The sequence below is a fragment of the Streptomyces sp. NPDC048361 genome (genome assembly GCF_040651795.1).
Taxonomy (GTDB): Bacteria; Actinomycetota; Actinomycetes; order Streptomycetales; family Streptomycetaceae; genus Streptomyces.
Genome location: NZ_JBEZKW010000013.1, coordinates 1 through 115,343, shown reverse-complemented (window position 1 = coordinate 115,343; position 115,343 = coordinate 1). Strand labels below are relative to the sequence as shown.

Genomic DNA, 115,343 nt, shown 5'->3' with positions numbered 1-115,343 from the left:
GGCTGGGGTGTAGTAGGTGCCGGAGTCCTTGCGCAGGTCGGCGTCGTACTACTGCAAGAAGTGCTCGTAGAGATGGATGTGGAAGCCAGGGTCGCTGGTGAGGGCATTTTTCCAGTCGATGGCATCAATGACGCGGACGAGCATGTCCAAGCTGTCACGGAATTCTCCCTCGACCTGATCAGTGAGGATCTGTAACGCGCGGCCCATGACGGAGTGCTCAGCCCCAAGGCGTCGGCCTACCTCGTGCAAGCTCATGCCGATCAATGCTTTGTTCTTGTCGCCAGCGGTGTCTGAGCTGGCGAGCAAGAGGGCGAAGGTGACGGACTGGGCATATCGATCAGCGAAGGTGGCGCGCTTGTCCCGGCTGTCCGTGGTCGGGAAGAGGTCAACCTCAAGCGTGGACGCCAGGTCGGTGAACGGGCGCCGGTGACGTGGAAGGCCCGCTTCGGCATCGAGACGGTCGTGGACAGCATCACGCAGGAGAGTGCACAGTGGAGCGATTTGGCCGACCACTTCTCGCATGGACGTCAGCGGCTGGGGTTGCCAGCTGAAGAAGGCGACGAGCATGGCCTCGAAGGCGGCCTCAGTGGCGACCGGTAGCCGTAGGCGGGAGCCGGCGCTGCGCAGATCACCCTCGAAGTGGATGGTGTCGCCGTACTGCCGACCTGAGCGGTACATGATCCAGGTCTGACCGTTCGTTAGATCAGGTTGGGCAGTTTCGCCATGCCTTCCCACTGACGACGGTCGCGCTGGTTCAGACCGCCGGGATGGATCACGCTCTTGTCGGGGCTCTTCAGCTCGATGTAGCCGACGATGTTGCGCGGCGATTTCCCGATCCGCACTGCCAGGTCAGGGCGTATCCGATGCGCGGCGATGGCGACCTCGGCATGTAGGCCCGCCTGCAGCCCCAACACCCCTGCCGCTTCGACGAGAAGGGTTTCTACTGCTCGGCGGATCGCGGCTTCCTTCTGCCCGTGCAGCAATGCCTGCTTACAGGTCGAACCGAAATCGCTGACGATGCTCCGAAACCGCTCCTTGCGCTGCATCTCGCCCCCCGAGGCCAGCACACGCCCGCATCTTCCTCAACTTACGGTAACCGTAACATCACTCCCCGTCGAGAGCGTCGCCTCGTCGAAAGGCCGAGTGCGCGTGCTGACGGTGCGGGCAGGGATTGGTTGCTGGTTCTGACAGTGTCAGACCTTCTCGGCCATGACTCGGGAGTGGTCCTCGGTGAGCATGGAGATGTCTTCGACATCGGACGTCAGGATTGTGACGCGGCCAGGCTGAGCAAGTGCGGTGGCGCAGAGCATGGCGTCGATGGCGTACTTGTGGCCGTGCAGTCCGGCCGTGCGCAGCAGGTTCGCCGCAGTCTGGGCGGTGGCCTGGGTGAGGGGCTCGACCCGCAGTCGGGATAGTGTCCATTTCAGCGCCGCGTCATTGATCCTGGGGTGGCTCACCTCGACCAGTACTGCGGCCGAGGTGACGACGGGCCAGTCGGCCTCGCGGGCGGCCGTGAGCCACTCCTGGACCTCGCGGTCGCGCTGGACGGCTTTGGCCAGGCCCTCGCTGTCCAGAATCAGAGCGCCGCTCACGCGGCCGCACCAGCCCCGGAGGAGGGGGTGCCGGTGAGCCTGGCCCGCTTGGCGGCCACGGCCTCCGGATCGGCAGGGCCGTTGACACTCTCGAAGTCGGCGATCAGCTCGTCCAGGCTGTCACGCTCGATCTGCCGCTGTGCAGCCTTCTCCAGGTAGGCAGACACGCCCCGCTTGCCGACCCGTTCGCGGATCGCCTGCAGGGTGCCGGCGGCGAGGGAGACGGAGATTCCACTGGTGGGCCCGTCGCCGGGGAGGAAGTCGGTGTCGTCGTCAGCCATAATGCGAGTATAGCATTTCGAATGCTATAAAGCGACGTCCTAGCTGATTCTCTGCTCGCGCGTTGGCCTGCGCAGCCACGAGCTGGAGAGGGTGTTCGTGCCGGGTCGGTCGTGCGGCAAGAGATCGCACGTAGCGCCCGTAACGCACACCGAACCCGGCCCGAACTGCTCTCGGTGCGACGCTGACCTGCGGCTTTCTTTCACATGTTTTTGATTCACATGTTTCCGATGACGCATCATGTGGAGTGCGTCGCCATCCTCGAACCCATCGCAAAGGCCGCCTGACCTGCGGTTTCTTGGCCTTCGCCCGCTATTCGACCTGTTTCCAGTCGAGTATCGGGTGAAGGCGTCCAGCGACCGCTTACTGCCTCTGACCTGCCGATTTGAGAAGGCATGGCGCAGTCTTCGTAGCAGCATGGGTGCGTTCGCGGGCGGCTGACGCTCAAATGACGCTTGCGCTGAAGCCTCATCACATGGACCCGGCCGCGCCCACGGGGTGGCCGGGTCCATGTTTCGGCCTCCGTCAATTCCAGTGCTGCGCTCGGCGGATCTGACCGCATGACGGCGAGGGCATGCGGATGCCCATCAGTGGCGTCCGTGACTCCCGACCGAAGAGCTGCCATGAGGCAGCTCGGCGGCGTCGACTCGATCGGCAACCCAAGTTCCTTGTCCCTGCGGGACAAGAGTGGGGGCGGAAAATGAACCAGAATGATTGCTGGTCGTGCGAAGCGGCAGAAGGGCCGCATGGTAGCGATCACCAAGTGTCGGAACTACGAGCTCGAAGACCTCCGGTGGCGCGAGGAGCTGTATCAATCTTGGCGCCTTGAGTGGGGGTGCACGGTGACCCGCTGACCCGCCCGCTGGCATTCTGGCCCAAGGCCGGCGCCTCTTGATGATCGCTTCTACGGACAGGTACGGACAGTTCCGTATCGCCCACGTGGGCAAGTCGAGGCGGGGGAAGCGGGCAGCGGACAATGAGCAGCAGCTTCGCATCACTCAAGTGAGGCAGCGTCACCACCCACTTGTCCTGACCGAGCTCTTGGATGCAGTTCCAGGCAACTTGCGAAGTCATTTGGTGGAGGAGGGGCAACAGGCCAAGGGGACCGGAGGGACGCTGCGAGTGGCGCTGCTTCGGCTGCGACCAGAGTTACGCCCGGTTGTTGACCCGATTGAAGGCTCTACGGAGCCCTGGAACTTTGGCCCGTCCTCAGCAGGCCAGGTCATTTCTTTGCAGCGACGCAACGATGGGTGCCACCCGCATGGCGGGCTTCAAGGCACAGACCCTTGCTGAGTGGGATGCCCCGGCAGAGGAGCTGTACGACGACTCGGTACCTTTGCAGTTTCTCGACCGGGTGACCGTGGCTCATGGACCGGACGGGCACGCGGACGCCGACGATGTGTCTCGGTGCCTTTGAGGAAGAGCACCCGCGCGCACATCCGGGCTCTGAGCGGCAACGAACCCCCTCGGGCTCAGCGCAACGCCCAACAACGTGCTGAGCGTTGAAGCCCAGTCGTGCGCATCGGTGAGGCTGTGACGGGCTGGAGTCACGTGGTGAGGAACCGTACCGGTTCCGCCAGGGCGGCGCGTGCCCCGTCGAAGTCGGACAGCCTGGCAGCGACGGTGGCTGTCGCCAGCCGTGGTGGCAGAGCGGCAGAGAACTTCAGTCCGCGAACAGCTCGCTGGTCGACTTCCGGAAGCACCAGAACCGAATCGGGTCCCGCGGCCTCTCGGGCGGCTCGCCACATGTCCGATGTCAGGTCCTCGCGCAGTCGGACGTAGCAGTCGGTCGGCCGCTGCACCGGGTCGGTGATAGCTGACAGCGTCGCTCCCAGTGTGGCGTTGGCGCGATAACCGGCCCAGGTCCACCAGCGGACGTCGTCGCCATGTCGTGCCACGAGTGTCCCACCGGGGTGGACCACGTGAGGTGCCTCCTCCTCGCGCCACTCCCGCATGCAGGCCTCCGCTCTCCCGGTGCGCGAGACGAGCGGATCGGCGCCGAGCAGTACGTCGCGCATCGCCCGGGTGAGGGCGTAGGACAAGCCGGTGAGCATGCCGCTCGACCACTTGGCGACGCCTCCACCGTCGACGGGCTCCACGAAGGCCCGCTTGCGGCCCCAATCGATGAAGGTCACCTGCCAGCTGCGGCCGGCAAGCAGCAGACGGCGCGGGCCAGGCCGCTCCTCGGTCAGCACGGAGGGATCCATTTGTCCGATCTCCGTGCGCCCGGACAGAACGGTGAACTGCGGGGGAGCGGTGAACGAGGCGGTCAGCTCGATGAAATGGCGCCGCCCGAAGCGGCGCTCCGCCTCGGGGCCGATGAACATCAGACCGCCATCGGATTCCAGGAATCCTTCGTCCACGAGGTGTCGCAGGATGGGGGCCGCCGAACGGTCGAAGGGGGCCAGCCCGTTCCACTGGTCGGGCCACAACTGGTCGCCCAGCTTGTGCTGTTGCAGAGTGGCGGCGAGGAGTTGCTGTGCGACGAGATGTCGTGGTTCGGGTGGCGCGACGACCGGTTCGACCCAGCCACGGCCCCAGAGCAGGAGCAGACCGGCGGCTTGCAGGAGGGCTTCCTTGCGTGTGGCCAGGAACAGGCAGTTGCGGGTGGACCCGGCCCTGCGTCCGGTACGGCCGACGCGTTGAAGGAAGGAGGCGACCGTGCCTGGGCAGTCGATCTGGATGACCCGGCCCAGGTCACCCACGTCGATGCCCAGTTCCAGGGTCGAGGTGGAGACGATGACGCAGTCGCGTGCCTCGGCGAACGCCTGTTCCGACCTGGCCCGCTCGTCCGCCGAGAGCGAGGCGTGCGACAGGAAGACCGTGACCTCGCGCGCACGCAGGGCCGCGCCGAGCTCCTCCACCTGGCGCCGGGAATCGCAGAACACCAAACGCTTCTCGCCTTTGTGCAGCGCCGCGATGACCTTGGCGGCGTTGGCGAGGGACCCCACGTAGTCGAGTTCGATGTCCCCAGGCGGCGGGTCGCTGATCTTGGGCGATCCCGAGTGGCCGTCAGACGTCGAGTGCGCCTGAGGGAGTTCGGGCGCGATGACCTGACCGGGGCGGCGGCCGGCCCCCGAGCCCTGGAACCAGGTGAGGAGTTGTCGGGGATTCCCGACGGTCGCCGAGAGCCCGATCCGCTGGATCGGCCGTCCTGTCACCCGTTCGAGACGCTCCAGAACCGCCAGCAGGTGCCAGCCCCGATCGTCGCCGGCGAATGCGTGCACCTCGTCCACGATGACGGACTTGATGCCGCCCAGTAGGTGGGCGTGGTCCGTCTTCACACCGATCAGCATCGCTTCGAGTGATTCCGGAGTGGTGAGAAGGATGTCGGGCCGATCGGTGCGGATGCGCCGACGCTGCGATTCCCTGGTGTCCCCGTGCCAGAGGGAAGCGGTGCGCCCCAGCCACTGGGCGTATGTGTCCACGCGGTTGACGAGGTTGTTGAGCAGCGCTTTGAGCGGGCAGAGGTACAGGACCGACGTCCCCGTCCAGCCCTGGGCCGACATGGCGGAGAGGACCGGAAGACAGGCGGCCTCGGTCTTCCCTCCGGCGGTGGGGGCGAGGAGGATGGCGTCCTCGCCGTCCATCACGGGATGGATCGCGGCCCGTTGCAGCGGACGCAGGTCCGGCCAGCCGAGCGTGTTCACCACGTGATGGAGGATGACGGGATGGAGCCGGTCGGCGGGGTCCGCGGTGGGGCCCATCACAGTTCCAGGTCGATATCCGCGGCAGACGGGGTACCGGCCAGGTTCCGTTCCACGTCCGTCAGTTCCTCGCTCGTCACCGTGAGTCGGTAGTGCCGGCGAGGGTCGAAGTCCTCGAACTGGTCGATGCGGTCCAGGACGTCACCGACGAGTTTCTTGAGAAAGAGCCGGGGTGCGACTCCGGTCTTTCCGCCGAGGGCGCCGCCCACGGCTCGGGCGAGGTCGGCGATGTACGCGTCGTCGGCCAGTGCCTCGATCCGGTCGGGGGCGGTGGCGCCTGCCGCGTACAGGTCGCGGATGTTCATCCCGAGGTCGGTCAGTGACTCCTGGGTGAAGCCGCTCAGCCGTACCTGGACGGCGCGCGGGTTGTCGAAGCGCGGGTCCGTCGTGAAGTCCGTGGCAAGGCGCTGGGCCAGTGGAGCGAGCCGCTGTACACCCTGCTGGCCGTCGTAGAAGGCGGGTGTTCCGGTAATGACCAGGTAGAGGCCTGGGAATCGTCCCGAGTGGATCTCGTCGATGAGCTGGCGCAGCGCGTTGAGTGCCTTGTCCCGGGCGTCGGACCGTACCCGCTGGAGCGTTTCCACCTCGTCCAGTACGACGAACAGCCCCCGGTGTCCTGAATCCCGCAGGACGGTCAGCAGGCCTTGCAGGAAGCCCAGGGCGCCGAAGTGGTCCAGGTCCCCGCGGACGCCGGCGGACCGGCGGGCTGTTGATGCGACGTGGGGCTGGCCGCCGAGCCAGGCGAGGACGGCCGCCGCGGTCGGCTCGTCGCCCTCGGCGAGCGCAGTCCGGTATCCGCGCAGCGCCGTGGCGAACGCGGGGGCATGCCGGGACACCTCGCTCAGCCGGGCGGCGAGCAGCCGCTCCACCTCTCCGCTCAGCTCGTCCTCGCTCGCCCCGGCGGCCAGGGCGTCCTCTTCGAGCGCGTAGAACCAGGCATCCACGACCGGCCGGAGGGCGCTGGGCGGAAAGCTCGTGGTGGCGAGCCGCTCGGTGAGACGCCGGTAGACGGTCTCCAGCTTGTGCAGCGGGGTTTCGGTCTCCGAGATCTGGATCTCCGCCACGGCGAAGTTGCGCTGCTTGGCGCGCTCACCGAGCCAGCGCGTGAAGAAGGTCTTACCGGATCCGTACTCGCCGCGGACGGCCTTGAACACCGAGGCACCGGAGGCGACAGCGTCGAGTTCCGCGTCGAGGGCGGCCTCGAAGCGGTCCAGCCCGGTGGCGAGCAGGTCCAGGCCGCTCTCGGGGACGGCGCCGCGACGCAGTGCGTCGATGGCGGTGCGCCGCCGGGCGGCGGAGACGGCGGAGGTGCGGGGAACGGTCACGGTCCCCATTGTTCCATTCGCGGTCGCCCGCCCTCCGTGCCCGAAGTCACCGCTGGCGCAGGGCTCCGTAACCGAGGCTGGACGTCAGGTAGGTGACGAAGTCACCGCTCTTCGCGGACTTGTCCGGCCCCCACTTCTTCTCCTTCTGGAAGTTCTCGAACTGCTCCTTGAGTGCCTGCCACAGGGATTCGAGGCGGGCAGGGCTCGGGAAGACACCCTCGCGGGCGGCGTTGCCGAGCGAGTCCGGCCTGTTGAACACCTTGCCCAGGAGGTCGACGGCACCGAGCATCGCCAGGTGGAAGTGGAGGTTGGTGTATTCCGAGCGCGAGATCGGCTCGGACCTCGACTGGAGGAAGTCGTCGACGTGGCGCTGGGCCTTGGCGAGCCACAGGTAGACCGGGAGTTCGGTCTTGTCGGAGAAGACACGTCCGTAGTCGGAGTCGGACTTCAGCAGGCTCGACGGACGGGCGCGGGCGTAGTCGGGGCGCCCCAGTGCCATGGCCATCACCGACTGCGCCAGGAGCGGGATGCTGATGATGCGGTCGGCCGGCTTGCCCTGGTTCCGGTAGAAGTTCTTGCGGCGGTCGTAGAACCAGTCGTGTTCGAGGAAGTACGACTCGATCTGGCGCTGGATGTCGTCGGTGGCCCGGAGCGAGGCGACGGGCACGGTGGTCTGCCGGTTGGTGGCACGGATCACCGCGTCGCGGGCGGCCTGGTCCGCGGTGACGAGGATGCGGACCTGGACGAGCCTGTTGAACACGGGGTCGGAGGGATCGGCGACGTACCGCTCGCGCAGCGTCTCGTGGAGGGTGTACGAGGTCTGGAGGCCGTTCACGATCTGCACGTCGGAGAGGCTGAGCCGCTTGCCGACCGACGTTGCCTGCGAGCAGACGATGGTGATGCCGTTGTTGAGCCACCAGAACTCGGGCGCCTGGGGATTCTGGAGGGACGCCGTGATCTCCCGGTTGACCTCCACGTCGCCCTGGTAGTCGCGGACGTTCCAGTCGAAGATGTGGGACTTGATCATCCCGGTCTCGTCGCTCAGGAACTCTATGTACTCGCCCAGCGCGACCAAGGCGATGTGGCTGGTGCCGTGGGTGATGCTTTCCCGGTACGGAAGTTCCAGGGTGTACGAGGGCAGGGTGCTGGCCCGCTTCCACAGTTCGGCCGGGCCCAAAAACTCGACCTCGCCGGTGGAGATGGCGAAGGCGTTGGTGAACTGGGCCTCCAGGATCTTGGCCTTGGCGAGCACCTTGGGATGTACCTGGTCCGCTTCGCCGCGGGTCACATACGAGAACTTGATCAGGACGGTCGGATGACGGGTGAGCAGCCGGGACAGCGCCCTCCTGAACAGGGCGAAGCGGGCGAGCAGGTCGTCGTCGTACAGCACGCTGACTGCGGATTCGTCGACCTCCATGTCGAGGAGGTTCGAGCAGGTGGAGGCCACCTTGTCGAGGGCCAGCTCGGAGAAGGCGGGACTGGTCTTGGCCTGGACGAGCCAGAGCGTCAGCTGCGTCTTGGCGTCGATGTTCGCGACCGAGGAATGCTGCTGGAAGATCTCGCTGTCCTCGTGCAGGAGCCGGCCGCCGAGGAAGACGTACGCGCCGTCGATGCCCCCGTCGTCGGAGCCACCGATCACACCGGCCTCGATTTCCTCCTCCGAGAGGCCGAACCCGTGCAGGGCGTGCGCGCACGCGAACCGTTCGAACGTGGCGTCGAAGGAAAGCGGAACGGAGCGGGCGGCGCGCTGCTCCTCGACCATCTGGTTGATCAGTACGCGATCGTTGGCGCTCATGGCTCCTGGCTCGTTCGGTGCGGTACGGGGCGAAAAGAACTCAGCCTAGATCGAATTGGATGCGGAGCAAGGGGATATCCAGCCGAACGGTTCGGCCATCGGGCAGCGTCTCCAGGACCTGGACACCGTCGTAGTTCAGGAGCTGACGCAGCGTCGCGGCGAAGCCGTCCGCGCGGGTCGCCGGGTAGCCGACACGCTGGGCGAGCGCCGTGACCGGCAGGGTGCCACCGGCTTCGAGCAGGACCCGGACGGCACGGTCCACCTTGTCCATCGGGGGTTTGCGGGCGAGCAGCCCGATCTGGCCCTGGAACGCGTCGGCGGCGAAGAGGGCGGCTACGAGGGCGTCGTCCGGGTCCACCACGGCCGGGGTCAGCAGGGCCGCCGCGTCCTCGTCCGCGGGTACCACCGTGATGTCGAACAGGGCGTCGTTCGTCTCGGCCAGACGTGCCTGGCCCGGAGTGGCCCTCTGCTGCTTCTGCCGCTTCGGAGGGGCCGCTGCCGCAGGTACGGATGCGAGCGCGGGGCGGGAGGACTGCTCGTCGAGGAGCCACCACGGCGGCCGTTGCTCACCCAGTTCCCGCCAGGCCGGAAGCGGGTCCGCTCCGAACGGCAGGAAGGCGAGCACCGGGATGGTGAACTCGGCGAGGGACGCCCCGCCGTGATAGCCGGCCTTGCGGGCCGTGTACCGCGAATCGGCGTCCCACAAGGCTACGACGGAGGAGCCCGGCTCGGGCGCGACCACCCGGGGCCCGCGGAGCAGGACCTCGGCCGGTCCCGCAGGCCCGTCCGAGGCGGCCCGGTGGCGGGCGGACAACGGGGTTGCCGCCTCGACCTTCGTACCGTGCCGGTCGACCACGTGGCCGTGGTCGCTGGTGACGAGGACGGCCATGCCCTGCCCCGCGGCGATGCGCAGCAGGTCGAGGAGGGCGGGGACGTGGTCTGCCCGCCAGGCGCCGTCACCCAGCTTCTGTTCCTTGGCGAGCCGGTCGTCGATGGCGTTCAGGACGACGGCTACATGGGTGCGACCGTCCATGAGCGCCTCGGTGAGCGCCGGGCCGAAGGTGTTTCCGGCGCTGTCGGCCCGCAGGTCGTCTTTATGGAAGACCGCGGCCGATGTTCCGCCCCACAGCGGCAGATCGGGAAACAGCCGTGCCTCGTCCTTCTGCGAGCCCTCCATCAGCCTGCCCGCGAACAGAGAGGTACGGGAGACCGAGGTCAGGGTCGGGAGGGCGGCCGCCATCGCCCGGCGGCGGGGCAGGCCCTCACCCATCGGGTCGAACTCCGCCCAGGAAGCGCGCAGTTCCTCGCCCAGTTCGGCGGCGATGGCCGCGCTCATCCCGTCGAGGACGAGCAGCAGGACGCGTCGATTTGACGGGCCTCGGACGATCGGCTTGACCACCCGGTCGAGGAAGGTCTCGACGGTCAGCATCGTGCCGGGATCCGTACCCGCGGCCGTCCACGTCGCCAGGGCGCGCGCGAACTGTTCGTCGATCTCGTGCCGACGTGCGCGGACGCGGACGACGAGCCGGTCGTACGCGGCTTTGACGGTAGGGTCCGGGTCTCCGCCCGCTTCGATGTGTTCGAGGGCCCGGTCCACCCAGCCGGTGTCGGTGAGGTGCCGCTCTATGGCGCGGGCCACGGTGAGCGCTTCGACGGGCGGTTCACCGGTCAGCCAGCGGACGAGCCGCCGGGCCATGCGGGTGCGCTCGATCCGGGCGGCGGTGTCCGGCCCGGCCGGCCGCTGGTGGGCGGCGAGCCTGCGGATCGCGAAGGAGAGTGCTTCGTCCGGCCCACCGGACGACAGCGCCTCTCCTACGGCGGTGAAGCGGGCAGCCAGGCCGGCCGGCAGGACCGGGCTTGCCTGTGCGGCTGCCTCCGCACCGAACTGGCGCACCAGCGACGAGGCACGGTCCAGGACCGTGTCGGAGACCCTGCGGGCCTCACGGGCGCCCTCCGAGGTATCCGCACCACGGGCGTCGGCCGCCAGCAGCAGCCCGCACACATACTCCTCCGAGGCCCGCCCGAAGGCGGCGGCCAGGGCGTCGAACTGCTCGCCGTCTGCCGGTGAGCGCTCTCCGAACCACCGCTCCGCGCGACCTCGCGCCGTGTACACGGACGCGTCCGGTTCGGCATGGCACCACAGGGCAGCGCACACCAGCCCGAAGGCCACGGCCTCCGCTCCGTGGTCGGCCTCGACCAACGCGAGCAGGGCCCGCCCCGCGAGCCCGGCCTGTTCCTCCTCGCCGAGGAACTCGGCGAGGCCCGAGCGTTCCGGTCCGCGCAGTTCCAGCAGCCGTTCGGGGCCGCCGGGGACCAGGGACCAGCCGAGCAGGCTGTGCGGGTCCAGGCGGTCGGCCGCGGCCGACCGGTCCTGGACCTCCGCGGCGTCGTCGTCCGCGTACGGGGGCAGCCGCAGCCGCCGCCGCGCCAGCGCGGACAACGCCGTCTGACGGGACAGCACCACGCCGGGCACCCTGGGCCAGCCGCCCTTGGGCGGGGCGGCGTCCAGCAGTGCCTCGGCGGCCCAGTTGGATTCCTTGAGCCGGGGGTCGACCTGCCGGGTGCCGAACGCGTCCCGGACGAGCTCCCAGCTGTCCAGGGTGTCGATGCGCTGCTTGTGGGCGCGGGCCAGGAGGGCCGGGTCGAGTTCGTTCTGCTCGCGGTCGGTGAGGACGACGAGAACGGACGGGCCCTGAGCCCGGCCCGTCTGCGTCAGGTGGTCGAGGAGCAGTTCGTGGATCGCCAGAGGGGAGGGTGCCGCCACGATGCGGGCCGATTCCCCGTCGCCCCAGACCGGTTCGGACGGCCCGTCCCACAGGGGCGCCGAGCGCAACAGCACCGCCCGCCGCCTCCCCACGCCCTTGAGGGCGTCTGCAAGGGAGGTCTGGGCGGACAGGTACTGCGTGATCGTCGCGAGGTTCAGCCGGACCGCGATCCCGCTCGTGGTGGCCGTACTCATGCCTCGACGACCCGCCAGGTGATCTCGACCGTGGCGCCCGGCTCCTCGGCCGCGAGCTCGGCCAGTTCGGCCTGGAGTTCGGCCACGGCCTCGGCCACGGTGGTACGGCGGCCACCGGAACGCCGGACCTTCCCGGTCGGGCCAGTGGAGGTCGTGGTGGGCCCGTCGTCGGGGACCTTGGGGTGACGGCTCGGTGTGTCCAGCGGCACGTCCTGCGGACCGGGCGCCGGCAGTACGGGCGGCGTCGGCGGGGCGGGCGTCGCCCGGTTCCGCTTGACCAACGCCAGCACCTCGCGCTGCGTCCGGTCCAGGGCTTCGCGCAGGTCGTTGGTCCGCTGGTCGCTGCGGGCGGCGTTGCGCAGGGACTCCAGCAGAGCGTCCCCCTCGGGCCCTTCGGAGGAGGCCAGGTCGAGGGTGGTCCACGGGGCCGTGTCCAGGGCCTGGGCCACGGCTCGTGCCTGCTTGATTGAGGTCCCGAACCGGTCCGCGCTGACCGGGCCGAAGTCGAAGCCGGCCAGCGCCTCGACGGTCTTCTTCGCCGCGGCGCCGCCTTGACCGGCGGGCTGGGTGATCGAGTCCAGGAGGGTGACGGCGCGTCGCGCGATGGCGAGACGTCCCGTCTCCACCGTCTCGTCCAGCCGGAGGAAGGCGGCGTGCCGCTCCAGCTGCGTGACCAGTTCGGCAGCTGATTCTCGGTGGGAGCGGCCCAGTTCCGCGATCCGGCGGGCGAGCTGGTTGACCATCCTGCCCCGGCGCAGCGTCGGTGCGGGCTCGCCGAAGACGGTCTGGAAGCGGGTGCGGGCCTCGTCCCAGTGCTCCTCGGAGGGCAGCGGCTGGCTGCGCAGGACGTCTTGGTCCTTGATCTCGTGGAGCGCGGGCGCGGGGTCGAGCGGGGTCCCGCCCCGTACCCACACCCGGTCGTCCATCTCGGCGAAGGACGCGACCACGAGCCGGGCCAGGAACACCGGCAGGCCGCGCGGTGCCGGGCGGTCGGTCCAGTCGGTGAGGGTGATGAGGCTGAGGTCGCCGGTCACGCCCTCTTCGCGGGCGAGCCGGCGGAAGTGGTCCGCCCAGAAGTGGGACAGCTCGAAGTACGCCTCCTTCTGCTGCCCGAGCCGCAGCGGACCGGCGACCTTGCGCATCAGGTTCCGGTCGGCGGCCGGGATCTCGGTGCGCCCGTCGCGGGCCTCGGCGGCGGCGCGGACGTGTCCGAAGACCTTCTTGGCGTCGGCCGGCTTGACGACGGTCTGGTTGCCGTCCTCGTCCAGGTCGGGGTGGTCGGGGAACTGCGAGGCGAGCAACCTGCCCGCGATGTGCCGGATCCCGTCGTGGAGGGACTGGCCGAAGGACAGGTTCAGCCCTTCGACCTCGCGCAGTGACACCAGGTGGTCCTCGAAGCCCAGCTGCACGTCGGTCGCCTTCTTGTCGGCGAGCCCGTACGCCTGCTTGAAGGCGGCCGTGACCCTCACCAGCAGGGCTTCCCGCTGGGTCTCAAGGAGCCCCTTGGCCCGCGCCCGGTTGTCGGCGCTCAGATGTCCCGCGTACTGGCCGTCGAAGCGCTGGTCGTCGGCGAGAGCCTTGTCGATGACGACGAGGCGGCGGAAGTCCGCGAACCGCTGGCTGGCGAGGTGGGTGGGCAGCCAGGCGACCGTACGGGACGGCTCTCCCTGCTTCTCCCGGAGGCGCTGCATCCGGTGGACGTCGTCGATGGGGCCGTGTTCGGTCTGGTCGTTGAAGGGGAGGTCGATCACGATGCGCCAGCGGCCGTCCAGCTGGGGCATCAGATCGTGGTCGGGCAGCTCTTCCTCGTCGGCGACGTTGCCGAAGGTCACCTCGACGGTCCGTTCGGTGCCCCGCCACACGAACGCCAGCTCGGCGATGATCGGGCCGTGCTCGATGCCCAGTTCCTCGGCCAGGATCCGCCGGGCGAGGGCCTGCCGGTTGCCCGGGTTGTCGTTGACGTTGGCGTTGGCGATGACCGAGTCCACGTCGACGCCCGAGAGTTCGAGCCGGACGCCCGGATTGGCTTGCGTTCCGGTCTTCTTGATCTCGGGGAAGCGGGCGGCCCAGTCCTCCACTTTGTTGCTCAGGATGCCGTACTCACGGCCGGGGATCGGGGCGACCACCGAGCCGTAGTTGAGGGCCGACAGACGGCGGATCGTCAGGTCCGCGAGGGCCGGGACGCTCGGGGCGAGCGCCGACAGCAGCAGGGTGCCGATGATTCGGTTGTCGCCCCGGAACCGCTCGATCCGGCCTCGCAGCTCCTGGTCGGTGATGCTGTCGGGGCGGTTGGTGTACTGCTCGATGTCCTCTTCCGACACGTTGTGGGTGAGGAGGAGGTAGGGGCGCAGCTTGGTCCGGTACAGCTTGTCCGCGGCCTCGAAGACCACCTTCAGGCTGTCGGTGAACGGTTTGTCGCCGCCCGCCGTGATCAGAGGGTAGAGGTCGCCGACCGGGATCAGGTCGCCCAGGCGCAGTTCGCCCCGGTGGTCGGCGAGCAGCTGCCCCATGAGCTTCATGCCGGTCCGGTTGCGCTGGAGCGCGGAGGAGACATGGACGAGGGTGTCCATGAAGGCCGGGGAGAAGGGGTAGGTCAGGCGGAAGGACTCCTCGTCCGCGCCGACTCCGTCCGCGCCCCGGTCGGAGCCGAGGAGGGTGTCCCACACCTCCTGGCGGACCTTGCGGGTCTTGTCGAACTCGGCCTTCACCAGGGCCGCGGATTCCGCGTCCTTCGGGGTCAGCAGACGGGCGTGCGCCACCTGCGGGAGGTTGCGGTCCTCCAGCGTGATCTTGTCGAACCGGCCGGAGGCGAGGTTCAGAGTGTCCTGGATGGAGGACTCCGCCGCTCCCGACACCTCCTCGCCGACCAGCTCGCGCAAGTCGCGCTGGCGGGCGATGAAGGAGACCACGGGGATCGCCCGGCGGGCGTCGCCGCCCTCGACGAAGTTCGTGATCTTGCCGGCCTCGCGGGCCACGAACTTCTGGTCGTGGATCAGTGTGGCCAGCCACAGGATCAGCTCGTCCATGAAGAGGATCAGGCCGTCGTATCCGAGCGATTTGGCGTGCTCGGCGAGCACCGACAGGCCGGCGTCGAGGGAGATGAAGCCGTGCTCGTCCTCGGCGGCGTTCTGCGCGAATCCCGGAAGGAGGTTCGTGCTCGCGTCCTGCACCAGCCGGGCGCGCAGCTCGGCAGGGGTGGACGGGCTCACCAGGTTGAGGGCCCGGCCCGCTTCGTGGACCTCCTCGGCGGCGAGCGCGGTGTCGAGCAACGAGGGCGTCCAGGCGAAGGACTCGCCCCACTCGTCGTCCTCGTCGGCGTTCCCGCCGGCCGCGTCGAGCGAGCCGAGACCGTTGATCACGGCCGCGTCTCCCATCCGTGCGCGCATGGCCCGGATGTCCGTGAAGAGGGCGTCGGTCCGGTACACCTGCGGGGTCGACGCCTCTGGGTGCAGTTTCTTGACGTGCGTGACGTACCCGCCGAGCACGCGCTGCTCCAGGGCCTTGGCCCCGAGCATGTGGTACGGCACGAGCAGGAACCGCTTGCCGTCCGTGCCGAGCCACTCGTGCTTGGTCAGCACCGGGTCCAGGTCCTTGCGGGAGCGGGCCGCCGGACTCCCGCTGAGCAGCGCGTGCAGCACCGCCATGAAGTGCGACTTACCGGAACCGAACGAACCGTGGAGATAGGCCGCCTTGGAGGTGTGGCCGTCGAGCGCCGCCCTGATCAGACCGAGGGCCTCGTCGAAGTTCTCCAGCAGCCGCTCCGTGACCACGTAGTCCCGCAGCGCCCGCTCCGCACCTTCGGGAGTCGTCGCCTCCGAGAGCCGCAGGACGAAGTCCGAGGTGGAGATGGACTCCTTGATGTCGATGACATCGCGGAGCAGGGGCGGCTGCTGGGCCATGGGCGGTCTCACTCTCCGGCGGGCGTGCAGGGGCTGGGCTGGTCCGATCGTATGGTGTTGCTCTGACAAGCGATGACCGTATTTCGCCTTTTGACGGCACCCCGCCGGAGGGCCAACGGCCCGGCTAGGCGGGCGGGATGAGGGAGCGCAGCTTGTCCCGGGTCTCGGGATCGGTCGAGTAGACGACGGTGCCCACCATGCCCCGGGTCAGCAGCACCTTGTAGGTGTTGCGGACGAGGCGGTCGACATCTTCGTCGGGAGTTGCCTTGGTGAACGCCGGATCCCTCGAAGCCGTACGGTCGACCATCCAGCGGTCGGTACGCCAGACCAGGTCCGGTCCCATGATCACGCCCGACCAGTCGTACTCGAAGCCCTGCGCGGTGTACACGCAGCCCACTTGGCCGAAACCGGCCGGATCGGTGGCCCACAGCGATGAGGGCGGGGCGCCGAGCCGTGACCGGTCGCCGGCCAGGTTCCAGGGCCGTGCCCACTCGCCGATGGAGACGTCGGCGGGCAGCTCCGACATGTCCAGGGTGATGTCCGTCGTCCACTTCCAGCAGTAGCCGGCCGCCATCCGCGCACCGTAGTCGTCCTGGTCCCGGCGGGCGGTGAGGAACGCCTCCATCTCCTGCGGGCTGTCGGCGGCCCGCAGTTCCACCTTGCCGTCCGGCTCCCAGTGGATCGGACCGTCGCCCTCCAGGCCCAGCAGGGCGGCGACCCACTTCACGTACGCGTCGCTGCCGCCGCAGCGGAACTGGCTGTCCAGCTCCACCACCGTGCAGTCGAGCCCCTGTTCGGCGGCGGCCCGCTCGATCTCCTCCCGCGTTCCCATCTCGCCGGGGCGCACCACCTGGTGCTGGTCCAGCAGGAACACCGGCACCCGGGCCGCGTCGATCAGCTCCGCCACCTGCGGGCGGCCGGTACGCAGAGCGGCCCTGGTGTACCGGTCCGCGGAGGTCTTGCGCAGGCGGTGGGCCTCGTCGCAGATCAGGACGTCGAGATCGTTCGGCTCAGCGTCCATGAAGCTGTTGAAGTACTTGAACAGCTTCTGCACTTCGGGCTTGCGGAACCCGGCGACCTTGCGCATCGTCTTGGTGAACGACGCCGAGCCGGTCGCGTGCAGCGCGGGCACTCCACGCCGGTACAGCTCGCCGAGGACGGACAGGGCGATCACGCTCTTGCCCGAACCCGGGCCGCCGGTCACCACGATCACCTGCTTGTGGTTGCCGCGCTTCGCCTTGCGGACCGCGGACAGCACCAGCTCGTAGGCGACCCGCTGCTCGTCGAGCAGCACGAACTGCTCGCGGTCGCGGATCTCGGCTGCGGCGACCTTCATCAGCTGCTTCGAGGGCCGCACCTTGCCCTGGAGCAGCAGGTCCGCCGCCGGCGCCCCGGACTTCGGCGCGAGCCGCGAGCGGAGGAAGTCCAGAAACGCGCCGCGCTGGTCCCCGGTGTACATGCGGCCCCGGACATCCTCCGGGGTGCTGCGCAGCGAACCGACCCCGAACTCGGTCGCGTTGTGCAGGAACGCCACCCCGGCCAGGGACTCCGGGATCCGCTCCAGCGCCCCGTTGAAGGACACGAGGTACTCGCAGTAGCCGCGGACCTGCTCGATCGGGTTGAGCACGGGGCGCTTGCCGTACGCCGGTACGGCGCACAGCAGCGGCTCGTCCTCCAGCGCGTGGGCCTCGCTCCATTGCTTGAGCTCCACGACCACGTACGAGGGCTCGCCGGTGCGGGGGTGCACGCCGGCCAGCAGGGCGTCGGCGCGCTTGCTGGTCAGCGGCAGGGTGTACTCGATCAGCACCTCGACATCGCCGAGTCCGGCGTCGAGCAGGGCGTTCGTGAGGGCGGGCAGGCTCCGCTCCCAGGACCGGATTTCGGCGTCTGCGGGCCGACGGCCGTGTGCGTGCCCGAAGTTCTCGGTCAGGTGCAGCGCCAGGGACCCCTCGAGGATGCGGGCGGCCACGGATGCCGCGGACTCACGGAACAGCAAGAAATGCCCCCAGGCAGCACGAAGTGACTCGTGCGGGTGGGGGCATGTCCTCCAGAGGTCCGCGGAAGCGGAACGGAAGCCCGGCGGGCCGCTGAGATGATCCGGGCCATTCTAGGACAGCGTGTGGATCATGCAGAAGGGTTGGGGCGGATCTCGGTCAACGGGGCGTGTGCGGGCGGTGGTTCAGAGCCGACGCCTGCTCCGGGCATTCACCGCCCGGAGGAGCGCGAGCAGCAACTCCTCCGGTCCGAGAGGCAGTACGGCATCCGGGTCGGCGTCCCAGTACCGGCCGCCGTTGATCGGGCACAGTTGGAGGTGCGGCCCCTCGTGGCCCATGACGACCCCGATCCGGTCGAGGGCGGTGTCCCGGACGGTGTCCCCGACCGCCGGGACACGCCCGTCCGTCACTGGGCGGCCCCGCGCGTGATGACGTCCGCGAGCGCGTGCGCCACCGGGGCGGAGACGACCCCGAGGTGGACGAGGGCGTAGCGGGTCTCGGCCGCGCGGTTGGAGGTGTGTGCCTGCCGGTCGCCGTCGTTGTCGTCGTCCGGCCAGGGGGTACGGACGTCCATGGCCGGGATCTGGATGCCGGCCCGGGTGAGGGCGGTGGCGAGGGCGTCGCGGGCGGCGAGGGCCTCCTTGATCTTGGCGGTGGGGCGTCGTGGCAGGGTGGGCCTGGTTGAGGTGGCGTCGTTGCCGTTTCCGTCGTCGTGCGGGGGCGGCTGGGGCGTCGAGGTCATGGTGGTTCCCTCTCCTTGTGGGGGTTTCGGCTGGTTCCCTCACCCGGGGACGCGGGGCTGGATTACCGTGCGTAGTCCGGGCGCTACGAGCATGGGTCCGGACGGCGCCGCCCACGCTGTGGGAGGCGGAGTGCTTCCCCGCCCCACGGCGCCGGTTCCACACCTTCCACACCGTCTTCGTCCCGGAGGGGCGCGCCATGCCGCAGCGGCGAGTGATCACCGGCCGGAGCCAGGAGCCGCGCCAGCGGTTCGCGGAGGAACTGCGGACCCTCCGGACGGCCAGCGGGGCGAGCCTGCGGCAGCTCGGCGAACGGCTCGGCTGGGACTGGTCCTTGTTCGGCAAGATGGAGAAGGGCGAGACGCTCGGCAGCCCGGAGGTCGTCCAGGCGCTGGATACGCACTATGGGACGCCGGGGTTGCTGCTGGCGCTGTGGGAGCTGGCGACGGCGGACCACACGCAGTTTCGCGAGCAGTACCGGCGGTACATGAAGCTGGAGGCTGAGGCCGTGAGCCTGTGGCACTTCGCGGTGAGCGTGCTGCCGGGGTTGTTGCAGACGCCGGGGTACGCGCGGGAGGTGCTCGCGGCGGGCGGCATCAAAGAGCCGGAGCTCACGCAGCAGGTGGAGGCGCGGATGGGGCGCCGGGAGTTGTTGGAGGGGAAGGGAGCACCGAGGTTCCGGACGATCCTGTCCGAGGCGGTGCTGCGGATGGCCTTGCTGGATGCACGCGAGTGGCGTGGGCAGTTGGAGTACCTGGCCGAGACGGCAGACCGGCCCAACATCGCGATTCATTTGCTGCCGTTCAGCGCCGGTCCGTACGGGCTGGACAGCACCGATGTATGGTTCCTGCGCTTGCCGCAGGGGCGTACGGTGGCCTATACGGAGAACGCACACCGAGGCGATCTGATTGAGGAAAGCGCGGCAGTTGAGCGCTTGCAAGGTGCCTACGATTCGGTGCGTGACCTGGCGCTGTCCCCCGCCGAGTCGCGAAAGTTCATCCTGCGCATGTTGGAGGAAGTGCCGTGCGACCCATCGACCTGAGCGCCGCGACCTGGCGGAAGAGCTCCTACAGCAACTCTGACGGCGGCGCGTGCATCGAGGTTTCCGATGACTTCGCGGCCTTCATTCCGGTACGAGACAGCAAGACCCTGGACGGTGCTGTGCTCGTAATCCCGGCGGGTGGCTGGTCCTCGTTCGTTGCGGCCGTCAAGGACGGGGAGCTGTCTGCCTAAACGCGAGCGCAACGGCCCCGCGATCCGGACGGATCGCGGGGCCGTTGGCGTCTTCGGGCGGACTATTTCTTGGTCGCCGCGCGCCCACGGGTGGCGGCGGCCGGGCGCCAAGCGCGCAGATCGTCGTCGGTGAGGCCGTGCTTGCCCTGTTCCATCTGTCGGTCGCTGCGGAAGAACGCGGCCGGGGAGGCGCCGAAGGTTGAGTCGACCTCGTTGTGCCACTGGTCCAGCCACGGCTGGAGTTCCAGCAGCCCCGCCAGGAACGGCGTGACTTCCTCGACGGTCAGTGCCTCATGGGTGGCGATGTAGGTGTCCAGCGCGAACGCCTGCTCCCGGTGGTCCCAGCCGGCCCAGCCGTAGAGGGCGGGGGTGGCTGCGTTGGTCTGCCCGTAGGAGATGAACCGCTCCTTGGGCACGTCCAACTTCCCGCGCGCACGCCAGTAGGAGGGGCGCAGGAAGTCGGCGGAGGTGTACTTCGGCGGTACGGGGATGCCGTCCCGGATCTTCCGCTTGGCCGGCTCGTCTTCAGCCGCGTCCTCCTGGCGCTGGAGGTCCCAGACGTACTCCCAGTCGGCCCGCTTCTTCAGCCCGGAGGGCTTGTAGCGCAAGGCGGAGAGGAACGGCACGTGCTCGTCGGCCATCAACTCGGCGACGACGGCGGGCAGTTCCTTGCGGGGTGCGTAGATCTTGGCGACGGAGACGAAGTCCTCGTCGCGGGAGAGGTTGTCGGTGAGGCGGGAGAGCGTGACGAGGGTGGGCTGGCCGTTCTCGAACCAGTGGGCTCGGTCCTCGATCCGGTCAAGCAGCCAGGACTTGAGGGCCTTCTCCTGAAGCGCGTCCCACCCTTCGGTGGCCCAGCGACGCTTGTACTCGGGCCGCTCGATCATCCCGATGGCGCGGGACGACTCGATGGCGTCGATCCGCTTCTGCACGACCTCGCGGTAGGCGGCGGGCCAGTGGCTGGGGATCTCCGTGATGGGTGTGGATCCGTGCCGCTTGAACCATTCGTCGCTGGCCTCGCCTGCGGCGACGCGACGCGCGAGCACGATTTCGAAGGCGCGTTCACCGAGGGCGAGTTCGGGGATGTCGGGGGAATCGGGATTCTCGGAGACGCGTAGGTCCTCGGGGTGCAGGTTGTAGAGCGAGTAGACCTGCCAGTCCAACTCCTCTTGAAGAGCGATCATTCGGGCGCAAGTTGAATGCCAGTTACTACGGGCTGCTCGGAGGCTTCGGGACGTGGGAGTATCAACGGCTGTTACGGCTGAGGGGCTTGCGGCGGTGAGCTGTTGCGCGAGGTTTTCCAGATCGCTGGCCAGCGGCGTCGAATAGGCTGAGGGCAGCGGGAATTCTTGAAGCTTTGTGCCGGTGAACTCGTAGAATTGCTCCCAGAGCTCGGTTTTGATTCCGGACTGGTGCCCCTCTGTTCCCTTGCTATGGCTTACCATCTTTAGCCAAAGACAAGCGGTAGAGCTATTAAGCAAGGCAAGCAGCTGCACGTGATCTTGCTCGCCCTTCCCCTCGCGCAATTTGATTACGGGAGCGTGGCGATTGAAGACCTTACCGCCTCGATCGAGTGCGAAATGGGGCTGTGTGGAAACGGCCGCAAAAGTGATCGACAAAGGCGATCGATGTCGCTCGGAGAAGAGCATTCCTAGATCGAACCACCTCAACCCGCGCTCCTCGGGCACTCGACCAAAATAGAGTCGGCGGAGCAGCCGGGATCGGTAATGCCAAAGATGCCTCATTGCGGAAGTCGTCGGGGTGCGTCGGCTTCCATCCCATGAGCAAGGCATGATGACCAGCTGCGCTGACGTCACGCAGTAGTCTCTCACTTCATCGCCAGTGACGAAATTGACACAGTCCTCAAGAAACCCCTTGCGCATGGCAAACGGCGTGGGTGTGAGATAGGCGTCGTCCTCTAGAGTGAGGACAGTCATGCCGACTGCTGCTAGTTCCTCAGCCAGCGGGTTGGATGAGAGGTCGGAAATGCTACCGACCATCTCCAGGCCGCCGTCAGTTAGGATCCATGGCTGCTTAGCGAAATGCTTATCGCGATCAAGGTCGTCAACGGAGACCCATGCACTTGCCGACCCAGGCGTTTCTACCTGTTCGACAATTGCTTTCCAGACCAACCCGTTCTTGGCGTCTTCCGGAACGGATGGTTCTCCCTGGATGCTTCGCACTGTTCGGATGGAAGGCGAGCGCCTAGTGCCTGCTCGGGGCTTTCCAACCAAGATCGTGGTTGGTGTCCCGTGACCTGGAATGTATGCCCCCGATGTGTCGATGACCTCGGTCAGCTCTACTTCGTGGCCGAAGTACGTCTCAATCAGCCGCGTACCGAACTCCCGCTTCATGAAGGAGTTCGCCGTGATCTGACCGACCATGCCATAGCCGCGTCCGCTCTCGGCATCGCCTGCCATCGCCAGCTCGAAGAACCGCTGAGCGAACGGCACCGACAGGGCGTACTTCCCAGAGCACGCGTCGTACAGCCCCCGATAAAGCTCGTTGAGCTTCTTGTCCTTCACCGTGATGTACGGCGGGTTGCCCACCACCACGTGGTACCGGCCCGGCAGGAGGATGTCCTTATGCTCGTGGATGTCCTCCGTCTCGTACTTGAAGTCCGCCAGCTCGTCCGCGCCTTCTTCGTCCAACTCGTCAAACAGATTGCCCTGCTTGTGCCGGTGCTTGATGAGGGAGTCGCCCACCGCCAGGTGGATCGGCCATTCATACTTCGCCGCCTGCGCCAGCGTGCGGACCCCGCTCGCCGCCATCGCCGCAACCAACAGCCGGAAGCGGGCGATGGCCACCGCGAAGGGGTTCAGGTCGACGCCGTGCACCGAGTCCAGTGAGGCCCGTACGCGCTCGTGCAGATCCCGCCCCGGCTGGCCGTCGGCCCACAACCGCACCAACCGCCGGAACGCGCCGAGCACGAAGTGGCCCGACCCGCACGTCGGGTCGATCATCTTCAGCTCGGCGTAGCCGAACTCCCGGACCGCCGGGTCCATCGTCCTGTCGAGGATGAACTCCTCCACGAACTCCGGGGTCTGGAGCAGCGCGTAGGTCTTGCGCGCCGCCTCGCTCAGGTCCTGGTACAGGTCGCCCAGGAAGCGGGTGTCCCAGCCCTCCGTGCCGTCGCCGTCCACCGGCAACGGGTCCGTGAAGTCGTGGACGAGGACGCCCGACTCGTCCCGCGCCCGCCAGAAGTCGACCAGCTCCCGCGCTCCGTCGTGCGACAGCGGAATCTGGTACAGCGGGTTGTGCCGCTGATCGAACAGGAGTCGGCCCGCTTGCCCCGCGCCCAGTTCCGCGAACGCCTGCTCCAGCCAGCCGCGGTACGTCGGGTCCTCGGCCTTGGCCTGGTAGTCGTCGTACCGGGCCAGTGCCAGGTCCCGGCCGTCCTCACCCGGTGCGGTCAGGTACGGCTCGGGGATCAGGCCGTTGTCCTCGGTGAAGCGGACGAAGACCGTGCCCAGTACCCAGGCCACGGCGACCTGGGTGATCCGTTCGTCGAGCCAGGAGTTCCAGGTGGCGGCCGTACGGCCCAGCTTGCGGGCCCGGTCGTACTCGTCCTTCAGCCTGGCGCCGACCTCCGTGACGGCCTTCACCTGTCGTCCGAGGTCCGCCTCGACCGCTTTGACCTGCTGCTTCAGGTCTTCCAACAGGGCCTTGCCGTCGATCACTTGGTGTCTCCCTCGGTTTCGTCAACAGCACCGGCCGCCCGGTGGGCGTTCTGCACCCACGAGTCCGGAAGTTCGATCCATTCGCCCAGCCCGGCCTGGTACGCCACCGCGACCGGCCCCAGCCTCGGTTCCCGCGCCGGGTCCGGCTGCGGTACCAGCAGCCACAGGCCGCGGCCGCCCTGGCGTGCGGCCTCCGCCAGTCGGTCCAGGACGCCCATGGCGTCGTAACGGGCGAAGACGGCCGCGTCCGTGAGCAGCACCGGCCCCAACCCGGCCCCGGGGGACAGCAGTTCGCGTACCCGCGGTTCCACGGTGCCCCAGGCCGTCCGGGTGTACTCGGCGAACTTGAGCGCGCCCCGCGAACCGGGCTCCGCCACGTCCGCCTTGAGCAGGGTCTCCCACGTCGGCTTGGTGGCCGGCGGGACCAGGGCGTGCAGGGACTCCAGGAAGAGTGCCGTCACCGAGACCGGCTGGGCCGCGATCCGGCTGCCCGCGAGATCCCGTACGGCGTCGACGGTACGGGCATGGTGCACAGTCAGGACCCGGTAGCCGTCGCGGCGGGCCGAGGCGAGTAGGCGCTCGTCCGCACGGACCGCACCCGCGAGCATCGGGTCGTCCGAGTAGCGGGTGACGGCGCCGACGTCGGTGGACTGGCGCCAGGCGCCGCCCGTGAGGTAGCTGGAGGCGCTGTCCATGCGGGTGGGCAGGTAGCGCGGGGTCTTGGTGCCCTCACGGGTCGACAGGGTGAGGTCGAAGCCGGCGTCGCGCAGGGCCTTGGTGAGGGCCGGCCCGACGGGAAGCTCGTGGGTGCCGGCGCCCTGCTCGTCCGGGACGAGCAGCTCCGGGAAGCGGGCCCGCACCCGCTCGTGGATGTCGGCGCCGGTCAGGCCGGGCTGACGGTTCTCGGGCACGCCGGGGATCAGTGGGACGAGACCGGCCTGGGTGAGCCGCAGGGCCCGGACCAGCGGCAGGTCGCGCGGGTAGATCTCCAGGCGGGGGGTGGCAGCCGCGTTCGCCGAGGCGGCCGCGGCCAGTTCGACCAGGCGCCGCTCGTCCCACTCGATCAGGCCGGGCGGCAGGGTGAGGGCGCCCAGCTCGCCGATCACGGTGGTTGCGGTGGGCAGGGTCTCCCGGCGGGCGAGTCGGTCGGCGGTGCGCCCCAGCCGGGTCGCGTAGTCGAGGAGGCCGGGCGCGGTCGGAGTGTCCGGGGCGTCGCCCTCGCGGACGTCCAGCGCAAGCAGACCCGCCGTCAGTGAGTCCTCGGCCGCCTTGCGGTTGGCCTGGTGCTGGAACTCGGCCTCGGTCGGCTCGAGTTGCTCGACCTCGACCACGGCCCGGACCGCAGCGAGTGCGAGGGCGCGTCGCTGGTCGCGGCCGGCGAGCTGCGTCCCACGCCGGACGGCGAGGGCATCGGCGATCTCCGCGGCGGGCGCGACCCGGCCCAGGCCCGCGAGGAGATCCATGATCTCCTCGCGCAGGGCCTGCACCGCCGGATGCTTCTTCCAGCGCTTGCGCTCCTCCTTCAGCATCTGCGGGATGCGGCCCGCCGAGAGGCCGAGGGCCTGCGCCACGTCCTTCTGCTTGGGCCAGGCGCCGATGTCGGGGAGGTCGCCCCGCTCGTCCGGCAGGCGCAGGAGCAGCCGCACCATTTCGACCTTGTTGCTGTTGGAGCGGTTGTTGTTCAGCTCGGGGACGAGGATCGTGGCGAGGGCGTCGAGGCTGACCGCGCGCAGGGCCGCCCCGGTCAGCCCGCCGGCCCCCTCGGCCGTGGCGAGCGTGCCGAGGACGGCCGACTCGGCGGCGGACAGCTGCGCCAGCTCCTCCTTGGCCTCGGCCCGGCCCTTGGGGGTGAGCGGGGAGAGCGGCGCCTCGCGCAGCAGCTTGCCCCACTGGCGCTGCCGGCGCTGCACCTCGGTACGGGTCTTCGTGCCGAGGCCGGGCGCGTTCAGGAGCTTGCTGCGGCTGTAGTCGAGGAGCCCGCCGACGGTCGTGATCCCGAGGCCGTAGAGGAAGGACTCGGCGGCCGGGGTGAGGCCCGCGGCCGAGAGGTGGGTGTCCCGGGTGACCTGTGCGGCCAGCTGGTCGCGCTGCTCGTCGGCGGTGAGCGGCTCGGCGTCCGCGATCGCGGGCCGGGGGGCGTCCGCGGCGGAGGCGGGTTCGACGGCCGGCTCGGGGTGGCGCGAGCGGTGGCTGGAAGGCGGCGCCTGCGTGGCGTCCAAAAAGACCTTCCGCCAGGCGTCCCGCATCGGCTTCAGCTCGGGGAAGCGCTTGGCCGCGTCCCGGTGCAGGGCTTTGCGGAAGAAGGCCACCAGGCCGTCGCGAATCAGGGGTTCGAAGGCGTCCGCGGCCAGGTGCGGGTGCGGGAAGTCCTTCGCATCGGTCATCCGGGGCGGAACCGACCCGTCGCCCCACTTGGGCAGCTCGCCCGAAGCCATCTGGTGCAGGGTGACGGCAACGGCGTACCGCTCGGCGTGGGAGTCGTACGCGGTGCGGGTCAGCGTCCCGATGAACGGGTCGAGGTAGCCGTCCGTACCGGCGTCGTATTCCTTCGCCGGGTAGCCGGCCAGTGAGAAGTCGATCAGGACGAGTTCGCGGGTCCGGTTGGGGCGGATGCGGATGGCGATGTTGTCGGGCTTGATGTCGCGGTGCCAGACGCCCTCGCCCTCCAGGAAGTCGACCGCGCCGAAGAGGTAGTCGCCATACGCCTCCAGCTGGTCCATCCGGAGCCGGCCTACCTCCCGGAGCTGGCGGGCGACCGTCTCCGCGCGGTGGCCGGTCCGGGTGCGGGTCGAAGGCTCGCCGTCCTCCGTGTTCTCGTCGCGCTCGTCACCCACGTACTCCAGGGCCAGCACCGTACGGCCCGCGACGCGCAGCGGTTCCGGCTCGACGAGCCGGATCACCCGGGAGTCGGCGCGCAGTCGGCCCATCACCTCAGCCTCGCGGGCAAGGACCTCGCCCCGGCTGTCGGAGAGAGCCACCTTGAGCACGGCCAGCGGACGGGCCTTGCGGGCTTCGGCCTCCAGGTCGCGGACGAGGAAGGCCCGGCTGGTGGAGCCCGTGCCGAGGCGGCGGCGGACCTCCCAGCGCCCGGCGACGACGTCACCGGCCGCCGCCTCCAGCGGGTCCTTCTCCGGAGCTGCCGCCTCGGGCTCGCTCTCGGGAACGGCGGCCGGTGCGGTCAGAGTGTCCTCGACGAGCTCCAGCATCTCCAGGAACTCGTCCACGGAGGAGAGCCGCCGCTCGGGCCGGTAGGCGGTGGCCGCCTGCACGAGCTCGTCGATGTCCTCCGACAGACCGTCGACCAGGGAGCTGGGACGCAGGCCCTCGCCCGCCTCCAGGCGGGCCAACAGCTCGGCCTGGCTCGCGGCCGGCGCCCTGCCCGTGACGAGCAGGTAGGTGAGGACACCCAGGCCGTACACGTCCAGGTGGACCGGGTCGGCGTTGAGCGCGGTCAACTCGGGGGCGAGGTACGGGTCGGAGCCCTCGGCGATGTGCACCGCCGACAGGGCCGTCGGTGCGAACCGGGTCATGCCCGGCCCGGTGCCGCCGCCCGAGCCGGAGCCGCGCTGGGTGGCGATCTGCCAGTCGGAGATCTCCAGCCGGGGGGTGAGCCAAGCGGCCTCCTCGCCGACGGTCTGGCCCTGAAGCCCCCTGTTGCGCGGGATGACGTGCACGGAACGGGCTGCGAGGGCCCGGTGGTGGATTCGGCTGGAGTGCGCGGAGCGCATGGTTTCAGCGAGCTGGCGGACGAGTGCCATGCGGCCGAGGATGTCGAGTCCCTTGCCGTGCTGGAGGAGGTATTCCTCCAGGCGCAGGGTGTGCGGGTGGTAGTCGAAGATCAGCGCCGGGCCGGCTGAATGACCCGAGGGGAAGTACTGCTTGAGCTGGACCACGCCGGGGTGGCGGAAGCGCTGGAGCACGGCGGCTTCGCGGCGCGCGGCGTTCTCCACCGACCGGCGCAGGGAGGCGTCCGAGCCGCGCTCACTCAAGTAGATGCGGACGCGGGCCAGCTCCGGCAGTTCGGTGTGCTCGGCCTCGTAGTCCGCCCAGGTCTCGCCGGAGTCGAAGGCGTTCCCACGCAGCGTGTACGGGCCGACGCGTTGATCGGCCTCGCTGCGCCGGATGCCGACCTGCTCCAGGGCCGACTTGATCTCGCGGGAATCGATCGCGGTGATCCGGCGCCGCTCGTCGCGCGGGGGCGTCTTCAGCATCGTCATCAGTTCGGCCAGGGTGTGGACGCCGTTCTGGTCGTGCGCGGGGAGCCGGATGCGCAGCGAATCGTCGGTGAAGCAGACCGCTTCGCCGACCCACACGCGCTTCCCCTGCCGACCGAGCAGACCGGCCAGCTCCTTGGCCTTCCGGTTGACCAGGTGCAGCGGGTTGCCGTGGGGCTCGCGACGCCCGCTGGGCTTGGTCTGCACCCAGGTGCCGTTCTCACTGGTGAGCGTTCCGCGCCAGTGCTTCAGTTCGATCATGCACGCACCGGCGGGCGTGACGACGAGGAGGTCAACTTCGCGGACGTGGCCGGTGTTCGCGGTGAAGGTGAAGTTCGACCAGGCCCGCCAGGGGTCGGAGTCCGGTAGCTGCTCGCGGATGGCCTCCAGGGCGCGGCGCTCGTGGTCGTACTCGGACTCGGTGACCGTCGTCCACCGGCCTTCCCGCATGCGCTGTCCCCACCTCTGGCTCCGTGTTGGGGCGGCCGCCCACCCCAGGCCGTCCGGCCGCCGTCCCAGCAGGTCGCGGACCTGGTGAATCCTAGTCCGGGGGACCGACGGTGATCCGGTCCTCGTGCGAAGACCGGGAGAACGCGTGGCCGTAAAGCAACCACTAGTTCACCAAATCGCCCATAACGCGCTTTCGCGGGTCCGGTGTTCAGGGCGGTGACATGGTCGGGAACGGTGTGAATCGGTCAAGTACTTTCGTCCCTGCCGATCATGGTCGCGGCGTGGGGAGAATGGCGGCCGATGGACACGACTTCTTCCCGGCAGGAGAGCCCGTCGAACGGATACGGGCCGTTCGCGCACCTCACCGCGCCGAACGTGCTGCTCTACCGCGCGGTGATGCGGGCATTTCTCGTCGCCAAGGAGCGGTTCGCCGTACATCTGCGGCCCGAGGAGGTGTATGCCGGGCTGGCAGGCGACGTGCGGCCCGGCGAGCTCGACGGTGTCGTCGGGGCACTGGACAAACTGGTCGAGTGGGGGAACCTGCGGGCCGACCCGGACACGGGGCGGGTCACGGCCGTCGAGGACTTCTACCGCAAGCGCTTCATCTACCAGCTGACGCGGGAAGGAGAGGCCGCCGAGCAGGCTCTGGCCGTGTATGACGAAGCGTTGGGGCGGCGGGGTGCGCTGCAGGCCGTCGCGCTGCACGACATCGTCACGCAGCTGCGTGCCCTCCTCGTGCTGGCGGCCGAAGAGGCGCCGGATCCGGCCAAGGCCCATCTCGCGCTCGACGCCCTCGCCAGCCGCTTTGCCGCGCTCGCCGACAACGCGCGGGCCTTCATGGGGTCGCTCCAGCGGACGATCGACCTCCACGATGTCGGGGAGGAGGTCTTCCTCGCCTACAAGGACCAGCTCATCCAGTACCTGGAGCGCTTCATCCAGGACCTGATCACCATCGGCGGACGCATCGCCCGGTTGATCCTGGAGCTGGAGGGCGACGGCCGGATCCAGACCCTGCTGCGGGCCGCCGCCGCTCGCGAGGCCGCCGACGCCACCCCGCAGGAAGCCGCCCATGCCGAGCAGGCCGCGTACGAGCGGTGGGCCGGCCGGTGGGCCGGACTCGCCGCCTGGTTCCTCAGCCGTGACGGCCGCGAGTCGCAGGCCCGGCTACTGCGCGGCAGAGCGCTCGGTGCCATCCCGCAACTGCTGGCCGTCGTAAGGTCCTTGAATGAGCGCCGGGCCGGGCGGTCCGACCGGTCCGCCGACTTCCGCACCCTCGCCCAGTGGTTCGCCGAGGCCTCCGACGACGACGCCCGCCACCGGCTGTGGCGTACCGCCTTCGGGCTGTACCCAGCACGGCACCTCTCCGTGGATGCCGAGACGCTGGCGGCCAGGCTCGCGCACCCGGTCCCCGCGTCCACCCCGTGGGCCGAGGCCGCGCCGCTGCACATCAGCCCGCAGTTGCGCCGTACCGGCAGCTACGAGCGGCGCGGCAAGCCCCGCAAGGTGGAGAACCGCCAGGAGGCACGCCGGCTGCTCGCAGAGTCGGCGGCCAAGCAGGCCGCGGAAACCGCGGCAGCGCGGGACCGGCTCGCCACGGGCGGCATCACCAGACTGTCCGGGCTCGGCGAGCTCGACCCCGTCAGCTTCCGGATGTTCCTCCAACTCCTCGGCGATGCACTGGCCACCTGGCGGCCCGGTATGACGCACACCGTGGCCACCAGCAACGACGGGTCCATGGAGATCCGGCTCACCGCGTCTGCCGACGGGTCCGTTGCCGAAGTCCGCACACCGGACGGGGTGTTCCGCGGCCCCGACCACACCATCGAGATCGTCGACCTCACCGGGGGCCGCGAGGAAGGGGGCGAGGGACCGTGACCACCCCGCTCGGCGAAGTACTGGACGGGCAGCACGCCGCCGAACTGCGCAAGGCCGCCCGAGCCCTCCTGAAACAGCCCCTGCTGCTCGCGAGCGGTGCGCAGGCCGACGAGTTCCGCCTCGTCCGGCGGCACGCTTCCGAGCTGCGGGAATGGTTCGACCGCAACACCGGCTGGTCCCTCCAGGTTGACGCCGACACGGCCAGACTCGGCAAGACCCCGGCGCGCCTCGCCGACGCCACCCACCCGGCCCGCGAGGCCACGCGGAGCGCCGCTCCGTTCACGCGCCGCCGGTACGTCCTGCTGTGCCTGGCCCTCGCAGCCCTCGAACGGGGCGAGGCACAGATCGCGCTGGGCCGGCTCGCCGATCAGGTGGTTCTGGACGCCGCCGATCCCCGGCTCGCCGCTGCCGGGATCCACTTCACCCTGGACCGCCGGGAGGAACGGCTCGACCTCGCAGCTGTCGTACGGCTCCTGCTCGGTCTCGGAGTCCTGCGCCGGGTCGCCGGCGACGAGGACGCGTACGTCAGCGGAGCCGGCGACGTCCTGTACGACGTCGAACGGCGCGTGCTCGCCGGGCTGCTCGCCACCCGCCGCGGCCCTTCCACGGTCCGGGCCGAGTTGATGGAAGACCGTCTGGCCGAGCTCACCGCCGAGACCGCCCTCGACAGCGACGAGCTGCGCTTCCGCGCGATGCGCCGCGCGCTGACCCGCCGGCTGCTCGATGACCCCGTGCTCTACTACGACGAACTGACCGACGCCGAACTGGCCTACCTCACCCGCCAGCGGGGCTTCCTCACCGCGCGGATCACCGAACTGACCGGGCTGGTCGCCGAAGTCCGGGCCGAGGGCATAGCCATGGTCGACCCCGACGACGACCTGACCGACATCCGCATGCCGGAATCGGGGACCCACGGCCACGTCACCCTGCTGCTCGCCGAACACCTGGCGGCGGCCGGGGGCTCCGTCACCACGGCCGCTCTGGAGCGCCGGGTGGCCGACCTGGCCTCGGAGCACGGCGGCTTCTGGTCCAAGTCCGCGCGCGAGCCCGGCGCCGAGCGGGAACTCGTGGAACAGGCGGTCGCCCGACTCTTCGCCCTCGGCCTGGTCTCCTGCACCCCCGACGGGGTCCGGGCCCGCCCCGCACTCGCCCGGTACGCCGTCGGACCGGCCGTCGTCATCGAACCCGTCACGGCGGGCCCCACCGTGGTGCCCGCACAGCGAAAGGCGAACCGACGTTGAACCCCCGCACCGGGCTCCCGGCCCCCACGCGCTCCCGCTGGCAGCCGCTGCGGATGGGGCTCGTCGACCTCTTCCACTACGACGTGGAGGAATTCCACTTCCGAGACGGCAGGCTCCTGCTCCGCGGCAACAACGGCACCGGCAAGTCGAAGGTGCTCGCCCTGACCCTGCCCTTCCTCCTCGACGGGGACCTCAGCGCCCGCCGGGTCGAGCCGGACGGCGACGCGGGCAAGCGGATGGAGTGGAACCTCCTCCTCGGTGGCGAGCACCCCCACTCCGAACGGCTCGGCTACACCTGGGTGGAGTTCGGGCGCCGTGATGAAGCCAGTGGGGAGGAGCACTTCCGTACGCTCGTCTGCGGGCTCAAAGCCGTCAGCGGACGCGGCATCGCCCGCCACTGGTGGGCGGTGACCGCACAGCGGATCGACCACGCACCGGCCGAGCTGCGCTCACCGGAATCCCTGAGCCTCCTCGACGCCACCGACACGGTCCTCTCCCGGGACCGGCTCATCGAGGCGGTATCCGGACAGGGGATGGTCTACGACCAGGCCAAGGCGTACCGCCGCGCTGTCGACGAGGCGCTGTTCGGGCTCGGCGAGCAGCGGTACGGGGCCCTGGTGGACCTGCTGATCCAGCTGCGCCAGCCCCAGCTGTCCAAACGTCCGAACGAGGCGGCCCTCTCCCGCGCCCTCACCGAAGCGCTGCCGCCCATGGACCAGGCCGTCATCGCGGACGTGGCGGAGGCCTTCCGGTCACTGGACGAGGAGAAGGAGGAGCTGCGGGCGGCCGGGGCGGCCGAGCGCGCGGCCTCCGCGTTCCTCGACCACTACCGGCGCTACGCGCGCATCGTCTCCCGGCGTCGGGCCCGCCTCCCGAGGACCGAACACTCGAAGTACGAGCAGCTCCTGCGCGACCTCGCCCTGGCACAGGCGGAGAAGAGCGAGGCCGAAGGCGAGAGCGAGGCGGCCACCGCCCGGATCGGCGAGCTGGCCGAAACGCAGGCGAGGCTGGAGGCGACGGACGCCGCCCTGCGCGAAGGCCCGGAGATGCGCAGCGCTCGTGAACTGGAGCGCGCAGCACATGCTGCGGAGCGGTCGGCGAAGGCCCATGGCCGGGCACGCGAGGACCAGGAAGAGGCCGATGCCCTGCACGCGCGGGCGCTCGCCCGCCTCGGGAGTGCCGAGAACCGGCTGCGGGCAGCACGCGAGCGTGCCGAAGAGACGTTCCGCAGCGCACGGGAAGCTGCAGCCGGTGCCCGGCTTGAGCTGCCCGGGGACGAGACCCTGACGCCGGACGAGCTGAACGCCGCCGTCACGGAGGCGGCCGACCGCCGCCGCCGAACCCTCGCACACATGGAGGGCTTGGCGGACCGGGCGGACGAGGCGGCAGCCGAGCACCGGAACGCTGTAAGGCGGCTCGATGAGGCCGAGACCGATCTTTCGCTGGCCGCCGAGGCCCAGGACGCGGCCGACGAGGCAGTGACGGTCGAGGGGCGCGCCCTGGTCGACGCGGTGCGTGAGCACGCGGGCCGCAGCACGGAACTCGCCTACCTCGACCCGACGGGGCTGCTGGACGAGCTCCAGGAATGGACCCGGCACCAGGACGGCCCCAACCCGGCCCGGCGATACGCCTCGTCGGCGCACAGTGCCACGGCAGGAGCGCTCGCCGAGCGGATGGCGCAGGCGGCGCAGCGCCGGGCGGGCCTGGTGGCCCGCACCGGTGAGGCCGAGGAAGAGCTCGCAGCCCTGGAGGCCGGCGGCGGACGGGGACCGGCTGCACCGCTCACCCGGACGCCCGGCCTTCGCGACCGGATGGCCGGTGCTCCCCTGTGGCGGCTGATCGACTTCCGGGAGCAGGTCGGCGACCGTGAGCGAGCCGGGCTGGAAGCGGCCCTGGAGGCGGCCGGACTACTGGACGCATGGGTGTGTCCCGACGGAGAGGTCCTCGACGCACACGCCCACGACGTCCTTCTCGACCCGGCGAGGGGGCCGGTCAACGGATCGTCGCTCGCCGATGTCCTGTGCCCGGCGGTGGACCGCGGCGATGCCCACTCCGCCGCCGTGGGCGAAGGAGTGGTGTCACGCCTGCTCGCGGCGATCGGCCTCGGTGCGGCGGGCGCAGACGCGGCGAGGCGCGCGGGAGCGCCGGACGCCGTGCGGGGGATCACGGGGGCGGCCGCAGACACCTGGGCCGCGGTGGACGGAAGCTACCGCGTCGGCGCCCTCACCGGCCGCTGGACCAAGCAAGCCGCCGAGTACATCGGGGAAGGTGCCCGGGAGGCCGCGCGCCGTGCCCGTGCCCACGACCTGCGCGCCGAGCTGGAGGTCCTCCGGGCGGAGTCGGCGTCCGCCGCGGACGAGGAGCGGGCGCTGGCGGCCCGCCGTCGTACGCTCGATGCCGAATTCGCCGCCCTGCCGGACGAGACCGGGCTGACCCGCTCCCACGCCCGTGCCGCGGCCGCCGCCGAGAACTGCCGCCGGGCCGGGCTCCGTCGTGAGGGGCGGGCCGCCGAGGTGCTGGCCGTGGCCGAGCAGGTCGAGCTGGCGGCCGCCGCCCTGCACGAGGCCGCGGCCGATCTGGGGCTGCCGGCGGACCGGTCCGCCCTGGACGGCGTACGGCAGGCCCTCGGCGAGCTCGCCGCCGTACTGGCCGCCCTCTGGCCCGCGCTGCGCGAGCGGTCGGAGGCGGCCGAGCAGGTGAAGGGGGAACGGGAAGAGGCTGGCCGGGCGGCGGCCCGCTCCGCCGAACTCGGCCTTCGCACACAGGAGACCGCACAGGAGAGGGCAGCCGCCGACGAGCGGCTCGTCACACTGCGCTCGACCGTGGGAACCGCCGTGGCGGAGCTGGAGCGCAGGCTCGCCGAGAACGCTCAGGCCCTGCGCGCCTGTGTGGCCGAGCAGCGGCTGTCCCAGGACCGCCGCACGCAGGCGGACGGTCGCGCCAACCGGGCCCAGGGACGGATCGAGCAGCTGCAGAAGGACGTCACCGGTGCCGCTGCCGCGCGTTCCGAGGCCATCTCCGCGCTCCAGCGTTTCGCGACCACCGGGCTCATCACGGTCGCCCTCCCCGAGCTCGCCGTACCCGCGACGGGAGACGGACCGTGGGCGGCCACACCGGCCATCGCGCTGTCCCGCGCCCTGGAGACGGAACTCGCGGCCTCGGACGACTCCGACGGCGCCTGGGAGCGGGTGCAACGGCGCCTGAGCGAGGAGCTCAAGACCCTCCAGGACGCGCTGTCCCGCCACGGCCACACGGCCTCCGCCCGGATGGTGGAGGACGGCATGGTCGTCGACATCGTGTACCAGGGCCGTGAGCGCGCCGTACCCGAACTCGCCGAAGCGCTGGCCGTGGAAGTCGGCGAACTCACCCGTATCCTCTCCGCGCACGAACGCGAGATCCTCGAAACCCACCTGATCACCGAGGTGGCGGGCACGCTGCAGGAACTCATCGGGGCCGCTGAACGCAAGGTGCTGGCCATGAACGCGGAACTGGAAGAGCGTCCCACCTCCACCGGCATGACCCTGCGACTGGTGTGGCGGGCCTCCCGCAAGGCTCCGGCCGGCCTTGCCCAGGCCCGGAGCCGACTGCTGCAGACGGCCGATGTCTGGACTCCCGAGGACCGGGCCGCAGTAGGGGAGTTCCTGCAGAGCCAGATCGCCCGCCAGCAGACTGAGGACGCGGCGGGCAGCTGGCTGGACCACCTCACCGCCGCCCTCGACTACAGGTCGTGGCACGAGTTCGCCGTCGAACGTCAGCAGCACGGCCGCTGGGTGCCCGCCACCGGGCCGGCTTCGGGGGGCGAGCGTGTGCTCGCCGTCTCGGTACCCCTGTTCGCGGCCGCCTCCTCGCACTACGCGAGCGCGGGAAGCCCGCACGCACCACGGCTCGTCACCCTCGACGAGGCGTTCGCGGGAGTTGACGACGACTCCCGCGCCAAGTGTCTCGGGCTCCTCCACGCCTTCGACCTGGATGTGGTCATGACCAGCGAGCGGGAATGGGCCTGCTACCCGCAGGTTCCGGGCATCGCCATCGCCCAGCTTTCACGCGTCGACGAGGTGGCCGCCGTCCTCGTCACCCGCTGGGAGTGGGACGGCACCGCTCGTACTCGATCGGCAGATCCGGTGCCGCGGGCAGACCGGGAAGGGGGCCTCCTGTGGACGTGAAGGGGGCGGCCGTCGACGAGGACCGCCTGCACCGGCTTCTTGGGGGCGTCGAGCTGGCCTGGCTCGTGGCGCGTGTACGCCGCCGGATGGAGCGCGGTCAGCCCCTTAGCGGACCGGTGTCCCTCGCCGCTCCCACCCCCGCCCAGCGCGTTGCGGCCGAACGGCTGCTGGGACGGGTTCCCGGAGGTGGCGCATCGCTGACGGTGCGGCTCGAATCGGTGGACACCGTACTGCGCAGATCCGGGGTCAGCCCCGGCGGTTTGGAGGCGGCCGTCGCCTCGCTCACGGGTCCCGTCGTGCTCCTTGACGAAGCCCGCCGCATCGAGGGACGGGCCTGGGAGGAGGCGTACGAGCCGCTCACGCTGCTCGCGGAAGACCTGCCGCGTCTCGCCGAGTGGGCCGCGCGGGTGCGCGACGGCGGTGTTGCCCGGCGTCTTGCCGGCACGCCCGTCTCCGCTCGCCTGCTACTCGACCAAGCCGTCCGTGTACTACGGGAACTGCCTGCCGTACCGGCGCTTTCACTGTCGGTGTTCGCTTCGGACACTCTGGGAAGTGCCCATGCGCTTGACCACGGCACGCCAGTTGCCACCCTTGCCCTCTCCGGAGTCCGAGCTCTGACTGGTCATCCCGAAGGGGAGGGAGCGGCTTGGCGGAGGGCAGTGTGGGCCTCCGCCGGCCTTCTTCGGGACGACGTCTCCTCGACGGTCCTCACGCTCAATCTCCGCGGAACTCCGGCTCTGGAGTGGATGGCGGACGTGGGTGACCCGTGCGTGCTGACCCTCCGACAGCTCGCCCACCGTCCGCCGAGGTCGGCACCCCCCGTGGTCCACATCTGTGAAAATCCCGCTGTGCTTTCGGCTGCGGCGGACAAGCACGGCCGGGACGCCCGACCACTGGTCTGCCTCCAGGGGCAACCATCGGCCGCTGCCCTGGCTCTACTGAACCACCTGCACGCGCTCGGTGCTGCCTTCTGTTATCACGGCGACTTCGACTGGGGTGGTCTGCGCATCGCCACGACACTGCTGCAGCATGTGCCGTGGCGACCCTGGCGCTACACGGCAGACGACTACCGTGAGGCGGTCGCGGCGACTGGGACCGGTTCTCTACCACTCTCGGGCAAGCCGGCCCCATCGCCATGGGATCCGGATCTAGCGCTTGCCCTCGCTGAGCATGGGATGCGCATAGAGGAGGAGGTAGTACTAGACACGCTGGTGGCGGACCTCAAGGGAGGATGACATGTATCCGGTTGCGACGCTCGTTTGACGCTCAGGCCCGGAATCAGCCCGCTCGCAGAGCTGGTAAACCGCCTCTGACCAGGGGTTTTGCAGGGGCAGGCCCGCGGGACACGTAAACGATGACGCACCACGTGGAGTGCGTCGCCATCCTTGAACCGGCCGTGAAGGGCGACTGACCTGCGGTTTTACCCGTGCGCATGATGTGCGGTGCGGGCGTTGTGGGCGATATCCTGACGCCGAAATGGCGCTCGTGACGCTGAATTGACGCTCAGTTGACGCTCGTCTTGATGGGGTGTCAGGGCGACGTCACCCGCGAGGCCCGGTCGGGCTTTCGGCCGCCGGGGGCGATACCACCCCTGTTCATCTTGGCAAGGGGACCGGCCCGTGCCATTCGCAGAACAGGACGGTGGCGTCGTCCCCCAGCCGTCCCTGGTGGTAGTCCATGACGTTGTGCATGAGGCGGCGAAGGGTTTCGTCGACGGGGAGGTTGTCGGCCTGGTGGCGGATGATGAAATCGGTGAAGCGCTCCACGCCGAATTCCCGGCCGTCGGCGCCACGGGCTTCGGGGATGCCGTCGGTGAACAGCAGCAGCCGGTCACCGGGCTCCAGCTGCTCGGTGCACTGTTCGACCGGCAGGTTGAACCCGCTGCCCATCGGCCCGGCCGGCGGGCAGCCCAGCGTGCTGGCCCAGCGGCCCCCGCGGATCAGCACCGGTAGCGGGTGGCCGCGGTTGACCCAGCTGAGCTTGCCGGTGTTCAGTTCCAGGTCGGCGAGGATGCCGGTGGTGTAGCGGCTCGGCCCGAACTGCTCGATGAGGATGTTCTCGATGGCCCTGCTGGCTTCGGGGATGGTGGCACCGGCGCGGCGGTGGCTGCGGCAGGTGGACATCGACAGGGCCGCGGTGAGCCCGGCCGAGGTGTCGTGACCCATCGCGTCGAAGACCGCCAAGTGCAGGGTGTCACCGGCCATCGCGTACTCGAAGGCGTCCCCGGCCACCTGATAGGCCGGTTCCATGAAAGCGCTGACCGTCACCCGCTGATCGGAGAAAGTCCGCGGCGGCGTCATGCTCCACTGCAGTTCCGCCGCCACGCCCATCGGCCGGATGCGGGTCAACCGGGCGTGCGAGTCGCTGTTGGTCCGCTTGGAGACCAGCAGCAAGCCGGCCGCCGACGCCAGGGCCCGCACCATCTCCTCATCGAGCTTGTCCCCCTGACCGGAGGCGACGTGCAGGACACCCAGGCGCTCGGCGCCGTCGCGCACCGGAACCCAACAGGCTCCGCCGCGCGGCGGCACTGTGAGTTCGGTGAGCTGGTAGGCGCGGCCCGCCAGCGTGCCCTCGATCCGATACTCCTCACCGCCTTCGCCCGCACTCAAGCCGATCCCGGTCACCTCGCGTAGCACCTCCTCCTGGAGATCCGCAACGAACAACCGCGCCCCGCCCGCACCGGCCTCCTTCGCCGCGGTGTTGAGCAGGCAGGGCAGCTGCTCGAAGGGCGCCGTGTGACTGGCCTCCAAAAGTTCCGCCAGTGCCCGCGCCAAGCCGTGCGCCCTCATACCCGCCTCCGCAACCCAGGGCCCGTCAAGCCCGCTGTCCCGCTCTTCCACCATGACTCGTTCCCCATGAGCGTCGGACCACAAGCGGGACCGCGACCCGACACACACGCGCCGCCGACCGTCCGTGGTCACCCTCCTGGGGCCGCCTCGAAGCACCGGTGACGTGCCGAACCGGACGAGGATCCATCGCGTCGTTCACGCCGTCGCGCACCTTGGCCCACCGCCGCACGGTGTCCTGAGCGATTACTTCCCGCCCCGTACCGGGCCGGTCTACCAGCCCCGGACCCGCGCTCCGGTGATGCGGAAGGCGGTCGCCCGTGCTGTAGGCACCCCGGGGGTCCCAGACCGGTGTGGGAGTCGGCTGAGACGTTGCGATGTGGATAGCTGTGGCGGGGCCGGTGGGGGAGTGGGCTCCGCCCGCGCCCGCCTGCCGGGTCCCATGTACCGACACGTTGGTGCTGTGTGGGGCACTGCATGTGCCCTTACGAGTGACGACAGCGATTCGCTTCATCGATCTTGGTTCACCCGATAGGCGGCTGGATGGCTCGCCTCCGTTTCCTTTCTGGTCGCGCTCGTTGGAGCAGTGTGCGGCGCTCGCAGGCGCCCTCTCGCATGCGTTCGCCGTACACGTCACGCCGGACCCATAGGAAGGAGGCACCGTATGCATCTGACGCCGCATGAGCAGGAGCGTCTCATGATTCGTCTCGCGGCCGATCTGGTCGAGCGACGCCTCATTCGGGAGCCCACTCTCGAGCTGAATTACCCGGAGGTCATGGCGCTGTTCTCCGCCTACGTCCTGGAGGAGGCGCGCCACGGCACCAAGACGGTCGCTGAGCTCATGGATACCAGTCTGAGCGACGTGGCAGAGGAGATCGAACAGCGCCACACGGATCTCAGGAACCCCCTCGTCCTGCCGAAGACGACGAACATTCCGGGGACGACGACCAAGCCGGCCACGCAGACGACGCTGGGTTCGCCAACCACGGCACCCCCGGCGGCGACCACGGCGCCCAGGCCGACCATCAACCTCATGCCGGGCGTGCGGGAAATGATCGGTGATGTGCAGATCGAGGCGACGTTCAAGGACGGCACCAAGCTGGTGACCATCCCGCAGCCGTTCGGAGACGACAAGGCGCTGGTGTACCCGGGCCAGTACGAACTCCTCAAGGATGACGACGATCGGGACCGGCCGCCTTACAGCCCGAACCGGGTGTCGTACAACCTGGACCCGAGCGGCAACTTCCCTGGCGGGGACAAGCTGTGGGCGCGAAACACCGCGGACCGCCCCATCCAGGTGGGCTCCCACTTCCACTTGGAAGACGTCAACCCGCAGCTCCACTTCTTCACGGAGGCGAACGGCCGGGCGTCCTCCACGCCGGCTGTCATGGCGGGGAAGCGGCTGCATATCGCAGCCGGTACGTCGGAGCGGTTCGAGCCCGGCGCCGAGCGTGCGGTGTGGGTGGTGCCCATCCGGGGGCTGGGACAGGTGAAGGGCCTCAAGGGCGGCAAGACCGGTCCGAATTGGACAGCCCCGGCTTCATCGAGCGGGACAGCGCCGGCCTCGTCCGGCGGGACGGCCCGGGCCTCATCGAATGGGACGGTGTGAAGATGGGTACTTCCCCCAACCAGCGAGCCTCCGTGGTCGCTTCGCAGCCGCCGGGGCCCAGTTTCACCGTTCGCCCCCCGGTGCCGCTGAAGCGGGAGGACTACGCCACGCTGTACGGTCCGACGACCGGTGACAAGGTCCGCCTTGCCGACACGGACCTCGTCGTCGAGATCGAGGAGGACTGGTGCGGCGGGCCGGGGCGCAGTGGCGACGAGATGCTGTTCGGTGGCGGCAAGGTCATGCGCGAGTCGATGGGCATGTCGCACCGTGCACGGGACAACGACCCCGACACCCAGCCGGGCGAAGAGCCTATGGACACGGTGATCACCGGTGCGCTGATCATTGACCACTGGGGCGTGGTGAAGGCGGACGTCGGCCTTCGGGGCGGGGTGATCAAAGCCATCGGCCAGGCGTACAACCCGGAAACGATGTCGCCGAAGGCTCAGACTTCGACCCAGCCGTATGCCTCGAATTTCGTGGTGGGGCCGGACACCGAGGCGATCTCCGGGAACGGAAAGATCCTGACCGCCGGTGGCATCGACACCCATGTGCATTTCCTGGGGCCTGGGCAGATTCACGAGGCACTCGCGTCGGGTGTGACCACGCTCATCGGCGGTGGTACCGGCCCCGCGGACGGCAGCAGGGCCACCACGATGACGCCGGGCTGGTGGCACCTGGAGCAGACCTTCAAGGCGCTGGACGCCTATCCGGTCAACATCGGCCTGTTCGCCAAGGGCGGCACGATCAACCACAAGGCGCTGGAAGCGCAGATCGAGGCCGGCGCCATCGGCATCAAGGTCCACGAGGACTGGGGGGCCACTCCCGCGGCCATCAGGACGGCGCTGGATGTCTGTGACACCCACGGTGCTCAACTCGCCCTGCATGCCGACTCGATGAACGAGTCCGGGTTCGTCGAGGACACGTTCGAGGCGACCAAGGACAGTAACGGCAAGCCCCGGAGCATCCACGTCTTCCATGTCGAAGGTGCCGGCGGCGGCCACGCACCGGACATCATGAAGCTGGCCGGGAAGGAAACGGACGCGAGGACGGGCGTGGTCAGGGAGTACACGAATGTGCTGCCCGCGTCGACCAACCCGACCCGGCCCCTGACGGTCAACACCGTCGCTGAGCACATGTACATGATGGTCGTCTGCCATCACCTCAACCTCAGGGTCGAGGCGGACGAGGCGTACGCGGACTCGCGTATCCGGCCGTCCACCATGGCCGCCGAGGACCTGTTGCACGACATGGGCGCCATCTCGATGATGTCGTCCGACTCGCAGGCGATGGGGCGTATCGGCGAGATGGTCACGCGGACCTGGCAGACCGCACACGTCATGAAGAAACGCCACGGGCCCCTGCCGGAAGACGCCACCCACGGCAACGACAACTTCCGCGTCAAGCGTTACATCGCCAAGTACACGATCAACCCGGCCATCGCGCACGGCATCGACAAGTACGTCGGCTCCATCGAGGTCCCGGCCCCTGGCACAGGTGAGCTCAAGGTCGCGGATCTGGTGCTGTGGGAGCCGAAGTTCTTCGGCGTCAAGCCGCACATGATCATCAAGGGTGGGCAGATCGCCTACGCGCAGCTCGGTGACGCGAACGCGTCGATCCCGACCCCGCAGCCATACCTGCCCCGCCCGGTGTGGGGATCGTGCGGCACGGCTCCGGGAGGCAACTCCTTCAACTTCGTCGTGCCCAAGGCCAACGACATCAAGAAGGACTACGCGCTGACCAAGGACGTGAAGGTGATCACGTCCACGCGCGGTGTGACCAAGGTGGACATGATTCACAACGATGTGTCACCGGAGATCACGATCGACCCCTCCAAGTTCCAGATCACCATCGGTGAGGGCGGCGGAACGTACTCGCGCTCGCCCGGAACGAAGGCAGGCGATGTCCCGCCCAACGCGCCGGGCGCGCACAGGGGCACGACCAGGGATGCCGTCGCCGAGGTGGAAGGCGACCTGATGTTCGACGCGGAAAACCATCCGACCCCGGCCGCGGCGCCGGCCAAGAGCCCGCCCCAGGGCGATGGTCTCTATGAGACCGAACTGCCGATGGCACAGAAGTACTTCCTGTTCTGAGCGCGGCAGCCGGCCCGGCGGTGCGCCGCCGGGCCGGCTGCCCGGCACTTCCGTCCATCCGACCTCCGTACCTGAAAAGGCAGGCCACCGCTCCCATGAGCCATGCCGCCCTGCTCGTCCTGGCCGACGGCCGCTTCCCCGCCGGCGGGCACGCCCACTCCGGGGGTGTGGAGGCCGCGGTCGCCTCACGCGGTGTCCACGACGCCGCGAGCCTGGAGGCGTTCTGCCGGGGCCGCCTGCACACCATCGGGATGACCGCGGCCGGCCTCGCCGCCGCGGCCGCCACCGGATACGACCCGATGGCGCTGGACGAGGCCGCCGACGCCCGCACCCCCGTCCTCGCACTGCGGCAGGTCGCCCGCAAGCTCGGCCGGCAGATGCTGCGTGCCGCCCGGGCCGCCTGGCCCTGCCCCGAGCTCGACCAGCTCGCCCACCGCCTGCCGCAGGGCGCACACCAGCCCGTGGTCCTGGGCGTCGCCGCCCGCGCCGCGGGCCTGACCCCGCTCGATGCCGCCCAGTGCGCCGCGTACGAGAGCGTCGGCGGACCGGCAACGGCGGCAGTGCGTCTGCTGAGCCTCAACCCGTTCGACGCGACCGCCCTGCTCGCCCGGCTCGCCGGCGAAGTCGACGACGTCGCCCACGCCGCCGCCGAAGCGGCAGCGCGGATCGGTGCGGAAGGCGTCGGGGTGCTGCCTGCCGCATCCTCGCCGCTGCTTGACATCACCGGGGAACAGCACGCCGCCTGGCCCCAGCGGCTCTTCGCTTCCTGACCCCCACACCGTTCGGAGAACGCCATGCACCTCGACCACGACACGATCCTGCCGCACCATCACACTCCCAGCGCCGAGGCACTGCGTCCCGACGGTGGCCGCCGTGCACTGCGCATCGGCCTCGGCGGGCCCGTCGGGTCCGGCAAGACCGCCACCGTCGCCGCACTGTGCCGCGCCCTGCGCGACCGGCTGTCCATCGCGGTCGTCACCAACGACATCTACACCCGCGAGGACGCCGAGTTCCTGCTCCGCGAAGCCGTACTGCCGCCCGAGCGCATCACCGCCGTCGAGACCGGCGCCTGCCCGCACACCGCGATCCGCGACGACATCTCCGCCAACCTCGAAGCGGTGGAACAGCTGGAGGAGACGCTGCCCGCCCTGGATCTGATCCTCATCGAGTCGGGCGGCGACAACCTCACCGCCACTTTCTCCAAGGGCCTTGTCGACCACCAGGTGTTCGTCATCGACGTCTCCAGCGGTGACGACATCCCCCGCAAGGGCGGCCCCGGCATCACCACCGCGGACCTCCTCGTCGTCAACAAGACCGACCTCGCTCCGTACGTCGGCGCGAACCTGGAGACCATGGCCGCCGACGCGAGCAAGCAACGCGGCGACCTCCCCGTCGTCTTCACCAGCCTGGCTTCGGACGACGGTATCCAGCCGATCGCCGACTGGGTCAACGGCTGCCTGTCCGAGTGGTGTGCCGAGGTCGCCGTATGACAGCCGCCGCACCACGTACGCGACCGGCATCCGCGACGGAACAGCCCACGCCGGCGCCGGTCGTCGCAGGAAGTCGGACGGACAGCGGGCGGACGGACGAGGCGCCCGGTGTCGGGTGGGCGCACGCAACGGACCCCGAACTCTCCGGAGTCGAGGCCACCGCCTTCATCAGGGCGTCCTACGACGGCACCGCCACCACCGTCCCCGTCCGGCGCAACAGCGGTCCTTTCCACCTGAACCAGAAACGATCCCACGGCGGGTGGGCCCGGATCAGCGTGCTCAGCTCGATGTGCGCACCCCTCGGCGGAGACCGACTCGCCCTCGACATCACCGTCGAGGAACACGCCAAGCTGGAGGTGACCACGCCGGCCGCCACCATCGCTCTGCCCGGCGCCACGGCCGCGCCCGCCACCTATGACGTCCGCCTTGCCGTCGCCGACCAGGCCATGCTGACGTGGCTGCCGAAACCCCTGATCAGTACCCAGGGCAGCACCCTCCACCAGACCTGCACCGTCGACCTCGCACCGACCGCCGCCGTCATCGTGCGCGAAGAGCAACTCCTCGGCCGCATCCCCGAGCCGCCCGGCCACCTCACCACCCGGCTGACCGTGCACCGAGGCGGCCGCCCCGTCATCGACCAACACGCCTCCTACGGCGGGACGGCACCTGCCTGGGACGGCCCCGCCGTCCTCGGCAGATACCGCGCCACTGGTCAACTCCTCGTCGTCGATCCCTGTCTGGCCACCGACCACCCGCCGGTCCTCCTCGGCGACGACCCCGACAGGGGCCACGCCGTTCTCACGCCACTCGCCCGGCACCCCGCCTATCTGGCCACCGCCGCCGGCCGCGGCCTCCACGACGTAAGTGAACTTCTGGACGCAGCACTTGAGCACATCCGGAACATGGGGACCGGTCCGGAGAGCGAACCACGGGTCCGGAAATAGTCTCGCCCGGCACTCGACGGTGCACGGTTCATCCGCTGCTCGTCGACGTCCCGGACTTCGGCCCGGTTGAGGCCGGCGCCCCTCAGCTTGTGCGAGCGCACACTCAAACGGCACGGCTTCGAACTGGGCCGCGAGGCCCACGACCGGCAGATCCGGCCGTGGGGTGACGGAGCATTCGTCACGGTGCAGGAGTATCCGCTCTCTCCCACTGGCCTCCTGTCGTTCGTCCAGTCGTTGCCGATGATGATGTTGCTGCGGGAACGACACCGAAGGCTGCTGCTTGAGCTCGGTGAATCGCACACAACCACAGCGCGGCCCTGATCCCCGAGGGAGCAGCGCGGGGCGTTCCGCTGCCCGCGTTCCTTGAGGCCGTAACGGTTGGGCGTCAAATGGGTGAAGTCCGTTTCACTCGCCGGCCGGTGGTTACCTGCGTGAATATTTGCGCTTGACTGTGAGCGGTTGGTCCTGCGTAGCCAGACATCAGAGAGCGGTGACGCATGCTGTTCTTTCGCAGGCGGCGACAGCACGCCCGTGCCGTCGCGCGTGAGGCCGTACGGACCGGGTTCACGGTGGTGGACCGGCGGTCACCGGTGGCCGAAGTCGCCAAGGCGTTGCTGCGGAAGGCGTTTCCAGATCACTGGAGCTTCCTGCTGGGGGAGCTGGCCCTGTACAGCCTGCTGGTGCTGGTGCTCACCGGCACGTGGCTGACCCTGTTCTTCGAGCCGGGCACGAGGCAGGCGTTGTACGACGGGAGTTATGTCCCGCTGCAGGGGCTTCCGATGTCGACGGCGTACAGCTCGACGCTGCACATCACCTTCGACATCCGCGGTGGACTCCTGATCCGTCAGATGCACCACTGGGCGGCGCTGATCTTCATGGCCGCGATCAGCGTGCACATGCTGCGGATCTTCTTCACCGGCTCGTTTCGCAGGCCCCGGGAGTTCAACTGGGCGATCGGTGTGTCGCTGTTCTTCCTCTCCCTCCTGGAAGGGTTCTGCGGATACTCGCTGCCCGACGATCTGCTGTCCGGCACGGGACTGCGCACCGCCAACACCATCGTGATGTCCATTCCGGTCGTCGGCACGTATCTGGCGAACCTGCTGTGGGACGGGAGTTTCCCGGGGCACCTTCTGAACAACCGGCTGTACATCCTGCATGTGTTGTTCGTGCCGGGCGCGCTGATCGCTCTGGTCACGGTGCATCTGATGTTGGTGGTCTACCTGAAGCACACGCAGTGGAGCGGCCCGGGGCGGACGAACCGCAACGTCGTGGGTCAGCCGATGTTCCCGCACTTCATCGCCAAGTCGACCGGTCTGTTCCTGATGGTCTTCGCGACGGTGGCCGTGCTCGGCGCGGTGGCTCAGGTCAATCCGGTCTGGGACTACGGCCCCTACCGTGCCGATCAGGTGAGCACCGGGGCGCAACCGGACTGGTACGTGGGCTTCCTGGAGGGGGCTCTGCGGCTCATGCCGCCCTGGGAACTGTCGGTGGCGGGGCACACGGTCATGTGGAACGTCTTCCTTCCCGCCGTCGTGCTGCCGGGTCTGCTGGCCCTGGTCCTCATCGCGTATCCGGTCTTCGAGCGCTGGATCACCGGGGACCGGGGCGAGTACCACCTGTGTGACCGGCCCAGGGACCAACCGACCCGCACGGCTCTCGGGGTGGCGGGCATCGTGGGCTACGCCGTGTTGCTGGCGGCGGGCGGCAACGACGTGACGGCTTTCTCCTTCCGGCTCTCGGTCAACGCGTTGACGTGGGTGTTCCGTATCGGTTTCTTCGTCTTTCCGGTGCTGGCGTTCCTGGTCACCAAGCGGCTGTGTCTGGCGTTGCAGCAGCACGAGCTGCACGTGCTGACGCAGGGCGAGGAGACCGGATATGTGACACAGCGGGTGCACGGCTCGTTGGAGCCGGGGCATCGTCCGGTGGCCCCGGCGCGGCTCTACCGCTTTCTCGTACGAGACCTGCCGGCACCGGCGCCCTCCCCGGGGGCGGGCGCGCCGCGCCGCAGACGGCTGCGGGCCGCCCTGAACCGCTGGTACTTCCGCCGCAGGGTGTCCCTTGCGGCTACCGCCGAGCAGGAGCGCCAGGTCGAGGAAGCGCTGGCCCAACCGGAACGGAAGTCCTCATGACGCAGAGCGGCATCACGGCGGGGCGCCCGCAGTCCACGGCCGGTGTCTCGCGCGGCAGTTCGCTGGGCGGGCGGCTGCTGAACTACGTCACCACCACGGACCACAAGGTCATCGGCGCCATGTATTTCGTGACGGCCTTCGGGTTCTTCCTCTTCGCCGGGCTGCTCGCCATGGGCATGCGGGCCGAACTCGCCCGCCCCGGCTTGCAGTTGTGGAGCAACGCGCAGTACAACCAGCTGGTCACCATCCACGGCACGATCATGATGCTGCTGTTCGCCACGCCGATGTTCGCCGGGTTCGCCAACGCGGTGATGCCCTTGCAGATCGGCGCTCCCGACGTCGCTTTTCCCCGGCTGAACGCGCTGACCTACTGGCTGTATCTGTTCGGCGCCCTCATCGTCGTGTCGGGCTTCGTCGTGCCGGGCGGCGCCGCGTCCTTCGGCTGGTTCGCCTACGCACCTCTCAACAGTGCCGTTCGTTCACCCGGCGCCGGAGGCGACCTATGGGCCATGGGGCTGATCCTGACGGGTCTGAGCACGACCTTGGGTTCGGTCAACTTCATCGCCACCATCGTCTGCCTGCGCGCGCCCGGCATGACCATGTTCCGCATGCCCATCTTCACCTGGAACGTTCTGCTGACATCGATTCTGGCGCTGTTGGCGTTTCCCGTGCTCACCGCGCTCCTCTTCGCGCTGGAGGCCGACCGGAAGTTCGGCGCCCTCATCTTCGATCCCGCCTATGGCGGTGCCATCCTGTGGCAGCACCTTTTCTGGTTCTTCGGGCATCCCGAGGTCTACATCGTCGCGCTGCCGTTCTTCGGCGTCGTCTCCGAGATCATCCCGGTCTTCAGCCGCAAACCGACCTTCGGCTATGTCGGCATGGTGGGCGCCACCATCACGATCACGGCACTGTCGGCGGTGGTGTGGGCCCACCACATGTTCACCACGGGGGCGGTTCTGCTGCCGTTCTTCTCCCTCATGTCCTTTCTGATCGCCGTGCCGACCGGGGTGAAGTTCTTCAACTGGATCGGCACGATGTGGCACGGCGCCCTCTCCTTCGAGACACCGATGCTGTGGTCGATCGGATTCCTGGTCACCTTTCTCTTCGGCGGCCTCAGCGGAGTGCTGCTGGCCTCGCCGCCGCTCGACTTCCACGTCACCGACTCCTACTTCGTGGTCGCGCACCTGCACTACGTCCTGTTCGGGACGGTGGTGTTCGCGATGTTCGGCGGCTTCTACTTCTGGTGGCCCAAGTGGACGGGGCGCCTGCTCGACGAGCGCCTGGGGAAGATCCACTTCTGGACGCTGTTCGTCGGGTTCCAGACAACGTTCCTCGTGCAGCACTGGCTCGGCGCCGAAGGGATGCCGCGCCGCTACGCGGACTACCTTGCCGCGGACGGGTTCACGCTCCTCAACACCGTCTCCTCCATCGGCGCGTTCCTGCTCGGGCTCTCCACCCTGCCGTTCCTCTACAACGTGTGGAAGACCGCCGCCCGGGCGCCTCTGGTCGGCGTCGACGATCCCTGGGGGTACGGGCGGTCGCTGGAGTGGGCTACGTCCTGCCCGCCACCGCGGCACAACTTCCACACGATGCCCCGGGTCCGCTCCGACTCTCCCGCCTTCGATCTGCACCACCCGGAGGCCGCGGCGCTGCCGGTCCCGGCGACGCCGCGCGGACAGGCGACCCCCGACCCCCTCTAGGAGAGGCGTTCCATGAAGGCCGAGGCATATCTCTTCGCGGGGGTGGCGGGGTTCTTCCTCGCCGCCGGGGTGGGCTATGGGTGGTGGTCGGGGCGCGAGCCCGCCGGGACCGCCGCGCTCACCGTGGCGTTCATCATGTCCTCACTGATCTGCTTCTTCTTCGCGCACAATCACCGTCGTCGCGGCGCGAGGCCCGAGGACCGGCGCCAGGCACACATCGCCGACCGGGCCGGCCCCGTCGACTTCTTCCCCGCGCGCAGCCCCTACCCCGCCGTCACCGGGTTCGGCGCCGCGGTGACCGCGGTCGGCCTCGTCTTCGGCCTCTGGCTCTTCATTCTCGGGTTCGGGGTGCTCTGCGCCGGCGTCGGCGGGATGGCCTTCCAGTACGTCCACCGAGGCGAATGACCGCCCCCGGGGAGCCGGCGGGGAGCCTGGCCCCGGCCTTCGGGGCCGAGGCGCGGTGATCAGTGCGACGTCAGGTCCTCGCCCGCCCGGTGCAGCGCGTCGCCGGACGTCCGCGCCGCCTCCCTGAGCTTCCACGCTCCGACCACCGAGAGGACTCCGGCGCCCGCCGTGTAGGCGACGGTGAGGGTCGCGGCCGCCCGCCCGGGCGGCATGGAGCGCTCCAACGTGCGCAGGGCGCTCTGGTGCGCCGACCACAGCGCGAGCACGGCGCACAGCCCGGCACCCGCGCATGCGGCCGTGCCCAGCCCCGCTCGCCTCATCGTGGCCGTGGCCTGCTCGCGCAACCGCTCGACCTCCTGCTTGAAGAGGTCACTCGCGTCCTGCGCCAACCGGTCGGCCAGGTCGCCGGACGAGCGGTAGGGCGCGCCGTCCGCTTCGTGGTTCCCACTCATGTGCCGCCGCCTTCCTCGGAGCCCGGCAAGCCCTGGGCGGCAGGTCCGCTCATACCGGCGAGCACCGCCTGTAGCCACCGGCGAGCACCGCCTATGGCCTATGGCTTCGCCGTCGGTTCATCCTCACACGGCGAGGGAAGTGCCACCACCGATGCCTTCCGGCACGCCGTCGGCCTGGGCCTCCCGACTGGCTCGGCCCAGAGGGACGGTCGTGCGGTGCCTGACAGGCTCATGTCGCTCGACGGTCGGCCGGCATCGCTGGGGCGCCCTGCGCACGGACGGAGACAGCGGAGCGGCTGGTGGCGGGGCGCCAGCCGCAGGGTTGAGGACCTGGCCCCGGTCGTTGCACGGTCAGTGGATCCCGGGTGCGGGCGACACCGTGGAGGACTTCCGTAATGCTGGGCCCATGGCAATCGAGCGTTGTCCCGCTTCTCCAGGTACGGACCCCGGGAGCATCCCCACGATCGGCGTCGAGGAGGAGTTCTTTCTCGTCGACCCCCGTACCCGTTCCGTCGTTTCCGGCGGGCCCGCGGTGACGGCGCGTGCCCGAGCCGAGGTCGGAGACCTCGTTGAGGGGGAGTTCGCCCAGTGTCAGGTCGAGGGGCGCACCCCACCGTGCCGGACAGCGGACGAGCTGCGCCGGGCGCTGCGTCGGGTGCGGGAGGCGCTCGTGTCGGCGGCGGACGCCGAAGGCTATGCACTGTGCGCCTCCGGGACCCCGGTGCTGGGCGACGGAAGCGCGGCGCGAGTGGGCAGTCATCCGCGCTACCGGGCCGGCCGGGACCAGTACCGCAGCATGATGGACGACTTCGCCATCAGCGCGCTCCACGTACATGTCCACCTCCCCGACCGCGAACTCGCCGTCCTTACCGGCAACCACGTACGGCCATGGCTGCCGTTCTTCATCGCGCTGAGCGCCAACTCGCCGTTTCATCAAGGACATGACACCGGTTATGCGAGCTGGCGCTCGGTCATCAGGAGCCGTTTTCCGTGTCTGGGGCCGCCTCCGTACGCGCGGTCGCTGCGGGAGCACGACCGGTTGGCGCAGGTGATCACCGATACGGAGGCGATGCTGGAGCCCGGCCTGCCCTTTTGGGACCTGCGGCCCAATCCGAACTGGCCCACGCTGGAGATCCGGTCCATGGACGTGCTCCAGGACATCGACGACACCGTTGCCGTCGCCGTGCTGCTGCGCGCCTTGGTCGTCACCGCCGCGGAGCAGGCTGTGGGCGGCGACCCAGGCCCTTGCTGGAGCGGTGAGGTACTGCGGGCGGCTTGCTGGCGTGCCGCCCGTGACGGGTGGGACGGTGGCGGTTTCGACGCGTTGACCGGCCGGGTGAGAGAGATGTCTGGCGTCGCGGCAGCCCTTGTGGAGCATGTGCGGCCGGTGCTGGAGCGGCACGGGGACCTGAGTGAGGTCACGACTCTCTTCGCGCGGATGGCGGCCCGCGGTGACGGTGCGCGGCGTCAGCGGGCGTGGAACAAGCGCGAGGGCGGGCCGACCGCGGTGGTGGACCAGCTCGTCCTGCGGACGGCCGGCGGTTCGCACGCGCGTGTCAACGAGCAGAGAGAGTCGTGACCAGAACGTCCCGGACAGCGGGGAGGTCGGCGACCGCCGGGCGGATGGACGATACGCCGTGCAAAGTGGAGCGGTCGTCACTGAGGAGAAGCGAGCCCGGCGCACTGAGCGTCGTGCTCATCAACTCCTCTCCGTCCGCGTCGTACACCGTGCTCGTCCCTCCCAGCGCGTTTTCCCGACCGATCAGCAAGGACGTCACGAGGGTGACCCCGTCACGGTGACATCCCTCGGGGGCGGGCTCGCCCTGGTGGCCGGCCCGTGCCACCACCCTGAACGGATGTACCCTGACGCTCCATTCGGCCACGTCGTCAAGGCGCGCGGCGACTCGGCCGAGCATGCGGATCAGGGCGGCCAGCATCGGCTCAGCCATGAAAGCTTCCGTCAGGGGCTCAAAATGGCGGTCTGTGGCAACGTACAGCGGATTACTGTCTTCCGGCTGGACGAAGGCGACGTGGGGCATCGCCGTGATCTCTCCACGCCGCGTCAGACAGAAGTGTCCATAACGCCGCAGACGTCGCGTGCCCTGCTGGGCGGCGTACGCATCCGGGGCCAGTTCTCCCCAATGCGCGGCAAACCTTCCCCATGACTCCTCGGCCACGCCGAGGCAGCGAGACAGCCGGTCCGGCGTCATCAGATATGAGCCCTGCGAGACGACAGCCCGCCCCGCTTCCTCGATGAGGACGTCAGCGCGGTCCATGGCCGCACGGCTGGGCCCGCTGCTTCGCGATCCGCCTTGCAGGGCCGAGGAGGCACTTCCAAGTCGTTCGTCCATGTCCCCATACTCCGGGCGCGTCCGGCACCGCGCATCCGCTGCGTCACACCATCGGCGCCTCAATTGTCGAACGCACTGCGGTGCTGCCTGCGCCAAGCGGGGAGTGCCGAGGCGCGACGGGTCGATGGAGCCGGTGGGCCGGCCGGCCGGCGACGCGTCGGACCGCCGCGGCCGCCCCCGGCATCCCCAACCCGCACCTCGCTCTGGCCTGTCCGTGCAGTTCACCCCGGCTCCCGGCTCTCTCCGTCGCTGGTGAGGCGCGCTTTTCCGGTCGCGGGAGCCCGCGTGGGCCGACGCCTGGCTTGACATCGTTTGCATAATGCAAAATGGCGCGAGTAAGGGGAAACTGCACATGAATGGCATACGAATGGGACGCTCCGAGGCGGCCGTGGCACGTCAGGGACCGGCCGCTGGGTGGCGTCTGGGGCTGCGTGAAGCGCAGTGGGGGCTCGCGGCCCTGGCCCTGGTGATCGGTGTGGGTGCGGGGCTCGGGTCGATCGCCTTCCGGTGGCTGATCAAGGTCTTCACCGGCCTGTTCACGGGGCACGCCGACTACGCGGGCGCCGGGCATGCGGCGAACCCGCACGTCGCCTGGCTGGGCCCGTACTTCGTTCTCCTGGCGCCGGTGATCGGCGGACTGCTGTACGGGCCGCTGGTGGACCGGTTCGCCAAGGAGGCGCGCGGACACGGGGTGCCCGAGGTGATGCTGGCGGTGGCCCAGCGCGGCGGGCGCATCAACCCGAACGTGTCGGTGGTCAAGGCGCTCGCCTCGGCGCTGACGATCGGCTCGGGTGGCTCGGTGGGCCGCGAGGGACCGATCGTGCAGATCGGCTCCGCGCTCGGCTCGACGCTGGGCCGGATCGTCAAGGTCACCGAGGGCCGGATGAAGCTGCTCGTGGCGTGTGGCGCGGCGGGCGGTATCGCGGCGACCTTCAACGCGCCGCTGGCCGGGGTGTTCTTCGCGATGGAGCTCATTCTGCGCGACTTCGCGATCGAGTCGTTCGGCGCGGTCGTCCTGTCCAGCGTCGCGGCGAGCGTGATCGGCAGGGCCGCCTTCGGCGATGTCGCCTTCCTGAACCTTCCCGCCTTCCACGTCGAACACGTCGCCCAGTACGGCCTGTTCGCGCTGCTCGGCATCGTCGCGGGTGGCATCGGTATCGGATTCACCCGCATCCTGTACTGGATCGAGGACGCCTGCGACTGGGCCTGGCGCGGCCCCGAATGGCTGCGCCCGGCCGCCGGCGGTCTGCTGCTCGGTCTGCTGCTCCTGGTGCTGCCGCAGATGTACGGGGTCGGCTACCCGGTCCTGGAGAACGCTGCGGAAGGCAAGTACGCCGCGGCCTTCCTGCTCCTGCTGCTTGCGGGGAAAATCCTGGCGACCAGCCTCACCATCGGCATCGGTGGCTCCGGTGGCGTCTTCGCGCCGAGCCTGTTCATGGGCGCGATGCTGGGCGCCGCCTACGGGACGGGCATGCAGAGTCTGCTGCCGGGGACGGCGGGAGCGGTCGGCGCCTACGCCCTGGTCGGCATGGGCGCCGTGTTCGCCGGCGCCTCCCGCGCCCCGATCACGGCCGTGGTCATCCTGTTCGAGCTGACCGGCGAGTACTCGATCATCCTGCCGCTGATGCTCGCCATCGTCACCGCGACCGCGACCAGCAGGCTGCTGTCCCGTGACACCGTCTACACCCTCAAGCTGCGTCGCCGCGGGATCGATCTGGACGGGCCGGCCTCCGGAGCACCGCTGGGCGGTCAGCAGGTCGACGAGGTGATGGAGCAGCCGCCCGGGACGCTCGCCGTCGACACGGAACTGACGTGCGCGGCCACGGAGTTGTCCCTGTCGGCCCACGGCGTGCTGCCGGTGTCCGACAAGAACGGCCACTACGTGGGCATGATCACCGCCAGGGCGGTCGCCGAGGCGCTCGCCGACGAGCCCGCCGCCGCCGGATCCGGTGCGATCGTCGGAGACCTGGTGGAGCAGCCCGCCTCGCTCACTCCGGACCAGCCCCTGGCCGCGGCCCTGCACGCCCTGATCTCCCATTCCGGAACCGGCCTGCCCGTCCTCGATACCGAACGAGCGCGTCTGGTGGGCTGGCTCACGCACCAGAGCGCGCTGCGCGCTCTGCACTCCGTGCGCGGCGATGCGGCCCGGGAGCCCGCCGCGGCATGAAGGCGGCGGGAAGCGGCCAGGGTGTGCAGTGCACGGACTGAACGGCGCCCTGCCGGGAAGGAGCCGTGAGACGGACGCCGATCTGTCCGGCCGGCTTCGTTGACGTCGGCCGGGGCGTCGGACGGGGGCCAACCGCACGGAAGGAATCCCATGGACAGGTACCTCGACCGTGTACGTCGTTCCCGCCGGACCCTGCTGCCGCTCGGCGCCGTCGTCCTCGCCACGCTCGCATCGGCCACGGCATGCGGCGACGGCGCCACCTCCACTACGCCACCCTCGACGCGGGCCACGACCACGACCACGACCACACCGCGTCCGGTGGAGTCCGCGGCCGCGGGGGATGAGTCCACGCCGGGCGGGGATGGGTCCATGCCGGGTGGGGATGGGTCCATGCCGGGCGGGGGAGGGTCCTCGCCGAGCACCGCCGCCACGCCCTTCCCCCACACCGGTGCGTCGGCTCCCTCTTCCTCCGCCGGCGATCCGCGCTGCACGGCGGACCGGCTCCGCCTCTCCCTCGGCCGGATCTCGCCGGGGGCGGGCAACATCTACGTACCCCTGGTGTTCACCAACACGGGCACCGCGGTCTGCCGTCTGCTCGGCTTCCCCGGCGTCTCGCTTCTCTCCGCCTCCGGTGCCCGCATCGGTGAACCGGCGCAGCGGGAGGGAAGCGCCCTGCCGCCCGTCGTGCTGGCGCCGGGCAAAGCCGCTTACGCGTCTGTGCACACCGTGAACGAGGGTGTGTCGGACAAGCCCTGCTGGCAGGCCGCCACGCGGGTGCAGGCGTATCCGCCGGGTTCGACCGAGGCGCTGCGCGTCCCGGCCGACTCCCTGCGAATATGCGGAGCGACTTTCGACGTGTCGGCGCTGCGCCCAGGACAGCACCCCTGAGCAGCCGGGGGAGCAGCGGGACGGGAGATTGCGCGGGGTTCAGCGGGGCGGGAGCTTGCGCGGGGGTCCAGCGGGGCGGTGACTCCTCCAGACGTACGAACGGCTGTGCGCTCGGCATGTACGACGGACTCTTCGCCGAGCGGCGCGGCCATGCCGCCACGGGCGCCGTAGCCGGCGTCACAGCAGCCGGCGCGTTCCGCGAGGGCGCGCACGACGAGCCTGCCCTCGCGGCCGTCGCGGCCCGGATCGAGCGGGTCTGTGAACTGACCCTGCGGCACGAGAAGTTCGTCACGGCCCTCCGCGCCGAGGCCGACCCCGCGGGCACCGCCACCTTCGTGAACCACGGAGACCCGCCGCCGTTCCTCGTATCCGGCGCCGGCAGCCGGCGCAGTCTCCTTCTCCGAGCCCGCGCGGTACGCCCTGCGCCTCGGCCTGACGTTGCGACAGCAGCCGGGCCCCTGCCGTGAACGGGACTTGAAAGGGGTGGGGACTGGTGGTGGCGTGCGCCCATACCGCGCGACCTGCCGGACCAGCAGCACACAGGGCCCGCTCCATGACGAGGCGGCCATGCTCCTGCTCCGCTCCTGCGAACAGAGGACCGGATGACCGCGAGGTGGGCGGGGCACGGTAAAAAGGGGGGCATGGCCGACCAAGCGCAGCCCCCGGCGGGCCCGGATGACGTCGATGCGGTGACCCGTGCGGTGCTGACCGCCTCCCGCGTCCTGGTAGGCGTGTCCGCCCGCTCGCTGGCAGCGGTCGAGGACCGGGTGACGCTCCCCCAGTTCCGTCTCCTGGTCGTCCTCGCGACCCGCGGCACGGCCAAGCTCGTCGTCCTGGCGGACCATCTCGGTGTGAAGCCGTCCACCGCGATGCGAATGATCGACCGCATGATCGCCGCCGGCCTGGCGGTCCGCCAGATCAATCCCGTCAACCGCCGCGAGACCCTGCTGGGCCTGACCGACGACGGCCGTCGCCTGGTCAACGACGTCACCGCCCGCCGCCGTGAGGCCATCGCCGAAATCGTCTCCAGGGTGGCACCCGGCCAGCGTGCCGCCCTGGTCGAGGCCCTCACCGCGTTCAGTGAGGCAGGCGGCGAGCCGGGCGTCTCGGACGAGGCGGACGCCCTCTATCCACTGGGCTGGTCCGACAACCCGCCCAGAAGCACCGGCTGAGCATGGCCGTTCCGGCACCCGGCGGAGGCGGGCCTCTCCGTCGGTGTGCTCCTGGAGCCGGCCCCGCGCCGGGAGCGCACCGAAGGTGAGCTACCCCGCCCCTCTGAACCGCTCTCAGCGGCCGTCGGCGGAGCCTCCCATCATGGCGAGCATGTCCTTGCCTCCGGTACGCAGGAAGCGGAGGGCCAGGACGGCGGCGAGCAGGAGGAACGCGCAGTTCAGCCAGGTCGTGTAGTTCCAGCTGACTCCGCCCTGCGGAAGGGCCGCGGCGGCGCTGTCAGGAACGAGGCCGAGGCCGCCGAAGACGAACTCCACCACGTACCCGGCCAGGACCATGGCCGCGTAGAACGTGCCGAGGAGGAAGAGAGCCATCCGGGTGCCGTAGTACTTCCGGTAGATGTTCAGGATCGGCAGGATCAGCAGATCGGCGAAGAGGAACGCCACGACACCGCCGAAGCTGATGCCGCCCTTCCAGAGCACCACGGCCAAGGGCACGTTGCCGACCGAGCACACGAACGAGACGATGGCCACCAGCGGCCCGATCAACGGCCCCCACAGCTTGGCCGCGAGGGGGTGGCCGTCGAAGAAGAAGGTGCGCCAGAAGGTGTCGGGGACCCAGGCGGCGATGGCGCCGGCGACGAGCAGGCCGACGACGAGGTCGCGAAGGATCGCCGCCCATTCCATGACGAAGACGTGGGCCACCGAGGTGAAGCCCTCGCGCGAACACAACCTGCGGGCGAAGGAGCCCTCGCGCTGGACCGACATGTCCATCGCGGCGTGGCCCTCCATGGACCCCGCCACCCCGCGCTCTGCCTGCTCCCGCGCGCCGCGCACCAGCTCGTCACGCAGGAGCAGCCGGAACATCACGGCCAGGGCGACGATCATCAGCCCGCCGCCCGCGAACTCGGCGGCGGTGAACTGCCAGCCCATCAGGAGAGCCAGGATCACGCCGAGTTCGACGACCAGGTTCGTGGAGGCGATCTGAAAAGCCATCGCCGCGGTGAGGTTCGCTCCCTTGCGGAAGAGGGAGCGGGCGAGCGCGACCGCGGCGTACGAGCAGGACGAGGAGGCAATGCCAAGGCCGGTCGCGGTGGCCAGCGTACGGGCGCGGTCGTCACCCAGCAGCGAGACGACGGTGGACTTCCGGACCACCGCCTGGACCACCGCGGACAGGATAAAGCCCAGGATCAGGGCCCAGGTGATCTCCCAGGCCATGGAGCCGGTGATCGACAGGGCGTGCTGGATTGCGTGCATGAACGTCCTCCTGCCCGGGGTGAGCCCGATGCCTCGCCCGGGATCGGGTATGCCCTATTACTCGGTGATGTTCACGCGGTCGTCCGGAAGGTGTCGCGTCGGCTGTGAGCGGATGTGGTGAGGCGGCGGGTCATGCCGGCGGCGGAGTCCCACTGGACGGGGGAGGCGGAGGTGCCGAGCCGGTGGTCGTACTCGCGGGCCGGACGCCGGTCCGGCATCAGCGTGCCGTTGACCTGCTCGACCTCTCACGGTGCCGTCAGACGGCGTACAGCGCAGAAGGCGTGCGCCGAGACCGGTGGTGCGCAGTGGCCGGACAGGTCCAGGCCGGCCCTGGGCCGCCGACAGCCCGACGACCTCCGGTACGCCCGTGATACCGCCGCAGCGCGTGACGTCGGCCTGGAGGAGCTGCCAACAGCGGGCCTGGCGCCGGTCAGCCGGTGCCGTGACCCGGATGGCGCTCACCAATCGCGAATGGCTCTTTTTGCGCGTGAGGTGGGGGGTAGTCGTGTACGTATCGCAGGCCGCGGAGCCCGTGGCCCCGTCAGAGAGGAAGGGTTGTCATGCCTTCAGGATCCAGCCCCAAGCGTGAGCGCCAGTACGAGCACATCAAGGAGGGAGCCGAGAAGCGCGGCACTTCCGAGAAGCGTGCCAAGGAAATCGCCGCCCGCACCGTCAACAAGGAGCGCGCCCGTTCCGGGGAGTCGAAGTCCGCGAGCAAGACCTCGACCCAGGACCCCAAGTCCTCCTCGCAGCGCGGCGGACAGCGGTCGCACAGCGGTTCCGAGGGACCGACCAAGGACCAGCTGTACGCGGAGGCGAAGAAGAAGAACATCGACGGCCGGTCGTCGATGAACAAGCAGGAGCTGCGCAAGGCACTGGGGCGCTGACAACAGCCACGGCTTCATTCCGCGCGGGCCGGCCTTCCCCGCCATGACCCTGCGCAGAAGCACACAAGACGTCCCGGTTTCACGTCCCACCCGTTTGTGCCCCATACCGGAAAGAGCTTCGCTCATGAGTGCTGCCAAACCCCTCGCCCTGATCACGGGAGCCTCCAGCGGCATCGGTTACGAACTCGCCAAGCAGTTGGCCGAGCGCGGGTTCGACCTCGTGGTCAACGCCGAGGACGACGTACGGCTGCATGAGGCCGCCGAGCGCATGCGCGCGGCCGGTGCACAGGTCGAGGTGGTGCAGGCCGACCTCAGAGACTTCGAGGCGACCGAAGCTCTCTACGCGAGGGCCACGGCGCTCGGGCGTTCGCTGGACGTGGTCGCCCTGAACGCCGGGGTGGGGCTGGGCGGCCCCTTCGCGGACAATGATCTGGAGCGTGAGCTGGAGATCGTCGACCTCAACGTCCGATCGACCGTGCACCTCGCCAAGCGTGTGCTGCGGGACATGGTGGCACGCGACGACGGCAGCATCCTCGTCACGTCGTCGATCGCCGCCACCATGCCCGGCTCCTTCCAGGCGGTCTACAACGCCTCGAAGTCGTTCTTGCAGTCCTTCACCGAAGCGTTGCAGAACGAACTGAAGGACACCGGGATCACCTTGACTTCCTTGATGCCGGGCCCCACGGAGACCGACTTCTTCGACCGCGCCGGCATGAACGACACGAAGGTCGGCCGACAGGAGAAGGACGATCCGGCCGAGGTCGCACGGCAAGGCCTCGATGCGCTCTTCTCCGGCAAGGACAAGCGGGTCGCCGGCTCGATGAAGACCAAGGCGCAGGGCCTGGCCAACAAGGTGCTGCCCGATTCGGTCAAGGCCGAGGCCCACCGCAAGATGGCCGAGCCGGGATCCGGCGAGCGGGACGGCGACTGAGGCCACTTGCCGGTCTTTGGCGGTGTGGCCGCGTGCCTTCCCTCAGTTCCCGCGCGCCGGCCCGTCAGCGGCCAGGAGGTCGGCCAGCTCCGTCAGGTCCTGTGTGTCGTACGTCGGCCGGGACATCGTGGCGGGATAGGAGGCCGCGCCCCGGCGCAGCCAAGCGCCGCCCAGGCCGGCCCGCACCGCGCCGTCCACGTCCCAGGGGTGCACTGCCACCAGCAGGGCTTGGTGGGGGAGGACCCCGGCCTGGTCGACCGCGTAGGCATAGGCGCCCCGCGCGGGCTTCCAGCACCGGGGTCCCGTCACGTCCAGCGACAACTCGAACAGGTCCTCCAGTCCCGCCCCGGCGAGCAGACGCTCCGTCGACTCGGTGCTTCCGTTGGTCATCGTGGCCAGACGGAACCCCGCTGCCCTCAGCGTGCGTACGCCCTCCGGAACATCGGGGTGGACCTGCAAGCGGGTGAAACTGTCCAGGATGTGCCGGGACGCGGCTTCGATGTCCCTGTCACCCTCCAGTACGTCCGCCAGCAGGGCCCGCAACCCGTCCAGCGCGACCGCCGCGAAGTCCGCGAACCCTCCGGCGGCGGTCAGGGCGATGCCGTCGCGCAGTACTCCCGCGAACCAGGTGGGCATCAGCGACGCGGGCGCCCCGACGTCTTCGAAGCGGGTTCGAAGCGGTGCGAGGTCGCTGAGTGTCTCGTTCACGTCGAAGATCAGAACCTGGGGATGTCCGGCTGCGCGGCCGGGCCTGGCCTGATGGCTCGCACGGGCGCGCTCGTCGCTCTCCCCGCTCCCTCCGCGCTCGCCGCCCGGCGGGAAGGGGACCGTCACGACTCGTCCTCCAGCCGGATCGCTTTCTTCAGCGCGTCCGTCGACCTGCCGCTCTCCCCGCTGTGCTGTTCGAGCAAGGCAGCCGCGATGGCGTCGAGCTTGCGCTGGATGGCATGTTCCGCGCGCCGTTCGGCGTTCTTGAGCAGGGCCAGCAACAACAGGGTCACCGCGGTCATCAACTCGCCGGCGAAAAGCTGCGAACTCAGGGAGAGCCCGGCGACATGGGTGGCGACGAACGCCGCGACCAGGAGAAGGCACAGGACGGAGAAGAGCGGCGAGCTGGTGAAGTTCGACGCGCGCTCCGCGAGGTGTTCGAACAGACCGCGCCCGCGCTCGCCACGCTCCGCTGGATGTCTGAAGGTCATACCCTCTGGATACCGGACGCGCCCGCGCAAGCGACGTTCCCCCGCCGCTGGGCCGGGTGACCGACCGGGACAGCGGTCCTTCGCGTCGTCCCGGTCGGCCCGTCGGCTCTCTGCGCGGGCTCCGCCCGCCCTCTCGCCTTCTACCCACCCGCCCCGTCCCGCAGGGCGGCACGCAGGACACCGAGGCGGAGGCGCAGTTCAGCCTGGTGCAGCCGGGACAGACAGCGTTCCGTCAGTGATGGCCGCTGGTCACGTGCTTCTCGTACTCCTCGGCCGTCGTCTTGGCGATCTGACCGCTCTGGCCGAAGTACGCCCTTGAGAGCCTGGCGCGCAGCTTTTCGCTCCACCTGACCTTGCGCTGGACGCCGTTTTCGTCCGCGGTCGGCGGGACCTCGTGAGGAGCGTATTGTTCGTGCGCCGTGAGGGTGAACAGCTGCTCCCGCGAAAGCGGTTCGTGGGCCTCAACGAACTCTCCGTGCGGCAGGCGCTTGATGATGCCGCTCTCGCGGCCGTGTTCCACTTTCTCCTTGTCGCGGTGCTGGAGCCCGAGACAGATCCTCTTGGTGACGACGAACACCACGACCGGCACCACGAAGAACCCGATGCGGGCGGCCCAGGTGATCACGTTGATCGAAAGGTGGAAGTGGGTGGCCACCAGGTCATTGCCGCCACCGAGCAGCAGAAGCAGGTACTCGGCGACCCATGCGGCGCCGAACGCGGTGCGCGTCGGATTGTTGCGGGGGCGCTCCGTGATGTGGTGTTCCCGGTCGTCGCCGGTGATCCAGGCCTCGACGAAGGGGTACAGCCACAGCACCAGGAGGATGGTGGGGAAGACGATCAGCGGGATCAATACCCCGAGCTGCAGGGTGTGGCCCCAGAGGTTGATCTCCCAGCCGGGCATGAGTCGGATCAGGCCCTCCGAGTAGCCCATGTACCAGTCGGGTTGGGCGTCGGTGGTCACCTGGTCGGGGCGGTAGGGGCCGTAGCTCCAGATCGGGTTGATCTGGGCGATGGCCGCCATGATGGCCAGGACACCGAAGACGAGGAAGAAGAATCCGCCGGCTTTGGCCATGTAGACCGGCATCAGGGGCATCCCGACGACGTTTTTGTTGGTCCTTCCCGGTCCCCAGCTCTGGGTGTGCTTGTGGTAGAAGACCAGCGCCAAGTGGGCCACGAGCAGCCCCAGCATGATGCCCGGAATCAGCAGCACGTGGATGCTGAACAATCGAGCGATGAAGTCCACGCCGGGGAATTCCCCGCCGAAGAAGAAGAAAGAAAGATACGTCCCGACGATCGGTACGGAGAGAAGCGCTCCCTCCATGAAGCGGACCCCGGTCCCGGACAGAAGGTCATCCGGCAGCGAATACCCCATGAAGCCGTCGAACATTCCGAGAATCAACAGCCCGGCACCGAACAGCCAGTTGGCCTCTCGGGGTCTACGGAAAGCGCCGGTGAAGAAGACTCGCATCATATGTACGAGCATGGACGCGATGAAGACGATGGCGGCCCAGTGATGGATTTGACGAAGGAGCAATCCTCCGCGCAAGTCGAAGCTGATGTCCATGGTCGACTTGAAAGCTTCACTCATGCGGATGCCGTTCAACGGCACATAGGTACCCTGATAAACAACTTCATTCATGCTGGGCTTGAACCAGAGCGTCAGGTAGACACCCGTCAGAATAATGATGACGAAGGAGTAGAGTGCCACCTCCCCAAGCATGTAGGACCAATGATCGGGAAAGATCTTTCTGAGATTCGGCTTGGCGATTGCGAACAAGCCGAGGCGACCGTCCGCCCACGTCGCGATCTTCTCCCCCCTGGGCGCCGGGGCGTCCTCGCGATGACCGGAGGACGAAGGCGTGTGCTGCGCAGAAGACATGCGTTGTGCTCCCGGAGGTTGAGGCCGCCTCTTCGGCGACCGCCACACTTGCGCCCCGCGGGCTGTGGCCGGCGTTTCACGGAAGGAAACTCGCTGCTACCCGAGCAAGGAACTTCCCGCGCCAGCGTGGCCCATACGCGGCCTTTCCGCGAATGAACCAGCCCTTGGCCGCGATCTTTCACCCAGAAGGCGGAAGGCCCCCGGGCTGCGGTGCCCGCTTGATTGGCGGCGCCCTGTCAATGGCGGTCGAGATTTCCGGGCTGCCGGTATCGGCCGAATGGGTGCCGGGCGGTTTCGATGGTCACGAGGGGTGGTCCTCGGGCCACGGCGACGCTGTCAGACCGAGTGAACCGGGATGGTCCACAGGTGTACCAGGTGCCTCGCGAGTGACACGTCTTCGATGAAGACCAGCACCTGAAAACGCAGCTGGGACCGCAGGCCCTTCACGTGCCGCCGGGGCGGGCTGGGAGCGACAGTGGACCGGATCCCCTGATCCGCCAAGAACCGGCGGATCTCGTCAGCGGCCGCAGTCGTGGCGACACGTGCCACAGGCGCCAGCAATCCGTACGGATAGGGGCGAGAGCGCCCTCGGGCGATAAGCGCCCGAGCGGCACGGACCCATGCACGTGCGCCCATGACTTCCATACCTCCGGCTCGGCGGATCGTCTACGGCGCTGTCGTCGCGACGATCAAACACGACAAATGCAAGCACACGTCGCAGAGCGCGGCGAAGGTTTCCTGTGGGGTGTCATGGTGAGCCAACAGTTCTCGCGTTGACGAATCAGCCGGCTTCGCGGGGAGGGAGCGGGACTGTGGAAGACAATTCCGCGTGCTTACGCTGCCGACGCATTCACCCGTTTCGGGGAAAAGTACTTCTGCCGTCCTCCGTGCGGCCGTGACCCCGACACGATGACGGCGGCGGCCGGCCGAATTGCCGTCAGTGCGATGCGGTGTCCGCCGCATGTGGAGGCCGGGCCCTGGAATGATTATTCGCCCGCGAACATCTACCGAGGGGGAGTTGCGCGCATGGCTGCGGCAGCGACGCCCCAGGCGGCCGGGCATGCCCGGCTTCCGCGGCCCGAACCGGCCGGGCTTCCCCCTTCTCGTGGTCGGAGGACGTTGTTCGTGTCTGGCCGGCGTGGCGGCGGTTACGCCGGGTCGTGACCGCTGTCGTGAGGTGCGCTGCGCCGGAGGGATGGGGCGTCCCGATGGGGCAGGGTGACGGGCCGAGGAGCGGGTTCGGCGTGAGCGGGTCCGGTAGGCGGCCGCCGATCCGATCCGATCGGGGCAGGGGCCAGTGAGTGACCGGGGGGTGGCCCGGCGCTTCAGGGTGACGCGGATGTCGGCGAACCGCCGGCGGCGGGCGTTGGCTTCGGGCGGCCGACAGCCCTGGTTTCCCAGAGCCCGGGCGGCGCCCGCTGCAAGCTCGGCATGCGGTACAGGCCCGGCCTCATCGACGGCCTCGCCGCCAAGAACCCGCTGAGAGCCGGGCCATCCACATGGCGAAGGGCACATGGCGGCCGCTTTCGGATTGGCGGTGGCCACGCGCGGCGAGAGCCCCGGTCGCGCATTCCGCGCAGGCGCGCGTGGGGAATGGTACGGAGGATGGACCAGGACGTATTGGTTGCCTTCGACGCGGCTGCGGGCGCGGGCAGTCATTCCAGCGTTTGAACGTCCTCTTCGTCAGCAGCAGGAAGCGAGGAACCGATCGTGGACCTGACCTATCCGATCCGTGCGGCCCGGCGCGCCGCAGCAAAAGAGCAGGCCGTCTACCAAGGCGAGGAGGAACGCCCCTTGGCGGGCTACCTCGCCCTGATGGGCACCTACGCGGCCACTGTCGTCGGGATTGGCCTGACGGCCAGGGCCAACAGGCGCCCGTTGCCCAGGCTCGGCGCCTTCGATGTACTGATGCTCGCCTGCGCCACCCAACAGCTCTCCCGGATGCTGACCAAGGACCCGGTCACCAGTCCGCTACGAGCCCCCTTCACCCGCTACCGCGGTACCTCCGGACCAGCGGAACTGGAGGAGGAGGTGCGCGGCACGGGGATCCGCCACGCTGTCGGTGAACTCGTCACCTGTCCCTACTGCGCCGGCCTGTGGACCGCCACCGCCCTGACAGCGGCGCACATCTTCGTCCCGAAGACCGCGCGCTTGACCACCGCCGGACTCAGTGCCCTGGCGGGCGCCGACCTGCTCCAACTGTGTCGCAGCCGCCTGCAGTGAGAATTCGTGTCCTGAGAAGCCGTGACCCCTGCTCGCGATGTCCCAGCCATCCGCGAGCTCAGCCGAACCAGCGCCGAAGGGCCAATTCACGGCGACGCCCGAAAAGCGAGAAGGCGCAGAGCGCTCTCTCCGGGCGCAGCGCAACGCAGCGAGGGCATGAGGGCGACGAGGGCAACGACGGCAGCAACGAGGGCGACACCGGATCGGCCCGGATAGCGCAATTTTGGCCAGATGAGTAAATACCGCGGTGGATTGGGCATCCGGAATGCATGACTTCATCTTCGACACCGACCCCGGACCCGGACCCTCGCAAGACGACGGGGCTGGAACCGGGGGGAGGCGTACCACCGGGCGAGACCCCGCCCGCCGAGAGCAGCATGTCGGGGGCCGGGCCCCGGGAGACCCACAACCCGACGAAGGGCTGGGCGAAGGCGCCGCTCGCGGTGATCATCGGTCTCGCAGTGGTGGTTGCGGGGTTCTTCCTCGCCTACGCGATCATCCTGCTGCGGTAACCGTTGCGGCGGGACGGAGAGAACGCCGCCAGGAGCCGCCGGGCGGTGTTTGGTGCTTTTGACGAGTCCTCGGCTTTGCAGGGCCTGAGCACTGACCTTGTAGGTGCTGTCTGGCCAGACTCCATCGGGACAGCCCCGGCTCCGTCTTTGACTCGCGCCCTGCGTCGGGCCCGCTTCGACTACGTCCTGGTGGACGGCACGATGGCTGGCGGCCCTGCTGCAGCACTCTTTCGAAGAGACGTGCAAGGCCGGCGGCCGCGATCTGATGGGGGCGTATGGCGAATTGCTGGATGAACGCTCGCCGGACGACTTCTGGGCACTGGTGGAGGAGAGGCTGGCAGCTGGCCAGATGTGTCTGCTGTTTGTCGCCGACAGGATCCCGAGGGAGCTGCGCGCGATCGTGGAGTTCCTCAACCGTCAGATGCGGCACACCGACGTGTACGCAGTGGAACTGACCCAGTATCGCGGCGACGGCGAGCTGACGGTCCTGGTGCCCCGTGTCTACGGCGAAGCTTGGGCTCCATCACAAAGCGGTTGGGGCGTGAAGCTGTGGCCGAATTCGCGGATGCGCTACCGCCCGTGGCCGGGCTGGGGAAGAAGCTGGCCGTGCAGCGGGAGTCGGGCTTCAATGGCTGGCCAGGTGTCTCTCTTGCAGCACATGGCAATGCGGCACAATTGCGCTCTCGACCGCGTGCCGGCAACTGCCGGCACGCGGCTGACCCTTGTCCGGCGAAGGGGGCGGGCTGCCCCTTCGCTGACTGGCCTCCGTCGCTCCTCTACACCGGCAGAAACGGACTCGGCCGCCCGTGCCAGGAGATGCGCAGTGCGTCCCGGGCCCGGGTGGTAGCGACGAAGAGCTGGTTGCGGGCCTTCTTGAGTTCGCGTTCGTAGCGGTTCGGGTCGCTCGTCGCGTACTTCTCGATGATGGAGGTACGCGGCACGACGCCGTCGCCGACTCCGATGACCGCGAGCTTCTGATATTCGAGGCCCTTGAAACGGTGCATGGTGCCGATGTGGACTTCCCCGTCGCCTTGCGGACCGTCCTTGGTGAGCGTGGCAGTGGCGATGTCATGCTTCTGGTAGAGGTCGGCTGCGACGCGGCCGACCAAGTCGCCGTCGGCGACGCAGACGGCGATGGCGCCGCTGGGGTCGCGTACGGTGCCGTCCTCAGTGGGGCGGGTGATTTCCTCGCGCCAGATCTTGATGGACTCAGCGAGCTGGGTGATCTCGTCGGTCCAGTCTGCGCAGGCGATCATCTCTGGTGCAGGGCCGCGGAGCAGGGAGTGGTAGCCGGTGAGGGTGTCGGTGCCGTCGTCGAGGTCGTCGTAGCCGGTGGTGGAGACGACCTTGGCCGCCTGGTCGAGGATCTCCTGGGTCGTGCGGTAGCTGAGGGTGAGCTTCGATGAGCGGCCCCGGATGTTGATGCCGACGGTGGACAGGGTGACCTGGCGGTCGTAGATCCGCTGGTGGGTGTCGCCCGCGATGAACAGGTCGTTCGGCCCCTCCGCGACCATCGCGCGGAGCATTTTCCAGTGGGCGGGGCTGAGGTCCTGGGCCTCGTCGACGACGATGTGCCGATAGCGGTGGCTCAGGTAGCGCTGGGCGGAAGAAGTGGCGTCCCGATGGACGAGGTCGCCGCCGCCGATAGCTTCCTTGAGCTCACCACGCGCCTGAATTTTGCGGGCGCGCTCCATTTCCAGGCGGGCGGCGCGCTCCGCTGCCTGGGCCCAGGTTTCCCGGCCCATACCGAGGCGCAGGGTGAACTGGTCGATGAGTTTCCAGACGGCGGCGCGTTCGGGGCGGGTCAGGGGGCGTCCCATGCCGGCCCGACGGGCCTTGAAGTAGTCCTGGCGAGTGGCGATCGACTGGCCGAGGATGACCTGCTCCCACTCGTCGAGCAGGAACTCGGCGCTCCAGCGCCGCTCGTCGTGCTCGAAGAGAACCTCGGTCAGCAGTTCCAGAGCGCGTTCCTGCGGGAGGAGGCTGCGCTGTGCGCCGGGGGCGATGTTGTCGTTGAGGACGCTCTGGGCGAGCTGGTCGATGTGCTTGATGTCGACGCGGGCGAGCAACTCCTGACCGATCAGCGACGTGAGCCGGGAGCGGAGGTCCGCGGTGAGGTTCTTGGTGTAGGTGGTGAGCAGGATGGGCTTGGTGTGGCCGGACGGGAGCCTTTGGGCGAGGCGTGCGACGCGGTGCAGGGCGACGATGGTCTTGCCGGTGCCGGGACCGCCGCTGACCCGAGCCGGACCGCTGTAGTTCCGCTCGACGATCTTGCGTTGGGTGGGGTGGAGATAGACCTTCCAGGCGCGGAAGTTGCCCTCGGCCAGGACGTTGCGGATGTCGTCGTCAACAGTGGTGACCGCGGTCCGCACGAGCGCGGCGGCCATGTCGTCCTCGAAGCCGGGTTCGAGTTCGGCGGCAGCGGGCTGGGTGATCTCGCGCTCGACTTCGTCGACGCTGAGACCCGCGCCGAGGCCGGTGAGCACCTCCGCGGTGAGCCGGGGCGCGCCGGAGACGAGGTCGTCCAGTTCCTCATCGGTAGTGACCGTGAGGGCGAGTTCGATGAGGGCTTCGGCCACGCCGAGGGCGCGCAGTTGCTCTGCGGTGCATCCTGCGAGCAGGGGGGCGGCCGGGGCCGGCGGTTCGGTAACCGGGTCGACGGCAGGCAGGGCCTTGTCTCCGGATGCCTTGCCGTGCGCATCGTCGCGGTCGTCGCCATGCTCATCGGGCGCCGGGGTGAGTTGAACTCCCGCGCGCTGCAGCACGCTCTGCCCGACCACGCCCAGGTCGACGAACTCGATCTCACCGGTGATCCGGTTGATCGCGACAGTGAGTTCCTCGTAGACGTGCTTGCGGTGCCGCACGGCCACGATCAGCCACTGCTCGACTCCGTCGTTGCCGACGCCCGCCTTCGACAGGAGCGCCCGGTAGGAACGGTCGATCTTGGCGCGGAAAATCCGGCCGTCGCCCTTGAGTGGTTTGAGGTCGAGGCTGGGTGCCCAGGGTCGAGACGGAACTGGTGGCAGAAGTCGTAGAACTTCGTCTTGACCGAGGAGTCCATCTTGTAGAGCTCGTTCTCGGCCTTCTGGTACAGGCTCAGGCGTGCGGTCATCGGTCGGCACTCGGATCTTCGTCGGGGCCGCCGGAGAAGGTCCGGCGGCCGGAGCGTCAGGCGCGGTGGTCGGTGGTGTCGGGCAGCAGAGTGAGGAGTTCGGCGAGGTGGTCCAGCCACTCGTCGGCGGTGCGGACCGTGAACCCCGCATCGTGGTAGGCCCGCCAGGTCTTGTCGCTCTCCTCGTCGTCCGCCTGGTGCGGCTCGGCCATCACCTGCGCGACACACGCCACGGTCAGGTGTTGGACCACGATCCCTTCCAGTGCCCACCGCAGCCCGCGGCGTGACAGCTTCGCCCGCGGCTCCGCCGCGCGGGTGGTGTCCTGTCGCCACACGTGCCCGCAGTCGGTGCAGCGACAGCGACGCACCACCACCTCCAGCAACGTCGGACGCCACCCGAGCGGCTCGTGCGCCAACCGGCGGACCACGCTGTCGCGCGGGGCGCCCTCCCAGCCGCAGCGGCGGCACCACTGGTCCGGATCGACGACCCGCTGGGCGACCACAGCGCGGTCAGGTCCGCGCCGCTGCCCGACGGCTACGAGGCCGAGCTCGTCAAGCCGGCAGAACGTGGACAGGTCAGCATGGGTGAAGCCGTTGTCAGCGGCAGCGTCGGGCACCCGCCCGCTTCGAACGAGGAGACTCCCGAGTCGGCCTCACCACTTCACAGGTCCATGGGCGTCGATGAAGGTTCCCGTCGCGTCAGCGGTACTGAGGGCCGCAGCCTGAGCGATGACCTCGGCAGCCTCCTCGGGGGTGACGGGTGCCTGCTCCTTGTTGCCAGGCGCGAGATCGGTCTGTACCCATCCGGGACACACTGAGGTCACCTTGATGGAGGTGTCGGCGAGCGCCTTGGACAGCACGATCGTGATCGCGTTGAGGGCAGCCTTGGAGGACTGGTAGGCCGGCACGACCATGGAGTGCCACGGAGAGTTCGGGTCGGTCTGATGAGCAAGCGAGCCCACCGTGCTGGAAACGTTCACGATCCGTCCCGCCGGGCTCTTGCGAATCAGCGGCAGGAACGCCTCCACGACGGCGACCGGGCCCAGAACGTTCGTGGCGTAGGTCTGCTCAAACATCGCCAGGTCGAGGACCTCCTTCGGATCGGCGTTGGTCGCCTCCGGCAGGATTCCCGCGTTGTTGACGAGCACGTCGAGATGCCCGACGCGCTCGGAGACCTCAGCCGCGGCCGCACGCACTGATGCCGGGTCGCTGACATCCATCGTGAGGCTGCTCACCGAGAACCCCTCACGAGACAGCCGATCCGCTGCCTCCGCCCCGGCGTCGGACTTCCGAGCGGCAACGATCACGTGGCCGCAATCACGTGCGAGCCGCCGGGCAACTGCCAAACCGATCCCCCGGTTGGCACCGGTAACGAGCGCGATCTTCACAGTCAGGTCCTCTCAAGATGGCTTCGCGACCGTCGTGTTGAGCGGCCGCACCCAGCAAGCACATCAATCGGCCACGGCGAATGCTGGCGAGAATCAGACGCCGCGATCGAACCTGTCTGCAGAGCGAGCGGTACCCGCTCAGCAGCCTGCGCCACACCGTCATCTTTCAGAGCCGGTTTGGTCTCCCCGCAGGGCCGGACCTGGGAGACTAGGGATCATGACCGACCGCCGACCGCTCTCGCTGCCCGTCTTCTCCGAGCCCGCTTCCGACGCTCCCGTACGTGCCCAGGCGGGTGGGCGCCGGATGATGCCGGTCGAGCAGGGCGCCGACTTCCGCCAGCCGCCGGGCGAGCCCGTACCCGTCCCGGCCCGACGTCCTTTTGCCCCCGGCGGCCTCACCTTCTCGGACCCGGACCGCCAAGTCTGAGCGCTACCACCTTGGGTTGCACCCCGTCCGGGACCAGCTTCCCCCCTGGGCCCCATTGCCCGGTGTGCCGGCGCCTCCACCTGGACAGTGGTCGTGACCGGCCCGGATCCCGCCTCGGATACCGTGTTCCTCTACGGGGTGTCATAACGGATGTGACGCCCCCCACCGGAGGTAGTCAGCGTATGAGTTCAAAGCGCAGCAAGAATCCAGCCCTGCCCGTACTTGACGACGCGTTCCGACTCGCGTCGGTCAAGGACGCCGAAGAGTCCACCCGTGACTTGGCCGCGCGGCTGGCCACCACCGAGCTGCGCCGTGTCTCCCACCCGGGCCGGGTCACCTGGGAGCCCACCGATCAGGCCGAGCCGGTACCGGTCCCGCCGACTGTGGTCGATGGTGACGGGGACCTGTGGCTGCGGGACCGGGGGACTGGCACCTGGACCATGCCCGAGTTCAACCCGCAGGAGTTCCCGGCCCGCTGTGGCGAGGTTCTGACGTGGAACGAGCTTGCCCGCGAGTTCGGGCCGCTCACCGGACTGGCCGACGACCGCCGCATCGGCGGCGGCCGGCGCTGACCGCGCAGCCTTCTGGGGTGACCGCGTCCCGGAAGCGCCCGTTACGGGCGGCTGGGAGCTCCAGCTCACCGCCGAGCTCTCATTGGAGCCGCGCCCCCCACGCGCCGATCAGTGACTCGGCGTGGCTGGTCACAGAAGCCGGGCCGGAACCCGGACAACATGCAGCTGCATATCCGGGAGACCCCGCGGGCCGCCCTGAACGTCGTCATCGCCCAGCAAGTGATGCCCGCCTTGAACGCGGCCGCGCAGGTCGAGTTGGTGCCGGGTGCGCAGCCGCAGGTCCTCGTCTGCAAGCCGGTTGACTTCGACACGCTGAGCGTGTCGCACCTCAACCGGCTGCGTACCGGAGTCCACCGTCAGGGGTTCACAAGTGCGTGATCGCCGCCCGGTAGATGACGGAGATCGACCTCTGGCTGGACATCCCGCAGGTAACCGTCTCCGTCGGCGTCGAACGCCGCGACCATCACCGCTGAGCCGGGCAACCTGGTCTGCGGCCGCATCCCGGAGCAGGGCCGCTGAGCCGGGCAACCTGGTCTGGGGCCGCATCCCGAAGCAGGGACATGCCACAGCGGACTGACCCTCCGCCCCGGAGCCGTCCCCGTACCCCGGCCCCGAGCGCCGGGGTACGGGGAGGGCCGGACGTCTCCGGGGGGTAGCCCCACCTGGGGTTGTGCGGGTAGCGGGATCGTGGCGGAAGGGGTGCATGCCGATCCACCGGGCGGTGGGTGCACCGGGTGGGTGCGACCGCCAGGAACGCGAAGCCCCCCGCCCCCCGCACCCCGCCCCCCGCACCCCGCCCCCTCGCACCCCCCACCTGCGACCCACCTCGCGAGTTCCGACGTCTCGTCCAGCCGCGACAGCTTCCGCGGGTCCTCACCAGGTAGACCCGGGTGACGCAGCCGTACTCCACCACGGCGCTCAACGCGTGGCCATCTCGTGTGTTGGTAGGAACGCTGTCACCAGCCGCAGATGGTGATGATCTTCGTGGGTGTCACCCGGGTGGCCGTGGAGCCCGGCGGTGCCCCGCGGTTCGTTTCCCCGTTCGGTGGGCGCACAGAGCCCCTGGCGGTCCCGTAGCCCGACGGAACGGGGGCGCGGCCGCGACGCGAGCGGCGTTCCGGATGCGGCAATCGGCGGGGCTCCACAGACTGGAACGGGCAGGGCCGCCCGGCTACCCCCAGCACTGGAGGACACACGTGTCCGATCGACCGACACCACCGGCCCGCGCTGCACGCCGAATCCGGGTCGCCTCGGTGCCCGCGGGACATGTGTACGTGCGGCACTGCTCCGTACCGGAGTCCGACGGCGTCACGCGGCTGCGCGATCCCCGGCCCAACGGCGCGCCGAGCACGTCGCAGCGGTGGTGGCCCCCGGTGATGCTCGACCCGGCCTGGGTGAGCGAGCACCACGACGACTTCGACGTCTTCCATCTGCACTTCGGGTTCGACGCCCAGAGTCCTGAGCAGCTGACCGCCCTCGTGGACGCTCTGCGGCGCCACGGCAAACCATTCGTCTATACGGTGCACGATCTGCGCAATCCGCATCAGCCCGACCCCGCGATCCACGACGCGGCCCTGGACGTCATCGTGCCCGCAGCCGACCGGCTCATCACGCTCACCCCGGGTGCCGCCCGTGCCATCGACGATCGGTGGGGGCGCACGGCCACCGTCCTGCCCCATCCTCACGTGGTCGAACTGCCGCGGCTGGCCCAGGTGCGGCCTCCGCGCGACCGTTTCCGGATCGGGGTGCACGCCAAGAGCCTGCGCCCCAACATGTCCGTGCTGCCCGTCGTGCGCGTCCTCGCCGACACCGCGGGCGAACTCCCGGGGGCGGAGCTGCAGGTGAATATCCACCGTGACGTGGCGGACGCGGCGTCCCCGGCCCACGCTCCGGCACTCGTGAGTGAGCTGCGCGCCCTGGCCGATCGAGGGTGCCTCACCCTTCACGTGCATGACTACTTCGACGACGACCAGCTCTGGGACTACCTCGCATCGCTCGACCTGTCCGTACTGCCCTACCTGTTCGGCACCCACTCCGGATGGCTGGAGGCGTGCCACGACCTGGGCACCGCGGTCGCCGCACCGGACTGCGGGTTCTACGCCCAGCAGCGGCCGTGTCTGACGTACGGGCACACTCAGGATGGCGGGCTTGACGAGGAATCACTACGCAAAGCTGTGCTCACCGCCTTCGACCGGCGGCCCGCGCCCCGGGCGAGCGTGCGCCGGCGCGTTCAGGAACGGTCCGACATCGCCGACGCCCATTACGCGCTCTACGACGCTGTCGTACGGGAGGCGGCATGGTGCGGGTAGCTCTGATCGCGTCCGCACGTTTCCCGATCAGCGAGCCGTTCGCCGGTGGCCTCGAAGCACACACGTGGGGGCTCGCCCATACGCTGACGCGGCGGGGCCACCAGGTGGAGCTGTTCGCGGCACCCGGTTCCGATCCGGCCCTCGGCGCACGCGAACTGCCGGTGCGCAGAGCCGCGTTGAGTTCCGCCGCGCGCGCGGACGTCAGCATGCCCGGGGCCGTCTGGATGGAGGAGCACCACGCCTATCTCGGGCTGATGCTGGACTTGGCCGAGGACGGCGCGAACCGGTTCGACGTCGTGCACAACAACAGCCTGCACTACTTGCCGATCGCGATGGCGCCTGCCCTTCGGGTGCCGGTGGTCACGACGCTGCACACTCCGCCCACGCCCTGGCTGGAGTCCGCCATCCAGGCCCGTGACGTCTGCCCGGTGGTGTTCACCGCGGTCAGTGATTTCACGGCGTCCGCCTGGCGGTCCAGCGTGCCGCGGGCCCGCGTGGTACGCAATGGAATCGACACGGACTTCTGGCGGCCGGGCCCCGGCGGTCACGACCTCGCGTGGTCGGGGCGCCTGGTCCCGGAGAAGGGCGCGCATCTGGCGATCCGGGCCGCCCGGTCGGCTGGGGTACCCCTGCGGCTCGCCGGCCCGGTGTCGGACAGGCGGTACTTCGAGGAGGAGGTCGAGCCCCTGCTCGGCGAGGACGTGCGGTACGTCGGCCATCTCAATCGGTCCGGGCTCGTGGAGCTGCTGGGGACGGCGGGCGCCGCCCTGGTCACGCCACGGTGGGACGAGCCGTACGGTCTGGTGGTCGCCGAGGCGCTGGCGTGTGGCACCCCCGTGTGCGGCTTCGACCGGGGTGCGCTCGCCGAGATCCTCACGCCCGACTGCGGTCTGCTGGCGTCACCGGGTGACGTGGAGGCGCTGGCCGAACTGATCCCGCGTGCCATGAAACTGGACCGCACAGAGGCTCGCCGACGGGCGGAACGGTTCTGTTCGCTCGACCGGGCCGCCGACGCCTATACCGCCCTGTATGAGGAGGTGGCGCGGTGATCGGCTACTACGTCCACCACCAGGGGCGCGGGCACCTGCACCGGGCCCAGTGCATCGCGGCTCACGTACCGGGCGAGGTCACCGTCCTCTCCTCGCTCTCCCGGCCTTCCGGATGGCCGGGACCATGGGTCTCTCTGTCTGCCGACACCGCGCTCGAACCCCTCGACCCGACGGCCCGTGGGCGCCTGCACTGGGTGCCTCTGCACCATCCGGGGCACCGCGAACGCATGGGCGCCATCGCCGACTGGATCCGGCGCGAGGAGCCCCGGCTGTTCGTCAGCGACGTGTCGGTGGAAGCCGCCGCCCTGGCCAGGCTCATGGGTGTCCCGGTCGTCGTCGCGGCCATGCGCGGCGACCGTCAGGACGAGGCCCACCGGCTGGGCTACGACCTCGCCGACGCGCTCCTGGCCCCCTGGCCGGACTCCCTGCCCGAGCCGGGATGGCCGGCCCACTGGCTGGCCAAAACCCTGCACACCGGAAGCATTTCGCGGTACGACGGCCGGCCACGCCCCGCTTCCCGGCCATCTGGTGCATCCTCCGCCAAGGAGGTCGTGGTCATGCTCGGCGCCGGCGGCACGGATCTCGACGCCGAGCGATTGAGGGAAGCGGCAGCAGCGACCCCCGACTGGAGGTGGACCGTGCTGGGCGGCCCGGAGGGCTCATGGATCGAGGACCCGTGGCCCGTGCTCTGCCGCGCCCGGGTCGTCGTCACCCACGCCGGCCAGAACGCCATCGCGGAATGCGCGGCCGCCCGAGTCCCCACCCTCGTCATCCCGCAGGATCGACCCCACGGCGAGCAGCACGCCACCGCCCGGGCGCTGCGCGCATCGGGACTTGCGACCGTACGGGACACCTGGCCGCAACCGCCTGTATGGCCAGGCCTGTTGGAAGAAACGGCCGCGCGACCGGACCGCTGGGCCCAGTGGTCACCGGGCGACGGCGCACGGCGCGCCGCGGAGCTCCTCGCCCGCCTGTCATCTCCCACGTCCCGGCGGGACGCATGCGCACCGCGGTGATCACCATCGCGGCGGGCCGGCACACCCACCTGCTGCTCCAACAGGACGGCCTCGCCGCCAGCACCCGCCTCCCCGACCACTACGTGGTCGTAGCCATGGCCGACCCGGCCATCCCCCGCCTCACCGCCGGGCGCGAGCCCGTCGCGGACGTGAGCGCTCTGCCTCTCTTGGACGGGCGCCTACCGCTGGCCGCCGCCCGCAATGCCGGAGCCACACGCGCCCTCGCGGCCGGCGCGGAGCTGCTGGTCTTCCTGGACGTGGACTGTGTGCCCGGCCCCACGCTTGTGCGGCGTTACGCCCAAGTCGCCGCTGAAGGCGCCCTGTTGTGCGGAACCGTCGCCTACCTCCCGCCGCCGCCATCCCACGGCTACCGGCTGCACGAACTGGACGCCATGGCCGCGCCGCACTCCGCCCGCCCGGCCCCGGCCGACGAGCACGTCGTGCGAGCCGGAGACCCAGCCCTGTTCTGGTCACTGTCCTTCGCCCTCACCGCGAGCACGTGGCGGCGCGTCGGGGGATTCTGCGAGTCCTACACCGGCTACGGAGGCGAAGACACCGACTTCGCCGCCCGTGCCGCCTCGCTCGGCGTCGAGTTGTGGTGGGTGGGCGGAGCGCCCGCGTACCACCAGTACCACCCGACGCACAGCCCGCCCGTTCAGCACCTCGACGACATTCTGCGCAACGGCGCGCTGTACAAGGCGCGTTGGGGCTCCTGGCCCATGCAGGGGTGGCTGCGCGCGTTCGAAGAGCGGGGTCTGGTGGCGTACGACGCCGCTACGGATGGCTGGCGCAAGACCGAAGTCGGTGAGCCGGATCGAAGGTGATGACGTCGGCGGAACACGTCACCGCGGCCATGGTGCGTTGCATCATCCGCAAGGCGGCGTCCGCGAGGTCGGTGTCGAGGTGCGGGACCGCTTCGGGAGCCACGATGACCTGGAAGTGCCCGATGTGGGCGTCCAGCGCGGAGTACAGCACGCACTGCCCGGCGTGACCACCGCCGAACAGCACCCGTCCCGGCAGGATGCCGCGTTCCCCCGCGCCGGCCAGGGGTACTGAACGGGTCATGGGATCTTTGAGTTCACCGGTGTTGCTGGTGCTGTTCGTCGTCAGCGCTGCAGTGATCTGGTACGCGGGCATCAAGTTGTCGGACACGACGGACGTCCTGTCGGAACGGCTGGGCCTTGGCAGTGCGCTCGGCGGTCTGATCATGCTGGCCATCGCGACGAACCTGCCGGAGATCGCGATCACCGCGAGCGCCGCGATGGACGGGCAACTCGATGTCGCAGTGGGCAACATCCTCGGCGGCATCGCCCTCCAGACCGTGGTGCTCGTGGTCCTGGACGCCGCCGGGGTGCGTCCGCGTGCCCCGTTGACCCGGCTCGCGGCCAGTCTGGTCCTGGTCCTGGAAGGCGCCCTGGTGATCACCGTGCTGGCGGTGGTGGTGATGGGTACGCAGTTGCCCGGGGACCTGACGTTCGTCCGCCTGGATCCCGCGTCCCTGGCCATCACGGTGCTCTGGATCGTGGGCCTGGTGCTGCTGAACCGGGCCGGCAAGGGTCTGCCGTGGCAGGCCGGCGGTGATGCGCCCGGCGCTCAGCCGCAACCGCGTGGGCACTCCAAGGGCAAGAAGGAGAAGTCCGCCAGCGACAAGGGCGTCAGTACGGCCCGTGCCGGAGCCGTCTTCGGCGTCGCCGCGGCCGCGACACTGGTGGCCGGCGTGCTCATCGAGCGCTCCGGCGAGGAGTTCTTCGGCCGCCAGGGTCTGTCCGGCATCCTGTTCGGCGCCACGGTGCTGGCGGCGGCCACCTCCCTGCCCGAGGTCAGTACCGGACTGACGTCGACGAAGCTGGGCGACTACCAACTCGCCATCAGCGACATCTTCGGCGGCAACGCGTTCCTGCCCGTGCTGTTCCTGCTGGCCACGCTCATCTCCGGCAAGCCGGTCCTTCCCGCGGCGCACCACACGGACATCTACCTGACCGCGCTGGGCGTCGTCCTGACCGGCGTCTACGTGGCCGGCCTGGTCTTCCGGCCCAAGCGCCAGTACCTGCGGATGGGCGTCGACAGCCTTGCCGTCCTCGTCATGTACGCGGCCGGAATTGCCGGCCTGGCCACCATCAGCGGCTGACCCGCACCCTGGCCGCCGGTCAGCCTGCCGGTGGCCCTCCCTCCCACCAGATCAGCCATCGCCGTTGGAGGCTACGGTCCCGGGCTGGGGCCGGATTGTGCTGTGACCGGCCCGGGCTGAGCCATAATTCGTTTGACCGGGCCGCGAGTCGACACGGCACTGAGGCCGGACACCACGAGACGTGGTGCCGGTATTCCGAGGAGGCACGGCAGCGATGGAGATCCGTTCTACGACCGACGAGGATCTCGATGTCTTCGTTGACACAGTCCATGCCGCGTTCGGGCGCTTCCCGGAAACCCCGACAGAGGGCGGTGGGCTCTGGTGGTCGGCGCTCGAAACGGACCGCTGCCTGCTCGCCCTGACCGCGGACGGACGGCCCGTCGGCACCGCCGCCGCGCACCCTTTTGAACTCACCCTGCCCGGTGAGACCGTCATCCCTGCTTCCGGGGTGACCGCTGTCGGCGTCCTGCCCTCCCACCGGCGCCAAGGCGTGCTCAGCACGATGATGCGGCACCAGCTCGGCGAGTTCAGGGCCCGAGGAGAATTCCTCTCCGTGCTGCTGGCCTCCGAGGCCTCCATCTACGGCAGGTTCGGCTACGGACCGGCGACCTACACACACCGGCTGACGGTGCCGCGCCAGCGAGCCGCCCTCGCCGTTCCCCGGGCCCGTGCCGTCACGGGCGCCCCCGCGGCCGGCCCGGACAACACCTCGGTCGAGGTACTGCGGCGTGCCGAGTGCGGCGAGATCCTGGAAGAGGTCTACGACCGCTACCGCCGCGCCCAGCCCGGCGCGTTGTCCCGGCCGCACCGCTGGTGGGCCCTGCGCGCGGGGCAGCCCCCGATATCGCCGGCGCCGCGCCACGTCGCCGTCCACCGGGACGCCGACGGCATCCCTGACGGGTACGCCAGCTACGCGGTCGAGTCCGGCACCCTGACGGTCGACGAGACCATCGCCACCGACGCCGCCGTCTTCACAGCCCTGGCCCGGTTCGCACTCGGACACGACCTGGTCTCTCAGGTCGTGTTCAGGCACGTCCCGCCCGAGCACCCGCTGCGCTGGCAGCTTGCGGACCTCCGAGCCGGCGAGGTGGGCGGCGAGATGGACTGGCTCTGGGTGCGGCTGCTGGACATCCCGGGTGCGCTGACCGCACGTGGCTGGTTCACGGACGGCGAACTTGTCCTCGACGTCGACGACCCGTTCCTCGGCGAACACGGCCGCTACCTGCTGACCGTCCAGGACGGCAAGGCCGTCTGCGTCCCGACAGACCGGGAGCCCGACCTGTCCCTGGACGTGCGTGACCTGGGCTCGATCTACCTCGGCGGCACCGCCCCGAGCACGCTCGTGCGTGCCGGACACATTGGGGCCCACCACCCGAGCGCGGTCGCCCTCGCCGACGCCCTCTTCCGCGCCGAACGTCTCCCGCACTGCGTGCACTGGTTCTGACCGCGCTCGCCGACCCTGCACAAGTCGCATCGGCCCACAGTCACCCCGCGGGGCAGACGCTCCCGGCCCGACAACCTGGCCGGCATCCGACGCACGTACCGCGCGTTCCACATGCGGACCGCGCGGTCCCGTTAAGGGGACGGCCGCCGGGGGGTCAGGTCGTGTGCTGGTCGGGTGCGTCGGCGGCGCACGCGTCCTGCAGTTGCTTGAGATAGGCCAGACCGGTCATGACCTCGTCCGTCGGCAGTCCGAAGTCGATGAGACACGCGATCTCGTCCACGCCGAGCTCCGCGAGCCGCGCCACGACCTGCTCGCCCTTCTCGACCGAGCCGAGCAGGCCGACGTTGTCGAAGTAGTGCTCGAAGGCCCGCTCCACGAGCATGTCGATCTCGTCCGGCTCCAGGTCTCCGGTGCTGAGGTCCGACGCCAGGATGAGCCCGAGTGAGCTGCGCATGTAGTCGCTCAGCGACGGCCGGACCAGCTCTCGGACGCTGTCGGTGTCCTCGCCGAGGTAGGTGTGCACCATCACCACGACGTGTCCCGGCCAACCGGTGTCGGCCGCGGCCTTCCGGTACTCGGAGATCTTGTGCGCCAGTTGTTCGGGAGTCTGGCCGAGCAGGTGGGTGAGGAGCCCGGCTCCGATCCGGCCGGCGCTCCGGAACGTCTCGACGTCGCCGACACTGGCGACCCAGATCGGCAGGTCGGCCTGGACCGGCGGCGGGAACGACCGCACCTTCACCTGGCTCCCCGCGCCGTCGGCGACCTCGATCGACTCGCCGCGCCACAAGGCACGCACCTGCTCGATCCGCTCGTACATCTCCGTCCGGCGGTTCGTGAACGCGGCCGGATTCAGGGCGAAGTCGACGGCGTGCCAGCCGGAGGCGAAGGACACCCCGACCCGGCCCCGGGAGATGTTGTCCACCACGGACCACTCCTCGGCGATCCGCAGCGCGTGATGCAACGGTGCCACGACGCTGCCCGCCCGGATCTTGACACGCTCCGTGGTCGCAGCGATCGCCGCACTGGTCACCGACGGGTTCGGATAGGTCCCACCGAAGGGGTGGAAATGGCGTTCCGGGGTCCACACCGCCGCAAAGCCGTTCTCGTCGGCGAAGCGGGCGCCTTCGAGCAGCAACCGGTACCGGTCGTCCTCGGCGCCTCCGCTGTCGTTGGCGAAATAGAAGAGGCTGAGATCCATCGTGTGTTCTCCCCAGCGGATACGGGTTCGGAGTCGCGGGTGTGTCGCGAACATCGGTCAACAAATGCGCCCGCTTCCGATTCATAGCACCCTCGTTCTTCGCAGACGAACCCACCGCGGACCGCGACGGAAAACGGCCGATGGAGTGTTGTCTCGCCGGCGAGACAAGCGCACGATGAACCCGTCCTCAGGGAAATCAGGTTTCGTTCACACAGGAGAGCCGTGGCCAATCCATTCGAAGACGAGGAAGGCGTTCATCTGGTCCTGGTCAACGGCGAGGAGCAGTACTCGCTGTGGCCGGCGTCCCATGCCGTGCCCGCCGGCTGGGCGGTCGCGCACGACGCGGACACACGGACGAACTGTCTTGAATACGTGTCCGCACACTGGTCGGACATGCGGCCCGCCAGCCTGCGAGAGGTGGTCGGATGACGGTCGACAGCGAGTTCCGTAACCCCATGGACGAGCTGGTGGTGGTCAAGGTGCGGGAGCTGCTGGGGAATCCGGACATCGGCATCGGTGACGACTTCCTGGCGGTGGGTGGCAACTCCATCATCGCCGTCCGCCTCGGCCAGGCCCTCCGCCAGGAACTCGGGGTGTCCCGGATCACGGGCGTCATCCTCAAGAACCCGTTGCTCAGCGACCTCAGCGACGTGCTGACCGAACTGGTCGGCGAGGCGTGAGGCAGAAGCCGAAATCCTGTCTCGCCGGCAAGACATCGAGCCGACGTCACCTTGCGGTGGACGGTGTCCCGGCCCATATGTTCGTGGTCCGGCGGTAGCGCCTTCAGTAAACGGCGCTTCGACCTCTTCTGGAAATCGGCGTCATCCCGTTCCAGCTAGTTGGATGTCGTCGCGGGTTCACGCGGCTGACTTTTTCCAGATGTGATAGATCGGTTGGAGTTCCTTCGTGCCCGGAATGCCGTACAACAATGTTCAGGTCGCGTCGGATTCGGACGGTGATCCCGCGACCGGAGGTCATCTCCGAAAGAGAGCCGCATTCCCGGGAGCAGCCGGCGCCCGGCCCGTGCCGCGGCGCGGGAGGACCTCGTGACGGCGGCCGGAGCCCGGCCGTGGACCGGATTCCTGTTTCCGGGGCAGAGTTCTGAGTACGTCGGCATGGGCGTCGAGCTCCATCGCGAGCACCCGTTGTTCCGTGCGGGCGTCGACCGGCACGCCGAGCAGTTCCGCCGACTCACGGGCATCAGCCCGCTCGACGTGTTCGCCGACCCGGCCGCACAGACCCGGGCGGAGCTGCTCCAGCCCGCGGTCTTCCTCCTGCAGGTCGCGTTGGCGGAGTTCTGGACCTCGTGCGGGGTGCGGCCGGACGCGGTGGTCGGCCACAGCCTCGGCGAATACGCGGCCGCCTGTGTGGCAGGGGTGTTCGGCGTCGAGGAAGGGCTCGAACTCGTCAGCGCCCGCGGCCGGGCCTTCGCGGCGGTGCCCGGCGCCGGCCGGATGGTCGCCGTGGGCGGCCCCGACCCGGCGGAGCTGGAAAGCCTGGTCGCGGCATACGGCGACGCGGCGTCGGTGGCCGCGTACAACGCTCCGGAGCGGATCGTCGTCTCGGGGACCGACGAGGCGATGGCGGAGTTGGTGACTGCGTTCGAGCGGCGGGGCTGGCTCACGATCGCGCTGGAGACCACCCACGCCTTCCACTCGACGTCGGTCGCTCCGGCCGTCCCGGCGCTGGTCGAGGCGGCCGGCCGGATCCGGCACCGGACCCCGGCCGTGCCGTTGGCGCTGAACCTCACCGGGGGTTGGGCCGAAGGCGGGGAGCTCGGCGCGGACTACTGGGGCCGGCAGCTCACCTCACCGGTCAGGTTCATGGGGGGAGTGCGGGCACTGATGGACCACGGCTGCACGGTCTTCCTGGAGGTGGGTCCCGGACGGACGCTGACCACGGCCGGCCGGGCGCAGAGCGGCGGGAACGAGCTCTGGCTGTCGGGGCTGTCGCCTCGGACACCGGATTCGGTGACGGTCCTGGAACACCTGACCCACCTGGAGGAGGCGGGGATTCCGGTCGACTGGGTGAGGTATCACGCGCCGTTCCGTGCCACGGGGCGGACAGCCGGTGCGGATCGGCCGGCAGCGGATCGGCCGGCTCCGGCGCCTTCCACCGAGTTGCCGTTCCGGATCGAGCGGGTCGTGATCCACGAGTCGGCGAGCGCCGCGAGGTCCGGAGTCGCGGTGGTCCGGCACCGGGTGGGTGGGACGGAGCGAGAGGTCGTCGACGTCTCGGTCGTCGACGACGCGGGCCGACCGATCGTCGAGGTCTTCGGGCTCGAACTCGCGGCGGGGACCGGCGAGGAGGCGGGCGGGCCGGACCAGCTCACGCCCGAGGAGGCGGAGCGGCTGTTGGCCTCGCTCGACGGGCTGACCGAGGACCAATTGCAGGACCTCCTGCCGCTGTGGGCAGGCCCAGGCGCTTCCACCCCCGTCGGATCGACCGAGGAGTGACACTCATGACTGACTACGACCTCCGCAAGAAGCTGGAGGCGGTGCTTCGGGCACGGGCCGGACAGGCGCGCACGGAGCATCCGCTCTCGTACGCGCAGAGCTCCTTGCTGATGCTGCACCAGATGGACCCGGACAGCGCGTCCTACAACGTCGCCCTCACCGCCCGATTCACGGGCGGATTCGACTCCGCCCCGTTCCACCGCGCGCTGCAGTCGCTCGTCGGACGGCACGCGGCGCTGCGCACCACCTTCAGTCGGGCGGGCGCCGACGACGGGGGCGGCCCCACGGGCTGCCAGACCGTTCACGGCTGGCTCGAACCCGACTTCGTCGAGGTGGACGCGCAGCGGTGGACCGAAGCAGAACTCCAGGAGGCGGTGCGTGCCGCCTATCGCGAGCCGTTCGCCCTCGTGTCGGGATCGCCCCTTCGAGCGCGGGCCTACCGGGTGGCGCCCGGAGAAGCGGTCGTTCTGCTGGCGGCCCATCATGTGGTGTGCGATTTCTGGTCGCTCGGCACCATGCTGGCCGAACTCGAGCAGCTCTACGCCGCCGAGGTCGAACGGCGCCCGGCGGGGCTGCCCGGAGACAACAAGCCGTACAGCGACTTCGTCGCGTACCAGCGTGAGCTGATCGCCGACGACCGGGGCGCCCGGGCCCGCGCCTACTGGCACACCCAGTTGTCCGGTCGGTTGGAGTCGGCCGAATGGCCCCGGTTCGATCTGGACCCGGCGGACGTCGACGGCGGGGGTTCGCTGATGTTCCCCATCCCCGCCGACCTCGCCGCGGACGTGTTCGCGCTGGCCAAGGCGGAAGGGGTCACGCCCTACGCGGTATTGCTGACGGCTTTTCAGCTGCTGGTCGGCCGCTACACCGGCGGGCGGGACGTGCTCGTCGGGAGCCCGTTCGCCGGCCGCACCGACCCGGCGCTGGCCGACTGCGTCGGGAACTTCATGAACCCCGTCGTGCTGCGTGCGGACCTGAGCGACGCGGTCTCCTTCCGCGAGCAGCTCGGCCGGACCCGCCGCACCGTGGCCCAGGCGTTCGAGCACCAGGACTATCCGTTCGAGCTGCTCGTCAGCGAGCTGGCGCCGCGCCGGGCGGACGGCCGCAATCCGATCTTCCAGACGATGTTCATCTACCAGAAGTCCGGTCGGCATCCGGCGCACGCCGCCCTCCACGTCGCCGACGAGGGCGCGTCCCCGGCCCCCTGGGCCGGACTGACCGCTGCGCCGTTCCCGCTGGACAAGCAGGACAACCAGCTCGAGCTCATGCTCGAGGTCGTCCACGACGGCGACCGGCTCGTCGGAGTGCTCAAGTACCGCAAGTCCGTCTTCTCCGCCGCCGCGGCAGGCCGTGCCGCCGAGCACTACACGACGCTGTTGCGGGCCGCGGTCGCCGGCCCCGACCGCAGCGTGGCGGAGCTGCCGATCCTGGACGAGGCCGGGCAAGGCGTCGACCGGCAGCCCGTGCCGGTGTCCGTCGCGTCGGACGACAGCTTGGCGGCCCGCTTCCGGCAGGCCGCGGAGCAGCATGCCCATCGAACGGCGGTGCGCTGCGAAGGCGACGAGCTCACGTATGCCGAGCTCGACGAGCTGGCCGGGCGCTGGACGGCCCGGCTGCGGGCCGAGGGCGTCGGGCCGGGCAGCCGGGTCGCCCTCCTGCTCGAACCCTCCCTCGACACGGTGGCCGCGATCGTCGCGGTCCAGCGGGCCCGGGCGGCCTACGTGGTCCTGGACCCGTCCCATCCCGCGGCCTGGTCCCGGACGGTGCTCGAGGACAGCGGAGCGCGCGTGGTGCTCACCCAGCCGGACCTGACCGCGCTGCTGGACGGTGCCACGGTGCCGGTCCTGGTCATGCCGGACGCCGAGCTGCCGCCGGCCGGCGAGCCCGACGATCTGCCGCGCGCCGGCGACGTGGCCCGCACCGTCTACACTTCCGGCTCGACCGGGACGCCCACGGGGATCGATGTCGAGCACGGCCATGTCCTGACGCTGCTGGACTCGATGCGTGAGCACGTCGGCATCGACGAGACCGCGGTCGGGGCGTTCCTCCCGGCCGGTTCCGATCTGTCGCTGTGGGGCACCCTGCTGGCCGGGGCGTGCCTGGTCGTCGTGGCGTCGGGGGCCGCCCGATCGCCCGACCTCTTCCACACGCTGCTCGTCGAGCAACGGGTCACGCTCATGGCCGGAACCCCCTCCGCCCTGCACGGCCTGTCCGGTGTGGTCCGGCGGACCGGGACCAAGGGTCTGGCGCTGCGGCACGTCGTGTCGAGTGGCGAGCCGCTGCCCGCGCCGCTCGCCCGGACCGTACGGGAGTGGTGCGGGACGCTGTGGAACACGTATGGCCCGTCCGAGACCACGCTCTGGGCCACCGGGCAGCCCGTCCGGTCCGAGGACTGTGCGGGAACCGACGTGCCGGTCGGACTCCCGCTGGCGAACGCCCGGCTCCACGTACTCGACGAGCACGGGCAGCCCGTGCCGCCGGAGTTCACCGGCGAACTGCACCTCGGCGGAGTGTGCGTCGGCCGGGGTTGCCTCAACCAGCCGCAGTTGACGAAGGAACGCGTCCTCGACAGCCCGCTCGACCCGCAGGGGCGGTTGTACCGCACCGGTGATCTGGCGCGGATCAACAGCCGGGGGCAACTGGAAATCCTGGGACGTGTCGACAATCAGGTGCGGATCGGCGGGTTCCGGGTCGAACCGGAAGGCGTGGAAGCCCGGCTGGACGAAGTGCCCGGTGTCGGAAGGTCGGCGGCGTTGGTCGTCGGCGCGGGCGACGACAGCCGCCTCGTCGCCTGCGTGATTCCCGAGCCGGGGTCGAAGGTGACGGAAGACGCCCTGAGAGCAAAGTTGCGTTCCACGCTGCCGCCTCACCTGGTGCCCACCGCGATCGCGTTCGTCTCCACGTTCCCGCTGGACGCCGGTCAGCGGGTCGACCGCACGCGACTGGCCGAGCAGTTCGCGAGCGTGCCCGCGCCGACCGGCGCCGCCGTGGCACCGAGCGACCGCGAGCGCCGGGTGACGGCCGTCTGGCAGCAGGTGCTGCAGCGCCAGGGCATCGGCCGCGAGGACAACTTCTTCGATCTCGGCGGCAACTCCATGCTGCTGCTGCAGGTCTACGAACTCCTCGACGGCGACGCCGTGGACCCGCCGTTGAAGGGGTCCGAGCTGTTCCGCTATCCGACCGTGGCCAGCCTCGCCGCGCGCCTCGGCCGGGGCGATGCCGCGCCCGCCCAAGCCGGCGCAGGCGGGAGCCGCGACCGGGAGCGAACGTCGAGCCGACGTATCCGACCGGCGGGCGACACGGTCCGCGACGCGCGCCTGCGGGCCCGGGAACGGGGCGGGAAGAATGCCTGACGCCGACGGGAACGACATGACGATCCGACCGAACGACGTGGCCGTCATCGGGATGTGCGGCCGGTTTCCCGGCGCGCCCGACGTAGACACGCTCTGGAGCCGGCTGCGGGCCGGGGACGAGCTGCTGACCACCTACACCGACGACGAACTCCGCGCGGCCGGTGTGCCCGAGACGGTACTCCGCGATCCGCGCTACGTCCGGCGAGCCGCCGTCCTGCCCGACGCCTTCGACTTCGACCCAGAGTTCTTCGGCTACACCCGGCGCGAGGCGAAGCTGATCGACCCCCAGCAGCGCATCACGCTGGAGGTGGCCGCGGAACTGCTCGACACCATCGGCTACTCCGGCGGGGCCGGAAATCAGGCGATCGGGGTGTTCGCCGGCGCGGCGATGAACACGTACCTGACGAACGTCGTCGCCCGCTGCTGCGACCTGCTGACCTACGACGGCATCGAACTCATGGTCGCCAACGACAAGGACTATCTGACCACGCGGATCTCCTACAAGCTGGGCCTGAAGGGGCCGAGCGTCGCCGTGCAGACCGCCTGTTCGACATCGCTGGTCGCGGTGCACGTGGCCGCGCAGAGCCTGATCGCGGGGGAGTGCGACATCGCCCTGGCCGGCGGCGTCTCGGTGATCGCCAACGCGTATCCGGGCTACGTCCACCGCGAGGGGATGATGTTCTCCCCGGACGGCCGGTGCCGTCCCTTCGACGCGGATGCCGACGGCACCACGTTCGGCGACGGCGTCGGCCTGGTGGCCCTCAAGCGGCTGGCCGAGGCGATCGAGGACGGCGACCGCATCCTGGCCGTGGTGAAGGGATCGGCGGTCAACAACGACGGGTCCGACAAGATCGGCTACACCGCCCCCAGCGTCGAAGGGCAGCGGGCGGTGATCAGCGAGGCGCACGCGGTCGCCGGGGTGGACAGCGACACCATCACCTATGTCGAGGCGCACGGGACCGCGACCGCCCTGGGCGACCCCATCGAGTTCACCGCTCTCAGCGAGGCCTTCGTCGACGGTGGCGCCCGGCCCGGGCAGTGCGCGCTGGGCTCGTCCAAGGCGAACGTCGGGCACCTGGCCGCCGCCGCCGGGATCACCGGGTTCATCAAGACGGTGCTGGCCCTGCAACACCGTGAGATCCCGGGCCACCCGACCTTCACCCGGCCCAACCCGGAGATCGAGCTGGCCGGCAGCCCGTTCCACATCAACACGCTGCCGATGGCATGGCAGCCGGGCCCGACCCCGCGCCGGGCCGCGGTCAGCTCGTTCGCCATCGGCGGCACGAACGCGCACGTCGTGCTGGAGGAGGCGCCACCGCTGCCCGCGCGGCCGACACCGGACGCCGGTCCCCGACTGCTCGCGGTGAGCGCCAAGAGCGACCGGGCGCTGCGGGACCTGGCCGGCCGGCTGGCCGACGCGCTGGCGCGGCCGGACGCCCCCGACCTCGCCGACGTCGACCACACGCTGCGGGCCGGCCGGCGCGGGTTCGCGCATCGCGGCGCGGTCGTCGCGGACGACCACGCCACCGCCGTGGCCGGACTGCGGGCGATCGCCGCGGGGGCCGCGGCGGCGCCGACGGCGGAGGCCGCCCCGGCCATATCGTTCCTGTTCGGCGAAGTCCCGGTCGAGGATTTCCAGGTACTGGCCGAGCGGGTGCCGGCCGTGGCCGCCCTCGCACAGCGGTCCACCGACAGCGCCCTCACCGGCGCGCAGAGTCCGCCCGCCGCGCGGGTGACCGCCGCACTGGCGCTCGCGACGCTGTGGGCCGAATCCGGCGCGCAGCCCGACGCGGTCGGCGGCGCCGGAGCCGGTGAAGTCCTCGCGGCCTGCTTCGTCGGAGTCCTCGACGAGGCCGAGGCACTGGCCCTGCTGTCCTGGCGGGCCGGGCTGCTCGACGGACCGCCGCAGGTACGGCCGCGGGTCCCGCGCGTCCCGATCCTGTCGGCCGTCGTGGGCGGCGAGCTGCCCGAGTCGCGAGCCCTCGACCCGCTGCACTGGACTCGGGACGTGTGGGAGGGCGGCCGGCTGGCCGAGGCCTTCGAGAACCGGACCGCGGACGGGGCGACGGTGGTCGTCATCGGAACCCCGGCCGAACCGCTGCCGGGGGACCTCGGTCCGGACGGCGACTTCGAGTCGTCGCCCGTGGCGCGGCTGCTCCACGAAGCGGCCCGACTGTGGACTGCGGGTGTGCCGGCGGACAGGTCCGACTGGTCCGACCAGGAGCCCCGCCGGGTCCCGCTGCCGGCGCACCCCCTCTATCGCAGCAGGCTGCGGCTGGACGAACCGGACCAGGCGCCGCCGGCCATCCATGCCCGCCCGCCGCGCGGCGAGGAGTTGAAGCGGCTGCTGGCGAAGGTGTGGACCGACGTGCTGCGCACCGAGGTCGACCGTTACGACCGGAGCATCTTCGACATCGACGACGACCCGCTGCTCGCCGTGCGGCTCGCCCGCCGGATCGGGACGGAGCTCGGCGTCCCCCTGCCGACGATCGATCTGCTGAAGAACCCGACGATCGACCGCCTGGCGGCGCATTTGGCCCGGCTCGGCTGACATGAACCACGAGGAGAACACCGTGGAGCCACTGCTCCCAGAGGTCGTCGCGATGGTCGGCGACTACTTCGACATCCGCCCGGACGCGCTGGATCCGGACGTCTCGTTCGCCGAACTCGGCGCGGACTCGATGGCGCTGCTCGGCATGTTGCGGCTGGTCGAGGAACGCTTCGGCTGCAAGGTTTCGCTCCGGCAGCTGTTCGGCGACCTCCAGACGCCGGCCGCGCTGGCGGCGCACCTGGCGGCGAACGCGCCGGCCAGGACACCCGCTGAGGCCACGCCGGCCCCGGCCGCCGGCGCGGTGACCACAGCGGCCGTCGAGATGCCGCGGACCCCCGCACCCGTACCGGTGGCGCCGTTCCCGACCGACACCCTCCCGGTGCCCGGCGCCACGACGGCCGTCGAGCGCCTGATCACCGAACAGCTCGCCGTCATGCGAAGCCAGCTCGAACTCCTGGCGGGCGGCAAGACCACGGGCACCGGACCGGTCGTTGTCGAACCGGCGCCCGCGACCCGCCCGGCGGGGCGACCGGCCTCGTCCCGGCCGACCGCCCCGCTCGCACCCGGTGCGCGCGGCGGAGCCGGACTCGTGGAGTCGGAGCAGCGGGCCCGGTATCTCAAGGTCCTGGCCCAGCGGTTCGGCAGCCGGACGAAGGGCTCGAAGGAGTTCGCCCAGAGGTTCCGTCCACTGATCGCCGACAGCCGCTCGTCCATCAACTTCCGGCCGACGACCAAGGAGATGCTGTACCCGATCGTCGCCGACCGCGGTCGAGGCGCGCGGCTGTGGGACATCGACGGCAACGAGTACGTCGACCTCACCATGGGTTGGGGCGTTCACCTCCTCGGGCACAACCCGCCCGCCGTCATGACGGCCCTGCGCGAGCGGCTGGACCTCGGCTACGTCATCGCCTCGCGCACCGAGGTGGTCGAGGAGGTCGCCGCCGGCCTGCTCGAACTCACCGGCATGGAGCGGGTCGCCTTCCTGAACACTGGCACCGAAGCGGTCATGACCGCCCTGCGCATGGCCCGGGCCGCGACCGGCCGCGACGACGTCGTGGTCTTCTCCACCGCCTACCACGGTCACGCGGACAGCGTGCTCGCAGCGGCCTCCTCCGCGAACGGCGTGCGGACCACCCGGCCGATCACCTCGGGCATCCCGGCGCGCGCGGTGGAGAACGTCCACGTGCTCGAATTCGGCACCGACGACGCCCTGGAGTTCATCGACCGGCACGGTCCGCGGCTGGCCGCGGTGATGACCGAGCCGGTGACCCTCCGCACCCCCGGAGTGCAGAACCCCGAGTTCCTGCGCCGGGTTCGGGAGATCACCCAGCGGCACGGCACGAAGCTGATCTTCGACGAGATGGTGACCGGTTTCCGCTGCCACCCCGCCGGGGTCCAGGGGCTCTACGGCATCGAGGCCGACCTGGCCACGTACGGCAAGATCATCGGCGGCGGGATGCCGATCGGTGTGATCGCCGGCCGGGGCGGGATCATGGACACGATCGACGGCGGCGTGTGGGACTTCGGCGACGACTCCCGGCCGACCGCGGAGTCCACCTTCTTCGCCGGCACGTTCTCGCAGCACCCGATGACCATGGTGGCGGCCCGGGCCGTTCTGAACCGGCTTCGCGGCGAGGGCCCGGCCCTGCAGCGGGACCTCGATCGCAAGACCGAGGTGTTCGTCGACGGGCTGAATGCCGACTTCCGCGAGCTCGACGTGCCGATCGACGTCCGCAGGTTCTCCTCGCTCTTCCGGTTCGAGCACGAACAGAACATGGACCCGCTGTACTTCAACCTCCTCGACCGCGGCGTCTTCGTCTGGGAGCTGCGCAACTTCTTCCTGTCCACGGCGCACGAGCAGGCCGACCTCGACCACATCCGGGCAGCGGTCCGCGACTCCGTGACCGAACTGCGGGAGCACGGTGTGCTCGGCCCCGGCCGGGCGGCGCCGTCCGGGGCCGTGGCGCCGCCGCCCACGCCGCGCAGCACCCTCGCGCAGCGCCAGCAGGCGGCCCTGGACGAGGGTGGCGTGCCGGCGTACCAGATGTCCGTCGGCTTCTGGCTGGACGGTCGCCTGGACCGGGACGCGCTGCGCGGCGCCGTGCAGGACCTGGTCGCGCGGCACGAGACCCTGCGGACCACGCTCGCCGCCGACGGCGTGACGCTCGTCGTGCGTCCGGCCGCGGAGACGGTGCTGGACGAGGTCCTGACCGAACACGTCTGCCCGGACGACGACGACCTCGACCGCTTCCGGCGGTCCTGGGCCGAGCAGCGGCTCGACCTCGCGGGCGGGCCGGTGTTCCGCGCCGCGATCGTACGGACCGCTCCGGAGCGGCATCTGCTGCTGATCTCCGGGGCGCACGCCGCGGTGGACGGCTGGTCGTTCGGCGTCCTGGTCGACGACCTCGTCGCGCTGTACAACGCCGGCTGTCAGGATGTCCGGCCCCTGCTGCCGCCCGCGGCACAGTTCCGGGACTACACCGCGTGGCACGAGCGGGTCGTCGTCGGCCCCGACGCCGCCGAGCACCGCGACCACTGGCGCGCCCTGCTCCAGGGCGCGGTGGCTCCGGAGCTGCCCGGGCCCGGACCATCCGGTCCCTTCCCCTACAGGGCCGTGCGGCACAGCATCCGGATCGACTCCGAGTTCTGCGACCGGATGCGCGACACCGCCCGGGAGCAGGGCGCGACGGCGTTCGCCTTCCTGATCGCGGCCTGGGGCGCCGTGCTGCACCAGGTGACGGGGCAGGACGACATCGTCGTCCCGGTCCTGGCCGCACGCCGACCGCCGGAGCTCGACCAGGTGGTCGGGTACTGCTCGAACCTGCTGCCGCTGCGTCTACGACGGACGGCGGACATCCTGGCCGCGGACTACGTGGCCGAGGTCATGGAACACCTCGTGACCGGGCTCGAGACCCAGGACCATCCGTTCGCCGACCTGCTCGACGAACTCGCGCCCGGGACAGGCCTACGCGCCGACCTGCTCGCGACGTCCATCTCGTTCTACCGCCGCGTGGCGGCACCCCCGATGGACGGGCTCACGGTGTCGGACGCCGACCCGCTGCCGATCGTTCACACCGGCCACCCCCTGGCACTGAACATCATCGAGGGCGCGGACGGCCTCCGGTGCGACTTCGAGATCGCGACGGACGTCGTCGCCCCCGACCTCACCGCCGACATCGCCCACCGCTACCAGAACCTGCTCGCCGACCTCGTCGCGCACGGCGAACGCCCCCTGGCCCAGCTCGATCGGCCCGGCCATGACGACCTCTGAGCACCACCTCCGACACGACCACATCAGCCCTCGGACATACGGGAGCCGTAAGACCATGATCACAGCAGGCCTGAAGCTCACGCAGAGCGGCGGCATCGCGATCCTCGACGAGGACCGTCTGGTGTTCAACGTCGAAATGCAGAAGATCGCCAACGGCGCCCGATACAGCAACGTCGACGAACTCGACGACCTGGTCGGCGTCATGGACAAGTTCGGCCTCAAGGTCGGCGACGTCGACACCTGGGCGTTGGACGGCTGGGACGGCGCCACCGGCGGGCGCGTCGGCGTCCGCGCCGGCGGGATACGGACCGAGGTTCTGGTCGCCCCCTACCGGGAGACCGACCTGGTGCCCGACCCGGGGCTGCCGGGCCACCGCGGCCGGATCGCGATCGGCGGCCAGTCGCTGGACTACGACAGCTACGTCCACGTCGCCGGCCACCTGGCCTCGGCCTACTGCACCAGCCCGTTCGCGCGTCGCGGCGAGCCGTCGATGGTGCTGGTCTGGGACGGCGGTTGCTTCCCGCGGCTGTACTGCGTGGACGCCGACGGCCGGATCGAGGCCGGCGGCGAGGCGTTCCCGCTCATCGGCCACACCTACTCGATGACCTCGCAGTACTGGGGCCCGTTCAAGCGGCAGAACAAGTCGCGGAACGTCGACGACCTCTCCGTGGCCGGGAAGATGATGGCGTACATCGCCCTCGGCACCTCGCGGGAGAAGATCAAGCAGGTCTTCCGCGAGGAGTTCTTCGAGTTCTTCGACGCCGACTCCCCGCGGGTGCGGGAGTACCGGCGGACCATCATCGGGTGCGGCAGCACCGGTGAGTCGTCGCACGCCTACGTGCACCAGTTCCTTTCTGCCGTGCAGGCCCGCACGGCCGCCCTCGGGTTCTGCGACGAGGACGTACTGGCCAGCGTCCACACGTTCCTCGAGGAACTGCTGATCGACCGGGTGACCAGGAAGATCCAGGCGTGGAAGGGCGGCGGCGCCTGGAACCTGTGCTTCGCCGGCGGCTGCGCGCTGAACATCAAGTGGAACAGCGCCCTGCGCTCCCACCCGACGATCAAGGCCATGTGGGTGCCGCCGTTCCCCGACGACTCCGGCGTCGCCATCGGCACGGCCTGCCTGGCCGCGGCCGGCGGCTCCGGGCTCCGGCCGATCGAGTGGGGCGCCCGGCTGGGCCCGGCCCTCGAACCGACGCCGGCCGTGCCGCACGGCTGGAGCACGTCGCCCTGCACACCGGAGGAAGTGGCCCAGATCCTGCACACCACGGGCCAGCCCGTGGTGGTGATCGACGGCCGTGCCGAACTGGGACCCCGCGCGCTCGGCGGACGCAGCATCATCGCGCCGGCGGTCGAGGCGTCGATGAAGAGGCTCCTGAACGACGTGAAGACCCGGGAGCACTACCGGCCGGTCGCGCCCATCTGCCTGGAAGAGCATGCCCCGACCGTCTTCGACCCGGGCACCCCGGACCCGTACATGCTGTTCGAGCACTGGGTCCGTCCCGAGTGGATCGACCGCGTCCCGGCCGTGATGCACTTGGACGGCACCGCACGGCTGCAGACCGTCAACGAGTCCGACGACCCGAACCTGCACGCCATCCTGCGCGAGTACTACAGGTGCAGCGGCATCCCGGTCCTCTGCAACACGAGCGCGAACTACAACGGCCGCAGTTTCTTCCCCGACGTGGCGTCGGCGATCGAGTGGGGCCAGCTCGACCTGGTGTGGAGCGAGGGCGTCCTGTACCGGCGGGAGGACTCGGCGCTCTGACAGGGCGTTCGACCTGGGTGGTCGGCCGTTCATGCCGTGGCCTGCGGGTTTCACTCGGGGCGGTGTCCGGGTCATGAGCGGGAACGTGAAAGTGCCTTCCGCGCCGGGGAGTTGAGGCTTGTCAAAGGTCTCCGTCAGCCCAGCGGAAAGGCACTTTCCGCCTGGCGGCCACCGGCCGGCGTCGACCCCGCCGCACTCAGCGTCCTGCATGCGGCCCGAGCCGCCGCCCCGAAGCCGCCTCGCTGCAGGCCGACGAGATCCGCGGCGGTGTCCCCGCCCCGCGCGGGCGCACGTGAACTGCCGGGCTCCGGGGGGCCCGGCAGTTCAGCGGCCGGGCCCTGTCGACGGGCCGGGCCGAGGGGCCGGCCCGGGACTGCGAGGCCGTGCTGCGGCGCACTGACGACGTACGCACCCGGCACCGGCCGGCCGCCGGCCCCGGTGCCGACGAGCTGGTCAACGACGAAAGGGCAAGGGCCAGATGACACCTCAGCACACCCAGAAGAAGCCGACTCTGATCGTCGTCCACGACCGGGACGGAACGCCCCCGTCCGAGGTGGCCCTCCCCCTGGGCTGGGCGGAGTGCGTCTTCGTGATCCCCGCCGCCGACGCCTCCCACGGGATCGCCTCGATCCTCGCCGCCTTCGGTGAGGTGGTGGAGATGGACCTGGACGCGGTCGAGGAGACGGCCGGACGGCTGCGCAAGTACGGGCCCGACGGCATCATCACCTACAGCGAGCAGCTGCAGCGGGTCACCGCGCACCTGGCGGAGCTGCTCGAACTCCGCTACCACACGCGGCAGTTGGCGGAGCTGTTGACCGACAAGTGGCAGCAGCGGGCGGCACTGCGCGAGGCCGGGGTGGACTCGGTGCGCACCGCGCTGATCCACACCGAGGCGGACTGGGCGGCCGCCACCGTGCACGTCGGCTTCCCCGCTGTGCTGAAGCCCGTCCACGGGGTCGCCAGCGGCAACACCTTCCACGCCCCGGACGAGGCCACCGGGCTCGGCCACCTGCGCACGGTGCTGGCGCTGGACCGGCCGGGGCTGGTCCAGGGCGGCGGCCTGGTGCTGGAGGAGTACCTGGTGGGCCGCCCGACCGGGCCGTTCGGTGACTACGTGTCGGTGGAGATCGCCGTTGTCGAGGGCGATCCGATCATCATCGGCGTCACGGGAAAGCCGCCCCTGGTACCGCCGTTCCGCGAGACGGGCCGGTTCTGGCCGTCCCCGTTCGGCCGGGCGGAGGACGAGGAGTTCACGGCCCTCGCCCGGAGCGCGGTGGCGGCCCTGGGGATCCGCACCGGCGTCACCCACACCGAACTCAAGGTCACCGCGCAGGGGCCACGCTTGATCGAGGTCAACGGCCGTCTCGGCGGCGGCATCCAGGAGCTCTCGCTCAGTGCGATGGATCTCGACCTGACCGCGTACGCCGCCCGCATCGCGCTCGGCGAGACGGCCTCGCCGCGCCTGGTCCCGGTGGAGGGGGTGCACTTCCAGCTCATCCTGCTCGCGCCGCAGCGGTCCTGCGAGGTCGTCGCGATCGAGGGGGTGAAGGAGGTGCGGGCCCTGGACGGGGTGAGCAACTGCCGGTTCTACGTGAGGCCCGGTCAGACCCTGGACGGTGGAGTCGCCACCACAGCGCTGGGCGTCGTCGGCGGTGTCGTTCCCGACCACGACGCGTACATCGCACTGGTCGAGCGGATCAACTCGCTGCTGCGGCTGGGCTTCGCGTTCGAGGGGGAGCCGCGGCCCCGCTTCGTCAACGGCGCCGGGCTGTCCTCGCTGTAGGTCGACGCCGTACCGACGCACCCGAAGCACGGCGAAGATGGAAGATCACGGCTCACGAGCCACCCGCCGCACGGGCGGCGAACCCGCTCCGACCCCCACCATGCGCGGGGGTGTGACCAGCAGCACGCGCGATGGGAGACGGTCGACCACGCACCGGACTCCGACGGCATCTCTCGCCACTGCCCTACGGTCCTGAACCGCCCGATCACGCCCTCGAACTGCCGCCGCAGTCGCTCCGGGTGCGGACCGTACTCGCCGACCGGCAGGCACGGCTCGCTGAAATCCCGTGCCGTATCAGTCAGTTGCACTCGCCTCGCAACATGACGTCCGGAACCCCGACCGCGGTTTTCCGCGCGGAGCCGGACATCACAGGTGATTCCGCACCGTGCATTCGAGGTCGGACGCGATCTGGCTGATCATTTCGGTGGTGCCGGCGGGGTCGAAGAAGTGCCCGCCGGGCACCGTGGTCAAGCTGAACGCCGCTGAGGTTTCCCGGTACCAGTCCCGCATGCGCTCGGGTGGTGCTTCCGTGTCGTCCAGGCCGGCGAAAGCACGCAGCGGCACCGCCAGCGGCAGCCCGCTTCGCGGCGGGCAGGTGCCGACGACGGTGAGGTCGGCTCGGACGGTCGGCAGATACATGTCCAGGAACTCCTGGCTGTCGAAGATCTCCGCGGCTGTGCCGCCGAGCTCACGCAGATAGGCGATCAGCTTTTCATCCGACTCGTTCCAGCCGCGCACCGGCACGCCTCGGGAAGGAGCACAACTGCTCGCGAAGAACATGTGCGAGGGCTGCGGCAGGCCCCGCTCGCGCAACAGGTGCGACACCGCCAGGGCCACGCGCGCGCCCATGCTGAATCCGAAACAGGCATACGGCGGATCCAGCTCTGCGGCCATCGCGTCGGCAATGGCCTCGGCCAGCGGTCGCATGTCCCGGAAGGGTTGCTCCGCGAAGCGGTTCTCGCGGCCGGGCAGCTGTACGCCCACCACCTCGACGTACGGCGGAAGCAGGGATTGCCAGTCTCGGAACGAGGCGGCACTGCCACCCGCGTAGTGGAAGCAGAACAGGCGAAGTGCCCTGGATTCATGGGCCGGACCGAACCGCCGGAACCACTTGGCCTCCGGACCACGCCGTGACTGAACAGCCATCTAGGCCTCCTTCGCACCCAGCCTGGCGGCGAACAGTTCGAACAACTCGGGTGGTCCGTCAAGGAACCGGTAATGCGCCCCAGGAAGCACGTGGTGATCCGTATCTCCGCACCGGTTCCAGCCGCCCATTGCGTGGTGGGGGACTTCGCGGTCCTCGGTCCAGCCGATGGTCGTGATCGGCATGGCCAGCCTGACGGGGTCGGGGACGACGTACCGCTTGTTGACCTCGATGTCGGCACGCAAGATTTCCAGCGCCAGTTCGAGCACATCCGGGCTCGGGTTTCCGCCGCGTGCTTCGATCATGATACGGAGCTCGTCGGTCAGCCCCTCGTCATCGAGTTCCAGGAACCGTCCGGTCGGGCCGTCCTGCGGCGCCACCTGTGAGGAGACGAACAAATGGCCCGGAACAGCCAAGCCTGTCGCCTCGGCCTGGACGGCGGCCTGGTATGCCGCCAAAGCCGAGCCGCAGTGCCCGAAGAAGCCGTACGGCCGGTCGAGGTAAGGCGCCAGGCCGGCCACAAGGTCCACGGCCAGCTCTTCGTAGGTGGTCGGCGCCTGTTCTCGCATCCGGTTCGCGCGTCCGGGCAGTTGTACCGGGACGAGTTCGACACCGCCGATGCTGGACGGCCAATGGTTGTACATCCCCGCGCCGGTACCGGAGTAAGGGATACAGAATATCCGGGCGGTGGCCACCGGATCGGGCCGGCGCAGCAGCCAAGGATTCATGCCCTTCATGAACTTCTCCCTTTGGTGCGCCGCTTGGCGGTGATGGGGATGTGCTTGAAGCCCGAAACGAAGTTCGACCGCAGTCGTTCCGTCGGTCCGGCGGCTTGAAAATCATCGAATCGTTCGAACAATTCGCTGAACAGGATGCGAAGGGTCAGGCGCGCGAGTGAGTGACCGACGCAGTAGTGCGGCCCCACCCCGAAGGCGAGGTGCTTGTTGGGCTTGCGCCTCAGATTGAAAACCTCGGAGTCGGGGAACGCCTTTTCGTCACGGTTGGCCGCACCGAGCCATACCACCACCGCATCTCCGGCGGCGATCGGCGTATTGTGCATGACTACGTCCTGGGTGGCATAGCGCAGGAAGTGATTGACCGGTGACGCCCAGCGCAGGGCCTCCTCGGTGGCGGTCGCATCGACCTCGGGGTGCGCGGCCCAGTCGGTAAGAACCTCCGTACCGATGAACTCGGCCATGACGAAATTGGGTGAATGCGGAGTGGTGACGTTAGCGCCGAGCAACAAGCTGTAACAGTTGGACGTGATCTCCCCCGGGGACATGTGGCGCCCCTCGAAAGTGGTCCCGATCAATACGCTGAGCAAATCGTCGGTGGGGTTCGCACGCCGGAACTCCACGAGGTCTTGAAAATAGGCGAACAGCTCTCGGTGCGCGGTCTCCAGAGTGGCGGCCTTGCCATCCGGGCCTTGATACTCCGGATCGTCGGCGGCAATGCAGACCGTTGTCAGCCGGCTCAGCCACGACCAGTCGCGCCGCGGGATGCCCATCAGTGTGCCGCTGACGGCCATGGGAAGAGCCAGAGTGGCTTGAGCGAAGTCGAAGACTCCTCCGTCGCCGAGTGGTTCGATCAGTTCGACCAACAGACTGGTGATCATGTCGCGCTGCCGGTCGACAGCGCGCGCGGTGAGCGCCTTGTGGAGCCGGCCCCGCATCTCGGTGTGCCGGGGCGGGTCGGTTACGGCGAGCTGCCGTCCACCCGCAGGGTCGTCGTGTCCGAGCAGGTCGACAAGAGTGCCGCGTTCGGAGGTGAAGACGGCCCAGTCACGCAGGACGCGATCGGCGTCCTCGTAGGAGACGACCGACCAGAATCCGTTGTCGTTGTCCACCTGCTGCCAGTGCAGGCTGTCCAAGGCACGCAGGCGACGCCAGATCGCCGGAGCATCCCCGTCGCTGTACAGCATCGGATCCACGAGATCGAGTCCGCCGTTGCGGACCGGGCAGCCCGGTATTCGTGCCGAGTGGGTGGAGCTAGACGTCGTCACGAGTGATCTCCCGGCTGAGGTCGGCGATCTGCGCGGCCAACTCGCCGATGGTCGGTTGCAGGTACAGGGTTCGGGCGGCCAGCTTGACCTGGAACTCCCGTTGCATCTGGCTGAGCAGCTCCGCGGCGAGCAGTGAGTGCCCGCCGAGTTCGAAGAAGTCGTCCTCGACCCCGATCGGCTCCACGTTCAGCGCCTCACCCCACAACTCCGTCAGGCGTTGTTCGAGACTGTCGCGGGCCGGGACGTACTCGTTCCACACCGAACGCGCGATGGCGCTACTGGCAGGCAGTGCCCGGCGATTCACCTTGCCGCTGACCGTCAGTGGGAGCGCGTCACGGACCAGGATCGCGGCCGGCAGCGAGTACGCGGGCAAAGTGGTGGCCAGGTGGGTCCGCAGGCGGACCGCGAGATCGGCGTGGTGGTGCGCCGCCCCACCTCGTGCCTCGACGTATGCGATGAGCCGAGCATCCCCCGAGGGGTCGCGCTGCGCCACGACGGCGGCCAGCCGCACGTCCGGATGAGCCAGCAACTCGGTCTCGACGGCGCCGGGCTCCACCCGGTATCCGCGGACTTTGACCTGGCCGTCGCCCCGACCGTGGAAGAGCAGCGTGCCGTCCTCGGTCCAACTGGCCAGGTCACCGGTCCGGTACATGCGCCGGCCCGGCTGGTCGGCGAACGGGTCGGGAAGGAAGCGCTCGGCGGTGGCCGCGGGGTCGCCCATGTAACCGAGCGCGACACCCTCACCACCGGCCCACAGCTCGCCGCGCACACCGATCGGAACCAACCGCATCCGGGAGTCCGTGACGGCGACCGAAGTCCCGGCGATCGGCCGGCCGATCGGCACCGGATCTCCACCGGTCGGGCCGTCGGCGACCCAGCATGTCGTGAAGGTGGTGTTCTCGGTGGGACCGTAACCGTTGGTGAACGTCAGGCCGGGCTGGGCGGCCAGCACATGGTTCAGGTGGGCCGGAGAAATCACGTCGCCGCCGGCGATCAGCCGTCGGACGCCGGCCAGCGCCTGGGGCCGGGCGGCGACGAACTGGTGGAAGAGCCCGGCAGTCAGCCACAGCACGCTGACCTTCTCGGCGGCCAGGGTGTCGGCGAGGGTGTCGGTGTCCATCGGCCCGGGCGGGAGGACCGCCAGCCGTGCGCCGTGGACGAGGGGGGCCCACAACTCGAGGGTGGAGGCGTCGAAGGCCGGCGGCGCCGCCTGCAGGAAGACGTCGCCGGGCATGGGGTCGAGCCAATCGGGGTCGGCGACCAGGCGGCTGACGGCGCGGTGCGGCACCACAACCCCGCGGGGCTGACCCGTTGTGCCCGAAGTGAAGGAGATATAGGCCGGAGATTCGGGATCAAGGTCAGGAAGCGTCGGCGGTACGGTCGTACCCGCCGTGCTGTCGAACGCGATGGCCCGCACGCTGTCGGGCAACTCAACGGCCAGGTCCGGATCGGTCACAGCGACGCGCACGTCGGCGGTGGCCAACAGCCGGTGCACCCGCTCGGTCGGATCGTTGAGATCCACTGCCAGGTACGCGCCACCGGCACGAACCACGCCGAGCAGGGCGATCACAGCTTCCGGGGAGCGCGGCATGAGGACGGCGACGACCGAGCCGGTGCGAACTCCCGCCGTGCGGAGTTCTGCGGCCAGGGCGCCAGATCGGTCCATGAGCTCGCGATACGTGACGTGGTCGCCTCCCCGGCTGAGCGCGACGGCGTCGGGAGTCGACGCGGCTCGCTCGGCGATCAGCACCGGCACCGGACGCAGCTCCTTCGCCGGTGGGCCGGCCATGAAGCCACGCACTTTCGCTTCGTCGGCTTCGGTCAGCAGATCGAGCCGGCTCAGGCAGAGGTCCGGTTGCGCCGCCGCTCGCCGCGCCTGAGTGGCGATGGGCGTGTCACCTGACGGTCGTACGGTCAGCGCTGCCCCGGCTTCTTCGGTGTCCGCGCCGGTGGCCAAGACCTCGACGTCCACCGATCGCGCGTCACCGTAGTAGTCGACCTCGGGCGGTGCCGCGTCCCACTCCGCCGCTACCCGCTCGGCCAGAGCGACGAGCGTCGGATCGCCTGAGACATCCACCTCCAGCGGTCCACGTATCCCGTCCGCGTCCCGATGCAGAACGCTGATCCGCTCGCCGCCCGTCCGCCGGTGAATTACCGCGACCACTGTCGCGATCGTCGTAGCCGCGCTGGTCATTGGGACCTCCCGATCGCCCGCACTGCCAAGCGGTTGAAGCCGGACATGAAGTTGGAACGCAGCCGTGCAGTCAGGGTGTGCTCCTGGTCTGAGATGGTCGGCTGGTCCGCATGGACCGCGGCGTTCCGCCCGAACAGTGTGATGGCGTTAGATTTGCTCACGGATAACTCTTTTTGTTCTGAGCGCTAGATTCTTGAAGATGATGCGGACAGCGCGGGGTATTGCAAGTAATTCGTTTGTCCCAAGAGGGTTCGCGCGCTACTGGCCACCAGTGCGTCCGTAGAGGTGCGGAACTCGTTTTTACTGCGGTTCATCGTCCATGGCCCTGATCAGGCCGGCCGGCCTCATGTCCGTCCAGTGCGCGGAAACGTATTCAAGGCAGTTCTCGCGAGTTTGCTCGCCGTACACCGCCTTCCAGCCGGCCGGTACCGCGCTGAAGGCTGGCCACAGTGAATGCTGGTTCTCGTCGTTCACCAGAATCAGGAATGCGCCTTCTTCGTCCTCGAACGGCTGTGCCACGGATTCTCCTGATGAATTGATATCAGCCGCCAGGGTAACAGTGACGATAACCAGCCGTCACCGCTGCGGCGGCTGAACGGTTTTGCCTCGCATGAGGTGTGTCTCGCCGGCGAGACATCGGCGTCGGTGCAATGGAAGATTGCTATTCCTGAGCTCCGTCGGAACGAAGGCAGGCGGCGACGGCTGCGCGGCGAACTGCTGCCCGCAGCACCACCCGGTGATATGCGACTGGAGCTCGAACCGAGCTCAGCCCATGGTGGGCACGGCCTGCCCGCCGGTCATGTCGCCGAGCGCCACCACGATCTTCCGCGGCCCGGTGAAGGGACTGCGTGAGTGCGCGACCAGCATGTTGTCGATGACGAGGACGTCACCCTCCTGCCAGGAGAAGGCGACCGACTCCCGGTCCATCAGGTCGCGGACCTCGTCCACAACGGCGTCGTCGATGACGGTGCCGTCGCCCCAGAAGACGTTGCGCGGCATCCCTTGATCGCCGCAGATCTCCAGCAGTGAGGAGCGCGTCTCCGGGTCCAGCGACGAAGGGTGGTGCAGCGCCAGCTGGTTGAAGAAAACGGTCTCGCCGGTCGTCGGGTGGCGCAGCACCGCATCGGCCTGACGCGAGGTCCGCAGTCCTCCGTCCGGCGTCCACTCGAAGCTCGTCCCCTCCTCGGCGCACTTGCGCTCGACCTCGGCGGGATCGTCGGATCCGAAGAAGCGCGACCAGCTGACGTCGACGCCTTCGATGAAGTTGCGGACGTAGCGGAGCTTCTTGGTGACGAAGAGTTCGGCCAGCTCCGGACGCATCCGGGCGAGAACCGTCCGGCAGTCGACTATCGGCGTCTGACCACCGGACTGCGGGGCCACGATGCACGAGAAGAACTGCCGCATCGGCCACTGCGGCAGATGCGAACTCTCGTTGTGGAACAGGATCGAGAGGTCTTCCGGATAGGGCGTCGACTTGTATACGCGGGCTGACTCACCCTCTCGCGGAAGGTCCCCGTATTCAGGGAAGAGGGTGCCGCAAATCGCCGAAGCGGCCTGTTCGAACCTCTCCACCGAACCGGCGTGGAACCCCCGGAGCAGGACCGCGCCGTGCCGCAACAGCCGTGCTTCGAGGTCTTCCCGGTTCGCGTGCAACCAGCCGGGCAGGTCGACGCCCGGACCGGCCGGCGAGATGAGGACCGGGGTCGTCGGTGACTCCGGCAGAAAGCCGATCTCCACCGAATCCCCGCTGGGTATCCGCACCTGCCGCCGAGTCGCGCCCAGCAGGGAGCGTGGCCCCGGTGTCCTGGAAGCGGCTTCGTTCATGTCCTGGTCCTCATTTCCTGAGCGGTGAACCCGGCCGTGCTCCGTGTCATGCGTCGATCTCCCGGTCACGCGTCGATCTTCCGTTGGATCAGCTCGGCGAGTTCCTCCACCGCGGGCTGCCGCATGATGCCGTGGTGGGTGGTTGCCACCGAGGCGAAGCCGAGCTCAGGTCCGACCACCGACCCCCAGCCCCACGTACGGTCCGGAGCCTGCGGCTCATCGGCCGGCTCGGCGCGCACCAACAGCACCGGGAAGTCGGCTCGGCCGAGTTCGGCCTGCTCCTGCACGAAGTAGCGGTCCAGCGCCGTCATGTTGGTCATGTAGACGTCCAGCAGGGTCCGCAGCTCCACCTCACCGGAGTCGGGAGGCAGCCGCCCGACGTCCTGCATGGCCTTGAGCAGTTCCTGATGACCGAGTTGACCGAGCGGCCCCTCCGGCAGGTCCAGCTGGTAGTGGAAGGCGAAGCGGCGCATGAGATGGTCGGCGGGCTGCCGCGCCAGGGCGCCCGCCGGGTCACCGGGAACGCCGCAGTTGACGATGATCAGCTGCGCCACCTCGCGCCCGGAACGGCGCAGCGCCTGGGCCGTGGCGTAGGCCATGATTCCGCCGAAGCACCAGCCGATGATCACGGGAGCGGCATCGCCGACGGCCGCGATGTTCGCCGCGTACTCCTCGGCCATGGCGGCGAAATCGTCCTGCGGCGGCCTGCCGTGCAGACCCCAGGCCTCGATGCCGTAGACCGACCGGTCCGCCGGTATCAGCCGGGCCAGCTCCCAGTAGCTGAGGGTGTTGCCGCCGCCGGGGTGGATACAGAAGACCGGGGCCTGCTGATGCGGGCCGCGGGCCGCGCGCAGCGGGACCAGGTTGGAGTCCTGGACATCGCTGCTGCGCACCAGCTCCGCCATCGCCGCGACGGTCGGGGCGCTGAACACCGCGGACATCGGCAGACGCAGGCCGAAGGCGTTGTTGATCTGGGCCATGAGTTTGATCGCACGCAGCGACTGTCCCCCGAACTCGAAGAAGTCCGCGTCGGGGGAGGAGATGTCCTGGTCGAGGATCGAGGACCAGATCGCCAGCAGACGCTGTTCCACCGAGTCGCGCGGCCGGCCCGCCCGGGCCTTCGGCGGCGCGATCGGGGCGAGGGCGCGGCGGTCGAGCTTCCCGTTGCGGGTCAGCGGGAACCGCTCCAGCACCTGCCACCCGGTCGGCACGAGGGCGGCCGGGAGGTGCAGAATCACCGCTGCCCGCACGTCCTCGACGGAGATGTCCACTCCGCCGGCGGCGGTGAGGTAGGCGTCCAGGTGCGTGACGAGTCCGTCGGCGTCCGCGCGCGCCACGACCGCCGCGGCGCCGACGCCGGGCCGATCCGCCAGCAGCGTCTCGATCTCGCCGAGCTGTACACGGTATCCGCGCAGCTTCACCTGGTCGTCGATCCGGCCGAGGATCTCGATGCCGTGGCCGGGCACCAGGCGGCCGAGGTCGCCGGTCCGGTGGGCGTCCGCGGTGTCCCCCGTACCGAAGCCCGACTCGCCTTCGCGCAACCGCGCGAGGTAGCCGAGGCCCACGCCGGGCCCGCTGATCAACACCTCACCTGGGCACCAGGGCGGCAGGGCCGCACCCGCCGCATCGACCACCGTCAGGACGTTCGCCCCGAGGCCGGAGCCCACCGGGATCGAGGAACAGCGTTCGTCGATCGGGGCGTCCAGCGGGAGGCATGCGGCACCCACCGTCGACTCGGTCGGGCCGTAGTGGTTGTACAGACGCAAGGACGGCGCGATCTCTCGCAGCCTCTCGTACAACGGACGCGGCAGCAGTTCGCCGCCGAGTACGAGCGCCTCGCTCGGCAGCAGTGCGAGCGGATCGGCAGCCTCGGCCAGCAACGCCGAGAGGTGCGAGGGGACCAGCTTCATCGCGGCCGCGGGGTTTCCCTGGAACCACTCGGTGAGAGCCGCGGGGCTCGTGGCGGTCTCGGTGGGGACGAGCTGGACGCAGCCTCCGCCGGCCAGGGTCGGGAAGACCGCCGTGTAGGCCAGGTCGGCGGCGAGGGTGGAGACCGCCGCGAACTCGGCGCCCTCGGACAGGCCCAGCGTCCCGCCGATCGCCGAGGCGTAGTGCGACACCTGCTCGTGCCCGATGACGACGCCCTTGGGAAGCCCCGAGGTGCCCGACGTGAAGATCACATAGGCGGGACCCGTGGCCGTGGCGCCGGAAGTCACCGCGCGCGCCGCGTCGACGACCGCGTCGGCGGTGCACACGATGCGGACGGAGGCCTGGTGATCGGCCTTCGGATCGGGGGTGAGCAGCAGCGCGGGGTCTGCCTCCCGCAGGATCGTGTCGATCCGCTGCTGCGGCCACGTGGGGTCGAGGGGGACGAACGCCGCGCCGGCGAGCCAGACGCCGAGCATCGCGACGACCGTTTCCGCCGAGGCGGGAACGAACAGCGCGACCCGCTGCCCTGCCCGCACACCGTGCTCGCGCAGCAGGTGCGCCACCGCGTCCGCGCCCTGCGCCGCGTCCCGGTAGGACACGACTGTCTCGCCGCAGCGCAGCACGGGCTGGGCGGGCGTGCGCTCCGCCTGGGCGAGGAAGCGGTCGACCACCGAGGCGTACGACGCGCGGGGCCCGGCCCCGGCGGTGGGCGCGTCCGGCGCGGTGAGGCGCAGGCCACCGACGGCGCGTTCCGTGCCGCCGTCCAGCAGATCGGACAGCTGATGTCCGAACGCCTCCGCGACGAGGTCCACGTCGGCCTGGGCAACCAAGCCCGCGCCGCCGGCGAAGGTCAGGCGCAGAGTCCGCGACCCACGCACGCAGTCGAGGTGCAGCGCGCCAGGAGCTTCGTGGCCGGACGCGCCGGCCGAGAGTTCCCCGGCCCACCGGTCCAGGCGGTGCCGGTACGAGAGAGGGCAGCCGTCCGCCGCATGGTGGGCGGAGGTCGCGGTGCCCGGGTCGATCTGGTTCTCGATCGCCGCTACGGAGCGGAGCGCGTCCTGCGAGGCCTGGAGCGCGTCGGCGACCGGAGTGTCCGCGCCGATCGCCAGCCGCACCGGTACCGGGCGCTCCAACAGGCCGAGCACGTTCTCCAGGCCTTCCGTGGACCGGCCGTCGGCCAGCACCAGCACCTGGTCGTCGGCGTCACGGCAGTACCGGCCGTACAGCGAGCGCCACAGAGCCAGCAGCACCGCGGCCTCGCTCACGCCGCACCGTCCGGTGAGTTCGTCCAGCCGTTCCAGAGCCGGCCCCTCGACGACGGCCGAGACGCTCACCGGCTCGGCGGCCGGGTCCCGGAGGGCGAGGGGAGTGAGGAAGGGCAGCGCGCGGGACGGCTTCGACGACTGCCGCGCCGCCTCGTCGGCCACCGGCGGCTGCGCCGACTCGTCCAGCACTTCGGCGAGCCAGGCGGCGACATCGGCGTACTGCAGCACCGTCTCCCCGGCCTCGGCGACCGCGTCCTCCAGGAGCAGGTCGACGAGCAGGGTCCAGGAAGCGTCGTCGACACTCAGCCGCGGCAGGGTGAGAACCAGCCGTGTGCCGTTCGGACCCAGCTCGTGCTCGACGGTCAGCGCCCCGGCCCGGAACACGGTGCGATCCGTTCCCGACCGCTCGATCGCGACGGGGCCCACCGGATCCACGACCTGAACGACCGTGGGCAGCCCCGCGAACTCGCTGTACCGCGTACGCAGGCTCTCGTGCGTGGCGACCGCCGTCGCGATCCGGGCCTCCAGATCCGGCACCGGTATCCGGGTGGCGGTGCGGACGGTGCGCACCGCCGCACTCCCGGCCTCGCCCGACCGGGCGAGCTGTTGCGGGGAGAGCTGATAGCCCTCCTCCTGCCAGGTCTCGACGCTCGTCATGATGACTGCTCCTGAACGGTCGGGCCGGGTTCCGGCGCGAGGGCCGGGTCGGATTCACTGGGGGACGCCCCGAGGCGGCGTACCGTCCGCACGGGTGAGAACAGCAGGGCGAGGGAGGCCAGGAACGTCCCGCTCGCCGCCAGCACCACAGCCGTCCGCAGTCCGGTCCCGGAGGCGAGCGCACCGCCGAGCAGCGAGCCGAGCGAGAACGCGCCCAAGGCGCAGGTACGGGCCGTGGCGTTCACCCGCCCGAGCAGCTCGTCCGGGGTGGAGACCTGCCGGAAGCTGATCACCGTCACGTTGAAGATGGGAATGCTGAACTGGACGACGAAGGACGAGGCCGCGACGGCGGCGACCGCAGCCGGCGAGTGGCCGTGTACGGCCGCGAGAAGGAGATATCCCAGCCCGGGCAGCGCCATCGTCAGGATCAGTGTCGGGCCGACGCCGAACCGTTCGGTCAGTCGGCCGACCAGGAGGACACCGATCAGGGCACCGATGCTGCCGACCGCGAGGACCAGGCCGATCTGCTTCGAGCCCATGTCGAGGACCCGGAGCAGATAGAGGAAGAACACCGATGTCAGGGCGCCGGAGAACAGGTTGATGATCAGCGCGGCCGTGGTGAACCAGCGCAGCAGCGGGTGCCGCACGATCGCGGCGAATCCTTCACGGATCGAGGCCCACACCGAGAGGGTCTGAGCCCCGGGCTTGGGCTTCGGCGCCTCGTCGGCCGGCAGTCCCGCCACCGTGAGGAAGGACAGGACGTAGGTCGCCGCGTCCACGGCGATCGCCACCGGTGCGCTGAGCGCGCTGACCAGCAGGCCCGCCGCGCCCGGCCCGACGACCTGCGCCGTCGAGCCCGACAGTTCCAGCTTCGTGTTCGCCTCGGCGAGCCGGTCCCGGCCGATCAGACCGGGTGTGTAGGACTGGACGGCGAGGTCGAAGAACATCGTCATCACGCCGACGACGAAGACCACGACGAAAAGCTGACCGATGTTCAGCACGTCGAGCCAGTATCCGAGGGGGATCCAGGCGAGGGTCAGGGCGCGTACGACGTCGGCGACGATCATCACGGACCGGCGTGCCCGGCGGTCCAGCATCACGCCGGCGAAGAGGCCGAAGAGCAGGAACGGCAGCGTCTCGAGGGCGACGAGCACGCCGGCTTCCATCGGCGTCGCGTGGAGCAGCAGAACCGCGGTCAGCGGCATCGCGACGTAGGTGATCGGAGTACCGAGCATCGAGGCGGACTGACCTGTCCACAGCAGCACGAAGTTCCGCCGGCGGAACAGCGAAGCCGGCTTCTTGCCGGCGCTCGCGACATCGCTCATGACCGCCACACCGCCTCGGGGGAGCGCAGGGTCTCGGCTCGTTGGGCCATCACAGTCTTCCTATCGGGTCGAATTCGCCGCACGGGTGATCGGGGACGTGCCGGGCGGTGTGCGGGCGTGCCTGGACTTTCCCCCGGGCACTCAGTCAGCGGCTTCACCGAGCGGCTGAACCGGCGAAGGGCCGGGAGGGGCCACCACCCGCCGGCGTCCGGGGCCGAGCGCCGGTCGGGTCGCCGACCGGTCGGGGTTCCTGTTCCGTCCGGCCGGTTCGGGGACTGCCACCGAGCCGATGGGCCGGTCGGGGTCCACGGTCAGCTCCGCGACCAGCAGGCTGAGCCGCTCGGCCCAGTTCTGGACCGTGTGGTGGTCGAACAGGTCGGTGGCGTACGCGATGATCCCCGTGATGCCGGCCGGTCGCCCGTCCGGCTCGTACGACCCCCGCAGCAGGAAGTTCAGGTCGAACTTGGGGGATTCGTGTTCCGGGATCTCGAACGCGCCGACTTCGAGTCCGGGGAGGTCGAACGCGGCCTCGATGTTGGTGTCGAAGGACAGCAAGACCTGGAAGAGGGGGTGGCGTGCCGCGGTCCGGGGTGGGGCGACGATCTCCACCAGGCGTTCGAGGGGAAGGTCCTGGTTCTCGAAGGCGGCGAGGTCCGTTTCCCGTACTCGGGTGAGGAGTTCGGTGAAGGTGGGGTCGCCGGAGACGTCGGTGCGCAGGACGAGGGTGTTGAGGAAGAACCCGACCAGGTCGTGGAGGACTTCCTCGGTGCGTCCGGCGACCGGCGTGCCGAGGGGGATGTCGGTGTCGCCGGTGAGCCGGGACAGCAGGACGGCGAGAGCGGCCTGGACGACCATGAACGGCGTCGCGCCCGTCCGCCTGGCCAACTGCGTGACCCGGGCGTGGACTTCGGCGTCGATGGTGACGGGGACCCGGGCGCCGTGCCGGGCGGGGGTGGCGGGGCGCGGCCGGTCGAAGGGCAGGTCGAGTTCCACCGGCAGTGCGGCCAGGGCGTCGCGCCAGAAGGCGGACTGGCGGGCGACGGTGCTGGTGGGGTCGTTCTCGGAGCCGAGCAGATCGCGCTCCCACAGGGCGTAATCGGCGTACTGGAGCGGGAGTTCGGTCCAGGCCGGGGCGGCGTCGGCGAGGCGTGCGGTGTAGGCGGTGGCGAGGTCGTCGCCCAGCGGTCCGACCGACCAGCCGTCGCAGGCGATGTGGTGCACCAGCAGGACCAGGACGTGCTCGTCCGGCCCGATGCCGAAGACCTGCACCCGTAGCGGGATTTCGCCGACAAGGTCGAAGACGTGTCCGGTGGCTTGGATCACCAGGTCGGTGACGTGTTCGTCGTCGGTGTCCGTCCAGGTCAGGGGCAGGGTGACCGCGTCGGCGGACAGGATCTGCTGGACGGGTTCGCCGTCGACGACCGGGAAGAGGGTCCGCAGGCTCTCGTGCCGGCCCACCACGTCGGCCAGTGCCGCGGCCAGCGCCCGCCGGTCAAGCGGTCCGGACAGCCGCAGCACCAACGGCATGTTGTACGCCGTGCTCGGCCCCGCCAGCTGACCGATGATCCACAACCGCTGCTGTGCGAACGACAACGGCAGCGACTCCGGACGAACTCCGGCCACCAGCGGCGGACGGGAGGGTCCCGCCTCGACCAGTGCACCGGCCAGGGCGGCGACCGTGGGGGCCTCGAACAAGGTGCGGATGCCGAGTTCCACGCCGAGCAGGGCGCGGATGCGGGCGACCAGCCGGGTCGCGAGAAGGGAGTGCCCGCCGAGTTCGAAGAAGTGGTCGTCGACGCCGACGGCGGGCAGACCCAGCACCTCGGCGAACGCCGCACACAGCATCTCCTCCCGCACGGTCGTCGGAGCGCGGTGTGTCGAGGCGGCCGAGTAGTCCGGGACGGGCAGGGCCTTGCGGTCCAGCTTGCCGTTGGCGGTCAGCGGCAGCCGGTCCAGTACCACGACCGCGGCCGGCACCATGTAGCCCGGAAGCGGCCCAGCGGCATGCCGGCGCAACAGGCCTGGCAACTGCGCGATCTGCTCCGGGGACTGGCCCGGGGCGGGTACCACATAACCGACCAGGCGCTTGTCACCGGGGATGTCCTCGCGGACCACCGCCACGGCCCGTGCGATACCGGGATACCGGGCCAGCACCGCCTCGATCTCCCCGATCTCGATCCGGAACCCCCGGATCTTCACCTGGTCGTCGGCCCGGCCCGCGAACTCCAGGGTTCCGTCCGCCCGCCACCGCGCCAGGTCCCCGGTCCGGTACATCCGCTCGCCGGGCGCACCGAACGGGCACGCCACGAACCGCTCCGCGGTCAGTGCGGGACGGTTCAGGTAGCCACGCGCCAGACCGGCACCCGCCACGTACACCTCACCCGTCACACCGGGGGCCACCGGTTCCAGGCCGTCGTCGAGCACGAACACCCGCATGTTGAAGGTGGGTCCGCCGAGTACCGGCCGCGGAGTGGACCGAGGCTCGGCGAAGACCTGGTAGACCGTGCACTCCGTGGGTCCGTAGAAGCTGAAGCTGCGGGTGCCCTCACCCAGCGATCCGAGCCACTCCCAGAGTGAGTCGGGTACGGCCTCACCACCGACCACGAGCAGTGCCGGAGTACGGCGGCCGTTGTCGAACAGGCCTGCCGACACGGCGGCGGCCATGTGCGTGGGGGTCAGCTCCAGGAAGTCGACGTCGTGTGCGTCCAGCCAGGTCGCGAGGAGGCCGAGGTCGGAGAGCACCTCCGTGCCCACGACGTGCAGCTCGTGCCCCTCCAGCAGGCACGACAGCTGGTCCCACACCGCGTCGAAGGATATGGAGGTGGTCAGCGCGACCCGCAGCGGGCGGCCGTCCGACCGATCGGCGGCGCAGGCGAAGACCGACTCACGGTGAACGGTGATGAAGTTGGTGATGCTGTGGTGCGGTACCGCCACGCCCTTGGGCCTTCCGGTGGAACCGGAGGTGTAGATGACGTAGGCGGGGTGAGCCGGGGTCAGCGGGCCGGTGCGCTCGCTGTCGGTCGGGTCGTGACCCCAGGCCGGATGTGCGGTCAGCTCCTCCTGGGTGGCAGCGTCGTCCAGGACCAGCAGGGGTGCGTCGGCCGGCAGCCACGCCGCGGTGGCCTGGAGCGTCACGACGTACGACGGTTTCGCGTCCTCGATCATGAACCCGACCCGTTCCTTCGGGTACTCGGTGTCGATCGGTAGATACGCCGCGCCCGCCTTGAGCACGCCGAGCATCGCCACGACGAGGTCGATCGACCGTGGCAGCGCCATGCCCACGATGTCCTCGGGGCCGACCCCGTGCTCGATCAGGTGGTGCGCCAGCCGGTTGGCGCGGGTGTTGAGCTCGCCGTAGGTCAGGGCGGTGCCGTCGAAGACGGCCGCGGTGGCCTCGGGGGTGCGGGCGGCCTGGTCCTGGAAGAGCGCCGGCAGGGTCGTGGGCGGGACGGAGCGAGAGGTGTCGTTCCAGGTGTGCAGCACCTTCTCCCGCTCCGCGGCCGAGAGCACCGGGACCTGGTCGACCCGCTGGTCCGGGCCGGTGGCCAGGGTGTCGAGGACACGGGTGAAGCGGTCGGCGAGTTGCTCGATGCTCGCCTGGTCGAACAGGTCGACGGCGTAGGAGATCCCGCCGGTCATTCCGGCGGGCCGGCCGTGCTCGTCGAAGTGTTCGCGCAGGTCGAAAGAGAGGTCGAACTTCGCCAGGGTGCCCTCGTCGGGCAGGAAGCTCGTGCGCAGGCCCGGCAGTCGGAGCACAGGATCGGCGTTGTTCTGGAGCGCGAGCATGACCTGGACCAGCGGATGGCGGGCCAAGGAGCGGACGGGGGCCAGCTCCTCGACCAGGCGCTCGAACGGTACGTCCTGGTGCGCCAGCGCGTCGAGCGTCTGCTCCCGCACCCGGCCGAGCAGTTCGCCGAAGGACGGACCACCGGACACGTCCGTGCGCAGGACGAGGGTGTTGATGAAGAACCCCACGAGGTCGTCGAGCGCGGTGTCGGTGCGCCCGGCCGTCGGGGTTCCGATCACGATGTCCTGGCCGGCGCCGAGTCGGGAGAGCAGCACGGCCAGCGTGGCCTGGAGCACCATGAAGACCGTCGCGCCTTCGTCCCGGGCCAGTTCGGTGACCCGGGCGTGCAGCAGCGCGGGGATCTCCAGCGGCGCGCTCCCGCCGCGATGCGTGGCCACCGCGGGGCGGGCATGGTCGACGGGCAGCGCCAGTTCCTCCGGTATGTCGGCCAGCGCGCTGCGCCAGTGCGCCAGTTGCTTGCTCAGCAGGCTCTCGGGGTCCTGCGCATCGCCGAGCAGTGCACGCTGCCAGAGCGTGTAGTCCGCGTACTGGACCGGTAGCGGCGCCCATCCGGGTTCTTGGCCGGCCAGCCGCGCCGTGTACGCCACCGAGAAGTCCCGGACCAGCGGCACCAGCGACCAGCCGTCACCGGCGATGTGGTGCACGAGCAGCACCAGCACGTAGTCGTCCGCACCGGCTTCGAACAGCCAGGCCCGGAAAGGCACTTCGGCCGAGAGGTCGAAGCAGTAGCGCTCTGCCTCGCTGATCGACGCGGCCAGGCCGGACGGACCGACCAGCGCCGCCGGAACCACGGTGAGCACCTCGCCGAGCTCCTCGACCGGCACCACCCGCTGGTACGGCCGTCCCTCGACCGACGGGAAGAGAGTGCGCAGTACCTCGTGGCGCCCGAGGACATCCCGCAAAGCCGCGTCCAGCGCACCGGTGTCGACCACACCGGAAAGCCTGATGGGCGCCGGGATGTTGTAGGTGGCGCTCGGTCCCTCCAACTCGTGCAGGAACCACAAGCGTTGCTGCGCGGACGACAACGGCAGCGACTCCGGACGATCCACGGTCGCCAGCGCCGGACGCGAGGGGCCCGCCCCGGCCAGTGCCTTGGCCAGGGCGGCGATGCTGGGGGACGCGAACAGCGTACGGATGCCGAGTTCGACCCCGAGCAGGGTGCGGATGAGGGCGACCAGCCGGGTCGCGAGCAGGGAGTGGCCGCCGAGAAGGAAGAAGTTGTCGTCGATGCCGACGGTGGACAGCTCCAGGTTCAGCACCTTGGCGAACGCGGCGCACAGGATCTCTTCCTGGACGGTCGTCGGAGCACGGCGGGCGGCCACGACGGCCGGGTCCGGTGCGGGCAGGGCCTCGCGGTCCAGTTTCCCGTGATCCGTCAGCGGCAGCCGCTCCAGGACCACGACCGCGGCCGGCACCAGGCGCGTGGGCAGGAGCCCGGCAGCGTGCTCGCGCAGGGTCGCGGGCAGCCGTACGGCGGCTTCCGGGTCGAGGCCCGGGCCGGGAACCACGTAGCCGACCAGACGCTTGTCACCCGGGGTGTCCGGGCGGGCGATGATCGTGGCCTCGGCGATTCCGGGGTACCCCGCGAGTACCGCCTCGGCCTCGCCGACCTCGCTGCGGAAACCGGCGGGCCGTGCCCGGTGGTCCGTCAGGTCGACGGGCCGGCCGGGGTGGGAGGTCAGTTCTCCGAGCAGGTGGTCGAACTGCTCGGCCAGCGCCTGGACCGTGTCGTGGTCGAACAGGTCGGTGGCGTACTCGAGAAACCCCTTGATGCCGGTCGGCTGCCCCTGGGGACCGAACCGCTCCTCGCATTCGAAGTTGAGGTCGAATTTGGCTGTTTCGGGTGCGGGGATGTCGAATTCGCCGGTCGTGAGTCCGGGGAGGCCGAAGGTGGCTCCGGTGTTGGTGTTGAAGGACAGCATGACCTGGAAGAGGGGGTGACGTGCGGCGGTGCGGGGTGGGGCGATGACCTCGACGAGGCGTTCGAAGGGGAGGTCCTGGTTCTCGAAGGCGGCGAGGTCCGTCTCCCTTACCCGGGTGAGGAGTTCGGTGAAGGTGGGGTCGCCGGAGACGTCGGTGCGCAGGACGAGGGTGTTGAGGAAGAAGCCGACCAGGTCGCGGAGAGCTTCTTCGGAACGTCCGGCGACCGGCGTGCCGAGAGGGATGTCGGTGCCGCCGTCGAGTCGGGACAGCAGGACGGCGAGGGCGGCCTGGACGACCATGAACGACGTCACGCCGGTCTGTCGGGCCAACTCCGTGACGCGAGTGTGGACTTCCGCGTCGACGGCGATGGGTACCTGGCCTCCGCGCTGGGCGGCGGTCGCGGAGCGCGGCCGGTCGAAGGGCAGGTCCAGTTCGACGGGGAGTGCGGCCAGGGCGTCGCGCCAGAAGGCGGACTGGCGGGCGACGGTGCTGGTGGGGTCGTTCTCGGAGCCGAGCAGATCGCGCTGCCACAGGGTGTAGTCGGCGTACTGGACGGGGAGTTCGGTCCAGGCCGGGGCCGTGCCGGCGGTCCGTGCCGCGTAGGCGGTGGCGAGGTCCTTGCCGAGGGGGCCGAGCGACCAGCCGTCGCAGGCGATGTGGTGGACCAGCAGCATCAGGACGTGTTCGTCGGGTCCGGTGCGGAAGGCGTGGACGCGCAGCGGGATCTCGGTGGCGAGGTCGAAGAGGTGTCCGGCGGCCTGGACGGCGAGGTCGGTCACCTGTTCCTCGTCGGTGTCCGTCCAGGCCAGCGGCAGCGTGACTTCACCGGTGGGCACGATGCGCTGGACGGGCTCGCCGTCGATGACGGGGAAGAGGGTCCGCAGGCTCTCGTGCCGGCCCACCACGTCATCCAGCGCCGCGGCCAGCGCCTGCCGGTCCAGCGCCCCGGACAGGCGCAGCGTCAACGGCATGTTGTACGCCGTGCTCGGCCCCGCCAACTGACCGATGATCCACAAGCGCTGCTGCGCAAACGACAACGGAATCATGCAGGCTACCTCGCTGTTTCCGACCGCTACCAGTCTCGATCCGCAGGATGGCTCAGGCGCCGAAATCACCGGCCACGCGTCGGGCCGTAGCGGGATCGGGAGCCGTTATTTCGGCGGAATTAATTGGCCAAGAGAAAACGGAGTTGTAATTACTTCGCGAGGCTAGCAGGCAGACTCGCCAGGGTGAATGAGTCCCGGGCACCACTCGACGGAGCCCGGGAGGACTGTCTCGCCGGCGAGACGGGGCAAGCGGCTTCAGCTGTCCGAACGGTGGAATTCCAGGCCGTCGAACTCCCCGCTGCCACGCCATTCCTGAAGGTGTCGGAAGAAGCCCAGGCCATCGGGGAACTTATGTGCGTCCCAAAGGGAATGCGGACCGAGTTCCGTTCCTTCGTTGTTGGAGTAACCGGGGGTGCATTCCGTGCCCAGGAACGTGCGCCAGTCCGGATCGATTCCCACGTTGTTCATCCAGGAGTCCTCCGCCTGCTGGGTGAGTTCGACGACGTCGACCCCCGTGGTGACCGCGTGCGCGATGACGGCGGCGACGGTCTTGGCCGCCTCGGACAGGTTGTGCGAGAGGTTGGAGAACCGCGTCCCGCCCGTGAGCGACTGGACGAGGAACGCGTTCGGGAACCCGTGCACATGGAGTCCGTGCATCGTGCGCATGCCGTTGGTCCAGTGCTCCGACAGTCGCCTGCCGTCCCTGCCGACGGGGTCGAATCCGGCGCGCCGGGTGGGCGCGGTGCCGACCTCGAACCCCGACGCGTAGATGATGCAGTCCACCTCGTACTCGGTGCCGTCCACCACGAGACCTCGCGGCGTGATCCGCTCGACCCCCTTGCCATCGGTGTCGAGGAGACGGACCGTCGGCTCGTTGAAGGCGCCCAGATACTCGTCGTGGAAGGTCAGGCGCTTGCACGCCAGGTGGTACCAGGGCTTGAGGAGTTCCGCGGTCCGTGAGTCCTTGACCGTTTCCTCCACCCGGGCGTGGATCTGGCCCATCTTCTTCATGTCCGCGTAGAACCAGGGCTCGCGAAGCTCCTCGGACGGGTCCGGCTCCGCCGGCACTTCCTCCTCGGCCCTGCCCCACATCTTGGCCATGGCGGTCCAGCTGTCGTTGATCAGATCCTCGGCCGGCGGCTCGGCCGACGTCATGGTGGCCGCGTAGTTGTCCAGCCAGCGCTGCTGCCACCCAGGCGTGGCTATCTGCTCGAACCACTCCCGGTCGATCGGCCGGTTGTTGCGGACCTCGATGACGGAGGGCGTGCGCTGGACCACCAGCAGTTCCTGGCATGCGGTGGCCAGGTGAGGGATGCACTGCACCGCGCTGGCGCCGGTGCCGATGATCGCCACCCGCTTGTTCCGCAGGTTGCCCAGCGGCCCTCCGGCCGGGTCGCCGGTGTAGGCGTAGTCCCATCGGCTCGCGTGGAAGCTGTGGCCCTCGTAGGTCTCGATTCCCGGGATACCGGGGAGCTTCGGCACGGACAGGTGGCCGAGCCCCATGATCACGAACTGGGCGGTGAACTCGTCACCGCGGTCGGTCCGCACCGTCCACAGCTGGGTGGACTCGTCCCAGTCCAAGCCGGTGGCCCGGGTGTGGAAGAGCGCGTTCTCGTACAACCCGTACTGCTTGCCGATGCGTTGGCAGTGCTCCAGGATCTCCGGCCCGTGCACGTACCACTCGGTGGGTACGTGGCCGGTCTCCTCCAGCAACGGCAGATAGATCATGGACGCGACGTCGCACTGGACGCCCGGGTACCTGTTCCAGTACCAGGTGCCGCCGAAGTCGCCGCCGGTGTCGACGATCCTGACATCGCAGACCCCCGACTCCTTCAGGTGGGCGCTCGCCATCAGGCCGGCGAACCCTCCGCCGATGACTGCGGCCGTGACGTGGTCACGGTACGGCTCGCGCTCGATGCGATCGGTGAAGGGATCCTCGTCCATGTGCGCGAATTCGCCACTGAGATTCAGATATTGGTCGTTGCCGTCCGGCCGCAGTCGCTTGGCCCGCTCGGCGGCGACTTTCGCGGCATGCTCCGACACCTTTTGGCTGGACATGAAATTCTCTCCTCCGCATGCGCTTCTCCGGCCGCCCGGCCAGCGCCTGGAATGTGTCGTGGTGGTCGGTGTTCGACGAGGCCCGTGGGTCTGTCTCGCCGGCGAGACAGACCCACGGCCGTCGGAAGA

Annotated in this window: 75 protein-coding genes and 5 pseudogenes (1 of these 80 running past the window's edge); 41 read left to right on the top strand and 39 right to left on the bottom strand. The window is 69.7% G+C overall.

Translation table 11 applies throughout. The features are described 5' to 3' along the window. On the top strand, positions 1-13 hold the 3' portion of the coding sequence (locus AB0D31_RS10215) for a hypothetical protein (RefSeq protein ID WP_362719713.1). Its footprint begins 380 nt before the window's first position; the window shows 13 of its 393 coding nt (coding positions 381-393); the start codon falls outside the window, past its left edge; it ends in the stop codon at positions 11-13. Positions 14-48: 35 nt separating this feature from the next. On the opposite strand, the gene AB0D31_RS10210 is transcribed toward AB0D31_RS10215, so the two are convergent. The 12 genes from AB0D31_RS10210 to AB0D31_RS10155 form a co-directional block, all read right to left on the bottom strand. Then, positions 49-678: a hypothetical protein gene (locus AB0D31_RS10210; RefSeq protein ID WP_362719710.1), complete on the bottom strand. Its 630-nt coding sequence runs from the start codon at positions 676-678 to the stop codon at positions 49-51. A gap of 20 nt (positions 679-698) precedes the next feature. Continuing rightward, positions 699-1,046 carry a hypothetical protein gene (locus AB0D31_RS10205; RefSeq protein WP_362719707.1) on the bottom strand — a complete coding sequence of 116 codons (348 nt, stop codon included), beginning with the start codon at positions 1,044-1,046 and terminating at the stop codon, positions 699-701. A 147-nt stretch (positions 1,047-1,193) separates the two neighbouring features. Continuing rightward, positions 1,194-1,592 carry a PIN domain-containing protein gene (locus AB0D31_RS10200; RefSeq protein ID WP_362719704.1) on the bottom strand — a complete coding sequence of 133 codons (399 nt, stop codon included), beginning with the start codon at positions 1,590-1,592 and terminating at the stop codon, positions 1,194-1,196. Beyond that, entirely contained in the window at positions 1,589-1,873 is a 285-nt protein-coding gene (locus tag AB0D31_RS10195; protein WP_362719702.1) for a hypothetical protein, read from the bottom strand. The genes AB0D31_RS10200 and AB0D31_RS10195 overlap by 4 nt, the downstream gene beginning before the upstream one ends. Before the next feature lie 1,545 nt (positions 1,874-3,418). Continuing rightward, positions 3,419-5,578 carry a DEAD/DEAH box helicase gene (locus AB0D31_RS10190; RefSeq protein ID WP_362719699.1) on the bottom strand — a complete coding sequence of 720 codons (2,160 nt, stop codon included), beginning with the start codon at positions 5,576-5,578 and terminating at the stop codon, positions 3,419-3,421. Continuing rightward, positions 5,578-6,912, bottom strand: coding sequence for a BREX system ATP-binding protein BrxD (gene brxD, locus AB0D31_RS10185; RefSeq protein ID WP_362719697.1), 1,335 nt, complete (start codon positions 6,910-6,912; stop codon positions 5,578-5,580). The genes AB0D31_RS10190 and brxD overlap by 1 nt, the downstream gene beginning before the upstream one ends. A 37-nt stretch (positions 6,913-6,949) precedes the next feature. Next, entirely contained in the window at positions 6,950-8,698 is a 1,749-nt protein-coding gene (locus AB0D31_RS10180) for an AIPR family protein (protein WP_362719695.1), read from the bottom strand. Between the two features lie 40 nt (positions 8,699-8,738). Continuing rightward, on the bottom strand, positions 8,739-11,657 hold the full coding sequence (gene pglZ / locus AB0D31_RS10175; RefSeq protein ID WP_362719692.1) for a BREX-2 system phosphatase PglZ: 2,919 nt from the start codon (positions 11,655-11,657) through the stop codon (positions 8,739-8,741). Beyond that, the gene (locus tag AB0D31_RS10170; protein WP_362719689.1) at positions 11,654-15,556 is read right to left on the bottom strand and encodes a phage resistance protein; all 3,903 of its coding nucleotides are present in this window, start codon (positions 15,554-15,556) and stop codon (positions 11,654-11,656) included. The genes pglZ and AB0D31_RS10170 overlap by 4 nt, the downstream gene beginning before the upstream one ends. 124 nt (positions 15,557-15,680) lie before the next feature. Then, entirely contained in the window at positions 15,681-17,552 is a 1,872-nt protein-coding gene (locus AB0D31_RS10165; protein WP_362719687.1) for a DUF2075 domain-containing protein, read from the bottom strand. Between the two features lie 183 nt (positions 17,553-17,735). Beyond that, on the bottom strand, positions 17,736-17,960 hold the full coding sequence (locus AB0D31_RS10160; protein WP_362719779.1) for a hypothetical protein: 225 nt from the start codon (positions 17,958-17,960) through the stop codon (positions 17,736-17,738). Continuing rightward, positions 17,957-18,292 (bottom strand): hypothetical protein, encoded by a 336-nt coding sequence (locus AB0D31_RS10155; RefSeq protein WP_362719684.1) that lies wholly within the window; start codon positions 18,290-18,292, stop codon positions 17,957-17,959. Before AB0D31_RS10155 ends, AB0D31_RS10160 begins: the two co-directional genes overlap by 4 nt. A gap of 197 nt (positions 18,293-18,489) precedes the next feature. On the opposite strand from AB0D31_RS10155, the gene AB0D31_RS10150 reads away from it, so the two are divergent. Further along, positions 18,490-19,332, top strand: a complete 843-nt coding sequence (locus tag AB0D31_RS10150; RefSeq protein ID WP_362719682.1) for a helix-turn-helix transcriptional regulator — start codon at positions 18,490-18,492, stop codon at positions 19,330-19,332. Further along, complete coding sequence (locus AB0D31_RS10145) at positions 19,314-19,523, top strand: DUF397 domain-containing protein (protein ID WP_362719679.1); 210 nt, start codon at positions 19,314-19,316, stop codon at positions 19,521-19,523. Before AB0D31_RS10150 ends, AB0D31_RS10145 begins: the two co-directional genes overlap by 19 nt. 62 nt (positions 19,524-19,585) lie before the next feature. Here the strand turns inward: AB0D31_RS10145 and pglX are convergent, their stop codons facing one another. Together pglX and pglW are read right to left on the bottom strand one after the other, a co-directional pair. Continuing rightward, a complete protein-coding gene (gene pglX / locus AB0D31_RS10140) occupies positions 19,586-23,203 on the bottom strand; it encodes a BREX-2 system adenine-specific DNA-methyltransferase PglX (protein WP_362719676.1) in 3,618 nt (1,205 codons plus the stop codon). Beyond that, positions 23,200-27,867, bottom strand: a complete 4,668-nt coding sequence (gene pglW / locus AB0D31_RS10135; RefSeq protein WP_362719673.1) for a BREX system serine/threonine kinase PglW — start codon at positions 27,865-27,867, stop codon at positions 23,200-23,202. The genes pglX and pglW overlap by 4 nt, the downstream gene beginning before the upstream one ends. A 300-nt stretch (positions 27,868-28,167) precedes the next feature. Here pglW and AB0D31_RS10130 point away from each other — a divergent pair, with 300 nt between their 5' ends. The 4 genes from AB0D31_RS10130 to AB0D31_RS10115 are packed head-to-tail and all read left to right on the top strand — an operon-like array spanning position 28,168 to position 36,381. Continuing rightward, complete coding sequence (locus AB0D31_RS10130; RefSeq protein ID WP_362719670.1) at positions 28,168-29,742, top strand: TIGR02677 family protein; 1,575 nt, start codon at positions 28,168-28,170, stop codon at positions 29,740-29,742. Beyond that, positions 29,739-30,983, top strand: a complete 1,245-nt coding sequence (locus AB0D31_RS10125) for a TIGR02678 family protein (protein WP_362719667.1) — start codon at positions 29,739-29,741, stop codon at positions 30,981-30,983. The genes AB0D31_RS10130 and AB0D31_RS10125 overlap by 4 nt, the downstream gene beginning before the upstream one ends. Then, positions 30,980-35,146 carry a TIGR02680 family protein gene (locus AB0D31_RS10120; RefSeq protein ID WP_362719664.1) on the top strand — a complete coding sequence of 1,389 codons (4,167 nt, stop codon included), beginning with the start codon at positions 30,980-30,982 and terminating at the stop codon, positions 35,144-35,146. The genes AB0D31_RS10125 and AB0D31_RS10120 overlap by 4 nt, the downstream gene beginning before the upstream one ends. Further along, entirely contained in the window at positions 35,137-36,381 is a 1,245-nt protein-coding gene (locus tag AB0D31_RS10115) for a TIGR02679 family protein (RefSeq protein ID WP_362719662.1), read from the top strand. Before AB0D31_RS10120 ends, AB0D31_RS10115 begins: the two co-directional genes overlap by 10 nt. A 360-nt stretch (positions 36,382-36,741) precedes the next feature. Here the strand turns inward: AB0D31_RS10115 and AB0D31_RS10110 are convergent, their stop codons facing one another. Next, positions 36,742-37,935, bottom strand: a complete 1,194-nt coding sequence (locus tag AB0D31_RS10110; RefSeq protein WP_362719659.1) for a PP2C family protein-serine/threonine phosphatase — start codon at positions 37,933-37,935, stop codon at positions 36,742-36,744. A gap of 661 nt (positions 37,936-38,596) precedes the next feature. Between AB0D31_RS10110 and AB0D31_RS10105 the strand changes: the two genes are divergently transcribed. From AB0D31_RS10105 to AB0D31_RS10070, 8 genes are all read left to right on the top strand, one after another. Then, positions 38,597-39,541, top strand: coding sequence for an urease subunit gamma (locus AB0D31_RS10105; protein WP_362719656.1), 945 nt, complete (start codon positions 38,597-38,599; stop codon positions 39,539-39,541). Between the two features lie 80 nt (positions 39,542-39,621). Further along, complete coding sequence (ureC, locus tag AB0D31_RS10100; protein ID WP_362719653.1) at positions 39,622-41,631, top strand: urease subunit alpha; 2,010 nt, start codon at positions 39,622-39,624, stop codon at positions 41,629-41,631. Positions 41,632-41,726: 95 nt separating this feature from the next. Beyond that, a complete protein-coding gene (locus AB0D31_RS10095) occupies positions 41,727-42,401 on the top strand; it encodes an urease accessory UreF family protein (RefSeq protein WP_362719650.1) in 675 nt (224 codons plus the stop codon). A 24-nt stretch (positions 42,402-42,425) separates the two neighbouring features. Beyond that, positions 42,426-43,121, top strand: coding sequence for an urease accessory protein UreG (gene ureG / locus AB0D31_RS10090; RefSeq protein WP_362719648.1), 696 nt, complete (start codon positions 42,426-42,428; stop codon positions 43,119-43,121). Then, positions 43,118-44,065 (top strand): urease accessory protein UreD, encoded by a 948-nt coding sequence (locus tag AB0D31_RS10085; RefSeq protein WP_362719645.1) that lies wholly within the window; start codon positions 43,118-43,120, stop codon positions 44,063-44,065. The genes ureG and AB0D31_RS10085 overlap by 4 nt, the downstream gene beginning before the upstream one ends. A 497-nt stretch (positions 44,066-44,562) precedes the next feature. Further along, the gene (locus AB0D31_RS10080; protein WP_362719642.1) at positions 44,563-46,194 is read left to right on the top strand and encodes a ubiquinol-cytochrome c reductase cytochrome b subunit; all 1,632 of its coding nucleotides are present in this window, start codon (positions 44,563-44,565) and stop codon (positions 46,192-46,194) included. Beyond that, positions 46,191-47,894: a cytochrome c oxidase subunit I gene (ctaD, locus tag AB0D31_RS10075; RefSeq protein WP_362719639.1), complete on the top strand. Its 1,704-nt coding sequence runs from the start codon at positions 46,191-46,193 to the stop codon at positions 47,892-47,894. The genes AB0D31_RS10080 and ctaD overlap by 4 nt, the downstream gene beginning before the upstream one ends. A 12-nt stretch (positions 47,895-47,906) precedes the next feature. Then, positions 47,907-48,299: a cytochrome c oxidase subunit 4 gene (locus tag AB0D31_RS10070; RefSeq protein WP_362719636.1), complete on the top strand. Its 393-nt coding sequence runs from the start codon at positions 47,907-47,909 to the stop codon at positions 48,297-48,299. A 59-nt stretch (positions 48,300-48,358) separates the two neighbouring features. On the opposite strand, the gene AB0D31_RS10065 is transcribed toward AB0D31_RS10070, so the two are convergent. Further along, positions 48,359-48,751 carry a phage holin family protein gene (locus tag AB0D31_RS10065; RefSeq protein WP_362719633.1) on the bottom strand — a complete coding sequence of 131 codons (393 nt, stop codon included), beginning with the start codon at positions 48,749-48,751 and terminating at the stop codon, positions 48,359-48,361. 406 nt (positions 48,752-49,157) lie between these two features. Between AB0D31_RS10065 and AB0D31_RS10060 the strand changes: the two genes are divergently transcribed. Continuing rightward, entirely contained in the window at positions 49,158-50,330 is a 1,173-nt protein-coding gene (locus tag AB0D31_RS10060) for a glutamate--cysteine ligase (RefSeq protein ID WP_362719630.1), read from the top strand. Here AB0D31_RS10060 and AB0D31_RS10055 read toward each other — a convergent pair. Beyond that, positions 50,308-51,102: a 2OG-Fe dioxygenase family protein gene (locus tag AB0D31_RS10055; RefSeq protein WP_362719627.1), complete on the bottom strand. Its 795-nt coding sequence runs from the start codon at positions 51,100-51,102 to the stop codon at positions 50,308-50,310. The genes AB0D31_RS10060 and AB0D31_RS10055 overlap by 23 nt on opposite strands. 367 nt (positions 51,103-51,469) lie before the next feature. On the opposite strand from AB0D31_RS10055, the gene AB0D31_RS10050 reads away from it, so the two are divergent. From AB0D31_RS10050 to AB0D31_RS10035, 4 genes are all read left to right on the top strand, one after another. Further along, a complete protein-coding gene (locus AB0D31_RS10050) occupies positions 51,470-53,269 on the top strand; it encodes a chloride channel protein (RefSeq protein WP_362719773.1) in 1,800 nt (599 codons plus the stop codon). A gap of 150 nt (positions 53,270-53,419) precedes the next feature. Then, positions 53,420-54,157: a DUF4232 domain-containing protein gene (locus AB0D31_RS10045; RefSeq protein WP_362719624.1), complete on the top strand. Its 738-nt coding sequence runs from the start codon at positions 53,420-53,422 to the stop codon at positions 54,155-54,157. Positions 54,158-54,273: 116 nt separating this feature from the next. Further along, positions 54,274-54,624, top strand: coding sequence for a SpoIIE family protein phosphatase (locus AB0D31_RS10040; RefSeq protein ID WP_362719621.1), 351 nt, complete (start codon positions 54,274-54,276; stop codon positions 54,622-54,624). A 174-nt stretch (positions 54,625-54,798) separates the two neighbouring features. Beyond that, positions 54,799-55,329: a MarR family transcriptional regulator gene (locus AB0D31_RS10035; protein ID WP_362719618.1), complete on the top strand. Its 531-nt coding sequence runs from the start codon at positions 54,799-54,801 to the stop codon at positions 55,327-55,329. 114 nt (positions 55,330-55,443) lie between these two features. On the opposite strand, the gene AB0D31_RS10030 is transcribed toward AB0D31_RS10035, so the two are convergent. The 3 genes and pseudogenes from AB0D31_RS10030 to AB0D31_RS10020 all read right to left on the bottom strand — a co-directional run. Further along, positions 55,444-56,583, bottom strand: coding sequence for a permease (locus AB0D31_RS10030; RefSeq protein WP_362719615.1), 1,140 nt, complete (start codon positions 56,581-56,583; stop codon positions 55,444-55,446). Positions 56,584-56,654: 71 nt separating this feature from the next. Beyond that, a complete protein-coding gene (locus AB0D31_RS10025) occupies positions 56,655-56,801 on the bottom strand; it encodes a hypothetical protein (protein ID WP_362719613.1) in 147 nt (48 codons plus the stop codon). 39 nt (positions 56,802-56,840) lie between these two features. Continuing rightward, positions 56,841-56,985: pseudogene (locus AB0D31_RS10020) on the bottom strand (mandelate racemase); the annotation flags it as partial. A 158-nt stretch (positions 56,986-57,143) separates the two neighbouring features. Here AB0D31_RS10020 and AB0D31_RS10015 point away from each other — a divergent pair. Further along, positions 57,144-57,470 carry a plasmid stabilization protein gene (locus AB0D31_RS10015; protein WP_362719611.1) on the top strand — a complete coding sequence of 109 codons (327 nt, stop codon included), beginning with the start codon at positions 57,144-57,146 and terminating at the stop codon, positions 57,468-57,470. A gap of 124 nt (positions 57,471-57,594) precedes the next feature. Next, entirely contained in the window at positions 57,595-58,401 is an 807-nt protein-coding gene (locus tag AB0D31_RS10010) for an SDR family NAD(P)-dependent oxidoreductase (protein WP_362719609.1), read from the top strand. Between the two features lie 42 nt (positions 58,402-58,443). Here AB0D31_RS10010 and AB0D31_RS10005 read toward each other — a convergent pair whose 3' ends face one another. The 3 genes from AB0D31_RS10005 to AB0D31_RS09995 all read right to left on the bottom strand — a co-directional run bounded on the left by AB0D31_RS10005 (position 58,444) and on the right by AB0D31_RS09995 (position 61,479). Next, on the bottom strand, positions 58,444-59,235 hold the full coding sequence (locus AB0D31_RS10005; RefSeq protein ID WP_362719607.1) for a haloacid dehalogenase type II: 792 nt from the start codon (positions 59,233-59,235) through the stop codon (positions 58,444-58,446). Further along, positions 59,232-59,600: a hypothetical protein gene (locus AB0D31_RS10000; protein ID WP_362719604.1), complete on the bottom strand. Its 369-nt coding sequence runs from the start codon at positions 59,598-59,600 to the stop codon at positions 59,232-59,234. Before AB0D31_RS10000 ends, AB0D31_RS10005 begins: the two co-directional genes overlap by 4 nt. Before the next feature lie 232 nt (positions 59,601-59,832). Further along, a complete protein-coding gene (locus AB0D31_RS09995) occupies positions 59,833-61,479 on the bottom strand; it encodes a cytochrome bc complex cytochrome b subunit (RefSeq protein WP_362719601.1) in 1,647 nt (548 codons plus the stop codon). Positions 61,480-63,189: 1,710 nt separating this feature from the next. Between AB0D31_RS09995 and AB0D31_RS09990 the strand changes: the two genes are divergently transcribed. Next, entirely contained in the window at positions 63,190-63,702 is a 513-nt protein-coding gene (locus tag AB0D31_RS09990) for a DUF1360 domain-containing protein (RefSeq protein WP_362719598.1), read from the top strand. 269 nt (positions 63,703-63,971) lie between these two features. Next, on the top strand, positions 63,972-64,214 hold the full coding sequence (locus tag AB0D31_RS09985; protein WP_359955271.1) for a DUF6480 family protein: 243 nt from the start codon (positions 63,972-63,974) through the stop codon (positions 64,212-64,214). A gap of 776 nt (positions 64,215-64,990) precedes the next feature. On the opposite strand, the pseudogene AB0D31_RS09980 reads toward AB0D31_RS09985, so the two are convergent. The 3 genes and pseudogenes from AB0D31_RS09980 to AB0D31_RS09970 all read right to left on the bottom strand — a co-directional run bounded on the left by AB0D31_RS09980 (position 64,991) and on the right by AB0D31_RS09970 (position 68,714). Continuing rightward, positions 64,991-67,326 (bottom strand): annotated as a pseudogene (locus AB0D31_RS09980) (UvrD-helicase domain-containing protein). A gap of 215 nt (positions 67,327-67,541) precedes the next feature. Continuing rightward, a pseudogene (locus AB0D31_RS09975) lies at positions 67,542-67,943 on the bottom strand (ISL3 family transposase); the annotation flags it as partial. Positions 67,944-67,979: 36 nt separating this feature from the next. Further along, entirely contained in the window at positions 67,980-68,714 is a 735-nt protein-coding gene (locus tag AB0D31_RS09970) for an SDR family NAD(P)-dependent oxidoreductase (RefSeq protein WP_362719595.1), read from the bottom strand. A 217-nt stretch (positions 68,715-68,931) separates the two neighbouring features. Here AB0D31_RS09970 and AB0D31_RS09965 point away from each other — a divergent pair, with 217 nt between their 5' ends. The 7 genes from AB0D31_RS09965 (at position 68,932) to AB0D31_RS09935 (ending at position 74,911) form a co-directional block, all read left to right on the top strand. After that, on the top strand, positions 68,932-69,141 hold the full coding sequence (locus AB0D31_RS09965; RefSeq protein WP_362719593.1) for a hypothetical protein: 210 nt from the start codon (positions 68,932-68,934) through the stop codon (positions 69,139-69,141). A 182-nt stretch (positions 69,142-69,323) separates the two neighbouring features. After that, entirely contained in the window at positions 69,324-69,713 is a 390-nt protein-coding gene (locus AB0D31_RS09960; protein ID WP_362719590.1) for a hypothetical protein, read from the top strand. Between the two features lie 159 nt (positions 69,714-69,872). Then, positions 69,873-70,091: a hypothetical protein gene (locus AB0D31_RS09955; RefSeq protein ID WP_362719589.1), complete on the top strand. Its 219-nt coding sequence runs from the start codon at positions 69,873-69,875 to the stop codon at positions 70,089-70,091. A gap of 818 nt (positions 70,092-70,909) precedes the next feature. Then, positions 70,910-72,022: a glycosyltransferase family 1 protein gene (locus tag AB0D31_RS09950; RefSeq protein ID WP_362719586.1), complete on the top strand. Its 1,113-nt coding sequence runs from the start codon at positions 70,910-70,912 to the stop codon at positions 72,020-72,022. Further along, positions 72,010-73,071: a glycosyltransferase gene (locus AB0D31_RS09945; protein WP_362719584.1), complete on the top strand. Its 1,062-nt coding sequence runs from the start codon at positions 72,010-72,012 to the stop codon at positions 73,069-73,071. The genes AB0D31_RS09950 and AB0D31_RS09945 overlap by 13 nt, the downstream gene beginning before the upstream one ends. Continuing rightward, entirely contained in the window at positions 73,068-74,087 is a 1,020-nt protein-coding gene (locus tag AB0D31_RS09940; RefSeq protein ID WP_362719581.1) for a glycosyltransferase, read from the top strand. Before AB0D31_RS09945 ends, AB0D31_RS09940 begins: the two co-directional genes overlap by 4 nt. Next, positions 74,072-74,911 (top strand): galactosyltransferase-related protein, encoded by an 840-nt coding sequence (locus AB0D31_RS09935; protein ID WP_362719579.1) that lies wholly within the window; start codon positions 74,072-74,074, stop codon positions 74,909-74,911. Before AB0D31_RS09940 ends, AB0D31_RS09935 begins: the two co-directional genes overlap by 16 nt. Here the strand turns inward: AB0D31_RS09935 and AB0D31_RS09930 are convergent. Continuing rightward, positions 74,862-75,122 (bottom strand): annotated as a pseudogene (locus tag AB0D31_RS09930) (isochorismatase family protein); the annotation flags it as partial. The gene AB0D31_RS09935 and the pseudogene AB0D31_RS09930 sit on opposite strands and share 50 nt — an antisense overlap. Before the next feature lie 28 nt (positions 75,123-75,150). On the opposite strand from AB0D31_RS09930, the gene AB0D31_RS09925 reads away from it, so the two are divergent. Together AB0D31_RS09925 and AB0D31_RS09920 are read left to right on the top strand one after the other, a co-directional pair. Then, on the top strand, positions 75,151-76,215 hold the full coding sequence (locus AB0D31_RS09925) for a hypothetical protein (protein ID WP_362719577.1): 1,065 nt from the start codon (positions 75,151-75,153) through the stop codon (positions 76,213-76,215). A 214-nt stretch (positions 76,216-76,429) separates the two neighbouring features. Further along, positions 76,430-77,659: a GNAT family N-acetyltransferase gene (locus AB0D31_RS09920; protein WP_362719574.1), complete on the top strand. Its 1,230-nt coding sequence runs from the start codon at positions 76,430-76,432 to the stop codon at positions 77,657-77,659. A 154-nt stretch (positions 77,660-77,813) separates the two neighbouring features. Here the strand turns inward: AB0D31_RS09920 and AB0D31_RS09915 are convergent, their stop codons facing one another. Further along, positions 77,814-78,857: a MupA/Atu3671 family FMN-dependent luciferase-like monooxygenase gene (locus AB0D31_RS09915; protein ID WP_362719572.1), complete on the bottom strand. Its 1,044-nt coding sequence runs from the start codon at positions 78,855-78,857 to the stop codon at positions 77,814-77,816. 222 nt (positions 78,858-79,079) lie between these two features. Here AB0D31_RS09915 and AB0D31_RS09910 point away from each other — a divergent pair, with 222 nt between their 5' ends. The 8 genes and pseudogenes from AB0D31_RS09910 to AB0D31_RS09875 form a co-directional block, all read left to right on the top strand. Further along, positions 79,080-79,286: an MbtH family NRPS accessory protein gene (locus AB0D31_RS09910; protein WP_362719569.1), complete on the top strand. Its 207-nt coding sequence runs from the start codon at positions 79,080-79,082 to the stop codon at positions 79,284-79,286. Next, the gene (locus AB0D31_RS09905) at positions 79,283-79,537 is read left to right on the top strand and encodes a phosphopantetheine-binding protein (protein WP_362719566.1); all 255 of its coding nucleotides are present in this window, start codon (positions 79,283-79,285) and stop codon (positions 79,535-79,537) included. The genes AB0D31_RS09910 and AB0D31_RS09905 overlap by 4 nt, the downstream gene beginning before the upstream one ends. A gap of 366 nt (positions 79,538-79,903) precedes the next feature. Then, entirely contained in the window at positions 79,904-81,313 is a 1,410-nt protein-coding gene (locus AB0D31_RS09900) for an acyltransferase domain-containing protein (RefSeq protein ID WP_362719564.1), read from the top strand. Between the two features lie 5 nt (positions 81,314-81,318). Then, positions 81,319-84,666, top strand: a complete 3,348-nt coding sequence (locus tag AB0D31_RS09895) for an amino acid adenylation domain-containing protein (RefSeq protein ID WP_362719561.1) — start codon at positions 81,319-81,321, stop codon at positions 84,664-84,666. Between the two features lie 16 nt (positions 84,667-84,682). Next, positions 84,683-87,217: a beta-ketoacyl synthase N-terminal-like domain-containing protein gene (locus AB0D31_RS09890; RefSeq protein WP_362719558.1), complete on the top strand. Its 2,535-nt coding sequence runs from the start codon at positions 84,683-84,685 to the stop codon at positions 87,215-87,217. A 22-nt stretch (positions 87,218-87,239) separates the two neighbouring features. Next, positions 87,240-90,488 carry an aminotransferase class III-fold pyridoxal phosphate-dependent enzyme gene (locus AB0D31_RS09885; protein WP_362719555.1) on the top strand — a complete coding sequence of 1,083 codons (3,249 nt, stop codon included), beginning with the start codon at positions 87,240-87,242 and terminating at the stop codon, positions 90,486-90,488. 55 nt (positions 90,489-90,543) lie between these two features. Further along, positions 90,544-92,256 carry a carbamoyltransferase N-terminal domain-containing protein gene (locus AB0D31_RS09880; RefSeq protein WP_362719553.1) on the top strand — a complete coding sequence of 571 codons (1,713 nt, stop codon included), beginning with the start codon at positions 90,544-90,546 and terminating at the stop codon, positions 92,254-92,256. A gap of 478 nt (positions 92,257-92,734) precedes the next feature. Beyond that, positions 92,735-93,619 (top strand): annotated as a pseudogene (locus tag AB0D31_RS09875) (ligase); the annotation flags it as partial. A gap of 239 nt (positions 93,620-93,858) precedes the next feature. Here AB0D31_RS09875 and AB0D31_RS09870 read toward each other — a convergent pair. From AB0D31_RS09870 to AB0D31_RS09820, 11 genes are all read right to left on the bottom strand, one after another. Beyond that, the gene (locus AB0D31_RS09870; protein WP_362719551.1) at positions 93,859-94,347 is read right to left on the bottom strand and encodes a transposase; all 489 of its coding nucleotides are present in this window, start codon (positions 94,345-94,347) and stop codon (positions 93,859-93,861) included. A 58-nt stretch (positions 94,348-94,405) separates the two neighbouring features. Further along, positions 94,406-95,185: a thioesterase domain-containing protein gene (locus tag AB0D31_RS09865; RefSeq protein ID WP_362719548.1), complete on the bottom strand. Its 780-nt coding sequence runs from the start codon at positions 95,183-95,185 to the stop codon at positions 94,406-94,408. Continuing rightward, positions 95,186-95,920, bottom strand: coding sequence for a thioesterase domain-containing protein (locus tag AB0D31_RS09860; protein WP_362719546.1), 735 nt, complete (start codon positions 95,918-95,920; stop codon positions 95,186-95,188). It lies immediately after the preceding gene. Then, a complete protein-coding gene (locus AB0D31_RS09855) occupies positions 95,917-97,104 on the bottom strand; it encodes a cytochrome P450 (RefSeq protein WP_362719543.1) in 1,188 nt (395 codons plus the stop codon). Before AB0D31_RS09855 ends, AB0D31_RS09860 begins: the two co-directional genes overlap by 4 nt. Positions 97,105-97,171: 67 nt before the next feature. Beyond that, entirely contained in the window at positions 97,172-99,379 is a 2,208-nt protein-coding gene (locus AB0D31_RS09850; RefSeq protein WP_362719540.1) for a non-ribosomal peptide synthetase, read from the bottom strand. A gap of 300 nt (positions 99,380-99,679) precedes the next feature. Further along, positions 99,680-99,898 carry an MbtH family NRPS accessory protein gene (locus tag AB0D31_RS09845; RefSeq protein ID WP_362719538.1) on the bottom strand — a complete coding sequence of 73 codons (219 nt, stop codon included), beginning with the start codon at positions 99,896-99,898 and terminating at the stop codon, positions 99,680-99,682. A 246-nt stretch (positions 99,899-100,144) separates the two neighbouring features. After that, positions 100,145-101,203 (bottom strand): TauD/TfdA family dioxygenase, encoded by a 1,059-nt coding sequence (locus AB0D31_RS09840; RefSeq protein ID WP_362719536.1) that lies wholly within the window; start codon positions 101,201-101,203, stop codon positions 100,145-100,147. A gap of 65 nt (positions 101,204-101,268) precedes the next feature. Beyond that, positions 101,269-105,054, bottom strand: a complete 3,786-nt coding sequence (locus tag AB0D31_RS09835) for an amino acid adenylation domain-containing protein (protein ID WP_362719534.1) — start codon at positions 105,052-105,054, stop codon at positions 101,269-101,271. Next, entirely contained in the window at positions 105,051-106,379 is a 1,329-nt protein-coding gene (locus AB0D31_RS09830; RefSeq protein ID WP_362719532.1) for an MFS transporter, read from the bottom strand. Before AB0D31_RS09830 ends, AB0D31_RS09835 begins: the two co-directional genes overlap by 4 nt. A 141-nt stretch (positions 106,380-106,520) precedes the next feature. Then, positions 106,521-113,156 (bottom strand): amino acid adenylation domain-containing protein, encoded by a 6,636-nt coding sequence (locus AB0D31_RS09825; RefSeq protein WP_362719529.1) that lies wholly within the window; start codon positions 113,154-113,156, stop codon positions 106,521-106,523. A 255-nt stretch (positions 113,157-113,411) separates the two neighbouring features. After that, positions 113,412-115,214: an NAD(P)/FAD-dependent oxidoreductase gene (locus tag AB0D31_RS09820; RefSeq protein WP_362719527.1), complete on the bottom strand. Its 1,803-nt coding sequence runs from the start codon at positions 115,212-115,214 to the stop codon at positions 113,412-113,414. Positions 115,215-115,343 lie beyond the last annotated feature (129 nt).

Excerpts from the sequence above, each read along its gene's own strand:
- AB0D31_RS10065 (WP_362719633.1), bottom strand. The coding sequence starts at position 48,751 with ATGAGTGGGAACCACGAAGCGGACGGCGCGCCCTACCGCTCGTCCGGC.
- AB0D31_RS10195 (WP_362719702.1), bottom strand. The coding sequence starts at position 1,873 with ATGGCTGACGACGACACCGACTTCCTCCCCGGCGACGGGCCCACCAGT.
- AB0D31_RS09995 (WP_362719601.1), bottom strand. The coding sequence starts at position 61,479 with ATGTCTTCTGCGCAGCACACGCCTTCGTCCTCCGGTCATCGCGAGGAC.
- AB0D31_RS10150 (WP_362719682.1), top strand. The coding sequence starts at position 18,490 with ATGCCGCAGCGGCGAGTGATCACCGGCCGGAGCCAGGAGCCGCGCCAG.
- AB0D31_RS09915 (WP_362719572.1), bottom strand. The coding sequence starts at position 78,857 with ATGGATCTCAGCCTCTTCTATTTCGCCAACGACAGCGGAGGCGCCGAG.
- AB0D31_RS10155 (WP_362719684.1), bottom strand. The coding sequence starts at position 18,292 with ATGACCTCGACGCCCCAGCCGCCCCCGCACGACGACGGAAACGGCAAC.
- AB0D31_RS10035 (WP_362719618.1), top strand. The coding sequence starts at position 54,799 with ATGGCCGACCAAGCGCAGCCCCCGGCGGGCCCGGATGACGTCGATGCG.
- ctaD (WP_362719639.1), top strand. The coding sequence starts at position 46,191 with ATGACGCAGAGCGGCATCACGGCGGGGCGCCCGCAGTCCACGGCCGGT.
- AB0D31_RS10040 (WP_362719621.1), top strand. The coding sequence starts at position 54,274 with ATGTACGACGGACTCTTCGCCGAGCGGCGCGGCCATGCCGCCACGGGC.
- AB0D31_RS09855 (WP_362719543.1), bottom strand. The coding sequence starts at position 97,104 with ATGCTGTACAGCGACGGGGATGCTCCGGCGATCTGGCGTCGCCTGCGT.
- AB0D31_RS10180 (WP_362719695.1), bottom strand. The coding sequence starts at position 8,698 with ATGAGCGCCAACGATCGCGTACTGATCAACCAGATGGTCGAGGAGCAG.
- AB0D31_RS10010 (WP_362719609.1), top strand. The coding sequence starts at position 57,595 with ATGAGTGCTGCCAAACCCCTCGCCCTGATCACGGGAGCCTCCAGCGGC.
- AB0D31_RS09835 (WP_362719534.1), bottom strand. The coding sequence starts at position 105,054 with ATGACGAGCGTCGAGACCTGGCAGGAGGAGGGCTATCAGCTCTCCCCG.
- AB0D31_RS10170 (WP_362719689.1), bottom strand. The coding sequence starts at position 15,556 with ATGGCCCAGCAGCCGCCCCTGCTCCGCGATGTCATCGACATCAAGGAG.
- AB0D31_RS10000 (WP_362719604.1), bottom strand. The coding sequence starts at position 59,600 with ATGACCTTCAGACATCCAGCGGAGCGTGGCGAGCGCGGGCGCGGTCTG.
- pglZ (WP_362719692.1), bottom strand. The coding sequence starts at position 11,657 with ATGAGTACGGCCACCACGAGCGGGATCGCGGTCCGGCTGAACCTCGCG.
- AB0D31_RS10130 (WP_362719670.1), top strand. The coding sequence starts at position 28,168 with ATGGACACGACTTCTTCCCGGCAGGAGAGCCCGTCGAACGGATACGGG.
- AB0D31_RS09850 (WP_362719540.1), bottom strand. The coding sequence starts at position 99,379 with ATGACCAGCGCGGCTACGACGATCGCGACAGTGGTCGCGGTAATTCAC.
- AB0D31_RS10210 (WP_362719710.1), bottom strand. The coding sequence starts at position 678 with ATGTACCGCTCAGGTCGGCAGTACGGCGACACCATCCACTTCGAGGGT.
- AB0D31_RS09955 (WP_362719589.1), top strand. The coding sequence starts at position 69,873 with ATGCAGCTGCATATCCGGGAGACCCCGCGGGCCGCCCTGAACGTCGTC.
- AB0D31_RS09905 (WP_362719566.1), top strand. The coding sequence starts at position 79,283 with ATGACGGTCGACAGCGAGTTCCGTAACCCCATGGACGAGCTGGTGGTG.
- AB0D31_RS09920 (WP_362719574.1), top strand. The coding sequence starts at position 76,430 with ATGGAGATCCGTTCTACGACCGACGAGGATCTCGATGTCTTCGTTGAC.
- AB0D31_RS10110 (WP_362719659.1), bottom strand. The coding sequence starts at position 37,935 with ATGAGGGCGCACGGCTTGGCGCGGGCACTGGCGGAACTTTTGGAGGCC.
- AB0D31_RS09860 (WP_362719546.1), bottom strand. The coding sequence starts at position 95,920 with ATGAAGGGCATGAATCCTTGGCTGCTGCGCCGGCCCGATCCGGTGGCC.
- AB0D31_RS09830 (WP_362719532.1), bottom strand. The coding sequence starts at position 106,379 with ATGAGCGATGTCGCGAGCGCCGGCAAGAAGCCGGCTTCGCTGTTCCGC.
- AB0D31_RS09925 (WP_362719577.1), top strand. The coding sequence starts at position 75,151 with ATGGGATCTTTGAGTTCACCGGTGTTGCTGGTGCTGTTCGTCGTCAGC.
- AB0D31_RS10050 (WP_362719773.1), top strand. The coding sequence starts at position 51,470 with ATGGGACGCTCCGAGGCGGCCGTGGCACGTCAGGGACCGGCCGCTGGG.
- AB0D31_RS10015 (WP_362719611.1), top strand. The coding sequence starts at position 57,144 with ATGCCTTCAGGATCCAGCCCCAAGCGTGAGCGCCAGTACGAGCACATC.
- AB0D31_RS10190 (WP_362719699.1), bottom strand. The coding sequence starts at position 5,578 with ATGGGCCCCACCGCGGACCCCGCCGACCGGCTCCATCCCGTCATCCTC.
- AB0D31_RS09890 (WP_362719558.1), top strand. The coding sequence starts at position 84,683 with ATGACGATCCGACCGAACGACGTGGCCGTCATCGGGATGTGCGGCCGG.
- AB0D31_RS10080 (WP_362719642.1), top strand. The coding sequence starts at position 44,563 with ATGCTGTTCTTTCGCAGGCGGCGACAGCACGCCCGTGCCGTCGCGCGT.
- pglW (WP_362719673.1), bottom strand. The coding sequence starts at position 27,867 with ATGCGGGAAGGCCGGTGGACGACGGTCACCGAGTCCGAGTACGACCAC.
- AB0D31_RS10095 (WP_362719650.1), top strand. The coding sequence starts at position 41,727 with ATGAGCCATGCCGCCCTGCTCGTCCTGGCCGACGGCCGCTTCCCCGCC.
- AB0D31_RS09960 (WP_362719590.1), top strand. The coding sequence starts at position 69,324 with ATGAGTTCAAAGCGCAGCAAGAATCCAGCCCTGCCCGTACTTGACGAC.
- AB0D31_RS10070 (WP_362719636.1), top strand. The coding sequence starts at position 47,907 with ATGAAGGCCGAGGCATATCTCTTCGCGGGGGTGGCGGGGTTCTTCCTC.
- ureG (WP_362719648.1), top strand. The coding sequence starts at position 42,426 with ATGCACCTCGACCACGACACGATCCTGCCGCACCATCACACTCCCAGC.
- brxD (WP_362719697.1), bottom strand. The coding sequence starts at position 6,912 with ATGGGGACCGTGACCGTTCCCCGCACCTCCGCCGTCTCCGCCGCCCGG.
- AB0D31_RS09965 (WP_362719593.1), top strand. The coding sequence starts at position 68,932 with ATGACCGACCGCCGACCGCTCTCGCTGCCCGTCTTCTCCGAGCCCGCT.
- AB0D31_RS10085 (WP_362719645.1), top strand. The coding sequence starts at position 43,118 with ATGACAGCCGCCGCACCACGTACGCGACCGGCATCCGCGACGGAACAG.
- AB0D31_RS10045 (WP_362719624.1), top strand. The coding sequence starts at position 53,420 with ATGGACAGGTACCTCGACCGTGTACGTCGTTCCCGCCGGACCCTGCTG.
- AB0D31_RS10105 (WP_362719656.1), top strand. The coding sequence starts at position 38,597 with ATGCATCTGACGCCGCATGAGCAGGAGCGTCTCATGATTCGTCTCGCG.
- AB0D31_RS09945 (WP_362719584.1), top strand. The coding sequence starts at position 72,010 with ATGGTGCGGGTAGCTCTGATCGCGTCCGCACGTTTCCCGATCAGCGAG.
- AB0D31_RS09985 (WP_359955271.1), top strand. The coding sequence starts at position 63,972 with ATGACTTCATCTTCGACACCGACCCCGGACCCGGACCCTCGCAAGACG.
- AB0D31_RS10055 (WP_362719627.1), bottom strand. The coding sequence starts at position 51,102 with ATGGACGAACGACTTGGAAGTGCCTCCTCGGCCCTGCAAGGCGGATCG.
- AB0D31_RS10205 (WP_362719707.1), bottom strand. The coding sequence starts at position 1,046 with ATGCAGCGCAAGGAGCGGTTTCGGAGCATCGTCAGCGATTTCGGTTCG.
- AB0D31_RS10060 (WP_362719630.1), top strand. The coding sequence starts at position 49,158 with ATGGCAATCGAGCGTTGTCCCGCTTCTCCAGGTACGGACCCCGGGAGC.
- AB0D31_RS09880 (WP_362719553.1), top strand. The coding sequence starts at position 90,544 with ATGATCACAGCAGGCCTGAAGCTCACGCAGAGCGGCGGCATCGCGATC.
- AB0D31_RS09840 (WP_362719536.1), bottom strand. The coding sequence starts at position 101,203 with ATGAACGAAGCCGCTTCCAGGACACCGGGGCCACGCTCCCTGCTGGGC.
- AB0D31_RS10025 (WP_362719613.1), bottom strand. The coding sequence starts at position 56,801 with ATGCCGGACCGGCGTCCGGCCCGCGAGTACGACCACCGGCTCGGCACC.
- AB0D31_RS09820 (WP_362719527.1), bottom strand. The coding sequence starts at position 115,214 with ATGTCCAGCCAAAAGGTGTCGGAGCATGCCGCGAAAGTCGCCGCCGAG.
- AB0D31_RS09825 (WP_362719529.1), bottom strand. The coding sequence starts at position 113,156 with ATGATTCCGTTGTCGTTTGCGCAGCAGCGCTTGTGGATCATCGGTCAG.
- AB0D31_RS09935 (WP_362719579.1), top strand. The coding sequence starts at position 74,072 with ATGCGCACCGCGGTGATCACCATCGCGGCGGGCCGGCACACCCACCTG.
- AB0D31_RS09865 (WP_362719548.1), bottom strand. The coding sequence starts at position 95,185 with ATGGCTGTTCAGTCACGGCGTGGTCCGGAGGCCAAGTGGTTCCGGCGG.
- AB0D31_RS09895 (WP_362719561.1), top strand. The coding sequence starts at position 81,319 with ATGACTGACTACGACCTCCGCAAGAAGCTGGAGGCGGTGCTTCGGGCA.
- AB0D31_RS10030 (WP_362719615.1), bottom strand. The coding sequence starts at position 56,583 with ATGCACGCAATCCAGCACGCCCTGTCGATCACCGGCTCCATGGCCTGG.